The sequence below is a fragment of the Methylobacterium sp. TK26 genome (genome assembly GCF_055361565.1).
The window spans coordinates 561,733-669,207 of sequence record NZ_CM143965.1; the positions used below are offsets into that span (position 1 = coordinate 561,733).

109 protein-coding genes and 2 pseudogenes (2 of these 111 cut by a window edge) are annotated in these 107,475 nt (G+C 70.5%); 53 read left to right on the plus strand and 58 right to left on the minus strand.

Features of this window, described 5'->3' with window-relative positions:
* The 6 genes in view from ACXJ1Y_RS02810 to ACXJ1Y_RS02835 are tightly spaced (at most 60 nt apart) and all read left to right on the plus strand, a layout consistent with a single transcriptional unit that may run on beyond the window.
* Positions 1-106, plus strand: the end of a protein-coding gene (locus ACXJ1Y_RS02810) for an ArnT family glycosyltransferase (RefSeq protein ID WP_463848659.1). The gene continues 1,799 nt to the left of window position 1, outside the view; 106 of the gene's 1,905 nt are visible here — the last part of the coding sequence; its start codon lies beyond the left edge, outside the window; its stop codon occupies positions 104-106.
* Positions 103-879 carry a glycosyltransferase family 2 protein gene (locus ACXJ1Y_RS02815; RefSeq protein WP_463848660.1) on the plus strand — a complete coding sequence of 259 codons (777 nt, stop codon included), beginning with the start codon at positions 103-105 and terminating at the stop codon, positions 877-879. Before ACXJ1Y_RS02810 ends, ACXJ1Y_RS02815 begins: the two co-directional genes overlap by 4 nt.
* Entirely contained in the window at positions 873-1,208 is a 336-nt protein-coding gene (locus ACXJ1Y_RS02820) for a lipid-A-disaccharide synthase N-terminal domain-containing protein (protein ID WP_342163725.1), read from the plus strand. Before ACXJ1Y_RS02815 ends, ACXJ1Y_RS02820 begins: the two co-directional genes overlap by 7 nt.
* Positions 1,205-1,798 carry a pyridoxamine 5'-phosphate oxidase family protein gene (locus ACXJ1Y_RS02825; protein WP_463848661.1) on the plus strand — a complete coding sequence of 198 codons (594 nt, stop codon included), beginning with the start codon at positions 1,205-1,207 and terminating at the stop codon, positions 1,796-1,798. Before ACXJ1Y_RS02820 ends, ACXJ1Y_RS02825 begins: the two co-directional genes overlap by 4 nt.
* A gap of 60 nt (positions 1,799-1,858) precedes the next feature.
* Positions 1,859-2,104, plus strand: a complete 246-nt coding sequence (locus tag ACXJ1Y_RS02830; protein ID WP_463848662.1) for a type II toxin-antitoxin system Phd/YefM family antitoxin — start codon at positions 1,859-1,861, stop codon at positions 2,102-2,104.
* Positions 2,101-2,562 (plus strand): PIN domain-containing protein, encoded by a 462-nt coding sequence (locus tag ACXJ1Y_RS02835; RefSeq protein WP_463848663.1) that lies wholly within the window; start codon positions 2,101-2,103, stop codon positions 2,560-2,562. The genes ACXJ1Y_RS02830 and ACXJ1Y_RS02835 overlap by 4 nt, the downstream gene beginning before the upstream one ends.
* A 24-nt stretch (positions 2,563-2,586) precedes the next feature.
* Here ACXJ1Y_RS02835 and ACXJ1Y_RS02840 read toward each other — a convergent pair whose 3' ends face one another.
* Complete coding sequence (locus ACXJ1Y_RS02840) at positions 2,587-3,450, minus strand: class II aldolase/adducin family protein (protein WP_463848664.1); 864 nt, start codon at positions 3,448-3,450, stop codon at positions 2,587-2,589.
* 49 nt (positions 3,451-3,499) lie between these two features.
* The gene (locus tag ACXJ1Y_RS02845) at positions 3,500-4,804 is read right to left on the minus strand and encodes an MFS transporter (protein ID WP_463848665.1); all 1,305 of its coding nucleotides are present in this window, start codon (positions 4,802-4,804) and stop codon (positions 3,500-3,502) included.
* 135 nt (positions 4,805-4,939) lie between these two features.
* Between ACXJ1Y_RS02845 and ACXJ1Y_RS02850 the strand changes: the two genes are divergently transcribed.
* The 4 genes from ACXJ1Y_RS02850 to ACXJ1Y_RS02865 all read left to right on the plus strand — a co-directional run bounded on the left by ACXJ1Y_RS02850 (position 4,940) and on the right by ACXJ1Y_RS02865 (position 9,508).
* The gene (locus tag ACXJ1Y_RS02850) at positions 4,940-5,869 is read left to right on the plus strand and encodes a LysR substrate-binding domain-containing protein (protein WP_463848666.1); all 930 of its coding nucleotides are present in this window, start codon (positions 4,940-4,942) and stop codon (positions 5,867-5,869) included.
* 71 nt (positions 5,870-5,940) lie between these two features.
* The gene (rarD, locus tag ACXJ1Y_RS02855; RefSeq protein ID WP_463848667.1) at positions 5,941-6,813 is read left to right on the plus strand and encodes an EamA family transporter RarD; all 873 of its coding nucleotides are present in this window, start codon (positions 5,941-5,943) and stop codon (positions 6,811-6,813) included.
* A 65-nt stretch (positions 6,814-6,878) separates the two neighbouring features.
* Positions 6,879-9,233, plus strand: coding sequence for a response regulator (locus ACXJ1Y_RS02860; protein ID WP_463848668.1), 2,355 nt, complete (start codon positions 6,879-6,881; stop codon positions 9,231-9,233).
* Positions 9,230-9,508: a hypothetical protein gene (locus ACXJ1Y_RS02865; RefSeq protein WP_463848669.1), complete on the plus strand. Its 279-nt coding sequence runs from the start codon at positions 9,230-9,232 to the stop codon at positions 9,506-9,508. The genes ACXJ1Y_RS02860 and ACXJ1Y_RS02865 overlap by 4 nt, the downstream gene beginning before the upstream one ends.
* Before the next feature lie 41 nt (positions 9,509-9,549).
* On the opposite strand, the gene ACXJ1Y_RS02870 is transcribed toward ACXJ1Y_RS02865, so the two are convergent.
* Both ACXJ1Y_RS02870 and ACXJ1Y_RS02875 read right to left on the minus strand, forming a co-directional pair.
* Positions 9,550-9,825 carry a GCG_CRPN prefix-to-repeats domain-containing protein gene (locus ACXJ1Y_RS02870; protein WP_463848670.1) on the minus strand — a complete coding sequence of 92 codons (276 nt, stop codon included), beginning with the start codon at positions 9,823-9,825 and terminating at the stop codon, positions 9,550-9,552.
* A gap of 111 nt (positions 9,826-9,936) precedes the next feature.
* Positions 9,937-10,980: a P1 family peptidase gene (locus tag ACXJ1Y_RS02875; protein ID WP_463848671.1), complete on the minus strand. Its 1,044-nt coding sequence runs from the start codon at positions 10,978-10,980 to the stop codon at positions 9,937-9,939.
* A gap of 103 nt (positions 10,981-11,083) precedes the next feature.
* Between ACXJ1Y_RS02875 and ACXJ1Y_RS02880 the strand changes: the two genes are divergently transcribed.
* Both ACXJ1Y_RS02880 and ACXJ1Y_RS02885 read left to right on the plus strand, forming a co-directional pair.
* Positions 11,084-11,953: an NAD(P)-dependent oxidoreductase gene (locus ACXJ1Y_RS02880; RefSeq protein ID WP_463848672.1), complete on the plus strand. Its 870-nt coding sequence runs from the start codon at positions 11,084-11,086 to the stop codon at positions 11,951-11,953.
* Positions 11,954-12,074: 121 nt separating this feature from the next.
* Positions 12,075-13,796, plus strand: coding sequence for a methyl-accepting chemotaxis protein (locus tag ACXJ1Y_RS02885; protein WP_463848673.1), 1,722 nt, complete (start codon positions 12,075-12,077; stop codon positions 13,794-13,796).
* A gap of 120 nt (positions 13,797-13,916) precedes the next feature.
* On the opposite strand, the gene ACXJ1Y_RS02890 is transcribed toward ACXJ1Y_RS02885, so the two are convergent.
* Positions 13,917-14,783, minus strand: a complete 867-nt coding sequence (locus tag ACXJ1Y_RS02890) for a S49 family peptidase (RefSeq protein ID WP_463848674.1) — start codon at positions 14,781-14,783, stop codon at positions 13,917-13,919.
* Positions 14,784-15,020: 237 nt separating this feature from the next.
* On the opposite strand from ACXJ1Y_RS02890, the gene ACXJ1Y_RS02895 reads away from it, so the two are divergent.
* Together ACXJ1Y_RS02895 and gyrA are read left to right on the plus strand one after the other, a co-directional pair.
* A complete protein-coding gene (locus ACXJ1Y_RS02895) occupies positions 15,021-15,326 on the plus strand; it encodes a hypothetical protein (RefSeq protein ID WP_463848675.1) in 306 nt (101 codons plus the stop codon).
* A gap of 156 nt (positions 15,327-15,482) precedes the next feature.
* The gene (gyrA, locus tag ACXJ1Y_RS02900) at positions 15,483-18,200 is read left to right on the plus strand and encodes a DNA gyrase subunit A (protein WP_463848676.1); all 2,718 of its coding nucleotides are present in this window, start codon (positions 15,483-15,485) and stop codon (positions 18,198-18,200) included.
* Between the two features lie 23 nt (positions 18,201-18,223).
* On the opposite strand, the gene ACXJ1Y_RS02905 is transcribed toward gyrA, so the two are convergent.
* From ACXJ1Y_RS02905 to ACXJ1Y_RS02925, 5 genes are all read right to left on the minus strand, one after another.
* The gene (locus ACXJ1Y_RS02905) at positions 18,224-18,448 is read right to left on the minus strand and encodes a hypothetical protein (protein ID WP_463848677.1); all 225 of its coding nucleotides are present in this window, start codon (positions 18,446-18,448) and stop codon (positions 18,224-18,226) included.
* Positions 18,449-18,536: 88 nt separating this feature from the next.
* On the minus strand, positions 18,537-18,824 hold the full coding sequence (locus tag ACXJ1Y_RS02910; protein ID WP_463848678.1) for a type II toxin-antitoxin system RelE/ParE family toxin: 288 nt from the start codon (positions 18,822-18,824) through the stop codon (positions 18,537-18,539).
* Positions 18,821-19,063 carry a CopG family ribbon-helix-helix protein gene (locus ACXJ1Y_RS02915; protein ID WP_463848679.1) on the minus strand — a complete coding sequence of 81 codons (243 nt, stop codon included), beginning with the start codon at positions 19,061-19,063 and terminating at the stop codon, positions 18,821-18,823. Before ACXJ1Y_RS02915 ends, ACXJ1Y_RS02910 begins: the two co-directional genes overlap by 4 nt.
* 72 nt (positions 19,064-19,135) lie before the next feature.
* On the minus strand, positions 19,136-19,687 hold the full coding sequence (locus ACXJ1Y_RS02920) for an RBBP9/YdeN family alpha/beta hydrolase (protein ID WP_463848680.1): 552 nt from the start codon (positions 19,685-19,687) through the stop codon (positions 19,136-19,138).
* A 47-nt stretch (positions 19,688-19,734) separates the two neighbouring features.
* On the minus strand, positions 19,735-20,811 hold the full coding sequence (locus ACXJ1Y_RS02925) for an apurinic/apyrimidinic endonuclease family protein (RefSeq protein WP_463848681.1): 1,077 nt from the start codon (positions 20,809-20,811) through the stop codon (positions 19,735-19,737).
* A 176-nt stretch (positions 20,812-20,987) separates the two neighbouring features.
* On the opposite strand from ACXJ1Y_RS02925, the gene ACXJ1Y_RS02930 reads away from it, so the two are divergent.
* From ACXJ1Y_RS02930 to ACXJ1Y_RS02940, 3 genes are all read left to right on the plus strand, one after another.
* Complete coding sequence (locus ACXJ1Y_RS02930; protein ID WP_463850016.1) at positions 20,988-22,091, plus strand: YihY/virulence factor BrkB family protein; 1,104 nt, start codon at positions 20,988-20,990, stop codon at positions 22,089-22,091.
* A 44-nt stretch (positions 22,092-22,135) separates the two neighbouring features.
* The gene (msrB, locus tag ACXJ1Y_RS02935) at positions 22,136-22,543 is read left to right on the plus strand and encodes a peptide-methionine (R)-S-oxide reductase MsrB (RefSeq protein WP_342163693.1); all 408 of its coding nucleotides are present in this window, start codon (positions 22,136-22,138) and stop codon (positions 22,541-22,543) included.
* A 300-nt stretch (positions 22,544-22,843) separates the two neighbouring features.
* Positions 22,844-23,812 (plus strand): hypothetical protein, encoded by a 969-nt coding sequence (locus tag ACXJ1Y_RS02940; RefSeq protein WP_463848682.1) that lies wholly within the window; start codon positions 22,844-22,846, stop codon positions 23,810-23,812.
* Between the two features lie 13 nt (positions 23,813-23,825).
* Here the strand turns inward: ACXJ1Y_RS02940 and ACXJ1Y_RS02945 are convergent, their stop codons facing one another.
* Positions 23,826-24,257, minus strand: a complete 432-nt coding sequence (locus tag ACXJ1Y_RS02945; RefSeq protein WP_463848683.1) for a L,D-transpeptidase — start codon at positions 24,255-24,257, stop codon at positions 23,826-23,828.
* 245 nt (positions 24,258-24,502) lie between these two features.
* Between ACXJ1Y_RS02945 and ACXJ1Y_RS02950 the strand changes: the two genes are divergently transcribed.
* Complete coding sequence (locus tag ACXJ1Y_RS02950) at positions 24,503-25,879, plus strand: dicarboxylate/amino acid:cation symporter (RefSeq protein ID WP_463848684.1); 1,377 nt, start codon at positions 24,503-24,505, stop codon at positions 25,877-25,879.
* The gene (locus ACXJ1Y_RS02955; protein WP_463848685.1) at positions 25,876-26,796 is read left to right on the plus strand and encodes an ROK family protein; all 921 of its coding nucleotides are present in this window, start codon (positions 25,876-25,878) and stop codon (positions 26,794-26,796) included. Before ACXJ1Y_RS02950 ends, ACXJ1Y_RS02955 begins: the two co-directional genes overlap by 4 nt.
* A gap of 187 nt (positions 26,797-26,983) precedes the next feature.
* On the opposite strand, the gene ACXJ1Y_RS02960 is transcribed toward ACXJ1Y_RS02955, so the two are convergent.
* Positions 26,984-28,033 carry an HpcH/HpaI aldolase/citrate lyase family protein gene (locus tag ACXJ1Y_RS02960; protein ID WP_463848686.1) on the minus strand — a complete coding sequence of 350 codons (1,050 nt, stop codon included), beginning with the start codon at positions 28,031-28,033 and terminating at the stop codon, positions 26,984-26,986.
* A gap of 148 nt (positions 28,034-28,181) precedes the next feature.
* On the opposite strand from ACXJ1Y_RS02960, the gene ACXJ1Y_RS02965 reads away from it, so the two are divergent.
* The 4 genes and pseudogenes from ACXJ1Y_RS02965 (at position 28,182) to ACXJ1Y_RS02980 (ending at position 30,780) form a co-directional block, all read left to right on the plus strand.
* Positions 28,182-28,922, plus strand: coding sequence for a response regulator (locus tag ACXJ1Y_RS02965; protein ID WP_463848687.1), 741 nt, complete (start codon positions 28,182-28,184; stop codon positions 28,920-28,922).
* A gap of 3 nt (positions 28,923-28,925) precedes the next feature.
* Complete coding sequence (locus ACXJ1Y_RS02970) at positions 28,926-30,269, plus strand: sensor histidine kinase (protein WP_463848688.1); 1,344 nt, start codon at positions 28,926-28,928, stop codon at positions 30,267-30,269.
* 103 nt (positions 30,270-30,372) lie between these two features.
* Positions 30,373-30,447 (plus strand): annotated as a pseudogene (locus tag ACXJ1Y_RS02975) (DUF4258 domain-containing protein); the annotation flags it as partial.
* Between the two features lie 135 nt (positions 30,448-30,582).
* A complete protein-coding gene (locus tag ACXJ1Y_RS02980; RefSeq protein WP_463850017.1) occupies positions 30,583-30,780 on the plus strand; it encodes a DUF2283 domain-containing protein in 198 nt (65 codons plus the stop codon).
* Between the two features lie 10 nt (positions 30,781-30,790).
* On the opposite strand, the gene ACXJ1Y_RS02985 is transcribed toward ACXJ1Y_RS02980, so the two are convergent.
* Positions 30,791-31,690: an alpha/beta fold hydrolase gene (locus ACXJ1Y_RS02985; protein WP_463848689.1), complete on the minus strand. Its 900-nt coding sequence runs from the start codon at positions 31,688-31,690 to the stop codon at positions 30,791-30,793.
* 133 nt (positions 31,691-31,823) lie between these two features.
* On the opposite strand from ACXJ1Y_RS02985, the gene ACXJ1Y_RS02990 reads away from it, so the two are divergent.
* Both ACXJ1Y_RS02990 and ACXJ1Y_RS02995 read left to right on the plus strand, forming a co-directional pair.
* A complete protein-coding gene (locus tag ACXJ1Y_RS02990) occupies positions 31,824-32,234 on the plus strand; it encodes a YidB family protein (protein WP_463848690.1) in 411 nt (136 codons plus the stop codon).
* An 88-nt stretch (positions 32,235-32,322) separates the two neighbouring features.
* Complete coding sequence (locus ACXJ1Y_RS02995; RefSeq protein WP_463848691.1) at positions 32,323-32,664, plus strand: YidB family protein; 342 nt, start codon at positions 32,323-32,325, stop codon at positions 32,662-32,664.
* A 51-nt stretch (positions 32,665-32,715) separates the two neighbouring features.
* On the opposite strand, the gene ACXJ1Y_RS03000 is transcribed toward ACXJ1Y_RS02995, so the two are convergent.
* Positions 32,716-34,230 carry a peptidoglycan DD-metalloendopeptidase family protein gene (locus ACXJ1Y_RS03000; protein ID WP_463850018.1) on the minus strand — a complete coding sequence of 505 codons (1,515 nt, stop codon included), beginning with the start codon at positions 34,228-34,230 and terminating at the stop codon, positions 32,716-32,718.
* Between the two features lie 176 nt (positions 34,231-34,406).
* On the opposite strand from ACXJ1Y_RS03000, the gene ACXJ1Y_RS03005 reads away from it, so the two are divergent.
* Positions 34,407-34,943 carry a GNAT family N-acetyltransferase gene (locus tag ACXJ1Y_RS03005; protein WP_463848692.1) on the plus strand — a complete coding sequence of 179 codons (537 nt, stop codon included), beginning with the start codon at positions 34,407-34,409 and terminating at the stop codon, positions 34,941-34,943.
* A gap of 61 nt (positions 34,944-35,004) precedes the next feature.
* Here the strand turns inward: ACXJ1Y_RS03005 and ACXJ1Y_RS03010 are convergent, their stop codons facing one another.
* From ACXJ1Y_RS03010 to ACXJ1Y_RS03035, 6 genes are all read right to left on the minus strand, one after another.
* Positions 35,005-36,270 (minus strand): porin, encoded by a 1,266-nt coding sequence (locus ACXJ1Y_RS03010; RefSeq protein WP_463848693.1) that lies wholly within the window; start codon positions 36,268-36,270, stop codon positions 35,005-35,007.
* 200 nt (positions 36,271-36,470) lie between these two features.
* Positions 36,471-37,325, minus strand: a complete 855-nt coding sequence (locus tag ACXJ1Y_RS03015) for a 23S rRNA (adenine(2030)-N(6))-methyltransferase RlmJ (RefSeq protein ID WP_463848694.1) — start codon at positions 37,323-37,325, stop codon at positions 36,471-36,473.
* A 59-nt stretch (positions 37,326-37,384) separates the two neighbouring features.
* A complete protein-coding gene (locus ACXJ1Y_RS03020) occupies positions 37,385-38,053 on the minus strand; it encodes a ribonuclease T2 family protein (RefSeq protein WP_463848695.1) in 669 nt (222 codons plus the stop codon).
* A gap of 14 nt (positions 38,054-38,067) precedes the next feature.
* Entirely contained in the window at positions 38,068-38,532 is a 465-nt protein-coding gene (locus tag ACXJ1Y_RS03025; RefSeq protein WP_463848696.1) for a hypothetical protein, read from the minus strand.
* 266 nt (positions 38,533-38,798) lie between these two features.
* The gene (locus tag ACXJ1Y_RS03030; protein ID WP_463848697.1) at positions 38,799-39,059 is read right to left on the minus strand and encodes a type II toxin-antitoxin system ParD family antitoxin; all 261 of its coding nucleotides are present in this window, start codon (positions 39,057-39,059) and stop codon (positions 38,799-38,801) included.
* 233 nt (positions 39,060-39,292) lie between these two features.
* Complete coding sequence (locus ACXJ1Y_RS03035; RefSeq protein WP_463848698.1) at positions 39,293-40,303, minus strand: extensin-like domain-containing protein; 1,011 nt, start codon at positions 40,301-40,303, stop codon at positions 39,293-39,295.
* Between the two features lie 130 nt (positions 40,304-40,433).
* Here ACXJ1Y_RS03035 and ACXJ1Y_RS03040 point away from each other — a divergent pair, with 130 nt between their 5' ends.
* Complete coding sequence (locus ACXJ1Y_RS03040) at positions 40,434-41,663, plus strand: amidase (protein ID WP_463848699.1); 1,230 nt, start codon at positions 40,434-40,436, stop codon at positions 41,661-41,663.
* Between the two features lie 7 nt (positions 41,664-41,670).
* On the opposite strand, the gene ACXJ1Y_RS03045 is transcribed toward ACXJ1Y_RS03040, so the two are convergent.
* Positions 41,671-42,816, minus strand: coding sequence for an AI-2E family transporter (locus ACXJ1Y_RS03045; protein ID WP_463848700.1), 1,146 nt, complete (start codon positions 42,814-42,816; stop codon positions 41,671-41,673).
* 126 nt (positions 42,817-42,942) lie between these two features.
* On the opposite strand from ACXJ1Y_RS03045, the gene ACXJ1Y_RS03050 reads away from it, so the two are divergent.
* Positions 42,943-43,092 carry a hypothetical protein gene (locus tag ACXJ1Y_RS03050; protein ID WP_342163669.1) on the plus strand — a complete coding sequence of 50 codons (150 nt, stop codon included), beginning with the start codon at positions 42,943-42,945 and terminating at the stop codon, positions 43,090-43,092.
* 109 nt (positions 43,093-43,201) lie between these two features.
* On the opposite strand, the gene ACXJ1Y_RS03055 is transcribed toward ACXJ1Y_RS03050, so the two are convergent.
* Positions 43,202-43,672 (minus strand): molybdenum cofactor biosynthesis protein MoaE, encoded by a 471-nt coding sequence (locus ACXJ1Y_RS03055; protein WP_463848701.1) that lies wholly within the window; start codon positions 43,670-43,672, stop codon positions 43,202-43,204.
* Between the two features lie 109 nt (positions 43,673-43,781).
* Between ACXJ1Y_RS03055 and ACXJ1Y_RS03060 the strand changes: the two genes are divergently transcribed.
* Positions 43,782-44,804 carry a gamma carbonic anhydrase family protein gene (locus tag ACXJ1Y_RS03060; RefSeq protein ID WP_463848702.1) on the plus strand — a complete coding sequence of 341 codons (1,023 nt, stop codon included), beginning with the start codon at positions 43,782-43,784 and terminating at the stop codon, positions 44,802-44,804.
* A gap of 19 nt (positions 44,805-44,823) precedes the next feature.
* Here the strand turns inward: ACXJ1Y_RS03060 and ACXJ1Y_RS03065 are convergent, their stop codons facing one another.
* The 10 genes from ACXJ1Y_RS03065 to ACXJ1Y_RS03110 form a co-directional block, all read right to left on the minus strand.
* Complete coding sequence (locus ACXJ1Y_RS03065; protein ID WP_463850019.1) at positions 44,824-45,552, minus strand: amino acid ABC transporter ATP-binding protein; 729 nt, start codon at positions 45,550-45,552, stop codon at positions 44,824-44,826.
* A 148-nt stretch (positions 45,553-45,700) separates the two neighbouring features.
* Complete coding sequence (locus ACXJ1Y_RS03070) at positions 45,701-46,393, minus strand: amino acid ABC transporter permease (RefSeq protein ID WP_463848703.1); 693 nt, start codon at positions 46,391-46,393, stop codon at positions 45,701-45,703.
* A 58-nt stretch (positions 46,394-46,451) separates the two neighbouring features.
* The gene (locus ACXJ1Y_RS03075; RefSeq protein WP_463848704.1) at positions 46,452-47,174 is read right to left on the minus strand and encodes an amino acid ABC transporter permease; all 723 of its coding nucleotides are present in this window, start codon (positions 47,172-47,174) and stop codon (positions 46,452-46,454) included.
* Positions 47,175-47,420: 246 nt separating this feature from the next.
* The gene (locus ACXJ1Y_RS03080) at positions 47,421-48,344 is read right to left on the minus strand and encodes an amino acid ABC transporter substrate-binding protein (protein WP_463848705.1); all 924 of its coding nucleotides are present in this window, start codon (positions 48,342-48,344) and stop codon (positions 47,421-47,423) included.
* Positions 48,345-48,725: 381 nt separating this feature from the next.
* Positions 48,726-49,847: a branched-chain amino acid ABC transporter substrate-binding protein gene (locus ACXJ1Y_RS03085; protein ID WP_463848706.1), complete on the minus strand. Its 1,122-nt coding sequence runs from the start codon at positions 49,845-49,847 to the stop codon at positions 48,726-48,728.
* Between the two features lie 64 nt (positions 49,848-49,911).
* The gene (locus ACXJ1Y_RS03090; protein WP_463848707.1) at positions 49,912-50,259 is read right to left on the minus strand and encodes a DUF6867 family protein; all 348 of its coding nucleotides are present in this window, start codon (positions 50,257-50,259) and stop codon (positions 49,912-49,914) included.
* Positions 50,252-51,058 (minus strand): ABC transporter ATP-binding protein, encoded by an 807-nt coding sequence (locus tag ACXJ1Y_RS03095; RefSeq protein ID WP_463848708.1) that lies wholly within the window; start codon positions 51,056-51,058, stop codon positions 50,252-50,254. The genes ACXJ1Y_RS03090 and ACXJ1Y_RS03095 overlap by 8 nt, the downstream gene beginning before the upstream one ends.
* 10 nt (positions 51,059-51,068) lie before the next feature.
* Positions 51,069-51,929, minus strand: a complete 861-nt coding sequence (locus tag ACXJ1Y_RS03100) for an ABC transporter ATP-binding protein (RefSeq protein ID WP_463848709.1) — start codon at positions 51,927-51,929, stop codon at positions 51,069-51,071.
* On the minus strand, positions 51,929-53,338 hold the full coding sequence (livM, locus tag ACXJ1Y_RS03105) for a high-affinity branched-chain amino acid ABC transporter permease LivM (protein WP_463848710.1): 1,410 nt from the start codon (positions 53,336-53,338) through the stop codon (positions 51,929-51,931). Before livM ends, ACXJ1Y_RS03100 begins: the two co-directional genes overlap by 1 nt.
* Positions 53,338-54,255: a branched-chain amino acid ABC transporter permease gene (locus ACXJ1Y_RS03110; protein ID WP_463848711.1), complete on the minus strand. Its 918-nt coding sequence runs from the start codon at positions 54,253-54,255 to the stop codon at positions 53,338-53,340. Before ACXJ1Y_RS03110 ends, livM begins: the two co-directional genes overlap by 1 nt.
* Positions 54,256-54,488: 233 nt before the next feature.
* Here ACXJ1Y_RS03110 and ACXJ1Y_RS03115 point away from each other — a divergent pair, with 233 nt between their 5' ends.
* The 7 genes and pseudogenes from ACXJ1Y_RS03115 to ACXJ1Y_RS03145 all read left to right on the plus strand — a co-directional run bounded on the left by ACXJ1Y_RS03115 (position 54,489) and on the right by ACXJ1Y_RS03145 (position 60,794).
* Entirely contained in the window at positions 54,489-55,769 is a 1,281-nt protein-coding gene (locus tag ACXJ1Y_RS03115; protein ID WP_463848712.1) for a dicarboxylate/amino acid:cation symporter, read from the plus strand.
* Positions 55,770-55,792: 23 nt separating this feature from the next.
* The gene (locus ACXJ1Y_RS03120) at positions 55,793-56,707 is read left to right on the plus strand and encodes an amino acid ABC transporter substrate-binding protein (RefSeq protein WP_463848713.1); all 915 of its coding nucleotides are present in this window, start codon (positions 55,793-55,795) and stop codon (positions 56,705-56,707) included.
* An 81-nt stretch (positions 56,708-56,788) separates the two neighbouring features.
* A complete protein-coding gene (locus ACXJ1Y_RS03125; protein ID WP_463848714.1) occupies positions 56,789-57,445 on the plus strand; it encodes a DUF1007 family protein in 657 nt (218 codons plus the stop codon).
* Positions 57,436-58,437: a nickel/cobalt transporter gene (locus ACXJ1Y_RS03130; protein ID WP_463848715.1), complete on the plus strand. Its 1,002-nt coding sequence runs from the start codon at positions 57,436-57,438 to the stop codon at positions 58,435-58,437. The genes ACXJ1Y_RS03125 and ACXJ1Y_RS03130 overlap by 10 nt, the downstream gene beginning before the upstream one ends.
* 74 nt (positions 58,438-58,511) lie before the next feature.
* Positions 58,512-58,784: pseudogene (locus ACXJ1Y_RS03135) on the plus strand (3-keto-5-aminohexanoate cleavage protein); the annotation flags it as partial.
* Positions 58,785-58,897: 113 nt separating this feature from the next.
* Entirely contained in the window at positions 58,898-60,109 is a 1,212-nt protein-coding gene (locus tag ACXJ1Y_RS03140; protein ID WP_463848716.1) for an ABC transporter substrate-binding protein, read from the plus strand.
* Positions 60,110-60,254: 145 nt separating this feature from the next.
* Complete coding sequence (locus ACXJ1Y_RS03145; RefSeq protein WP_463848717.1) at positions 60,255-60,794, plus strand: YciE/YciF ferroxidase family protein; 540 nt, start codon at positions 60,255-60,257, stop codon at positions 60,792-60,794.
* A gap of 57 nt (positions 60,795-60,851) precedes the next feature.
* On the opposite strand, the gene ACXJ1Y_RS03150 is transcribed toward ACXJ1Y_RS03145, so the two are convergent.
* Both ACXJ1Y_RS03150 and ACXJ1Y_RS03155 read right to left on the minus strand, forming a co-directional pair.
* Entirely contained in the window at positions 60,852-64,100 is a 3,249-nt protein-coding gene (locus ACXJ1Y_RS03150; protein ID WP_463848718.1) for an autotransporter family protein, read from the minus strand.
* Between the two features lie 164 nt (positions 64,101-64,264).
* Complete coding sequence (locus tag ACXJ1Y_RS03155; protein ID WP_463848719.1) at positions 64,265-64,861, minus strand: LOG family protein; 597 nt, start codon at positions 64,859-64,861, stop codon at positions 64,265-64,267.
* A gap of 230 nt (positions 64,862-65,091) precedes the next feature.
* Between ACXJ1Y_RS03155 and ACXJ1Y_RS03160 the strand changes: the two genes are divergently transcribed.
* From ACXJ1Y_RS03160 to ACXJ1Y_RS03180, 5 genes are all read left to right on the plus strand, one after another.
* The gene (locus ACXJ1Y_RS03160) at positions 65,092-66,516 is read left to right on the plus strand and encodes a LysM peptidoglycan-binding domain-containing protein (RefSeq protein WP_463848720.1); all 1,425 of its coding nucleotides are present in this window, start codon (positions 65,092-65,094) and stop codon (positions 66,514-66,516) included.
* Positions 66,517-66,603: 87 nt separating this feature from the next.
* Positions 66,604-68,505: an ABCB family ABC transporter ATP-binding protein/permease gene (locus ACXJ1Y_RS03165; protein WP_463848721.1), complete on the plus strand. Its 1,902-nt coding sequence runs from the start codon at positions 66,604-66,606 to the stop codon at positions 68,503-68,505.
* 154 nt (positions 68,506-68,659) lie between these two features.
* Complete coding sequence (locus ACXJ1Y_RS03170; protein WP_463850020.1) at positions 68,660-69,631, plus strand: ABC transporter substrate-binding protein; 972 nt, start codon at positions 68,660-68,662, stop codon at positions 69,629-69,631.
* Between the two features lie 4 nt (positions 69,632-69,635).
* Positions 69,636-70,445, plus strand: a complete 810-nt coding sequence (locus tag ACXJ1Y_RS03175; protein ID WP_463848722.1) for an ABC transporter permease — start codon at positions 69,636-69,638, stop codon at positions 70,443-70,445.
* Positions 70,446-70,449: 4 nt separating this feature from the next.
* Positions 70,450-71,244, plus strand: coding sequence for an ABC transporter ATP-binding protein (locus ACXJ1Y_RS03180; protein ID WP_463848723.1), 795 nt, complete (start codon positions 70,450-70,452; stop codon positions 71,242-71,244).
* A 10-nt stretch (positions 71,245-71,254) separates the two neighbouring features.
* Here the strand turns inward: ACXJ1Y_RS03180 and ACXJ1Y_RS03185 are convergent, their stop codons facing one another.
* The 3 genes from ACXJ1Y_RS03185 to ACXJ1Y_RS03195 form a co-directional block, all read right to left on the minus strand.
* Entirely contained in the window at positions 71,255-71,629 is a 375-nt protein-coding gene (locus ACXJ1Y_RS03185; protein WP_463848724.1) for a helix-turn-helix domain-containing protein, read from the minus strand.
* 32 nt (positions 71,630-71,661) lie between these two features.
* Positions 71,662-71,919 (minus strand): type II toxin-antitoxin system RelE family toxin, encoded by a 258-nt coding sequence (locus tag ACXJ1Y_RS03190; RefSeq protein WP_463848725.1) that lies wholly within the window; start codon positions 71,917-71,919, stop codon positions 71,662-71,664.
* Between the two features lie 137 nt (positions 71,920-72,056).
* Positions 72,057-72,947, minus strand: coding sequence for an NAD(P)-dependent oxidoreductase (locus ACXJ1Y_RS03195; protein ID WP_463848726.1), 891 nt, complete (start codon positions 72,945-72,947; stop codon positions 72,057-72,059).
* Positions 72,948-73,008: 61 nt separating this feature from the next.
* Between ACXJ1Y_RS03195 and ACXJ1Y_RS03200 the strand changes: the two genes are divergently transcribed.
* From ACXJ1Y_RS03200 to mscL, 4 genes are all read left to right on the plus strand, one after another.
* Positions 73,009-73,239: a hypothetical protein gene (locus ACXJ1Y_RS03200; RefSeq protein WP_463848727.1), complete on the plus strand. Its 231-nt coding sequence runs from the start codon at positions 73,009-73,011 to the stop codon at positions 73,237-73,239.
* A gap of 135 nt (positions 73,240-73,374) precedes the next feature.
* Positions 73,375-74,085, plus strand: coding sequence for a phosphatidylserine decarboxylase (locus tag ACXJ1Y_RS03205; RefSeq protein WP_463848728.1), 711 nt, complete (start codon positions 73,375-73,377; stop codon positions 74,083-74,085).
* Positions 74,086-74,097: 12 nt separating this feature from the next.
* Entirely contained in the window at positions 74,098-74,934 is an 837-nt protein-coding gene (locus ACXJ1Y_RS03210; RefSeq protein ID WP_463848729.1) for a CDP-alcohol phosphatidyltransferase family protein, read from the plus strand.
* A 73-nt stretch (positions 74,935-75,007) separates the two neighbouring features.
* Positions 75,008-75,436 (plus strand): large conductance mechanosensitive channel protein MscL, encoded by a 429-nt coding sequence (mscL, locus tag ACXJ1Y_RS03215; RefSeq protein WP_463848730.1) that lies wholly within the window; start codon positions 75,008-75,010, stop codon positions 75,434-75,436.
* A 4-nt stretch (positions 75,437-75,440) separates the two neighbouring features.
* Here mscL and ACXJ1Y_RS03220 read toward each other — a convergent pair whose 3' ends face one another.
* The 14 genes from ACXJ1Y_RS03220 to ACXJ1Y_RS03285 all read right to left on the minus strand — a co-directional run bounded on the left by ACXJ1Y_RS03220 (position 75,441) and on the right by ACXJ1Y_RS03285 (position 89,368).
* Entirely contained in the window at positions 75,441-75,710 is a 270-nt protein-coding gene (locus ACXJ1Y_RS03220) for a hypothetical protein (protein ID WP_463848731.1), read from the minus strand.
* Between the two features lie 138 nt (positions 75,711-75,848).
* Positions 75,849-76,262, minus strand: a complete 414-nt coding sequence (locus ACXJ1Y_RS03225; protein WP_342163623.1) for a DUF1236 domain-containing protein — start codon at positions 76,260-76,262, stop codon at positions 75,849-75,851.
* Between the two features lie 157 nt (positions 76,263-76,419).
* Positions 76,420-77,154 (minus strand): NepR family anti-sigma factor, encoded by a 735-nt coding sequence (locus ACXJ1Y_RS03230; RefSeq protein ID WP_463848732.1) that lies wholly within the window; start codon positions 77,152-77,154, stop codon positions 76,420-76,422.
* Positions 77,155-77,304: 150 nt separating this feature from the next.
* Entirely contained in the window at positions 77,305-78,102 is a 798-nt protein-coding gene (locus ACXJ1Y_RS03235) for a class II glutamine amidotransferase (protein ID WP_463848733.1), read from the minus strand.
* Positions 78,103-78,171: 69 nt separating this feature from the next.
* Complete coding sequence (locus ACXJ1Y_RS03240) at positions 78,172-78,483, minus strand: oxidase (RefSeq protein ID WP_463848734.1); 312 nt, start codon at positions 78,481-78,483, stop codon at positions 78,172-78,174.
* A 2-nt stretch (positions 78,484-78,485) separates the two neighbouring features.
* Positions 78,486-79,151 (minus strand): cytochrome c oxidase subunit 3, encoded by a 666-nt coding sequence (locus tag ACXJ1Y_RS03245; RefSeq protein ID WP_463848735.1) that lies wholly within the window; start codon positions 79,149-79,151, stop codon positions 78,486-78,488.
* Positions 79,148-80,824, minus strand: coding sequence for a cytochrome c oxidase subunit I (locus tag ACXJ1Y_RS03250; RefSeq protein ID WP_463848736.1), 1,677 nt, complete (start codon positions 80,822-80,824; stop codon positions 79,148-79,150). The genes ACXJ1Y_RS03245 and ACXJ1Y_RS03250 overlap by 4 nt, the downstream gene beginning before the upstream one ends.
* The gene (coxB, locus tag ACXJ1Y_RS03255; RefSeq protein WP_463848737.1) at positions 80,821-81,789 is read right to left on the minus strand and encodes a cytochrome c oxidase subunit II; all 969 of its coding nucleotides are present in this window, start codon (positions 81,787-81,789) and stop codon (positions 80,821-80,823) included. Before coxB ends, ACXJ1Y_RS03250 begins: the two co-directional genes overlap by 4 nt.
* A complete protein-coding gene (locus ACXJ1Y_RS03260) occupies positions 81,786-82,271 on the minus strand; it encodes a hypothetical protein (protein ID WP_463848738.1) in 486 nt (161 codons plus the stop codon). The genes coxB and ACXJ1Y_RS03260 overlap by 4 nt, the downstream gene beginning before the upstream one ends.
* On the minus strand, positions 82,268-83,311 hold the full coding sequence (locus tag ACXJ1Y_RS03265) for a hypothetical protein (protein WP_463848739.1): 1,044 nt from the start codon (positions 83,309-83,311) through the stop codon (positions 82,268-82,270). The genes ACXJ1Y_RS03260 and ACXJ1Y_RS03265 overlap by 4 nt, the downstream gene beginning before the upstream one ends.
* Positions 83,308-83,841: a c-type cytochrome gene (locus ACXJ1Y_RS03270; RefSeq protein WP_463848740.1), complete on the minus strand. Its 534-nt coding sequence runs from the start codon at positions 83,839-83,841 to the stop codon at positions 83,308-83,310. Before ACXJ1Y_RS03270 ends, ACXJ1Y_RS03265 begins: the two co-directional genes overlap by 4 nt.
* Positions 83,838-85,817, minus strand: coding sequence for a quinol:electron acceptor oxidoreductase subunit ActD (locus ACXJ1Y_RS03275; protein WP_463848741.1), 1,980 nt, complete (start codon positions 85,815-85,817; stop codon positions 83,838-83,840). The genes ACXJ1Y_RS03270 and ACXJ1Y_RS03275 overlap by 4 nt, the downstream gene beginning before the upstream one ends.
* A 3-nt stretch (positions 85,818-85,820) precedes the next feature.
* The gene (locus ACXJ1Y_RS03280; protein ID WP_463848742.1) at positions 85,821-88,763 is read right to left on the minus strand and encodes a TAT-variant-translocated molybdopterin oxidoreductase; all 2,943 of its coding nucleotides are present in this window, start codon (positions 88,761-88,763) and stop codon (positions 85,821-85,823) included.
* The gene (locus tag ACXJ1Y_RS03285) at positions 88,760-89,368 is read right to left on the minus strand and encodes a cytochrome c3 family protein (protein ID WP_342163917.1); all 609 of its coding nucleotides are present in this window, start codon (positions 89,366-89,368) and stop codon (positions 88,760-88,762) included. Before ACXJ1Y_RS03285 ends, ACXJ1Y_RS03280 begins: the two co-directional genes overlap by 4 nt.
* Positions 89,369-89,567: 199 nt before the next feature.
* On the opposite strand from ACXJ1Y_RS03285, the gene ACXJ1Y_RS03290 reads away from it, so the two are divergent.
* From ACXJ1Y_RS03290 to ACXJ1Y_RS03300, 3 genes are all read left to right on the plus strand, one after another.
* The gene (locus tag ACXJ1Y_RS03290) at positions 89,568-92,135 is read left to right on the plus strand and encodes an ABC transporter ATP-binding protein (protein ID WP_463848743.1); all 2,568 of its coding nucleotides are present in this window, start codon (positions 89,568-89,570) and stop codon (positions 92,133-92,135) included.
* A 111-nt stretch (positions 92,136-92,246) separates the two neighbouring features.
* Positions 92,247-93,407 carry a L,D-transpeptidase family protein gene (locus ACXJ1Y_RS03295; RefSeq protein ID WP_463848744.1) on the plus strand — a complete coding sequence of 387 codons (1,161 nt, stop codon included), beginning with the start codon at positions 92,247-92,249 and terminating at the stop codon, positions 93,405-93,407.
* A 271-nt stretch (positions 93,408-93,678) separates the two neighbouring features.
* Positions 93,679-94,602 carry an MBL fold metallo-hydrolase gene (locus tag ACXJ1Y_RS03300; protein ID WP_463848745.1) on the plus strand — a complete coding sequence of 308 codons (924 nt, stop codon included), beginning with the start codon at positions 93,679-93,681 and terminating at the stop codon, positions 94,600-94,602.
* A gap of 14 nt (positions 94,603-94,616) precedes the next feature.
* Here the strand turns inward: ACXJ1Y_RS03300 and ACXJ1Y_RS03305 are convergent, their stop codons facing one another.
* Positions 94,617-94,811 (minus strand): hypothetical protein, encoded by a 195-nt coding sequence (locus ACXJ1Y_RS03305; protein ID WP_342163607.1) that lies wholly within the window; start codon positions 94,809-94,811, stop codon positions 94,617-94,619.
* A 188-nt stretch (positions 94,812-94,999) separates the two neighbouring features.
* Here ACXJ1Y_RS03305 and ACXJ1Y_RS03310 point away from each other — a divergent pair, with 188 nt between their 5' ends.
* A complete protein-coding gene (locus tag ACXJ1Y_RS03310; RefSeq protein WP_463850021.1) occupies positions 95,000-96,190 on the plus strand; it encodes a complex I NDUFA9 subunit family protein in 1,191 nt (396 codons plus the stop codon).
* On the opposite strand, the gene ACXJ1Y_RS03315 is transcribed toward ACXJ1Y_RS03310, so the two are convergent.
* From ACXJ1Y_RS03315 to ACXJ1Y_RS03325, 3 genes are read right to left on the minus strand one after another with little or no spacing between them, the layout of a single operon-like run.
* Positions 96,187-97,386 (minus strand): CaiB/BaiF CoA transferase family protein, encoded by a 1,200-nt coding sequence (locus tag ACXJ1Y_RS03315; RefSeq protein WP_463848746.1) that lies wholly within the window; start codon positions 97,384-97,386, stop codon positions 96,187-96,189. The two genes, ACXJ1Y_RS03310 and ACXJ1Y_RS03315, sit on opposite strands and share 4 nt — an antisense overlap.
* A gap of 10 nt (positions 97,387-97,396) precedes the next feature.
* Positions 97,397-98,185: an IclR family transcriptional regulator gene (locus tag ACXJ1Y_RS03320; protein WP_463848747.1), complete on the minus strand. Its 789-nt coding sequence runs from the start codon at positions 98,183-98,185 to the stop codon at positions 97,397-97,399.
* Complete coding sequence (locus ACXJ1Y_RS03325; RefSeq protein ID WP_463850022.1) at positions 98,182-99,078, minus strand: NAD(P)H-dependent flavin oxidoreductase; 897 nt, start codon at positions 99,076-99,078, stop codon at positions 98,182-98,184. Before ACXJ1Y_RS03325 ends, ACXJ1Y_RS03320 begins: the two co-directional genes overlap by 4 nt.
* A gap of 395 nt (positions 99,079-99,473) precedes the next feature.
* Here ACXJ1Y_RS03325 and ACXJ1Y_RS03330 point away from each other — a divergent pair, with 395 nt between their 5' ends.
* From ACXJ1Y_RS03330 to ACXJ1Y_RS03345, 4 genes are read left to right on the plus strand one after another with little or no spacing between them, the layout of a single operon-like run.
* Positions 99,474-101,546 carry a 3-hydroxyacyl-CoA dehydrogenase NAD-binding domain-containing protein gene (locus ACXJ1Y_RS03330; RefSeq protein ID WP_463848748.1) on the plus strand — a complete coding sequence of 691 codons (2,073 nt, stop codon included), beginning with the start codon at positions 99,474-99,476 and terminating at the stop codon, positions 101,544-101,546.
* A complete protein-coding gene (locus tag ACXJ1Y_RS03335) occupies positions 101,543-102,727 on the plus strand; it encodes an acetyl-CoA C-acyltransferase (RefSeq protein ID WP_463848749.1) in 1,185 nt (394 codons plus the stop codon). Before ACXJ1Y_RS03330 ends, ACXJ1Y_RS03335 begins: the two co-directional genes overlap by 4 nt.
* 3 nt (positions 102,728-102,730) lie before the next feature.
* Complete coding sequence (locus tag ACXJ1Y_RS03340) at positions 102,731-103,927, plus strand: acyl-CoA dehydrogenase family protein (RefSeq protein WP_463848750.1); 1,197 nt, start codon at positions 102,731-102,733, stop codon at positions 103,925-103,927.
* Between the two features lie 12 nt (positions 103,928-103,939).
* On the plus strand, positions 103,940-105,094 hold the full coding sequence (locus ACXJ1Y_RS03345) for an acyl-CoA dehydrogenase family protein (RefSeq protein ID WP_463848751.1): 1,155 nt from the start codon (positions 103,940-103,942) through the stop codon (positions 105,092-105,094).
* 32 nt (positions 105,095-105,126) lie between these two features.
* Here ACXJ1Y_RS03345 and ACXJ1Y_RS03350 read toward each other — a convergent pair whose 3' ends face one another.
* From ACXJ1Y_RS03350 to purE, 3 genes are all read right to left on the minus strand, one after another.
* Positions 105,127-105,996 carry a tetratricopeptide repeat protein gene (locus ACXJ1Y_RS03350; RefSeq protein ID WP_342163596.1) on the minus strand — a complete coding sequence of 290 codons (870 nt, stop codon included), beginning with the start codon at positions 105,994-105,996 and terminating at the stop codon, positions 105,127-105,129.
* A 290-nt stretch (positions 105,997-106,286) separates the two neighbouring features.
* Complete coding sequence (locus ACXJ1Y_RS03355; protein WP_463848752.1) at positions 106,287-107,381, minus strand: 5-(carboxyamino)imidazole ribonucleotide synthase; 1,095 nt, start codon at positions 107,379-107,381, stop codon at positions 106,287-106,289.
* Positions 107,378-107,475 carry the 3' portion of a 5-(carboxyamino)imidazole ribonucleotide mutase gene (purE, locus tag ACXJ1Y_RS03360; RefSeq protein WP_463848753.1) on the minus strand. Its footprint extends 397 nt past the window's final position, so only the last 98 of its 495 coding nucleotides appear in the window; the start codon falls outside the window, past its right edge; the stop codon is at positions 107,378-107,380. Before purE ends, ACXJ1Y_RS03355 begins: the two co-directional genes overlap by 4 nt.

The following is a 107,475-nucleotide window of genomic DNA, read 5'->3' on the forward strand; positions in this document are numbered from 1 at the left end:
CTGGCCCGTGGGCCGCCCCGCTCCGCCGCCGGTCGGCGTGGTCGAGGGCTTCAACCTCAACACCGGCCGCCGCGTGTTCGTGACGGCCTATGCGGCAACCCCATGATGTCCCCGGACGCCCCCCGCCTCACCGTCGTCGTCCCCGTCAAGAACGAGGCCGGCAACATCGCCCCGCTGGTCGCGGAGATCGAGCAGGCCTGCGCCGGCCTGCCCTTCGAGGTGATCTACGTCGATGACGGCTCGACCGACGCCACCCCCGCCGCCCTGGAGGCCGCCCGCGCCGGCCGCCCCTGGCTGCGGGTGCTGCGGCATCAGGCCAGCGCCGGCCAGTCGGCGGCGGTGCGTAGCGGCGTGCTGGCCGCGCGCGGCGCCATCGTCGCCACCCTCGACGGCGACGGCCAGAACGACCCCGCCTTCATCCCGGCGCTGCTGGAGGCCCTGGAACAGGCCGGGGAGGGCGCCGGCCTCGCGCAGGGCCAGCGGCGCGGCCGCAAGGACGGGCGCTTCAAGATGATCCAGTCGCGCATCGCCAACGGGGTGCGCGGGCGGATCCTCAAGGATTCCACCCGCGACACCGGCTGCGGGCTGAAGCTGTTCCGGCGGCACGTCTACCTGCGCCTGCCCTATTTCGATGCGCTCCACCGCTTCATGCCGGCCCTCGTCGCCCGCGAGGGCTACACGGTCGTCCACCGGGACGTGATCGACCGGCCGCGCCTTACCGGCATCTCGAATTACGGGCTGTTCGACCGCCTCTGGGTCGGGCTCCTCGATCTCGCCGGGGTGTGGTGGCTCATCCGGCGCAAGCGCGCCACGCCGCGCGCCGTCGAGACGGCGGCGCGGGAGGCGGATGCCACGAGGGACGAAGACGTCGGATGCTGATTCAACTCGCGCACGACCTGCCGGACTACTTCTACGACGTGTTCGTCACGCGCTTCGATTTCTGGCTCGTGTTCGGCATCCTGGCCCAGCTGATCTTCGGCTCCCGCTTCATCCTGCAATGGATCGCCAGCGAGCGGGCGGGGAAGAGCGTGATGCCGCTCTCCTTCTGGTTCCTCTCGATCGCCGGGGGGCTGATGACCCTGGTCTACGGCTTCGTGCGCAAGGAGCCGGTGATCATCATCGGCCAGGGGCTCTCGACGGGCATCTATGTCCGCAACCTCGCGCTGATCTTCCGGGAGCGGCAGCGCAAGCGCGGCGCGGCGGCATGAGCCCGCTGCCGGCCTTCTACGACGACCTCGACGCCACCCTGTCGGAGCTCTGGCGGCTCCTGGCGGACGGGGCCGCGCACGGGCGCAGCGGCTTCCACCTGCCGACCCTCGCGACCGTGGCGGGGGAGGGGCCTCGCCTGCGCACGGTGGTGCTGCGCGAGGCGGATGCCGCCGCCGGGACCCTGCGGTTCCACTGCGACCGCCGCTCGGACAAGGCGTTCGAGCTGGCCGAGAACCCGGCCTGCGCGCTTGCCGTCTACGATGGCGCGGCGAAGATCCAGATCCGCATCGAGGGCCGGGCGATCCTGCACACGGACGACGCACTGGCCGAGGCGGCCTGGGCCGGCTCCCGGGCGATGAGCCGGGTCTGCTACGCCGCCGAGCCGCCCCCCGGCACGGCGCTGACCGCCGGCAACGCCTATACCCTCCCCGACGAAGCCATTGCGGCCATTGCGGGCCGTCGGCATTTCTGTGCGGTGGTGGTGCAGGCGCAGCGCCTCGACTTCCTCTACCTCGACCGAAGGGGCCACCGCCGCGCGGCGTGGTGCCGGGACGGGTCCGATTGGGAGGGGGGCTGGGTGGCGCCGTGAGTCTTGCGGGGGTGCCGCACGGCGCTTAATGTAGGCAATCTCACTAGATTGGGGTTGCCCATGGAGAAGACCATATCGGCGGCGGAGGCCAACCGTGGATTCTCCGAGATCCTGCGCGGCGTGCGCGACGGTCACAGCTACGTCGTGACCAACCACGGGCGCCCCGTCGCGCGCATCGTCCCCGCCGAACGGGAGGACGCCGCGCGCGACGCCAAGAAGGAGGCTTTGCTCGAGCGCCTGAGAAATCAGCCGATCCGGAAAGTCGAGCCCTGGACCCGTGAAGAGTTGTACGAGGACGAGCAGTGAAAATCGCCCTCGACACCAACTTTCTCGTTTATGCCGAGGGCGGCGACGATGATCCGAAGCGGGATATCGCGCTCGAATTGTTGAGTGAGATACCTCGGAATGCTTCGGTAGTTCCTCTGCAAGTTCTTGGCGAACTGTATAACGTGCTTGTTCGCAAGGGAAAATGGACGCGAGATGAGGCTCGAGCCACCGTCCTCGGGTGGCTCGACACTTATACGACCCTCCCGACGACAGCCGAGACCCTCGCCGCAGCGGCCGACCTTGCCACCGAGCATCGCCTCGCGATCTGGGACGCGGTGATCCTCGCGGCCTCATCCCAGGCCGGATGCCGGCTGCTCCTCACGGAGGATCTTCAGGACGGCTTCCGGTGGGGCGGCGTCACCGTCGCCAACCCGTTCGCGTCCCCGCGCCATCCTCTGCTCGCGGCCGCTCTCGCCAAATCCGGCCCGCTGTCCTGAGGAAGCGGGCCGGCGAAGGAGCGATCAGGCGAACATATCGGGCTGCGTCGCCGCGATGTGGTTGTAGATCGTCTGGAAGTGGAGCCAGCCGATATAGTCGCTGCCGACATGCTCGCGGCTGTAGCGGGCGGTCTTCTCGGAGAGCAGCTGCGGCGTGATGCCGGTGGCCTCGACCATCAGCTGTTGTTTACAGGCGCGCTCCAGGGCGATGAACCAGAAGGCCGCGTCGTCGATGCTGTGCTGCGAGCAGGTCAGCAGGCCGTGGTTCTGGTGCAGCACGCCGCGGTTGCGGCCGATCTGCTGGGCCACCGACATCCCGCTGCCCTTCTCCACCGCCACCGCGCCGGCGGAGGCGCCGATCACCGCGTGGCTGTTGTAGAAGGCGGCGGCATCTTGGCTGATCATGTCCAGCGGACGGCCCGTGGCGCACCACGCGGTGCCGTAGGTGGTGTGCGCGTGGCACATCGCCATCACCTCGGGATACTCCTCGTGCACGGCGGCGTGCAGCACGAAGCCGGCCCGGTTGATCGCGTAGCGGCCCTCGACCACCCGGCCGTTATGGTCGGCGAGGATGAGGTTCGACAGGTTCACCTGCGAGAAGTGAACGCACATCGGGTTGGTCCAGTACAGCTCCGGACGCTCCGGATCGCGGATCGTCAGGTGTCCGGCGAAGCCGTAATCGAAGCCGTGCACCGCGAAGGCGCGGCAGGCGGCGACAAGGTGCTTCTTCCGGTACTCGCGCTCCTCGGCGTGGTTGGCGAAGTCCGGCATCTCCGGGAAGATCAGGCCGGCCTGCTCGGGCTGATAGATCGAGGTCCGCTTGCGACCGGAATCGTCGTTCGGCAGATCGATGGCGACGCTGTCGTGATGGTCGTGTTCGTCGAGCATGGCGTATCCTTTCGGTGAGGGTGAGGGGTCGAGGGGGGGTGACGCGCCGTCAGCGGTTGACGAGGCGCTTGGGCATGGTGAGCGCGAGCACGCTGCCGATCACGAGGCAGGCGGCCAGGGTGTAGACACCGAGGCTCGTCGACTTCGTCGCGTCGATGATCCAGCCGATCAGGTAGGGGCTGACGAAGCCCGCAAGGTTGCCGACCGAATTGATCACCGCGATCCCGGTGGCCGCCGCCGCGCCGGCGAGCACCGCGGTCGGCAGGCACCAGAACTGTGCGAGGGTGACGAGCACGCCGATGGTGGCGACGGTAAGCGCAGCCTCGGCGATGACGAGGTCCCGGCTGAACCAGATGCTCACCAGCCAGCCGGTGGCGCCGACGAGGCCGGGGACCACGATGTGCCAGCGCCGCTCGCGGGCCGCGTCCGACATCCGGCCGACCGCGATCATCGCCGCCGCCGCCGCACCGTAGGGGAGCATGGTGAGCAGGCCGATCTGCAAGGGGTCGGAGACGCCCGCGCCCTTGATCAGGGTCGGCAGCCAGAAGCCGACGCCGTAGAGGCCCATGATGAAGAAGAAATAGATCCCGCTCAGCAGCCACACCCAGCCGCTGGTGAAGCCGTCGCGAAAGCGATGCGCGGCCACGGTCGAGGCGTCGGCGGCGATGTTGCGCTGAAGCAGCGCCTTCTCGTCGGCGCTGAGCCACTTGGCCGTGGCGATGCCGTTGTCGAGGTAGGCGAGCACGCAGAAGCCGAGGACGAGCGAGGGCAGGGCCTCGATCAGGAACAGCCACTGCCAGCCGGCGAGCCCGTGCATCCCGTTGAACACGTTCATGATCCAGCCCGAGAGCGGGCCACCGATCAGGCCGGCGATCGGGATGCCGGTCATGAACAGGGCGATGATGCCGCCCCGGCGCTCGGACGGGTACCAGTAGGTCAGGTACAGGATCACGCCGGGGAACAGGCCGGCTTCCGCCACGCCGAGCAGGAAGCGCAGGACGTAGAAGACGGTCGGGCTCGTCACGAACATCATCGCGGCCGAGATGATCGCCCAGCTGATCATCACGCGGGCGATCCACACCCGCGCGCCGACCTTATGCAGGATCATGTTGCTCGGCACTTCGAACAGGAAGTAGCCGATGAAGAAGATACCCGCGCCGAGGCCGTAGATGGTCTCGCTGAACTGAAGATCGTTCAGCATCTGCAGCTTGGCGAAGCCGACGTTGACGCGGTCGAGATAGGCCGCGACATAACACGCGAACAGGAACGGCACGAGGCGCCACGTCACCTTTCGGTAGACCCGCGTCGCCTCGTCGATGACCGGTCCGGCAAGAGTTGCGACCCCCTGCGCCATTGCTGTTATCCTCCCAGGATCGTTTGTTGTGTGTCTGCCGTCTGCGCGGCATGGGAATTATTGTTCTACTTCTCGCCGCCCTTTGACAAACGACGATTTTTCACCGACAGGTGAATTTCATTCACGGATTGGGCGATGCGGCGGATCCCGAGCTTTCCGGCGCTTCGCGCCTTCGAGGCGGCGGCGCGGCTCGGCAGTTTCGCGCGGGCGAGCGAGGAACTGTGCCTCACGCCCTCGGCGATCAGCCATCAGGTGCGGGCGCTCGAACGGCAGTTCGGCCGGGCCCTGTTCCGGCGGGAGAACCGGCAGGCGAGCCTCACCGCCGACGGGGAACGCCTCCTCGCCGGCCTGTCGCGGGCCTTCGACGGGATCGAGGCGGCCTGCGCGGAGCTGATGCCGGCCACGGGTCAGGCGCTCGCCGTCCATTGCACCCCGAGCTTCGCCACGAAATGGCTCGGCCCCCGCCTGCCGGGCTTCGTGGCGGCGAACCCGGCCGTCGCGATCCGGCTGTCCTCCGGGGCCGAGCCCGTGGACATGCTGCGCCACGCCGAGATCGACGTGCTGATCGCCTACGGAGCGCCGCCGCGCGGGGTGGGCCTGCGGGTCGAGCCCCTGGGGCCGGAGGAGATCGCCGCCCTGTGCCGGCCGGATCTCGCCCGCGAGGCCGCCGACCTCTCGCCCGCCGCCATCGCCCGGCTGACCTGGCTCGACTCCTCGTTCAGCCCCGTGCGCTGGGCGGACTGGTTCGCGCAGAACGGCCTCGCGCCGCCGAGAGCGCGGGGCGGCCCGGCCTTCGACCGGGGCTCCCTCGTCATCTCGGCGGCGGTGCAGGGGCTGGGCGTCGCCCTGGAAACCCTGCGCTTCGCGGAGGACGAGATCGCCTCCGGCGCCCTGGTGCGGCTCGGCGAGGGCCGATGCACGGGGATCCGGCGCGACCTGCACTTCCTCTGCTGGCGCGCCCGCGACGACGACGCCCCCGGCATCCGCCGCTTCCGGGACTGGATCCTGGCGGAGGAGCGCCGCCGGGGTGACACCCGGATGGCAGCTTTGCATCCAGGCGCCTGACGGCACGGCCCCGTCTCGGTTAGAGACGCCCAGCCGGTTCCTGGAACGCGAGCCGGGTTGAGGGAAACGCCGTGGGCCTCGTCTACGCGCTCGCCGCCTATCTGAGCTGGGGCCTCGTGGTCCCGCTGCATTTCCGGCTGCTCGGCGGGTTCAGCCCCTGGTACATCCTGGCCGAGCGCATCGTGTGGTCGACCGTCTTCGCCGGGTGCCTCGCGCTCGCCTGGCGCAACCGCCTGCGGCTGCCGATCCCGCTGACGCGCAAGCACGGGCTCCTCGTGCTCTCGGCGCTGTTCATCGGCGTGAACTGGCTGCTCTACCTCATCGCCATCGACCGGGGGCACCTGCTCGATGCGAGCCTCGGCTATTACATCAACCCGCTGATGAACGTGGCGCTCGGCCGGCTCATCCTCGGGGAGCGGCTGCGGCCGGTGCAGGCGGTCGCCATCGGCATCGCGGCGGCCGGGGTGCTGGTGGCGGTGATCTGGGCGGGCGACCTGCCGCTGATGTCGCTGGCGCTCGCCACCTCCTTCGCCCTCTACGGGCTGGTGCGGAAGATCGTGGCGGTGGATTCCCTCGTCGGCTTCCTGGCCGAGACGCTGCTCCTCCTGCCCATCGCCATCGTCTGGCTGGTGCTCACGCCGGAGCCGTTCCTGCCCGCCGACCCGCACAAGCTCGGCCTGCTCCTGCTCACCGGCCTCACCACGGCGCTGCCGCTGATCTGGTTCGCGGCCGCCGCCGTGCGCCTGCGCCTGACGACGCTCGGCCTCCTGCAATACGTCGCCCCGACTTGCCTGCTCGCCCTGAGCGTGATGGTCTTCGGCGAGCATGTGGAGCCGCACCGGGCGGCGATGTTCGGGCTGATCTGGCTCGGGCTCGCCCTCTACACCGTCGATGCCCTGCGCGGCCGGCGGGCCGAGGTGAAGGCGGCTCCGTTGCGCGCGTAGGCCGCGCGGATACCTTTCGCGGGCACGCGCCCTACCTCTTGCGCAACCCAGCACCGGCGGGACCGATGAGCGAACCAGCGGGCGGCGATGCCGTCACCGACGACGATTTCCGCAACCTCGCGGACGCCCTGCCGCAGCTCGCCTGGATCGCCAGGGCCGACGGGCACATCGTCTGGTACAATGCCCGCTGGTACGATTACACGGGCACCACCCTCGAAGAGATGCAGGGGTGGGGCTGGCGCAACATCCACCACCCGGACCACATCGCCGCCGTGGAGGTGCGCTACCGCCTGTCCATCGAGGCGGGGGTGCCGTGGGAGGACACGTTCCCCCTGAAGGGCGCCGACGGCGATTACCGCTGGTTCCTGTCCCAGGCGATGCCGCACCGGGCGCCGGACGGGACGATCCTGCGCTGGTACGGCACCAACACCGACATCTCCCGCCGCCGCGTCACCGAGGAGCGGCTGCGCCATTCCGAGGAGCGGTTCCGCGCGCTGGTCGATGCCTCGGCGGCGGTGATCTGGAACACCAACGCGGAGGGCGAATTGCTGCCGCCGCAGCCGCGCTGGGGCGCCTATACCGGCCAGACCGAGGAAGGCTACCAGGGCTGGGGCTGGATCGACGCGGTCCATCCCGACGACCGGGGGGAGATCGCCGAGGCCTGGGCGCGCTCCGTCGAGGAGCGGGTGCCCTACGCGGTGACGCACCGCCTGCTCCGGCACGACGGCGTGTGGCGGGACATGGAGGCCCGCGGCGTGCCGGTCTTCGCCACGGACGGGTCGCTGCGGGAATGGGTCGGCACCCATACCGACATCACCGCCCGCAAGGAGGCCGAGGCCGAGGCCGAGCGGGCGCGGCAGGCCGCCGAGGCGGCGAACCGGGCGAAGAGCCAGTTCATCGCCAACATGAGCCACGAATTGCGCACGCCGCTCTCGGCGGTGATCGGCTATTCGGAGATGCTGGGCGAGGAACTGGAGGATATCGGCCAGGCGGCGCTGCTGCCGGACTTGCGCAAGATCGAGTCGGCCGCGCGCCACCTGCTCTCGCTGATCAACGACGTCCTCGACATCTCGAAGATCGAGGCCGGGCGCGTCACCGCCTCGGCCGAGACCTTCACGGTCGCCGACCTGCTGCAGGACGTGACCGACGCCACCGGCTCCCTCGTGGAGAAGAAGGCGAACCGCTTCGTCCTCGATGCCGGGCCGGACCTCGGCGCCATGCACCAGGACCAGACCAAGATCCGCCAGTGCCTGCTGAACCTCGTCGGCAACGCGGCGAAGTTCACCGAGAACGGCACGATCACCCTCACCGCGCGCCGCCACCGGGAGGACGGCGCCGACTGGCTCTCCTTCGCGGTGACCGATACCGGCATCGGCCTGACAAAGGAGCAGATCGGCCGCCTGTTCCAGCGCTTCGTGCAGGCCGACGATTCGACCACGCGGCAATTCGGCGGCACCGGCCTCGGGCTCGCCATCACCCGCGCCTTCTGCATCACCATGGGCGGCGAGATCGGCGTCGAGAGCCAGCCGGGCCAGGGCGCGACCTTCACCATGCGCCTGCCTTCCATCCTCGTCACGGAGGACGAGCCGGCGGAAGAGCTGCCCGCCGTGGAGGCGCACGAGCAGCACGACACCGTGCTCCTCGTGGACGATGACCCGGCCGCGCGGGAATTGCTCCAGCGCTTCCTCGAACGGGAGGGCTTCCATGTCCGCACCGCCGCGGACGGACGCGCGGGCCTCACCCTGGCGCGGGCGCTGAGGCCGCGGGCGATCCTCCTCGACGTTGAGATGCCGCGCATGGACGGCTGGGCGGTGCTCCATGCCGTGCGCAACGACGCGGACCTCGCCGGCACCCCCGTCATCATGACCTCGGTGGTGGCCGAGCAGGGGCTCGGGCAGGCGCTCGGCGCCACGGATTACTTCGTGAAACCCATCGATTGGGACCGGCTGAAGGGGCTGATGGAGCATTACCGGCCCCAGGCGCCCAACGAGGCGCGGGTGCTGGTGGTGGACGACGACGCGGACGGCCGAGAGCGCCTGCGCCGCTCCCTCTCCCGCGAGGGCTGGACCGTGGACGAGGCCGCCAACGGGCGCCTCGCCCTGGAGCATTACGACCGCTCGCGGCCGAACCTGATCCTCCTCGACCTGATGATGCCGGAGATGGACGGGTTCGGCTTCCTGCGCGCCCTGCGCTCGCGGCCGGACGGCGACGTACCGGTGGTGGTGCTGACGGCGAAGGAGATCACCCCCGCCGAGAAGGCGAGCCTCGGCGCCCAGGCCGACCGGGTGATCTCGAAGGGCTCGCTGAGCCTCGCGGAGATCGGCCGGCAATTGCGGGTGCTCTATTCCCGTTCGGCCAACGAGACCGTCCCCGGGCGGATCCAGGGCCTCATCGAACAACTGGCGGAGAAGGACAGATGAGCGACACGGTCGATCCCGACAAGGCGGTGGCGATCCGCCTGCGTGCGCGCCTCGCGGTGGTGGAGCGGGCCGCATGGTTCGGCCTCGTCCAGGCCATGCGCACCCGCCCCGAGGAGACGGAGGCCTTCATCGCCTCCGAGCGCGCCCGCTGCGCCGAAGGGTTCGGCGGCCCAGCCTGGGCGAGGGACCTGACCGACGCCGAACGCGCCCTGCTCGGCGCCGAGGTCGACAAGGGTCTCGCGGAGTTGCTGGCGGACGCCAAGGACGCGGTCTGACCGGTTCCGGGCGCCCCGGTGCAGGGCGCCCGGTGTGTCGGCTAGCGGCGGCAGAGGCCGCGCGGGGTGCGGTAGAGGCCGGGCGGGCAGCCGCGCGGGGCGCCGGTGATCGCCCGGCGGATGTCACCGCGCGGGCCGCGGTTCAGGCGGCAGCCGCCCATCGGGCCGCGATGGGCGCCGAAACCGCAGCCGCCGCGCACGAGCACCACGGAGGCCTCGCCGTCGGAAAGGGGGGTGGGGGCGAAGGGCGCCGCCTGAGCGGCACCGCCCGCGAACAGGGCCACGGAAGCGGCCAGGATCATCCCGGACAGTCGCATGGGTCTTTTCTCCCTTATGGGGCGGGAACCCATGATGCGGGTCCGCCCATGGCCGCCCCTCTGGTCCGGGCAGCGAAACGCAACGGTCAAGCTCGCCAGTCCGTTCCGGTCTCAGGGACGCCCGTGGAGATCGCGCCACGCGGGAGGCAAGCCCTCGTAACGCCCCTCGCCGGGTGGCGTCGGGGTCACGCCGGTCAGGCTCGTCGCCGCGTGGACGCCGATGGCGATGGCCCGCGCCAGCACCCGCGCCGCCGCGTGGCCGAGCCGGGCCGTGTCGGCGATGGGGTCGGCGAGGGGCCGCTCCCCCGTGGCGGCGGCGAAGACGAGGTCGCCGTCCAGCGGCGTATGGGCGGGCACCAGGGCCCGGGCGAGGCCGTCCTGCGCGGCCACCGCGAGGCGGCGGCACTGCGCCTTGGTGAGGAGGGCGTCGGTCGCCACGACCGCCAGCGTCGTCGCGGAGCCGGCGGCGACGCGGGCGGGGAAGGCATGGGCCTCCTCCGGCACCGGCACGGGCAGGCCGAGCCCGCCGAACTCGTCCCCTACCTCGAAGGGCGCCGCCCAGAAATGCGGGCCGTTCCCCGCCACGGCGCTGCCGAAGGCGTTCACCGCCACCAGCGCGCCGACACGGAACGGCGTGCCGGGCACCGCCGCCGAAGCCGAGCCGAGGCCGCCCTTCAGGGTGGCGGTGCGCGCACCCGTGCCGGCCCCCACCGAGCCGAGGGCGAAGTCCCGCGCCGCCGCCTCGGCGGCTCGCCGGCCGAGGTCGCGATAGGGTGGATCGGCGCCCCAGCCCTTGTCGCCGCCATTGAGGAGATCGAACAGGATCGCCGCCGGCACGATGGGCACGCGCATCCCGCCGACCGGAAAGCCCCGTCCATGCTCTGCGAGCCAGCCCGTCACCCCGGCGGCGGCGTCGAGGCCGAACGCGGACCCGCCCGAGAGGACCAGCGCGTCGATGGCCTCCACCGTGCGCTCGGGATCGAGCAGGTCGGTCTCGCGGGTGCCCGGCCCGCCGCCGCGCACATCGACGGAGGCCACCGCCGGCCGGTCGAACAGGATCGCGGTGACGCCGCTGCGCACCGCCAGATCCTGGGCGTGGCCGACCGTGATGCCGGGGATGTCGGTGAGAAGGCCGCTCCGGCGGGAATCGCTCATGGCCGGATTCTGCCACGGGCCGGAACGGGCGGCCAATGCGCCGCAGCACTTTCCGGGCGCCGGACGGTTTCCCTCCGGGCGACCATCTTTGAAGGAGACGCACATGGATGTCGGGTTCATCGGAATGGGGCGCATGGGCCGTGGCATGGCGGCCCGCCTCGCGGAGCAGGGGCACGCTGTGCGCGCCTGGAACCGCTCGCCGGAGGCGGCGCGGGGCCTTCCGGGCGTGACCGCCGTCGCCAGCGCGGCGGAGGCGTTCCGGGGCGATGCCGTGATCACCATGCTCGCCGACGACGCGGCGCTGGAATCGGTGCTCGTCCAGGGCGGGCTCCTCGACGGCGCCGGTCGGCCGGGCGTCCATCTCGGCATGAGCACGATCTCGGTGGCCCTGGCCGAGCGGCTCACCGCGATCCACGGGCGGGCGGGCATCCCCTACGTCTCCGCGCCGGTCTTCGGCCGGCCCGACGTGGCCGAGGCGGGCAAGCTCAACATCGTCGCCGCCGGCCCCGGCGCGGCGATCGAGGCCGCCGCGCCGATCCTCGACGCGATGGGCGCGAAGACCTGGCGCTACGGCGAGGAGGCGACGCGCGCCAACGCCGTGAAGCTCGCGGGCAACTTCATGCTGATCGCGGCCATCGAAGCCATGGGCGAGGCCTGCGCCTTCACCGAGGGCCACGGCGTCACCGGAGCCGAGTTCCTCGACCTGATGACGAACACGATCTTCGCCTCGCCGGTCTACAAGAACTACGGCGCGGCCATCGCCGCCCGCCGCTACGAGCCGCCGGGCTTCGGCCTGCGCCTCGGCGCCAAGGACGTGCGCCTCGCGCTCCAGGCGGGGGAGGCGGCCGGCGTGCCGATGCCCTTCGCCAGCGTGCTCCGCGACGGGCTGATCGAGGCGGTGAGCCACGGCGACGGCGGGAAGGATCTCTCCGCCCTCGCGGAAGTGTCGCGGCGGCGCGGCGGTCGGCGCTGACTGCGACATTTCCTGTGACATTGCGCACGGGATGACATTCGCGTGATCGAATCCAGTCGATTTTAATCGAACGTTGATTTGCGCAAGCGAAGTACGGGTTCTCGATATCCGGGGACTCGTCATGCTATCATTTGTCCGCCGCAAGTCTCGAGCGCTCACGCTCTCGGCCAAAGTCATCGTCCTCGCAATGCTCGCCGTGACTCTGACGACGGGTGCGATCTGGGCATCGGTCTCGCGCCAAACCTGGTCGCAGATGGAGGATCGTCAGCGGATGAACGGCGAGCGCAACCTGCGGACGCTGGCCCTCGTCCTCGCCGGACGCCTGCCGGGGGCGAAGACGGACCTCGACGGCACCCGCGTCTCCCGCGTGACCTCGCCCGACCTCGCGGGCTTCGCGGACACCTCCGTGGTGGACGATGCGGTTGCCTATACCGGCGGCGTCGCCACGATCTTCTCCTACGATGCGGGCAAGGACGCCTTCGTCCGCCGGCAGACCACGGTCCGCAAGGAGGACGGCTCCCGCGCGGTCGGCACGGCGCTCGCCGCCGACAGCCCGGCCCAGGCCGTCCTGCGTGCCGGCAAGACCTACGAGGGATCGACGGTGCTGTTCGGGCGCCGCTTCTTCACCGTCTACCAGCCCGTCTTCGACGGTGCCGGCACGGTGAACGGCGTCCTCTTCGTCGGCCTGCCCATCGAGACGTATTACGACGCCCACGCGGAAACGATGCGCCAATTGAGCGTCGCCGCCTTAATCATCGCCATCGTCGCCTGCGCCCTGGTGGGCATCGCCGCCTCGCGGCTGTTCCGCCCCTTCGCCGCCATGTCGAGCCGGATCGAGGCCCTGGCGGCGGGCGACACCGACAGCCCGGTCGGCCACACGCAGCGCGGCGACGAGATCGGCGCCGTGGCGCGCTCCCTGGAGACCCTGCGCGAGGCCGTGCGCCGGACCCACGAACTCGAAGGCCTGCAGAGCAGCGACGCGGAGAAGGCCGCCCGCCGCCGGATGATGCTCGACCAGACCATCGCCGCCTTCCGCGGCCGGGTCGATGCCCTCAAGGGCACGCTCACCGCCAGCACCGGCGACATGCGCGGCCGCGCCGAGGAGATGCGCCTGCGCGCCGGAGAGGCCGAGGCGGCCGTGGCCGGCACGGCGCGGGCCTCGCAGGAAACCTCATCGAGCGTGCAGACGGTGGCAAGCGCCGCCGAGGAGTTGCATGCCTCCATCGCCGAGATCGGCGGCCAGCTCGGGCAGGCCGAGACCCTGGTCTCGTCGGCGGCGGGGGAATCCTCCGCCATGGAGCAGCAGATCGGCGGCCTCGCCGAGGCGGCCTCGCGGATCGGCACCGTGGTCGGCCTCATCCGCACCATCGCGGAGCAGACCAACCTGCTCGCCCTCAACGCCACGATCGAGGCGGCCCGTGCCGGCGAGGCGGGGCGCGGCTTCTCCGTCGTCGCCGCCGAGGTGAAGCAACTGGCCGCGCAGACCGCCCGCGCTACGGAGGAGATCGCGGATCAGATCGGCGCGGTCCAGGCCGCCACCGGCACGACGGTCGCCGCCATCGGCCGGATGGGCGAGCAGATGCGCGCCGTCCAGGCCACGACCGCCGGCATCGCGGTCGCCGTCTCGGCCCAGGGCGACGCCACCGCCGAGATCTCGCGCAACGTCGCCGAGACGGCCCAGGCCACGGGCGCCATCGCCCACGGCATGAGCGTGGTGAGCGACGCGACCCAGCGCTCGGCGCGTCTGGCCGAGACGGTCACGGCCGCCGCCGGCTCGGTGGACAGCGTCGCCTCGGAACTGGAAAGCGAGATCGGCCAGTTCCTCGCCCAGGTCGCGGCCTAGTGCATCGTCACTGCACTAGTGCATCGATCCAGACGAAGGCGTCAGCCGTGTCTGGAAAAATTGATGCAAGAACAAGACGCTAGTGCAGAGACGCATGAACGGAGTGAGTGCGTCTCTGCACTAGAGGCCGAACCGCGCGAAGGCCGCCCTTTCCTCCAGGGTGGCCAGGGTCTCCCCGGGCAGGGCGGCGACGGCCGCGCCGATCCCGCCCGGCGCCCCCCGGCGCAGGATGCGGCTGAAGAAGCCGCCCCTTGCCTCCGCGACCACCACGAGATCGACCTTCTCGCCGAAGCGGGCGCGCATCGTGCCGCGCAGGTCGCCGATGGAATCCACCAGCCCGAGGGGCAGGGCCTGCCGCCCGGTCCAGACGGCCCCCGTGAACAGGTTCTCCCCCGCCGGCAGGCCCTTGCGCCGGGAGGAGACGAGTTCGGTGAACAGGCCCTGCACGTCGGCCTGGATGCGCTTCAGCCGCTCGATGTCGGCGGGATCCTCCGGCCGGAACGGATCGAGCATCGCCTTCGCCTCGCCGATCGTGTGCACCCGGCGCTCGATGCCCAGCTTGTCCAGCAGGCCGGGGAAGCCGAACCCCGCCGAGACCACACCGATGGAGCCGACGATGGAGGTCGGGTCCGCGACGATCTCGTCGGCGGCGCAGGCGATCATGTAGCCGCCCGAGGCCGCGACATCCTCTACGAAGGCGACGACGGGCAGGCCCTTCTCCTCCGCGAGCGCCCGGATGCGCCGATGGATCAGGTGCGACTGGGCGGGCGAGCCGCCGGGCGAGTTGATGACCAGCGCCACCGCCTTCACCCCCGGCAGGGTGAAGGCCCGTTCCAGGCTTCCCGCCACGGAGGCGATGGAGAGGCCCGGCCTGAAAGGCGAGACCGCGCCGATCGTCCCCGAGAGGCGGACCACCGCGACGCGCGGGCGCCGGTTGCGCAGGCGGCCCGGCAGCAGGGCGCGAAGACGTTCGGACAACGCGGTCATGAGGGCTCGACTCGACGGACTTCGGTCACGGGAGAGCATAATGGGATTTCAGTCCGCCGCCGCAAGGGCGGGTGCGGCGACGCGGCGGGCCACGAGTCACCTCCGGTTAGCCGTCTGCGCAGTCTGCGACACAAGCTATGCGGGAACGATCGAACCGTTTCGCGCCTCCCGCCGTTTCTCGCGGACGGACCTGCAATCATGCGGGCCGTCTGCGATGACCGGGAGGAAGACGAGATTATGCGCTCCTTGAGACTGCCGCGCTGGCCGATCCTGATTCTGCTGGCCGCCTTCTTCTTCGGCCCGACCGCCGCCCCGGTGAGCGCCGCTCCGCTCCCCGTGCCGATGGCTGCCGCCGAGACCGCGCCGGCCGCCGCCGTGGAAAAGACCCAGTACTACGGCTACCGCCGCCACTACGGCTACCGCCCCTACGGCTACCGTCGCCACTACGGCTTCCGGCCCCATTACGGCTATCGCCGCCACTACGGCTACCGTCGCCATTTCGGCCCGCGCTACTACCGCCGCGGCCCGGCCTTCTTCTACTGAGTGACACCGTCGCGCCCCGGCCGAAACGCCGGGGCGCGCCTTGCGCGCGCACGCGAAAGCCCTTAACCAACCGTCTGATATCTCTGCGCTTCCACAGCGACCCGCGTGGCCCCGGCAGGACGCTGCCTGAGGCCCGGACACAGACGGACAGACAACTTGGCCGAGACCGATCCGACGGGCGCCCCGCCGCCCGCCAGCGACATCCGCCCCGTTTCCATCACCGACGAGATGCGCCGCTCCTACCTCGATTACGCGATGAGCGTGATCGTGAGCCGCGCGCTGCCGGACGCCCGGGACGGGCTGAAGCCGGTGCATCGGCGCATCCTCTACTCGGCGTTCGAGTCGGGGCACCTGCCGGAGCGCAAATACGTCAAGTCGGCGCGCATCGTCGGCGACGTGATCGGCCTCTATCACCCGCACGGCGACCAATCGATCTACGACGCCCTGGTCCGCATGGCCCAGGACTTCTCGATGCGCCTCATGCTCATCGACGGGCAGGGCAATTTCGGCTCGGTGGACGGCGATCCGCCGGCCGCCATGCGCTACACCGAATCGCGCCTGGCCAAGCCGGCCATCGCGCTGCTCACCGACATCGACAAGAACACCGTCGACTTCGGGCCGAACTACGATGAGTCCCGCGAGGAGCCCCTCGTCCTCCCGGCGCGGTTCCCGAACCTCCTCGTCAACGGGGCGGGCGGCATCGCGGTCGGCATGGCGACCAACATCCCGCCGCACAACCTCGGCGAGTTGATCGACGCCTGCATCGCCCTGATCGACGAGCCGGACCTGACCATCGAGCAGCTGAACCAGATCGTCCCCGGGCCGGATTTCCCGACCGGCGGCATGATCCTCGGCCGGGCCGGCACCCGGCAGGCCTACACCACCGGCCGCGGCTCGGTGATCATGCGGGCCAAGTCGCATGTCGAGGAGCTTCGCAAGGAGCGCGAGGCGCTGATCTTCACCGAGATCCCGTATCAGGTGAACAAGGCGACGCTGGTCGAGAAGATCGCCGAACTCGTCAAGGAGAAGCGGGTCGAGGGCATCTCGGACCTGCGCGACGAATCCGACCGCAGCGGCATGCGCATCGTGGTCGAGATCAAGCGCGACGCCATGGCCGAGGTGGTGCTGAACCAGCTCTACCGCTTCACGCCGCTGCAGAGCTCCTTCGGCTGCAACATGGTCGCCCTCAACGGCGGCCGCCCCGAGTTGATGAACCTGAAGGACCTGCTCCAGGCCTTCGTGGACTTCCGCGAGGAGGTCGTCTCCCGCCGGACCAAGTTCCTCCTCGGCAAGGCCCGCGAGCGCGCCCACGTCCTGTGCGGCCTCGCCATCGCGGTCGCCAACATCGACGAGGTGATCCGCCTGATCCGCACCTCGCCGGACCCGAACTCGGCCCGCGAGGCGCTGATGGCCCGCGACTGGCCGGCGCACGACATCGCCCCGCTCATCGCCCTGGTGGACGATCCGCGTCACCGCGTCGCCGAAGATGGGACCTACCGCCTCTCCGAGTTGCAGGCCCGCGCGATCCTCGATCTGCGCCTGCAGCGCCTCACGGCCCTCGGCCGGGACGAGGTCGGGGACGAATTGAAGAAGCTCGCCGACGAGATCGCCGATTACCTCGACATCCTGCGCTCGCGGGCGCGGATCCAGGGCATCGTGAAGAGCGAGCTGGCAGAGGTCCGCGAGCAATTCGCCACGCCGCGCCTGACCGAGATCGTCGACTTCGATTCGAGCGTCGAGGACGAGGACCTGATCCAGCGGGAGGACATGGTCGTCACCGTGTCCCATGCGGGCTACGTGAAGCGCGTGCCGCTCTCGACCTACCGGTCGCAGCGGCGGGGCGGCAAGGGCCGCTCCGGCATGGCGACCCGCGACGAGGATTTCGTCACCCGCCTGTTCGTCGCCAACACCCACACGCCGGTGCTGTTCTTCTCCAGCCAGGGCCAAGCCTACAAGGAGAAGGTGTGGCGTCTGCCGATGGCCGCGCCGAACGCCCGGGGCAAGGCGCTCGTGAACATCCTGCAATTGCAGGACACGTCGGAGCGCATCACCACGATCATGCCGCTGCCGGAGGACGAGGCCTCCTGGGAGACGCTGGACGTGATGTTCGCCACCGCGAGCGGCAACGTCCGGCGCAACAAGCTGTCGGACTTCACCACGGTGAACCGCAACGGCAAGATCGCGATGAAGCTCGATGAGGGCGATCACATCGTCCATGTCGAGATCTGCCGGCCGGACCAGAACGTGCTGCTGACCACGGCGCTCGGCCAGTGCATCCGCTTCCCCGTCGAGGACGTGCGCGTGTTCAAGGGCCGCGACTCGACCGGCGTGCGCGGCATCAACCTCGCGCAGGGCGACCGGGTGATCTCGATGACGATCCTCAACGCCTTCGAGGCGACGCCCGAGGAGCGTTCGGGCTACCTGAAGATGCGCCGCGCCGTGACCGGCGAGATCGAGGAGGGCAACGAGGAGCCGGAAGAGGGCGCCGAGGCCGCCGCGATCTCCCTGGACCGCTACAACGAGATGGGCGGGGCCGAGCAATACGTGCTGACGATTTCCGAGCGCGGCTACGGCAAGCGGTCCTCGTCCTTCGAGTACCGGACGTCCGGGCGCGGCGGAAAGGGCATCACGGCGATGCGGGTGAACGCCCGCAACGGGCACCTCGTGGCGTCGTTCCCGGTGGAGGCGTCGGACCAGATCATGCTGGTCACGAATGGCGGTCAGCTGATCCGCGTGCCGGTGGACGACATCCGCATCGTCGGCCGCGCCTCGCAGGGCGTGACCGTGTTCAACACCGACAAGACCGAGAAGGTCGTCTCGGTGGAGCATATCGAGGGTGAGGAGGAAGGCGAGGGCGAGGCCGAGACGGCCTGATCGCCCTCACCGTCGTCGGGCGCTCAGCGCCCGGCGGCCGCCCGCCGGTTGGCGATGCGGGAGAACATGTTGCCGGTGTAATCGGCGACCTTGGGCTTCTCAGGCTCGCCGACCTGAGCCTCGAACGCCTCGATCCGCTTCAGCAGGGCGGTATCGTTGAACAGCGACGAGTTGAACGTCTTGTGGGCACGGGGGCCGAGGGCGGCCTGGACCGCGTCGAGGCGGGCGAGGAGCTCTTTGCGCGTCACGGGTTTCTCCGGGGGCGGGACGGCAGCACGCCACCCCAGGGCCAACACTCGACGCCCCGAGGGTAAACGCGGGGTTAACGCGGGGCGGTCAAAAGCGCGAATGGGGCCAAGCACGGGCGCCGTGCATGATGGCCAGCACTTCGACCGTTTCGTCGATGATCCGATACGGCACAATGTAGGGTGTGCCTGACACGACGAGTTCGCGGGTTCCGAGTACGCGACCGGGCCGACCACGCTCCGGGTAGAGAATCAGCCCGTCGATTGCCTCGCGCAGGCGATCGATGACCCGTTGGGCGGCCGCCGGGTCATCCACGCCGATATAGGCACGGACATCCCCAAGATGGCGCAGGGCGCGCCGGGTGAACCGTACTCTCACCGTGGCGCGAACGCCGCCTCGACCTCCTCGGTGGAAGCGAAGTCGCCGGCATCGGCCTCTCGCAGGGCAGCCTCGATCTCGGTGCGCTGCCAACGGTCGGTCTCGACCAGGGCATCCACGGCGTCGTTCAGGAGATCGATAGGCGGGCGCGCCTGCCTTTCGGCGAGCGAAACGAGGGCGGTCCGGCGGACCGGATCGAGCAGGGAGACGGCGGACGGTTCGGTCGACAGGCGAGCCATGAGTCGAAGTCTAGCGGCCGTTGAGAGCTTCGCAACAGGGATCGGCGCCATCGCCCCGGACGCATCCCAACTTCACAACCCCTTCAAGAATCCGGCCAGCCGCATCAACCCCTCCGGCCAGGGCCCGTGGCCGCTGGCGACGTTGATGTGGCCCGATTCGCCCGCATCGACGGTGAGTGCGCCCCAGGAATGGGCGAAGTCGTCGGCGCGGTCGTAGGTGCAATGGGGGTCGGTGCGGCTCGCCACCAGCAGGGACGGGAAGGGCAGGGGGTCGCGGGGGACGGGGGCGAAGGCGCGCACAGAGTCGGGGAGGTGGAGGGCCTCCTCCACGTCGGGGAACGCCACGAACAACGCGCCGCGCACCACGCCCTCGGGGAAACGCGGCACCGCCTCGACGCAGGCCACGACGCCGAGGCTGTGGGCGATGAGGATGACGGGCTTCGTCGCCTCTCCGACCGCCGCGGCCACCCGCCCGCACCATTCCTCGGGGGTGGGGACGTGCCAGTCGTCCTGCGCGACGATCCGGGCCGTCGGGAGGCGCCCGGCCCAGCGGGCCTGCCAGTGGCCTTCCTCGGAGCCCCCGAGCCCGGGCACGATCAGGATGTCGCAATCGGCGGTCTTCATGACAGGATGCCTAGAGCAGGCCCCCGGCGCCGCGCAAGTCTCGGCGCTCAGGCGGCCGCCGCCTGCTCCAAAGCGAGGATGTGGGCGGCGATCTGCATGGAGGCGAGGTTCTTGTGCTTGGCCTCGATCTCGAAATCGGCCCAGGCGAGGTGCCGGGACACGAGGTCGTTCACCGCCCGGTTCCACATCAGATCCGAATGGGCCGCGAGGTCCCGCACCGAATGGCCCGCCTCGCGCAACGCGGGGAAGTCCGGGAGGCGGCTCTCCGCGCCCTCGGTGATGACGGCCTCCCGCGAGACGCTGATATGCGCCACCGGCCGCACCCCACGCCAGGATTCGATCACCCGGCCGATCCGGGCATCGTCCGGTTCGAGATATTCGCCGCCGCTCTGCACCCAGTGATGGTGCAGGTCGAGGACGACGGGCACGAGGTCGGCCAACCGCAGCACCTCGTCGAGGCCGAACAGGTTCTCGTCGTTCTCCACCGTCACGAGGTCGCGGGCGAGGCGGCTCGCCCGCGGCAGGGTCTCGCGAAAGCCCGCGACGCCGGGGTCGCCTGCGCCGACATGGATGTTGATGTGCGCGCCGTGCGGATGCCAGCCGCCGCCATAGCCCATCAGGCCGAACAGCTCGGCGTGGTAGTCGAGTTCGGAGAGGCCGTTCTCGATCGCCGCCGGGTTCCGGCTCGCGATCAGGCAGAACGGGCCGGGGTGGAAGCTCAGCCGCACCCCGAGCTTGCGCGCGAGGGCCCCGGCCTCGGCCAGCCCCGTCTCGACGGTCTTACGCATCGCCGGCTCGGCATAGAGCGCCTGGACGGACAGGTGCGTGTAGCCGGGCAGGACGTTGCTGCCCATGCGCAGCAGCCGCTCCAGGGGAGGGCGGGCGCCGACCCAGGCGATCTGGCGCGACAGGGCCGTCAGGTTGTGCGTCACGACGCCGACAAGCTTCTCCCGCCGGGCGGCGGGGTCGAGCTTGGCGAGATGCGCCATGGTCACGGTCGTCAGGTTCATGGCGCGGGTGGCCTCCCGCGCGGCCTTGAGGGTGGCATGGGTGCCCGGCGGCTCGTCGAGGACGAAGGTGCAGCAGAATCCGAGGCGTGCGGGCGAGGGGGCGCGGTTTGGCATGGGGGCACAACGCGCGAGGCGCCGTTCCGTCACGCGGAACGGGCCGGCGAGGCCGACGTTTGCGAAACAGCGGAGCGTGGCAATACCGCCCACCTCGCCCCGGCCGAACCCCGATGACGACGCCTTCCCCCCGCCCCGGCGGCCCGCCCGATCAAGCCTCGACCCTGTGGATCCTGATGCTCGGCTCGGCGCTCGTCGCGCTGACCCTCGTCCAGCCGAGGCGGGACGCCGCCGCGATCCCCGCGCCGGAGCCGGACCCGGAGGGCCGGCGCAAGCCGGCCTCGACCCTTGGGGCGCGCTCCATCGAGGGCCATGCGGCGCGGCTCATCACGGCGACGCAGCCCGAGCGCGGGCGCCACGCCGAGCACCCGGCGGATATCCCCGCCTCCGGCTGGAAGGACATCCTGATCCGCGTCTATCTCGAATTCATCAAGGACAGGGTGCTCGCCGTCGCGGCGGGCGTGACCTTCTACACCCTGCTCGCCCTGTTCCCCGGCATCATCGCCCTGGTGACGCTCTACGGCCTGTTCGCGGATGCCAGCGTCATCAACGAGCACCTCGCGCAGCTCCACGCGGTGCTGCCCTCGGGCGCGGTGGAGATCATCGGCGATCAGGTGAAGCGCATCGCGTCCAAGCCCGGCGGCACGCTGGGGCTCACCTTCTTCACCGGCCTGCTCGTGTCGATCTGGAGCGCGAACGCCGCGATGAAGGCGATGTTCGACGCCCTGAACGTCGTCTACGAGGAGGAGGAGAAGCGCAACTTCTTCATGCTGAACCTGCGCTCCCTCACCTTCACGGTGGGCGGGCTGATCTTCGCGATCATCGCCCTGAACGCCATCGTCGTGGTGCCGGTGGTGTTCAACTTCCTCGGGCTCGGCTCGGAGGCGTGGCTGATCGCGGCGCTTCGCTGGCCCGCCCTGCTGCTGGTGATCCTCGGCGCGCTCTCGGTGCTCTACCGGTTCGGGCCGAGCCGGCAGCACGCGCGCTGGCGCTGGGTCGGCGTCGGGAGCCTCGTGGCGGGGCTGCTCTGGCTCGTCGCCTCGCTGCTCTTCTCCTGGTACGTGTCGAGCTTCGGCACCTACAACGAGACCTACGGGTCGCTCGGCGCCGTGATCGGCTTCATGACCTGGATCTGGATCTCGTCCACGATCGTGCTGCTCGGCGGGGAGATCAACGCCGAGATCGAGCACCAGACCGGGCGCGACACCACCACGGGCAAGCCCCTGCCGCTGGGCGCCCGCCGGGCGCGGATGGCCGACACGGTCGGCGCGGCGGCATGACGGGCGGGGGGAGGCTTCCTATATCCGGTGGGAAGGAGACACCCATGTCCGACAGCATCACCGCCCCCGCCGAGACCCTGAGCGACGCGGAATGGCGCGCTCGCCTCAGCCCGGATCAGTACCGCGTGCTCCGTGAGCACGGCACGGAACGGGCCGGCACGTCCTGCCTCCTCGCCGAAAAGCGGGCGGGCACCTTTGCCTGCGCCGGCTGCGGCCAGCCCCTGTTCGAGCAGGGCACGAAGTATGAATCCGGCACCGGCTGGCCGAGCTTCTTCGCGCCCCTCGAAGGCGCGGTGGAGACCACCACCGACCGCAGCTACGGCATGTCCCGCACCGAGGTCCATTGCGCCCGGTGCAAGGGCCATCTCGGCCACGTCTTCGAGGACGGCCCGGCCCCGACCGGCCTTCGCTACTGCATGAACGGCGCGGCCCTGGCTTTCGAGCCCGCCTGACGAATCCCGTGGATGGGGAGCGGGGATCGTGGGGAAACTCTCCTCACGATCCCCCCTGCCTCCCGCCTACCGCCTTGATTTCGGCGCCATTTTGCGTAGTCGCTCTATAGACTACGGGATTGGTCTTGCGCCTGTTGCGGAACGCTACAGTCAGGCTTTGCATTTCGCGATGCAGCGCAAGCTCGAAACCCACCGAACCGTTCGCTCGACTTGCACGTGACTCGGTGCGTCGAAGGTGACCGGACCAATCGGTCGTACCCGAGCGCCTTGCCGGGCCGGGCGTGAGGAGTGAAACAGTCCATGAGCACAACCCGCAGGTTCCTCGTCGCCCCGGCCCTCGTGAGGCTCCTCCGCAAGGAGCGGGGCAGCAGCCGGATCACCGAAGGCCATTTCGCCCCGCAGGGCGGCCGCAATTCCTTCGTTCGCGTGGACGGGCAGGCCTGCCAGCTCATCCTCGTCAACAACGGCGTCGAGGAGCGCACCGAGGTGCCGCGCGCCCACGGCGACGCCCTGCTCGACGTCTGCCCCGGCAAGGCCGCCTACGACCGCACGACCCTGGCCGCCGGCGGCCGGGAGATCGTGGTGGACCGCTACGTCTCCCCCGGCAGCATCGACCTCGTGAGCGTCGTGTTCGACGATGCCTCGCAGGCCTCCGCCTACCAGGCGCCGGTGTGGTTCGGCCGCGAGGTGACGAACGAGCCGACCTTCGAGCGCTCCGCCCTGGCGATCCAGGGCGTGCCGGCGGCGGCCGAGCTGTCGCTCAGCAATGCCGCCCTCGACGCGGTGCTGGACATCATCGAGCCGCGCTTCGGCTTCGGCCGCTACAATTCCCCCTCGCGCGCCTCCGAGAACCTCGACAGCCTCTCCGGCACCCTGCGCCGCCCGGCCGCGCCGCCGGCCCCCGAGCCCGCCCGCCCGGCCCCCGAGCCGGAGATCCAGGTGCCGGCCCCGCTGCCGATCCCGGCGCCCGAGCCCGCCCCGGCGCTGGCCGAACTGCCGGCCCCCGAGCCCGAGCCGCATCACGAGCCGGCCGAGGAGCCCCGTCACGAGGCGCCCCGCGCCGAGGATCACGGCCCGGCGACCGCGTCCGGCACCCCGGCCGAGGCCGTGCACGGCGATGCCCGCATCGACGACGTGATCGAGAGCCTGTCGGCGGCGCTCGGCGCGGCGATCCACCAGAACCCGGCCCAACCCGAGAAGCCGGAGGATCCGGGCGCGGTGTTCGAGCGCTGGACCGTCCGGCCCCGCCGCACCCAGAACCAGGGCTGAGGGGGGAACCCCCTCAGTTGCGGATGATCACCGCCGCCCCGCCGTAGTTCCTGGCGAGGCGGAACAGGGTGGCCGCATGGCCGGGCGAGAGGCGGATGCATCCGTGGCTCGCCCGGCGGCCGAGGGCGCCCGTGGCGTAGGTCCCGTGGATGGCATAGCCGCCCCGGAAGAACATCGCGTGCGGCATCGGCGAGCCGTGATACTTGCGCGAGCGCCACATCGTGGCCATCCGGCCGACCCGGTAGGCGCCGTTGGGCGTGACGAAGCCTTGCCGCGCCGTTGAGACCGGCCATTCGAAGGCCGGCGCCCCATCGACATAGACCCGCATCCTCTGCTGCCCCTGATCGATCCGGGCGACGACGCCCGCTGCGGCGGGGAGGGCGGGCAAGAGGCATGTCAGCGCCGCCCCGAGGAGGCCGGCACGGAGATGGAAAATCCTCGACATGGGGTGTCACCGGAGGCTGACGCGGCGGCCGGCGTCGACACGAACCCTCTTGGTTGCAGTATCGCGCACGCCTAAAGCCAAGGTGACGCATTGCCGGTCCGGTGAAGACCGCGCGGCGGCGGCAATTGACAGGTTTTTGTCACCGGAGGCTTGAGGCGGACTACGGACACGCCGTTGAGATGCCTACCGAAGCCGGATAGCGTGACACACAGGGAGACGCGCGGGGATCGCGCGGAGGATAGAGAATGGCACAGGCGATCCACGCGACGGGGGGCACGGCCACCGCTCCCAAGGAGCCCTGGTACAAGGTGCTCTACATCCAGGTGCTGATCGCGATCGCGCTCGGCATCCTGCTCGGCTGGTACGATCCGGCGACCGGCAAATCGCTCAAGTGGCTCGGTGACGCCTTCATCGCGCTCATCAAGATGATGATCGCGCCCATCATCTTCTGCACCATCGTCCACGGCATCGCCTCGATCGGCGACCTGAAGAAGGTCGGTCGGGTTGGGTTGAAAGCGCTCATCTACTTCGAGGTGGTCTCCACTCTGGCGTTGCTCATCGGCGTGATCGTCGGCGAGGTGATCCAGCCCGGCGCCGGCTTCCATGCCGACCCGTCGAAGCTCGATGCCAGCAAGGTCGCGAGCTATGCGAGCAAGGCCGCCGCGGATTCGACCGTCGCGCACATCATGGCGCTGATCCCGAAGAGCTTCTTCGACGCCTTCGCCACGGGCGACCTGCTGCAGGTGCTCCTCGTCTCGATCCTCACCGGCTGCGTCGTCACGGGGCTCGGCGAGAAGGCCGCCGTGGTCAGCAGCGCCATCGACACCGCTGGGCAGATCTTCTTCCGCATCATCGGCATCATCGTGAAGCTCGCGCCGCTCGGCGCGTTCGGCGCAATGGCCTTCACCATCGGCGAATACGGCATCCAGAAGGTCTACGACCTCGGCCAGCTCGTTGCGACCTTCTACCTGACCTCGCTGCTGTTCGTGCTCGTGGTGCTCGGCACCATCGCGCGGGTGTCGGGCTTCTCGATCCTGAAGTTCCTCGCCTACATCAAGGACGAGCTGCTGATCGTGCTCGGCACCTCGTCCTCCGAGACGGTGCTGCCGCACATGATGACCAAGATGCGCCGCCTCGGCGCGTCGGATTCGGTCGTCGGCCTCGTGGTGCCGACCGGGTATTCGTTCAACCTCGACGGCACCAATATCTACATGACGCTCACCACCCTCTTCCTCGCGCAGGCGGTGGGGGCGGACCTGTCGATCGGCCAGTACGCGACGATCATCCTCGTGGCGATGCTCACCTCGAAGGGCGCCTCGGGCGTGACCGGCGCGGGCTTCATCACCCTCGCCGCGACCCTCTCGGCCATCCCGAACAACCCCGTGCCGGTGGCCGCAATGACCCTGGTGCTCGGCATCGACAAGTTCATGTCCGAGTGCCGCGCGCTCACTAACCTCGTCGGCAACGGCGTAGCCTGCGTGGTGGTCGCCCGCTGGGAGGGCGAACTCGACCGGACCAAGCTCAACGAGGTGATGGCCAACCCGATCGGGATCGGCACGGCGGTGACGGACAACTCGCCCGCCCCGGTCTCGACCGAGGTCAAGGTCGCCGCCGCGGAGTGACGACCGCGACGGCACGGCTCGGGATCGACCTCGGCGGCACCAAGATCGCCGGGGTCGTCCTCGCCCGGGACGGGCGCCGCCTCGCCGAGGCCCGCGTCCCGGCCCCCAGGGGCGATTACGGGGCCACCGTCGCGGCGGTGGCCGACCTCGTCCTGCGGCTGGAGCGGGAGGCCGGGCGCCCCTGCAGCGTGGGCGTCGGCATGCCCGGCAGCCTGTCGCCCGCCACCGGCCTCGTCCGCAACGCCAATTCCCACTGGCTGATCGGCCATCCCTTCGGCGCCGACCTCGCCGCCCGGCTCGACCGCCCGGTGCGGGTCGCCAACGACGCCGACTGCCTCGCCGTCTCCGAGGCGACGGACGGGGCGGGGGCGGGCGCCCGCGTGGTCTGGGCGATCATCCTCGGCACGGGCGTCGGCTCCGGGCTCGCCATCGAGGGGCGGCTGCATGCGGGGCGCAACGGCATCGCCGGGGAGTGGGGCCACGGCCCGCTGCCCGGCCCAAGGGACGACGAGCGGCCGGGCCCGGCCTGCTATTGCGGCCGGCACGGCTGCGTCGAGACCTGGGTCTCGGGTCCCTCGCTCGCCGCCGACCACGCCCGGCGCCACGGCGGCACGCCGACCGCCGAGGCCGTGGTGGCGGCCGCGCGCGGCGGCGACGCGGCGGCGCGGGAGACCCTGGCGCGGCATCTCGACCGCCTCGGCCGCGCGGCGGCGCAGGTGGTGAACGTCCTCGATCCGGACGTGATCGTAGTCGGGGGCGGGCTCTCGCGCATCCCCGAGTTGATCGCCGGACTACCGGACGCCATGCGCCCGCACATCTTCTCCGACGCGTTCGACACCCCCGTCCGCGCGAGCCTGCACGGCGACGATTCCGGCGTGCGCGGGGCCGCGTGGCTGTGGGGCACCGAGACGGTGTGAGGCGCCTTCGACATGATCGAAGAGACGCAACCTCCTACCCATCACCTCATCCTGAGGTGCGGCGAAGCCGCCTCGAAGGAGGGTTCCAGGGATCGCAGAGCGTTCTGGAGCCCTCCTTCGAGGCCCGCTGACGCGGGCACCTCAGGATGAGGCAGAGGGTAGGAGGGCGGGACGAGGCCGCCCCGCCTCACCCCAGATCGTAAACCTTCGCCAGATCCGGGTCCTTGGCGGCCACGAGCTTGGCGAGGTCGACGATGACCTTGGCCTGCTTCCACGTGGCGTCGTCCTGCATCTTGCCGTCGAGCATCACGGCGCCGGTCCCGTCGGGCATGGCGGCGACGATGCGGGCGGCGAAGGCGACCTCGGCCGGGTCCGGCGCGAAGACCGTCTTGGCGAGCGCCACCTGGCTCGGATGCAGCGTCCAGGCCCCGGCGCAGCCCATGAGGAAGGCGTTGCGGAACTGCACCTCGCAGGCGGCCAGATCCGAGAAGTCGCCGAACGGGCCGTAGAAGGCCTTGATGCCGTTCGCCATGCAGGCATCGACCATCCGGGCGATGGTGTAGTGCCAGAGGTCCTGCTGCGCGCTGGCGCGGGGGGCGTCGCCCGCCGGATCGGCGATGACCCGGTAATCGGGGTGGCCGCCGCCGACGCGGGTGGTCTTCATGCCGCGCGAGGCCGCGAGGTCGGCCGGCCCAAGGCTCATGCCGTGCATGCGCGGCGAGGCGCAGGCGATGGCATCGACGTTGGCGACGCCCTCGGCGGTCTCGAGGATGGCGTGGACGAGGATCGGCTTCGTCACCCCGTGGCGCGCTTCGAGCTGCGCCAGCAACTGGTCGATGTAGTGGATGTCCCACGGGCCCTCGACCTTGGGCACCATCACCACGTCGAGCTTGTCGCCGACCTCGGAGACGATGGTGAACAGGTCGTCCAGAATCCACGGGGAGTTCAGGGCGTTGATGCGCGTCCACAGCCCCGTCTGGGTCGCGGCGAAGTCGGTCGCCTGCGCCATGGCGACGAAGCCCTTGCGCGCCGCCTCCTTCTGGTCGGCCGGCACCGCGTCCTCCAGGTTGCCGAGCACCACATCGACGGTGGGGGCGAGGTCCGGCACGCGGGCGCGCACCTTGTCGTTGTGCGGCGGTACGAAGTGGATCATCCGCTCCAGCTTCACGGGCAGGTCCCGGAAGGGAGCCGGCGCGCCGGTCGCGAGCGGCTGGAAGAAGCGGCGGGGCAGTTTCATCGCGTGCGGCCTTCGGCTCTGGCGTTCCTCGTGACGGGGTTATGGCACGGCAACGGCCGAGGTAAAGGCGTGCTTTCGTCCTGTAACGTTTTGTGACGGCGGCTTTTCCGCCGTTGCGGGCCGGGCCGGGGCGCCTATTCTTCCCCGTATGAACGAGGGCACCACGCTCGCCATCGTCGAGGACGACCCCGAAATCCGGGCGCTGCTCGGCGGCTTCCTGGAAGGCGAAGGCTTCCGCGTCGAGAGCCTCGACGGGGGCGCCGCCCTCGACCGGCGCCTCGCCCAGGGACCGGCGCCGGACCTCATCGTGCTCGACTGGATGCTGCCCGGCGAGGACGGCCTCTCGATCTGCCGCCGGCTGCGCGAGGGCGGCGGCCCGCCCGTCGTGATGCTCACAGCCAAGGACGAGGACATCGACCGGGTGCTCGGCCTGGAAATGGGCGCGGACGATTACGTCTCGAAGCCGTTCAACCCCCGCGTGCTGCTGGCCCGCATCCGGGCGGTGCTGCGGCGGACGCGCGGGGGCCACGGCACCGTCGCGGAGGCCCCATCAGCGGAACGGCTGCGGGCCGCCGACCTCGTGATCGACCCCGCCGCCCGCTCGGTCCACGCGGACGGGGAGGGCGGGGCGCCGCGCGAGGTGACGCTCACCAGCGCCGAGTTCGACCTGCTGATGTGCTTCGTCACGCGGCCGCAGCGGGTGCTGTCCCGCGACCAGCTGCTCGATTGGACCAGGGGCCGCGTCGCGGACGTGTTCGACCGGACCATCGACGTGCAGGTCAGCCGCCTGCGCAAGCGGCTGGACGAGGCGGGCAGCGGCCTGCCGGCCCTGATCAAGACAGTGCGCAACGCCGGCTACATCCTCGCCGCCCCCGTCCGGCCGGCCTGAGCCATGCTGAGCCGCATCGGCCTGCTCGGCCGGATCATGCTGATCCTGATGGCCGCCCTCGGCGCGGTGATCGTGGGCGCGATCCTCGTCGGCCGCATGGAGCCCGCGAACACCCGCAGCGCGCAGGTCGCGCCCTATCCGCGCCTGGAGCAGGCGGCGGGGGTGATCGACCTGCTCTCCCGCGCCGACCCGTCCCTGCGGCCGACCATCCTGCGCGCGGTGAGCGGCATCCGCCTGCACGCCGCCCTCGCGGACGTCGCCCCGCCAGGCGAGGGGCTGCGCCGCCTCCCGCGCTCGGAGGCGATGCTGCGGGCCTTCTCGGAGGCGCTGCAGCGGCCCGGCCCCGGCAAGGACGACGGGCTTCGCGCCTATACCGACGGCGAGGGCGGCCGCGCGACCCGCATCGTCGCCCGCCTGGAGGACGGGTCGATCCTCGTCCTCGACGAGATCGAGCCGCAACGGGCGATCTCCCTGAAGCTGTTCGGCCTCGCGCCGGGGCTATGGATCGGCATCCTCGGCATCGCCGTGGCGGGGCTGGCGCTGCTCGGGGCGCAGCGGGAGATGCGGCCCCTGCGCCGCCTGAGCGCGGCGGCGGAGGCCTTCGACGGCTCGCCCCCCGCCGGTCCCGTACCGGTATCCGGCGCGCCGGACGTGCAGCGCCTCGCCCGGTCGGTCCACGCCATGCAGGAGCGGGTGGCGGCGCTGCTGCAGGAGCGCTCGTTCCTGATCGGGGCGATCTCGCACGACCTCAAGACCTACCTGACCCGCCTGCGCCTGCGCGCCGAATCCTGGCCGGATGCGCAGGGCCGCGAGCGCATGGCCGCCGACATCGACGGCATGACCGACCTGATCGAAACCTCGCTCGCCTTCGCCCGGGGCACCACCGTCTCGCAGATCCGGGGTCGGGTCGATCTCGCCGACCTCGCGGCGGTGGAGGCGGCGGAACGCTCGGCCCTCGGCCAGCCGGTCGCCCTCGTCGGAGAGGAGGTGGCCGAGGCCACCGTGCCGGGGGATGCGGTCGCCCTGCGCCGGGTGATCGCCAACCTCCTCGACAACGCGGTGAAGTTCGGGCGCGGCAAGGTCGAGATCGCCGTCGAGGCCGGGCCGGAGCAATGCAGCCTGCGGGTCGAGGATGACGGCCCCGGCGTCGGAAGCGCCGAGGCCGCCGCGATCTTCAGCCCGTTCTACCGGATCGAGGGCTCCCGCAACCGCCGCACCGGCGGCAGCGGGCTCGGCCTCGCCATCGCCCGCCAGATCGCCGAGGCCCATGGCGGCGCCATCGCCGTCTGCCCCGGCCGGCTCGGCGGGGCATGCTTCACGCTCACGCTGCCGCGCGCGGGGGTGTGAGGATAAGTATTAACGGAATATTGATATGGCACCGTTACGGCAATGATTCGTTAACGAATAAGCGGCCGTGCAAATCACTGACGGCGCCCACGCCATCGACATGATGACGGAACGCGGCCTCGACCGAGAATGGATCGAGCGAACCCTCATCGCGCCCGATGCCACAGAGCCCGATCCGACGCACCCCGAACGGGTCCGTGCCTTCCGCGCAGTGCCCGAACGCGACGGGCGGATACTCCGTGATATACGTCCCCACGGAGGACGGCGCGCGTGTCGTGACCGCCTTCCTCGATCGGAACCGGAGGCGTTCGCCGTGAAGTCGCGCTACGATGCAGAGGCCGACGCCCTGTACGTCCGCTTCGCCGAGGCTCCCGTCGCGGAGAGCGAGGAAGTGCGCCCCGGCCTCGTGATCGATCTCGACGCCACCGGGCGCATCGTCGCCGTCGAGATCCTCGACGTCTCCCAGCATCTCTCGAAGGATGCCGACCTGACCCGCCTGACGGCGGCCTGATCGGCTCCCCTCACAACAACTCCCGCACCGCCTGCGCGAAGGCCTCCGGCGCCTCCTGGGGGACGTTGTGGCCGATGCGCGGCAAGCGGCGGTAGTGGTAGGGGCCGCTGAAACGGGCCGCGTCGCCATCATCCGATTGCGGCGGGAAGACGCCGCCGTCGCTGCCCTCCAGCACGATCGTCGGCACGCCGATCCTGGGCTGGGGCGCGAGCCGCGCCTCGATCCCCGCATAGGCGGGGTCGCCCGGCACCACGCCGTAGCGGACGCGGTAGGAGTGGATCACCACCTCCACGAAATCCGGGTTGTCGAAGGCCTTGACCGTGCGCGCCACGGTCGCCGCGTCGAAGTCCCAATGCGGCGACCATTGCCGCCACAGCATTTCCGCAATGCCGGCGCGGTTCTCGCTCAGGCCCGCCCGGCCGCGCTCGGTGTGGAAGTAATACTGGTACCAGAGCCGGCTCTCGGCCTCGGCCGATGCGGGACGGTTGGCGCGGGCCACGTCGTGGATGTTGTAGCCGCTGCCGCCGGAGACCAGCCCGCGCACCCGCTCCGGCCACAGGGCCGCGACGACGCAGGCCGCGCGCCCGCCCCAATCGTAGCCCGCCACCACCGCCCGCGCGATGCCGAGGGCATCGAGGAAGGCGAGGAGGTCGGCCCCCAGGGCGGCCTGCTCCCCGGAGCGGGGCGTCGCCGCGTCGAGGAAGCGCGTCGGCCCGTAGCCGCGCAGATACGGCACGAGGCAGCGCACGCCCTGGCCGGCGAGGATCTCCGCCGCAGGCAGGCAGGCGTGGACGTCGTAGGGGAAGCCGTGGAGCAGGATGGCCGGAGGCCCGTCCTCCGGTCCGGTCTCGTGATAGGCGATGTCGAGGACACCGGCGCGGACGTGCTTCACGGAACCGGCTGCGGCCATGTCCTGTCGCTCCCTCACGGCGGCGCGCGTGACGTGCCGCACGTGCTCCGCGTCGCACAGCCTTGCCGACCCTGTCCAGCGCCCGAACTTGCCTGCTCGGACGAACTCTTTTCCAGCGGAAGGACGGGTGGCGATGGGGCTCTTGGACGGGGTGAAGGCGGTAATCGGTGATCTCGCGGCGGCGACCGAGCGGACCATCGCGGAGGTCGGGGGCCGTAACATCCCCATGGCCTTCGCGAAGTTCCATCCCGGCGGGCTGGCGGGCTTCCTCGACCGGCTACGGCAGGACGGCCACGGCGCGCAGGTCGATTCCTGGCTCGCCGGCACGGACCCGCGCCCCGTGCCCGCCGCCGCCATCGCGCACGCGCTGCCGGATCGCGTGGCCGACAGCCTCGCCACGGACCTCTCCCTCTCGCGGGAACGCCTGCCCATCGCCCTGTCGGAGTTCCTGCCCGCCGCGGTGACGGGGCTCAGCGAGAACGGACGGCTGAAGCCGCAGCCGGTCTTTTCCAGCACGCAAGTGGTGGACAAGCCGGCCAGCTGAGCTTTCGGCCGGTCTCCGTGACGACGCGGCCGCGGACAGACACTATTGTCGCCGCCGAGGGCCATCCGGCCCCGGCGGAGATTGGCAGATGAGTGTATTCGATTCGCTCGGCGGCTCGTTGCAGCAGATGGCGATGAAGGCGCTGCCCGGCATCATCCAGCAGGTGCTGCCCGGCGGCCTGAACGCCCTGCTCGATCAACTGCGGCGCCACGGCTACGAATCGCAGGTGAATTCCTGGCTCGGGCGCGGCCCCAACGAGCCGATCACCGCCGAGGACTTGCAGAAGGTCATCGGGAACGAGCAAGTCCGCGCCATGGCGACGAAGCTCGGCATCCCCGTGGATCAGCTCTTTCCCACCCTGGCCAAGGCCCTGCCGGAGACCGTGGACCAGCACAGCCCGAACGTAGAATTGCAGCCGCCGAAGGCCTGAAACGAAAACGGCGGCCCCAAGGGACCGCCGCTGGCGTGCGAGGCGTTTGCCTCAGTTGCTGGCGAGTTGCGACATCGGATCGACCGGAGCGCCGCTCTTGCGGATCTCGAAGTGCAGCTGCGGCGAGGTCACGTTGCCGGAGGCGCCGGACTTCGCGATGGTCTGGCCGCGCTTGACCTTGTCGCCGGGCTTCACGTCCAGCTCGCCGTTATGGGCGTAGGCCGAGACGTAGCCGTTGGCGTGCCGCACGAGCACCAGCTTGCCGTAGCCCTTCACGTCCGAGCCGGCATAGGCGACGGTGCCTTCCTCGGCGGCCTTGACCGGCGTGCCCTCGGGCAGGGCGATGTTGATGCCCTCGTTGCCCGACGAGCCGTAGCCCGCGATCACCCGGCCCTTGGCGGGCCAGCGGAAGTTGTCGCTGCTCGCCTGGGCGGGCACCGAGGCGGTGGTGGCGGGCTCGGCCTTGGCCGGCTCAGCCTTGGCCGGGGCGGGCTCGGCCTTGGCGACCTCGACCTTCGGCGCCTTGGCGGCCTTCTCGGCGGCGGCCTGCTTGGCCGTCTCCTTGGCGCTTTCCTTGGCAGCCTCGCGCGCCGCCTTGGCCTCGGCGAGCTTCTGGGCCGCCTCGGCCTTGGCCGCGCTCTTCGCGGCGTCCTTGGCGGCTTCCTTGGCCGCGTCCTTCGCGTCCTTCGCCGCAACCTTGGCCTTGTCGGCGGCCTTCGCGTCGGCAGCCTTCGCGTCCGCCGTCTTGGTCTGGCCGGGGCGGACGTGCTTCTTGTCGCTCTCCTTCACGGCGGCGAGCTTGCGCGCCTTCTCCTCGGCGGCCTTGGCCTCGGCCGCCTTGTGGGCGGCGAGTTCCTTGGCCTCCCGGGCCTCCTTCTCGCGGGCCTCGCGGGCTTCCTTCTCGCGGGCCTCCTTGGCATCCTTCTCGCGGGCGGCGACGCGCTTCGCCTCCTGCGCCCGGGAATCCCGCTCGCGGGCTTCCTTGGCCTCCAGGGCCTTGGCATCCTCGCGCTTCTCCTCGACGGCGCGCGCGGGGCGGGCGGTCATGGCGGCGGCGGAGGGGTTCAGGCCCGAGACGTTGTTGTAGGACGGGATGACGATCTCCCGGCCGGGGGTGATCTGGCTGGCGCTGGTCAGGCCGTTGGCCTGCAGGATCGCCGAGCCCGGCACGCCGTAGCGGGTCGCCATCTGGTTGAGGCTGTCGTTCTTCGAGACGGTGATGCGCGTGCCGCCCTGGGCGCTCCAGCCGGTGGAGCCCACGGAGGCGACCCGCGTCGGGCTCGCGGCGGCCGGCGGCGGCAGCGTGCTCGCCACGGGGGCGGGCCGCGACGCGCCGGGGGCGCCGAGCGCCTCGGACTGGATGCGGCCGGTGCGCAGGGGCGCCACGGGCTTGATGTCGTCATCCGGGAGGCTGCCCGTCGCGGCAGGCTCCGAGAAGGGGTTGGTGAAGGGGCTGCTCAGCCGCGACGCATCGGACGAACAGGCCGCCGCGCCACCACCGATGATCCCCACGAGGGCGACGCGCGACAGCGTCTGAAACCCCCTGACCGCTCCACGCACCCGCATCGACGCACCCGCCAGCACAACGCCACCCGATGCCGTCATGAAGCCGGATTCAGGTTAAGCAACCGTTCCCGTTCACCATGAGATGGCCTTGGAAACGGCGGGATGTGCGGTGCAGCAACACGCAGGGCGTGTGGGGCGCGGCTTCCCCGGGCGGCCCGGCACCCCACATCTCAGCGATGTTCAACCGGTCCTCCCCGCGAGACAGCCTCGCCGACCTGCCGCGCCTCGAAACCGCGCGGCTGATCCTCGGCGGGCTGGTGCCGGAGGATGCCCCCGCCCTCGCCCGCCTCACGGACGATCCGGCCATCACCGGGGCCATCGACTTCCTGCCCGAGCCCTTCACCCTGGAGGATGCGAAGGGCTTGATCCACGGTGGCAACCGCGAGCGCGACCGCTTCCTCGGCGCCTGGATCCGGGGGGAGGGCGGAGCCGCCGCCCTCGTCGGCGTGGTGGGCGCGCACCTGCGCGGCCCCGGCTTCATCGAGATCGGCTACTGGATCGGCGGCGCGGCCCGGGGCCGGGGCTTCGCCTTCGAGGCGGTCTCGGCGCTCGCGGGCCATCTCGCCCGGCGCTTTCCCGCCCGCACCCTGGTGGCGGAGTGCCGCCCGGCCAACACCGCCTCCTGGGGCCTCCTGCGCAAGCTCGGCTTCGAGGATACCGGCGCGGAGGGCCATCGGCCCGGTCGCCGCCTTCTCACGCTCGTGCGGCCCTGATCTCCAAACGAAAACGCCCCGGACGAGGGTCCGGGGCGCTTCGGCATCGGTGATGCGGCGATCAGAAGGTGATGCCGGTCTCGACCATGTAGCGGTCCTGCGAGGTCCGGTTGCCGTCGCGGCCGAAGCCGGTGCCCAGGGTGCCGTTGGCGATGCTGCCGCGGGTGATGCCCCCGAGCTCGACGTGGGCGTACTCGACCCGCAGGAAGTAGCGGTCCCAGGTGAAGGTCGGCGTGATGGTGATCGAGAAGGCGTTGCTGCCCGCGCCGTAGAGGAGGCTGGTCGTGCCCGAGCCGCGCACGCCGCTCTGCTCCTCGTACTCGACGCGGCCCGCCAGGGCGAAGTTGTCGGTGAAGGAATAGGCCGCCAGCAGCGCGCCGCCGTAGGTCGAGGCGCTCTGCACGATGCCGATGCGCTGGTCCGCCTCGACGTTGGTGAACTGGAAGTACGGCGTGATGATCCACGGGCCGTTCGAGTAGGTGTAGTTGATGTTGAAGATGCCGCTGTTCTGCTGGTTCAGCGGGGTCGCGAACTGGTAGCGCAGGCTGCGGTTGAGGACGTTCTGGCTGCCGAGATTCACGCCGCCGTTCACGCCGATCGTGTTCGAATCGTCGATCTTGTAGGCGACGTTACCGGTGAACCACGTGATGTCGCCGGAGAAGAACCCGTCCGTGCCGGCCACCGACACCGACCACGGGCCCTCGGCCCAATTCAGCTGCACGCCGTGGTTGATGACGTTCTCCTGCGCGAAGAGCAGGCCGCGGTTGATGTTGAGGTTCTGGAAGGTGAACGGCGCCTCGGAGCCGATGATGGTCGGCATCCGGCCGCCCTGCACCGACCACGCGTCGTTGATCTGGATCTTGCCGAAGGCCACCGGGAGGGGCGTGAACAGCAGGTCCGTCTGGTCGATGGCGCTCAGGTTCTGCACGCCGAGGCCGGGGATCGCGTAGGCGCCGCCCTGCACGTAGAACTGGAAGGTGCCCTCGGGCTTCTGGATCCAGCCCTGGAGGTTCGAGAAATCGAACCGGGCCGCCCGGTCGGGGGCGTAGCCGGGGGGCGCGAAGGCGGTCGGGAACGGGTTGTTCTGGGTGTAGCCGTAGCCCGTCAGCGCGCCGCCGATGTAGATGTCGCCGAGGCCGCCCACGCCGAAGCAGGTCGGGTTCGGGTTGGCCTTGATCACGCCGCCATAGGCCGGGCCGATCAGCGTCGCCTTGCACGGCTCGACCGGCGCCGGGACAGGCACCGGGGCCGGCATGTCGGCGGCGAAGGCGACCGTGGAGGAGAGCAGCGCGGCGGCCAGACCGGCCAGGGTGGAACGCTTCGGCATCGTCTTGCAGCTCGGTTCGGAGAATCTACGGCCAAGCTGCCATCAGGTGCGTTTCTGCACAAAAGCAAACTATTTGCACTTGCACACTTTTTGGGCAAATCCCGCGTCACAGCCGCGTTCGTTTCAGCGTTGTGGCTTGTGTGCCACATCTAGATGATGCGCTACGAATTCTTGAAGCTGCAGGGAAGGTACGGTTTAATTCAATCGAAACCTTTGGCACCGAGCGGATCGCATCGAAAACCACCATAGCCCGACTGGGCGAGTCGTTCGGCCAGCGCCGGCAGGAACACCAGGGCCTCCTCGGCGAGGCGCCAGGGCGGGTTCACCACGACGAGGCCGCTGCCGGACAGGCGGGTCGGGTCGTCGGGCCGCTCGATGAGCAGATCGAGGCGCAGCGCCGGGCGGGCGAGGCCGGCATCGAGCTCGGCCGCCATCCGGTCGATCGCCGCCGCATCCTTCACCGGGTACCACGCGAGGAAGATCCCGGTCGGCCACTTGGCCACCGCCTTCATGAGATGCGCGCCGAGCCGCTCCACCTCACCCGGCACCTCGTAGGGCGGGTCGATCAGCACGAGGCCGCGCCGCTCCGGGGGCGGGATCTGCGCGTTGACCGCCGTCCAGCCGTCGAGATGCAGCACCTTGGTGCGGGAATCGCTGTTGTAGCGCTCCTTCAGCACGGCCGCGTCCTGCGGGTGCAGTTCCACGAACACGCCCCGGTCGCCCGGCCGCAGGAACTCGCGGATCACCGCCGGGGAGCCGGGATAGGTGGTGGCGCCGTGCCGCTCCTGCGTCGCCGCCACCGCCGCGCGGTAGGGCGCGAGCAGCGCCTCCACCGGCTCCGGGAAAGGCTCGGCCAGCCGGCCCCAGCCGCCCTGCCACTCCCCGGTGCGGCGGGCCTCGTCGGCCTGGAGGTCGTAGATGCCCAGCCCCGCGAAGGCGTCGAGCGCCCGGAACGGTTTGTCCTTGAGGCCGAGATGGGCGAGGACGCGGGCGAGCACGAGGTGCTTGAGCACGTCGGCATGGTTTCCCGCGTGGAAGGCGTGCCGGTAATTCATGGCTGTGGCTCAAGCGGATCCGGCGCCGCCCGTCCAGGGCCGGGCCCCGGAATTTCGCTCTAGCGGGGCGGATCGAGGGCGATGTCCGGCGAGCGGCAATTGCTGCGGGCGAGTTCGGGGCAGGGGGTGTAGCCGCGCAGATCCTTCGCGAAGCAGATCCGCAACTCGGTCAATTGGCCCCGCGCGCAGTTCACCGACATCATGTCCGGCCGCAGGCCCTCGTTGGCGGCCACGAACTGGCGGGCGATGTCCAACGGCGCGAGCCGCTGCCCGCCCGCCTTCAGCCCCTCGGGGATCGTCACCGCCAGCCGCGCCTGCTTGGCGGCGGTGAAGTAGGAGGACGGATCGAGGCCCGAGCAGGTGCCGTGCTTGCGCCATTCGTGCCGGGCGAGGCCCTCGCTCGGATAGACCTGCCCCGCCACCTCCATCGCCTGCCGGGTGATCGGGCGCTGCACGGCGGAGCAGTTCTGCGGGTAGCCGCGGGTGTATTGCGGCCAGAGCCCGTGAACGACGAAGCCGAGGCCCCGGCCGGGGGCGCATTGCGGCTCGTCCCGGCGTGCGCCGTCCCCCTCGCAGAAGGTCGGCGACCAGGAGAGAGCGAGGACGTAGAAGTCGAAATCGCCCGGCGCGGCGCGGCGGCCGAACCCGCCGTAATCCTGCGCGGCGGCGGGCAAGGAGGCCAGGGCCGCCAGCCCGAGCAGGCCGGCGCGGAGCGCGGGCGGGCGCACGGTCGTCCGTCCGCTCAGGGCCGTGCCATCCGGCAGGCGGTGGCGTAGGCATAGGCGAGGTTGCGGTCGAGGCCGTGGACGCAGAACTCGACGCCCCAGGTGGACCCGATGATGCCGAGGCTCTCGCGCACCGAGTAGTCGATCTTCCGGTGCAACCCGTCCGACGTTGTGGCGACGGCCGAGCAGAACCGGCGCGGGATGGCATCGAGCCCCCAGGGGCGCCACGCCGTCCGCTCGATCCTGTCGAAGGAGACGATGGTCATGGAGGAGTTCCAGAACTTCGCTTCCTTCTCGGCGAAGTTCGTCGCCACCTTCTCCAGCACGTCCGGATCCTGGCAGCCCGGAATCTGCGAATCGTAGGGGAAGACGCGCTCCTCGGCGGGCTCGACGTCCTCGCGGGCGGAGCGGGCCTCGGCGGCGCAGACGGCGGTCACGCCGAGGGCGAGCCCGAGGGTGAGACGGACGAGGAAGGGGCGCATGACAAGGGTCCGAACCGGCATGATGGGACGATGGCCGGGGCGCGCCGTCAGTCAAGCCGCCGCCGCGCCGCGCCGGTGGATTGGGCGCCCGGTGCGGCCCGGACGCCACGGTGTCAGCGGCTCAGAATCAGGCCTCGAACTCGGCTTCGTCCAGATCGACGTAGCGGCTCAACACCCGCACCAGGGCGATCCCATCCGGGGCGTCCTGGGCGATGTAGCTCCAGAGGTCGAGCAAGTCCTCGGCGGCACGGGGGTGCCGCTGGATCCTACTCACCCTTCGCGGCCATGCGGCGCCGGGCTTCGGCCTTGATCGCCGCCATGTCGAGAGGCTCGGGCGCTCCGCTGTCCAGGCCCTCGCGGATGTCGCGGCGCAGGGCGTCGAGCTTGGCGGCGCGCACCTGCTCCCGCTCCTCGACCAGGCGCAGGCCGTCGCGCATCACCTCGCTCGCCGAGGCGTAGCGCCCGCTGGCGACGAGATCGCGAACGAAGCGTTCGTAATGCGCACCCAGGGTGTAGCTCGACGGCACGGATCCCTCCTGCGACGGGTCCAGACTATCACATTGTGATAGTCCGGCAATCGCGGGAGGCCCCGCCCTATCGCGGCGCCGACGACGAGGCCGGGTCCGGTGGGGTGGCCGGGACGACGGGGGTCGCCTTCGTCCACCACAGGCCGATCAACAGGATTCCAACGAAGATCGCGGCAAGGAAGCCGCCGAGCATGAGGCGTCGCATCAGTCCGGTATAGGGCGGACACGCCGGATCAGTAGATCGGACCCTCGACGGAGGGCGGGGGCGCGCCGAGTTGCAGCGGCTCGCCGTACTCCTCGCCCGGCTCCTCCGGCACGGCCGCGACGCGCGGGGCCGGGCGGGGGGCGAGGCTCGGGCGCGGCTGCACCGAGGTATAGGCCGAGGGCACCTGCGCCGGGACGCGCGCAGGGGCGCGGGCGACCTGCGTCGGGCTCGCGGCCTTCGACATCGGCGCGACGCCGTAGGGATCGTCCTCCTCGATATCAACAGGAGCCTGCGGCGGCGCGGGCTGGCGCGGCGGCGGGATGGGCTTCGAGAGCGGACGCGGGCCGTCGCCGCCGAGCTGCGGCGTGAACTTGATGAGCGGCTGGCAGATCCGGCGCAGGCCGCGCGGGTCGTGCCGGGCGAGGTCGACGTGGATGTGGTCGTAGTGGAACACGTTCGAGCCCGGCGCCAGCACCGTGGTGAAGCGCTGGCACGCGCCCAGGAACACCTCGCGCAGGAAGCCCTGCTCGGCCTCCGTGCCGCGCCAGCCGCCCTTCACGGTGATGACGTGGCCGTCCGCCAGCTTGAAGGACATCACGTCCACGGCGTTGCCGAAGCCGTGCTCCGAGAGCTTGGCGCCGGGCTGGTTGTTGCGCCCCCGGCAGGAATAGGTGCCCGCGTTGATCTCGGCGACGGCCACGCCGAAATAGAGTTCGGCCGCCGGCTGGATCGTATCCGCGAGCCACGCCTCGGCCTCGGCGAGCGCCGGGCAGCCCAGCGTCATCCGCTGCTTCAGCAGCACGGAGCCGTTGCCGAGCCGCGTCACCCGGAAGGGCTGCTGCATGCCGCAGGGGCCGGGGCCGTCGATGGCGGCCGCCGGCGTGATGAATTCGGTCTGCGCCACCAACTTCTTGGCGAGGCACACCTGCTCCGCCTGGTCCCGCCACGGCTCGCGCCGTTCGAACCGGTTGACCGAGCAGGCCGTGAGGGCCGCCCCGAACAGGGCCAGGCCTGAGAACGCGAGAACGCTACGCCGCATGAACCGGACGGTGCGCACGATCCCGTAAACGCTTCGTCAAGCGCGATTCCGCTTTCCCGACCCCTGTGGCATCGCTCGATCCACGCCTTGCGCGGTTGACAGGCCCCCACCCTGGTCGACCACATAAGCAATGCTTTCGCTCCTCGATCTCCGCGCCCGTATCGCCGCCGGCACCCTCACGCCGGCCGGCGCCGTCGACCTCTGCCGGGAGGCCATCGCCGCGCGCGATCCGGCCATCGGCGCCTTCGTTGCCATCGATCCCGATCCGGCGATCCCGCAGGACGGGCCGCTCGCGGGCATCGCGGTCGGCATCAAGGACATCATCGACACCGCCACCCTGCCGACGCAGCTGGGCACCGCGCTCTACGAGGGCTGGCGCCCGAAGGCGGACGCGGCCGTCGTGGCGCGGCTGAAGGAGCGCGGCGCGGTGGCGCTCGCCAAGACCACCACCACCGCCTACGCCAGCTCAGACCCCACCGAGACGCGCAATCCGCACGATCCCGGCCACACGCCCGGCGGGTCGTCGGCGGGCTCGGCGGCAGCGGTGGGCGCCGGCATGCTGCCGCTGGCTTTGGGCACCCAGACGGCGGGCTCGGTGATCCGCCCGGCGAGCTATTGCGGCTGCGCGGCGATCAAGCCCTCCTTCCGGCTGATCCCGACGGTCGGGGTGAAGACGTGGTCCTGGGCCCTCGACACGGTCGGCCTGTTCGCGGCGGGCGTGGGCGACCTCGCCTATGCGCTCGCCGCCATCACCGGCCGGGACGGGATCGACGGGGAGGCCACGTCCGCCCCCCGCATCGCTCTGGTGCGGCAGGACTTCGCGGAGGCGCCCGAGCCCGCCGCCGAGGCGGCGCTCGCCACGGCCCGCGCCGCCGCCGAGCGGACGGGGGCACGGGTCTTCGACCTGACGCTGCCGCCGGAGCTCGCGCAGGCCTGGGACCGCCACGGCGCCATCCAGGATTTCGAGGCGCGGCAGGCGCTGGGCTGGGAGTTCACCGCCCATCGCGACAGCCTCCCGCCCCATGTCCGGCGGAACCTCGAAGCGGGCGACGCCACCGCCCCCGCGACCTACGACGACGCCCGCCGCCACGCCCACCGCGCCCGGCGGGTGCTGAAGGGGCTGTTCGGCGAGTTCGACGCCATCCTCACCTTCTCGGCCCCCGGCCCGGCCCCGGTGAGCCTCGCCTCCACGGGCGATCCGCGCTTCAACCGGCTCTGGACGCTGATGGGCGTGCCCTGCGTGAACGTGCCGGTGCCGGGCGACGGCCTGCCGGTGGGCGTGCAGGTCATCGGCCGGTTCGGCGGCGATGGGCAGGCGCTCGCCGTCGCCAAGCTGATCGAGGGGGCCATGCGGGGGTGAACGCCCCTCAATGCCCCGGATGCTCGCCGAGCGTGTCCTCAACGTAGAGCTGTTCGAGCAGCACCTTGATCACCGCGAGCAGCGGCAGGGCGAGCGCGATGCCCCAGAGGCCGAAGATCACGCCGAGCACGAGCTGCCCGGCGAAGATCGTGGCCGGGGGGATGTCGAGCGCCCGCTTCTGGATGAAGGGCGTGAGCCCGTAGCTCTCCAGGCACTGCACCGCGAGGTAGACGCCGAGCGCCCCGAGCAGCGCCTTCGGCCCTGACGCCAGGGCGGCGAGGAGGATGACGAGGCCCGCCACCAGCGGCCCCACCGTGGGCACGAAGGCGAGGAGCCCCGCCTGCAAGCCGAGGATCAGTGCGCCGCCGATGCCGAGGAAGGCGAGGCCCGCCCAGGTGAACAGGAAGATCGCCGTCATGGTCAGCAACTGGCCGAACAGCCAGTGGCGCAGGGTCTCGCCCGCCCCGTCGAGCACCTTCGCCCCCCGGCGGCGCTTCGTGGGGGGGATGAAGCGCAGCACGCCGTCGCGGTAGCTGCGCGGGTCGGCGGCGAAGGCGACGCCGAGGAAGACGATGACGAGGACGTTGCCCACGGCGTCCACGAGGCCGAGCACCACCGCCGTCGCCGGGCCCAGCACGCTCCCCGCGCTCGACAGGACCGAGCCGGAACTCTTGAGCAGCCCCGAGGCGAGGCCCCCGAGGCCGCCCTCCTGCTGGCCGGGCTCCCGCGCGGACCGGCCCTCGTCCTTCGCCGGGCCGAGGAGCGGCACGTCGATCCCGTGGTCGGCGAGCCAGGTGTTCACGGAATCGGCCTGCGTCTTGATCGTGCTGCCGAGGTCACGCCCCTGCTGCGCGACGGTGGTGCTGCCATAGGTGGCGAAGCCGAGCGCCAGGAGCGCGACGGTGATGCTCGCCAGCGTCAGCCTGAGGCTGCGCGGCAGCGGCAGGACATAGGCGAGCGCCCGCGTCAGCCCGTCGAGGAACACGCCGAGCAGGACGCCTGCGAAGATCAGGAGCAGCGTGCCGGACGACATCCAGGCCAGGGCCAGGGCGGCGGTGAAGCAGACCACGGCGATGCCGGAGCCGGCGAGGGGGGCGGCCCCCCGCCATGGGCCGACCGGCCCGTTCAGGGCCTCGAGCTTCGATTCGGTCATTACGATCCCTGGCGGCCACTGAGCCCCACGTCGAACGCGTCGCAGGCGCCCCGGTCAAGCCCTGGGCGACGAATGAGCGGGATGTGCGTTGATGCCCGGAGACGTCATCCCAAGGAGCACCCGCGCATGGACAACCACGGCAGCACCCGGTTCAACCACCTCGCCCCCGGCGACAACATCGACAAGCGGGACCAGTTGAGCAGCGTGGTGCTGATGGGCCTCGCCATCGCGGGCGGGGCCGTCTCGCTGATCCTCACGGCGCTCCTGGGCGGCTAGTGCATCGATCCAGACGAAGGCGTCAGCCGTATCTGGAAATATTGATGCAAAAAGAAGAAGCTAGGGCAGAGACGCATGAACGGAGTGAGTGCGTCACTGCCCTAGGCCCTCACCAGCGCCCCGCCGCCGCGTCGTCGGCGGCGGTAGCCTCGACCCAGCCGCCGACCGTCCCGTCGGCCAGATGCTCGCGCTTCCAGAACGGCGCCCGCGTCTTCAGGTAATCCATCAGGAAGCTCGCCGCCTCGAAGGCCGCGATCCGGTGGCCGGAAGCCGTTAGCACGAAGACGATGCCCTCGCCGGGCCGGACCAGCCCGTGCCGGTGGATGACCCGCACCGCCTGGAGCGGCCAGCGTCCTTCCGCCTCCTCGACCACCCGGCCGATCTCGGCCTCGGCCATGCCGGGGTAATGCTCCAGTTCGAGGGCGGCGAGGCGCCCCGCCTCGTCCCGGCACAGACCCGAGAAGGTGACGACCGCGCCGGCCTTCCCCGCGAGGTCCGCCTCGACGCGGGCGACCTCCCGCGCGAGGTCGAAGGGCTCGGCCTGGATCGAGACCTTCGCGGGGGGCAGCGGAGATTCCATGGCGGACTTTCGGGGGCCGCCCCGTGGGGCGCCTGACTGTTTGCGCTGCGCCCTATATGGCACGGAGGAGCCGGAGGCCGAACCGGGGCCGCGAGAGGCACGAGGCATCATGAACCCAGATCTGACGCTGCCATACGAGGGCGAGTCACCGTCCTTCGCCAGCCGCCCGGTCTGGTGCGGACGCGGCAGCACCGTGATCGGCGCGGCGCGGATCGGCGATCAGGCCTGGCTCGGGGACGCGGCGGTGATCCGCGCCGACGGGCAGCGCGTGACCCTCGGGGACCGGTTCTGGCTCGGCCACCGCTCGACCGTGCACATCGCCACCTTCACCCACGGCACGACCTGCGGCGACCGGGTGACGGTGGGGCGCAACAGCGTGCTCCACGCCTGCACGATCGGCGCGGACGTGGTGGTCGAGGACGACGTGGTGATCCTCGACGGATCGAGCATCGGCGACGGCGCGGTCATCGAGGCGGGGGCGACCGTGTTCCCCCGCTCGGACCTCGCGGGGGGCTTCGCCTATGCCGGCAGCCCGGCCAAGGCGGTGCGCCCGATCGCGCCGGGGGAGGCGGCCGAGCGCGCCGAACGGGTCCGCGAGCGCAGCGCCGAGGGGCTCGGCGCCGATCCCGCGCCGCCGCAGGACCTCGACCCGGACGTGTTCGTGGCCCGCACCGCGCGCCTACGCGGGCGCGTCGGACTGGGGGCGGGGGCGAGCGTGCTGTTCTGCTGCGCGCTGGAGGCCGAGGCCGGGCCCATCGTGGTCGGCGCCGACACCAACATCCAGGACAACACGGTGATCCGCTCGCGGGGCGAGGGCGTGGTGATCGGGCGCGACACAACCATCGCGCACAATGTCCGCATCGCCGATTCCCGCATCGGCGCCCGCAGCCTCATCGGCATCGGCGCCGTGATCGCGCCGGGCACGCTGATCGCCGACGACGTGATGGTCGCCGCCGGGGCCACCACCGATCCCGGCCAGATCCTCGAATCCGGCCATCTCTGGGGCGGCCGCCCCGCGCGGATCCTCGGCCCCCTCGACGCCGAGCGGCGGTCGATGATGCTGCGCATCGTCGAGAGCTATTGCCGCCACGGTCGCGAGTACCGGGCGGCGCAGGAGGAGCTGGCGGGGTAGCGACCGCGCCCGCCGTCGCTCAGTGCTGCAGGATCTTCGACAGGAAGGTCTGCGCGCGCTCGGAGCGGGGGCTGCCGAAGAAGTCGTCCTTCGTGGCGTCCTCGACGATCTCGCCCCGGTCCATGAAGATCACCCGGTCGGCGACCTTGCGGGCGAAGCCCATCTCGTGGGTCACGACCATCATGGTCATGCCCTCCTTGGCGAGCTCGACCATCACGTCGAGCACCTCTCCCACCATTTCGGGGTCGAGCGCCGAGGTCGGCTCGTCGAACAGCATCACCACCGGGTTCATGGCGAGCGCGCGGGCGATGGCCACGCGCTGCTGCTGGCCGCCGGAGAGTTGGCCCGGATACTTGTGCGCGTGGGCGCCGAGGCCGACGCGGGCCAGCAGGTCGAGGCCGCGCTTCTTGGCATCCTCGGAGCTGCGCCCCAGCACCTTGCGCTGGGCGATGGTGAGGTTGTCGGTGATCGTCAGGTGCGGGAACAGCTCGAAATGCTGGAACACCATGCCGACCCGCGAGCGGAGCTTCGGCAGGTTGGTGGTCTTGTCGATCACCTTGGTGCCCGCCACCGTGATCTGGCCCTTCTGGAAGGGCTCCAGGGCGTTCACGCACTTGATGAGCGTCGACTTGCCCGAGCCCGAGGGGCCGCAGACCACCACCACCTCGCCCTTGGCGACCTTGGTGGTGCAATCGGTCAGCACCTTGAAGTCGCCGTACCATTTGCTGATGGCGTCGATGGCGATCATCGTCTCGCCCGGCGCGCCCTTCGGCAGGCCGGAGACGAGGCCGCCCGGCTGGAGGCCGGGATCCTTCGGAGCATGGTCGGCGTCGACGGCGGGCTGCGAGGCGGTCGGGGCCGGCATCGGGGAAGAGGTCATGGTGAAAGTCCCCTGATCAGCGGATGATGGCGACACGGCGCTGCAGGCGGCGCACGAGGAACGAGGCGGCGAAGCAGATCGCAAAGTAGACGAGCGCCGCGAAGATATACATCTCCACCAGGCGTCCGTCGCGCTGGGCGACCTTCGAGGCCGCGCCCATGAAGTCGGTGAGCGACAGGACGTAGACCAGCGACGTGTCCTGGAAGAGCACGATGGTCTGGGTCAGCAGCAGCGGCAGCATGTTGCGGAAGGCTTGCGGCAGCACGACGTTGCCCATCGTCTGCCAGTAATTCATGCCGAGCGCCGAGGCGGCGGCGGTCTGCCCCTTCGGCACCGATTGGATGCCCGCGCGCATGATCTCGGCGAAATAGGCCGCCTCGAACGCCGTGAAGGTGATGAGCGCCGAGGGGAAGGCGCCGACCTGGATCGGCGTCGTCGAACCGACCACGTAGGCGCCGATATACGGCACGAGGAAGTAGAACCAGAAGATCACCAGCACGAGGGGCAGGGAGCGGCACAGCTCGACATAGCCCTTGGCGAGGTGCCAGACGCCGGGGATCCCCGAGAGCCGGGCCATGGCCAGCAGGGTGCCGAGCACCACGCCCCCCGCCGCCGCCATGGCGGTGAGCGACAGGGTGAAGACCATGCCCGTCCCGAACAGGTAGGGCAGGGCGGTCAGGACGACGGAGAAATCGAAGTTCGAGAGCATCTCGGCCTGCGCATCATCGCCGCCTCGTCGGCGGCCGGTTGCAGCGGGGTTCGGGCGGTCAGCGCTGCCCGGGGATGGTGACGGCGCGTTCGAGGAGGCTCGCGCAGACGACGACCACGAGGTTGATCGCCACGTAGAGGAGCGTCGCGGCGGTGAAGGCCTCGAACACCTGGAAGGAGAATTCCTGCATCGAGCGCGCCCGGCCGGTGAGTTCGAGCAGGCCGATGGTCAGCGCCACGGACGTGTTCTTGAGGTTGTTCAAGAACTCGGAGGTCATCGGCGGCAGGATGATGCGGTAGGCGTTCGGCAGCAGGACGTAGCGGTAGGTCTGCACCGTGGTGAAGCCCATGGCCGTGGCCGCCATCCGCTGCCCGCGCGGCAGGGCCTGGATGCCGGCGCGGACCTGCTCGGCCACCCGCGAGGCGGTGAAGAAGCCCAGGCACACCACCGCCGTGTAGAACGGTGCGTCCGGCATCTGCTTCACGGCATCCCCGAGCCCGCGCGGCAGAACCTCCGGCAGCACGAAGTACCAGAGGAACATCTGCACCAGCAGCGGCACGTTGCGGAAGATCTCGACATAGGTCGTGCCGATGGCGTTCGCCGTCTTGCTCGGCAGGGTGCGCAGCACGCCGATGACCGAGCCGAGGGTGAAGGCGATCGCCCAGGCGCACAGCGCCGTCACGATGGTCCAGTACAGGCCGGACAGGAGCATGTCCGCGTAGGTGCCGGTCCCCTCCGGGGACTGGTCGAAGAAGATGCTCCAGTTCCAATTGTAGTTCATCGCGACATGTCTACCAAGAGAGGTCGTCTTACTGATAATGTCCCACTCTCACCCTCATCCTGAGGTGCTGCGCAGCAGCCTCGAAGGAGGGTTCCAGTGGGCACCGCGATCCCTGGAGCCCTCCTTCGAGGCCCGCTCACGCGGGCACCTCAGGATGAGGAAGGGGCTTGGAACCCCGAACCAGTCTCGGCACCGTGGAGGCGCCCCGCGGACCGTGCCGCGGGGCGCTCGTTCAGGTGCGAAGGCTCAGTAGGAAGCGGGATCGGCGCTGTCGATCGGCTTCGTGAACTGCTTCTTCATCTCGTCGCTCATCGGCAGGTTCAGGTTGATGTTGCGCGGCGGGATCGGCTGTGTGAACCACTTGTCGTAGAGCGCCTTGCCCTCGGGGCTGGTGTAGAGCTTGGCGGTGGCCTCGTCGGCGACGGCCTTGAACGGCGCGTCGTCCTTGCGGACCATGATGCCGTAGGGCTCCGGCTTCGAGAGGGCTTCCTTCGAGATCTCGTAAGCGCCCGGATCCTTCGAGGAGGCGACCAGCGAGGCGAGGAGCACGTCGTCCATCACGAAGGCGACGGCGCGGCCGGTCTCGACCATCAGGAACGCCTCGGCGTGGTCCTTGGCGGGCAGGATGGTCAGGCCGAGCTTCTTCTCGGTGTTGGCCTCGTTGATCTGCCGGATGTTCGTGGTGCCGGAGGTCGAGACGACGGTCTTGCCCTTCAGGTCCTCGACCGTGTGCAGGTTCGAGGACTTCTTCGAGACGAAGCGCGTCGCGGTGAGGAAGTGGCTGTTCGTAAAGCCCACCTGCTTCTGGCGGTCGGCGTTGTTGGTGGTCGACCCGCATTCGAGGTCGATCGTGCCGTTGGCCATCAGCGGGATGCGGGTCGCCGACGTGACCGGGTTGAGCTTCACGTCGATCTTCGGCAGGCCGAGCTTGGTCTTCACCGCGTCGGCAATCTTGTAGCAGATGTCCATGGCGTAGCCGACGGGCTTCTCGTCGCCGCCGAGGTAGGAGAACGGTACGGAGGAGTCGCGGTAGCCGATGGTGATGGCGCCGGAATCCTTCACCTTCTTGAGGGTGCCGGTCAGGTCTTCGGCGCTGGCGGCCAGGGGGGCGACGGCGAGGCTCAGGCCAAGCGCCGCGGCGAGGCCACGGCGAGCGTTAACGAACTGCATCGGTACGGAACTCCTGGGTCTGGCCGAACGTCGTCGGCAGGCGGTGTCGGGTGCAGGCCCGCCCGCTCGAGCGGAGCCTTTGCAACGTTGATGCCGGAGAGACGAGTCTGAATACGAGATACCGGTCAGCGCGCGGTCCGTAGGCCGATGACCCGGCCTCCCTGACCCGCATCGATCCGTCCGCAGTCACAATCACCGCCTCTCCGATATTCGGAGCCGGGCCGAGCGCCCGCGCGGACGGCATGTTGCATGATTTTAAGGCGGACGCATCGGGGCGCTTCACGGCGCCCACAGGCTGCGCCTGACGATCCGCCCGATGTCGCAATGCGAAAGCCGCCCCGCTGGGTGGCGGGACGGCTTCCGGTCGGCGGTAAGGAAACGTTACTGGGTCAGTTCATTGCCGGCATAGCCGATCTGGCCGTCGGCGCCCTTCTTCCACTCGTAGATCACGTAGTCGGGCTTGGTGATGTCGCCCTTCTTGTCGAACGAGATCGGGCCGATCACCGTCTGGAACGGCTTGCCCTCATGCATGTAGGCGGCGACCTTCTTGCCATCGGTGGACTTCGCCCCCTCGACGGCCTGCTTGAAGATCTGCGCGGCGGCGTAGGCGTAGAGGGTGTAGCCCTCCGGATCGATGCCCTTCGCCTTGAACGCGGCGACCACGTCCTTGGCGGCGGGCTTCTTGCGCGCATCCGGCGGGAAGGTGGTGAGCGTGCCCTCGGCGGCCGGGCCGGCGATGGCCACGAGCTCGCGGTCGACCATGCCGTCGCCGCCCATCATCGGCGCCTTGAGGCCCTGGTCGCGCATCTGGCGCAGGATCAGCCCGGCCTCGGTGTAGTAGCCGCCGAAATAGACGATATCGATCCCGTTCTGCTTCAACTTGGAGACGAGGGCCGAGTAATCCTTCTCGCCGGGATTGATACCCTCGATGAGGGTTTCCTTGCCGCCCTTGGCCTTGAACGCCTTCAGGGTCTCATCGGCCAGACCCTTGCCGTAGGGGGTCTTGTCGTGGACGAAGGCGACCTTCTTCCCCTTGTACTTGTCGGCGAGGTAGTCGCCCGCGACCTGTCCCTGCTGGTCGTCGCGGCCGCAATCGCGGAACGTGTTCCACAGGCCGCGCTCCGTGTACTTCACGTTGGTGGAGCCGGGGCTGATCGCGACGACGCCGGCATCGGCATAGACATCCGAGGCCGGGATCGAGACGCCGGAATTGAAGTGGCCGATCACGAACTTCACCTTGTCGGAGGCGAACTTGTTGGCCACCGAGACGCCCTGCTTCGGGTCGGAGGCGTCGTCGCCCACGCTCAGCTCGACCTTCTGGCCGTCGATGCCGCCGGCCTTGTTGAAGTCCTCCACGGCCTGGGTGGTGCCGTTCTTGAGCTGCGCGCCGAAGGCCGCGCTGTTGCCGGTGATCGGCGCGCCCACTCCCATCTTGACCTGCGCCAGGGCAGGGCCGGAACTCAGGACGCCGAGCGCGAGGCCCGCCAGAAGTATCGATCGCATCGCCACACTCCCCTGTCTTCACCCGGAAAGGCCGGGTGGATCGAGATGCCGAAAGCTCAAGGACTCAACGCGGACGCCATGTCAGCGGCGAGGTCTTCTCGTAGAGCCAGCGATACTGGCTCGTCATCTGGCGGGTCCGCGTGTGGCGGAAGCCCGCCGAGCCGATCAGCAGCACCATCAGCGCGTCCACGGCGTAGTAATGGGCCGAGAGCAGCGTCCCGCCGAACAGGGCGAAGTGGATGAAGCGCACCGCCGCCGCCACGAGGAGCAGGGCCGGCACGCAATGCCAGTAGGGCCGCCAGCCCTTGGCGATGCCCCGCGCCGCCATCCAGCCGGCCCAGCCGCCCATCACCACCGTGACGAGGAGGAACAGCCAGACCGAGCCTTCCTCGAAGAGCAGGCCGTCAAGCATGGTCGCCCCCCGCAGGCGCGGCGTGGCCGCCTTCGAGATAGGCCGCCTTCACGGAGGGGTCGTCCAGCAATTGCCGACCGGTGCCGCTCATGGTGATGCGCCCGTTCACCAGCACGTAGCCGCGATGGGCGAGCTTGAGGGCGTGGTAGGCGTTCTGCTCCACGAGGAAGATGGTCATCCCGTCCTCCCGGTTGAGGCGGCGGATCGCATCGAAGATGCCCTTCACCACCAGGGGCGCGAGGCCGAGCGACGGCTCGTCCAGCAGGAGCAGCTTCGGCCGGCTCATCAGGGCGCGGGCGATGGCCAGCATCTGCTGCTCGCCGCCGGACATGGTGCCGGCGCGCTGGTGCAGCCGCTCGCCGACGCGGGGGAACAGGGTGACGACCTTCTCCAGGTCCTCCGCGAAGAAGCGCCCGCCATGGAGGGCGGCGCCCATCTGCAGGTTCTCGTGCACGCTCATGCGCGGGAAGACCCGGCGGCCCTCCGGCGACTGGGCGATCCCCAGGCGGGCGATCTCGTGGGTCGGCACGCGGGTGATGTCGCGGCCCTCGTAGGTGATGGTGCCCGCGCGCGCCTGGGGCGCGCCGAACACGGTCATCATCAGGGTCGACTTGCCGGCGCCGTTGGCGCCGATCAGCGTGACGATCTCGCCCTCGCCGACATCGAGATCGACGCCCTTCAGCGCGGCGACGCTGCCGTAATAGGTCGAGACCCCGCGCACGGTGAGGAGCGGCGGCTTGCCCCCCGCCTGGATCGCCCGCGTCTCCTCCACGAGCACGTTGATGCCGGCGACGCTCAACGGTCGGCCCTCATGCGGGATGCCCTTCATGCGGCAGGGACAGGCCCACCTCGGCCTCCACCGCCTCGACCTCCTCGTCCTCGACGCCGAGATAGGCGGCGATGACGCTCGGGTTGGTGCGGATCTCCTCCGGCGTGCCGTCCGCGATCTTCTTGCCGTAGTCGAGCACGACGATGTGGTCGGAGATCTCCATCACCACGGACATGTCGTGCTCGATGAGCAGGACCGAGGTGCCCTCGTGGTCGCGGATGTGCCGGAGCAGGGCGTTCAGTTCCAGGGACTCGCGCGGGTTGAGGCCGGCGGCGGGCTCGTCGAGGCAGAGCAGCACCGGATCGGTGCACATGGCCCGCGCGATCTCCAGCCGCCGCTGCGCCCCGTAGGGCAGGCTTCCCGCCGGCTCGTCGGCCCGCGCCAGCAGGTCGATCCGCGCGAGCCAGCCCTTGGCCTTCTCGACCGCCGCGGCCTGCGCATCGCGAAACCCCTTGAAGCCGAGGAGCCCCAGCACCGTGTAGCCGGAGGCGCGCATCAGCGTCTTGTGCTGGGCCACCAGCAGGTTCTCCAGCACCGTCATGCCGGGGAACAGGCGGATGTTCTGGAAGGTCCGCGCCACCCGCGCCGTCCGGTTCACCTGATGGTTCGGCAGGCGTTCCAGCAGGTGCTCGCTGCCGTCCTCGTGGGTGAGGGTCAGCATCCCCTCGGTCGGCTTGTAGAAGCCGGTGATGCAGTTGAAGACCGTCGTCTTGCCGGCCCCGTTCGGGCCGATCAGGGCGGTGATGTCGCCCCGGCGCGCCTCGAAGGACAGGTCGGCGATGGCGGTCAGGCCGCCGAAGCGCATGGTCAGGTGATCGACCGTGAGGACGGAAGCCGCCATCAGCCGTGCCCCTCGCTCACATGGGCGCCGGAGATCGCCTTTCGCTCACCCAGCGTCACCGAGGGCATCCGCACCGAGATCAGCCCGCGCGGGCGCCAGACCATCATCGCCACCATGGCGAGGCCGAACAGCAGCAGCCGGTACTCGTTGGGATCGAACCCCTCGCCGAACACCGCCTTCAGCCCCCCGAGGTTGCGCAGCATCTCCGGGCCGGCGACCATCGCCACGGCCGCGATGGCGACGCCGAACTGGCTGCCCATGCCGCCGAGCACCACGATCGCCAGGATGATCGCGCTTTCCAGGAAGGTGAAGCTCTCCGGCGAGATGAAGCCCTGCCGCACGGCGAAGAACGAACCGGCGAAGCCGCCGAAGGCCGCGCCCAGGGCGAAGGCCGTGAGCTTCGTCGCCGTGGTGTCGATGCCGAGGGAGCGGCAGGCGATCTCGTCCTCGCGGAGCGCCTCCCAGGCGCGGCCGATGGGCAGGCGGCGCAGGCGCAGGGTCACGAGGTTGGTGATCAGCGCCAACACGAGGATCAGGTAGTACAGGAACACGACCCGGTGCATCGAATCGAATTCGAGGCCGAAACGCGCGGCGAACCCGTCATCGTCCGCCGTGAAGGGGATGCCGAAGAAGGTCGCGCGGGGAATCGAGGACACGCCCGCCGCGCCGCCGGTCACGTCCGTCCAGTTGATGAGGACGAGGCGGATGATCTCGCCGAAGGCCAGCGTCACGATGGCGAGGTAATCCCCCCGCAGCCGCAGGACGGGGAAGCCGAGCAGCATCCCCCACAGCCCGGCGAACAGGCCGGCCAGCGGCAGGCACACCCAGAAGGACAGGCCGAAGGTGGTCGAGAGCAGCGCGTAGGAATAGGCGCCGACCGCGTAGAACGCGACGTAGCCGAGGTCGAGGAGCCCGGCGAGGCCGACGACGATGTTCAGCCCCCAGCCGAGCATCACGTAGGTGAGGATGAGGATGCCGAGGTCGATCCAGTAGCGGGCCGAGCCGAGATCGCCGGTCGCCAGCGTCGCCAGGACCGGCAGGGAGAGCGCCACCGCCACGAACAGCTTCAGGCCGATCTTCGAGACCTTCTGCCCGGCATCGGGCTCGCCCCCCACGGCCACGGTGGCCTGGGCGGAGGAGGGGGCAAGGGCTGACGTCTTGGCCCGCCGCGCGTCCCGGCGCATCAGGAGCAGGCGCTGGCCGAGGCGGACGGCGAAGGTGATCGCGCAGAGGATCGCCACCAGCCCCCAGCGGGGGACGAGGACGAGGTCGCTGCCCGGCCCCGGATCCATCCGGAAGGCGATCAGCGGCACGCAGAGGCCGAGGGCGACGAGGGCGCAGAGGGCGGCGTCGCGCAGGATGGCGCCCATGGCGCTGTCCGGCAGGGCGTCGGTGGCGGGGCGGGCCATCAGACCTTCTCGACCTCAGGCCGCCCGAGGATCCCCGAGGGCATGAAGATGAGCACGATCGCCAGGATCGAGAAGGCGGCCACGTCCTTGTATTCGATGGAGAAATAGGCCGACCAGAAGGTCTCGATCAGGCCGATGATGAGCCCGCCGAGCACCGCGCCGGGCAGGGAGCCGATGCCCCCCAGCACCGCCGCCGTGAAGGCCTTCACGCCCGGCACGAACCCGTCCGAGAACGAGACCACGCCGTAATACATCACGTAGAGCACCCCCGCGACCGCCGCGAGGGCGGCGCCGAGGACGAAGGTCAGGGAGATCGTCCGGTCCACGTCGATGCCGAGCAGGGCGGCCATCTTCCGGTCCTGCTCGCAGGCCCGCTGGGCGCGGCCGAAGGGCGTCCGCTGGACGAGGTACCAGAAGCCCGTCAGCAGCACCGCCGTCACCACCATGATGAGACCCTGCTTGTAGGACAGGACCACCGTGTACCCCTCCCGCTCCAGGACAGTGATGCCCCCCGAGAGGACCGGCGGCATCGACTTGTTGCGGGCGCCCTGCACCACCTGCACGAAGTTCGACAGGAAGATCGAGACGCCGATCGCCGAGATCAGCGGCGCCAGCCGGAAGGAGCCCCGGAGCGGCCGGTAGGCCACCCGCTCGATGGCCCAGCCCCAGAGGGCGGTGAGCGCCATCGCCAGCACCAGCACCACGAGGAAGGCGAACACGATGGAGGAGACGCCGAGCCACGTCGTCAGCAGCAGGAACAGGATCAGGGCGATGAAGCAGGAGACCATGAAGACATCGCCATGGGCGAAGTTCACCATCCCGATGATGCCGAAGACCATCGTATAGCCGATGGCGATCAACCCGTAGATCGAGCCCAGTGTCAGGCCGTTGATCAACTGCTGCAGAAAGACGTCCATACACCCGTCCGCTCGATGCCCCAGCGCGTTGCGATCCTTCGGGGCCGGTCCGCAAGACCCGTACCGCAAGCGTAGCCTCGACGCCACGGGGGTCCCGGGGGCGCCACCGACACAAATCAATGCATTTGCCGCACAAATTTCAGCAAGCGGGCTTGCGGATGGCATGGTGTCTGCTGGACCGTTACGAGAAGTTGTAACCAGTCGACCTGGGCGGGTGCGGGGAGGGATCAGCAATGACCGGATCGAGACTGACCACGCTCATCTTTATCGGCATGGTACTCGGCATCGCGGTGGGTTACGCCTGCAGCATCACTTGGCCGGATCCACAGACCGCCAAGGACATCGCCGGATACATCGCGCTGGTGTCCGATATCTTCCTGCGGCTCATCAAGATGATCATTGCGCCGCTGGTGTTCTCGACGCTGGTCGTGGGCATCGCGCACATGGGCGATACTGCGTCCGTCGGCCGGGTCGGCGGCAAGGCGCTGCTGTGGTTCGTCGGCGCGTCGTTCTGCTCGCTGCTGCTCGGCCTCGTTCTGGTGAATTTCCTCCAGCCCGGCCACAACCTTAACTTGCCGTTGCCTGATGCCGGAGCGGGCACCGGCCTGAAGGCCGCCTCGCTCTCCCTGAAGGAGTTCGTCACCCACCTCGTGCCCAAGAGCGCGGTGGAGGCGATGGCCAACAACGAGATCCTGCAGATCGTGGTGTTTTCGATCTTCTTCGGCGTCGCCCTGGCCTCCCTCGGGGAGAAGGGCCAGTTCCTCGCCAAGGGGATCGAGGGCGTCGCCGACGTGATGCTCAAGGTCACGGGCTACGTGATGCTGTTCGCCCCCGTCGCCGTCTTCGCGGCCATCGCGGCGACCATCACCACCCAGGGCATCGGCGTCCTCGTCACCTACGGCAAGTTCATGCTGATGTTCTATTTCGGCCTGTTCTGCCTGTGGATGCTGCTGATGGGGGTCGGCACCCTCCTCGTCGGCACGGGCGGGATCAGCCGGCTCGTGAACCTGATCAAGGAGCCGTTCGTACTGGCCTTCTCCACCGCGTCGAGCGAGGCGGCCTATCCGAAGCTGCTCTCGAACCTCGAACGCTTCGGCGTGCCGAACAAGATCACCTCGTTCGTGCTGCCGATGGGCTACTCGTTCAACCTCGACGGCTCGATGATGTACTGCACCTTCGCGGTGATGTTCATCGCGCAGGCCTACAACATCCCGCTGACCTGGACGCAGCAACTGACGATGCTGCTCCTGCTGATGGTGACGTCGAAGGGCATGGCGGGCGTGCCGCGCGCCTCGCTGGTGGTGATCTCGGCGACCCTGTCGCAGTTCAACATCCCCGAGGCGGGGCTGCTGCTCATCATCGGCATCGACCAGTTCCTCGACATGGGCCGCTCGGCGACCAACGTCCTCGGCAACAGCATCGCGACCGTCGCCGTGGCGAAGTGGGAGGGCCAGCTCACCCTGGAGGACCAGCGCCTCGACCACATGCCTGGCGCCGCCGCGCCGGCCGAGTAGGCGACGGGGAGGGGATGGCCGACATGGCTACGCGCAACCGGGCCCTCGCCCTCGCCGTCGCGCTGACCCTCGCCGTCTGCCCCGCAGGGGCGGTGGAGGTTCTGACCGGCACGCTCAAGACCGCCGCCGAGCGGGGTGAGATCGTGATCGGCTACAGGGAAAGCTCGATCCCGTTCTCCTTCGTGGAGGGCAAGCGGGCCGACGGCACGCCTCGGGTGGCGGGCTACGCCATCGACCTGTGCGGCGAGATCGTGGACGACGTGCAGACGGCGATCGGCCGCCCCCTCAGGGTGCGCTACGAGCCGGTGACGTCCGAGACCCGCATCGGGGCCGTCGTCTCCGGCAAGGTCGATCTCGAATGCGGCTCGACCACCGCCAATGCCGAGCGGCGCAAGCAGGTCGCCTTCTCGCCCGTCGACTTCATCAGCGCCACGAAGCTCCTCGTGCGGAAGGGCTCGACGCTCGCCTCCTACCGGGACCTCGGCGGCAAGACGGTGGTGGTCACCGCCGGCACCACCAACGAGCGCATCCTGCGCGACCTCCTCGCCCGGCTGAAGATCGACGCGCAGGTGGTGACGGCGCCCGACCACGCCGCCTCCTTCGCCATGGTGAAGGCGGGCAAGGCCGATGCCTTCGCCCTGGACGACATCCTCCTCTACGGGCTGATCGCCACCGACCCGGCGGACGGCCCCACCTACACGGTGCTGCCGGACAAGCTGTCCTTCGAGCCCTACGGGATCATGTTCCGCAAGGACGACCCGGCATTCGCGTCCCTGGTCGGCGACACCTTCCGGCGGCTCGCCGAATCCCGCGAGTTGCGCTGGACCTACGAGCGCTGGTTCCTCAAGCGCCTGCCGAACGGCGAGCGCCTCGACGTGCCGATGTCGGACGACCTGCGGGTGAGCTTCCAGCTGATGGGACTGGACGCGGGGCAATAGCGCGCCTCGCTTTCGCCCCAAGGCCGGGCGAACAAGCGCGCGTTCACCCTTCGTTGACCCATCGCCGCGAGCGTGCCGCCCATGTCGACCGCCGCCCTTCGCAGCCTCCTCGCCGCCGCCGCCTGCTGTGCCGTGACGGCCGCGCAGGCCCATCCCCACGTCTGGGTCTCCGCCAGGGCGCAGGTCGCCTACGCGGACGGCAAGGTCACGGGCGTGCGCCATACTTGGTCGTTCGATCCGGAATACTCGGCCTACGTCACCCAAGGGCTCGACGCCAACAAGGACGGCAAGCTCAGCCCCGACGAGTTGGCCTCCCTCGCGACCACGAACACCGAGAACCTCGCCGAGTTCGGCTACTTCACGAAGCTGAAGGTCGCCGGCAAGGAACAGGCCTTCGCCGAGCCCCGCGAGGCCGCGATGCGGATGGAGGGCAACGCCCTCACGCTCAGCTTCCTCCTGCCCCTCAAGAGCCCGGCGGCGCCGGGACGGGGGGTGGCGGCTCTCGAAGTCTACGACCCCACCTATTTCGTCTCCTTCGGCTTCGCGGAGGGGCAGGAGGCCGTGACGCTGACGGGAGCGCCGCAGGGCTGCACCGCCTCGGTCACGCGGCCGAAGAACGACCAGACGAAGGTCGCCGACGCCAAGACGGGCATGAGCGAAGCCTTCTTCGAGGCCCTGACCGCCGCCTCGAATTACGGCGAGCAATTCGCCAACCGGGTGATCGTCGCGTGTCCGTAGGGCTCGGCCTCGCCCCAGCCGCGCCGGCCTCGCGGCTGCCCCAGCGCCTCGCGCTGATGGCCGTGGCGGTCGCGCTGGCGGCCCTCCTCGTCGCCCTGCTGGCGTGGCTCATCGCCCCCGGCCTCGCCGCGCCGCCGCCGCGCTCCCCCTTCGGCATCGGGTTCCGCGAGGCCGCCCCCGCCGCCACCGGCCTCGGCGGGCTCATCCTCTCCCTGCAATCGAGCTTCGCGCGGGCCATGAACGCCGCCGTCACCGCCCTGAAGGGCGGGGGCGACTGGACGCCGCTGATCGGACTCGCCTTCGCCTACGGCGTCTTCCACGCCGCCGGGCCGGGGCACGGGAAGGCGGTCATCGCCGGCTACATCCTGGCGGGGGAGCGCGCCTTCCGCCTCGGCTGCGCCCTCAGCGCCTGCGCCGCCCTGCTGCAGGCCGCCGTGGCGATGGCCCTGGTGGGGGTCGGCAGTCTCGTCCTCAACGCCACCGCCGCGACCATGACGCGGGCCGGCACCTTCATCGAGACGGCGAGCTTCGCCCTGGTGGCCGCCGCCGGCCTCGCCCTGACCTGGCGCAAGGCCGGGCAGCTCGCGACGGGCCAGGTGGCCGGTGGCGCCTGCGGGCCGGATTGCGCCCACATGCCGGCGGCCGAGCGCGTCGCCTCCGCGCGATCCTGGCGGGCGCGGGCGGGGATCGTCCTCGCGGCGGGCTCGCGGCCCTGCGCCGGGGCGGTGCTCGTGCTGGTCTTCGCGATGGCGCAGGGCGTGCCGCTCGCCGGCATCCTCGCCGTCCTCGCCATGGCGGCGGGCACCGCACTCACCACCACGGCCCTCGCCGCGCTCGCGGTCTTCGCCAAGCGCGCCGCCCTGGCGCTGGCCGGCGGTCGCGGACAGGCCGGGGCGATGGCGGTCGGCGGGCTCGAATTGCTGGCCGCCGCCTTCGTGCTGGTGCTGGGCGTGGCCATGCTCGCCGGTCTCGCCACGGGCGTCGGCGGGTAGGGCGCGACGCCTCGCCAGCCTCCCGCCGCCGTGCCACCCTGAGGCCAAAGGCGGGAGAAGCGGACATGACCGACAGGGACCCCGCGACCGGGGCGCCGAGCATGGACCTCGCCCTCTACCGGGAGGTCGTGGAGCGGATCCGCGAGCGCAACGGCGAGGTCATCCTCAACCTCACCACGGGCGCGGGCGGACGCTACGTGCCGGGGGAGACGGACCCCACCGTCGCGGGGCCGGGCACCACCTTCGTTACGCCGGAGGCGCGCACCCGGCACGTGGGCGTGCTCAGGCCCGAGATCTGCACCCTCGACATCGCCACGGCGATCCTGGGCCTGACTCCGGGGGCGCTTCCTCAACCCGAAGCGTAGGCAACGCCGGAGCACGGCGTCTAAGCTGCGTCCCTCAGGCAAACCCGCCGCACCGAACGCGGGGGGATCGTCATGCGCCTCAGGGAGAGAGACCGATGCCGACCCGTACCCTCGCGGCGGGGGCGCTCGCAGCGTTCTGCACCCTCGCCGCCGCCCAGGCTGCCGACCTCGTGCCGGTGAAGATCGGCGTCCTGAACGACCGCTCCGGCGTCTATTTCGACTCGACGGGCGAGGGCGCGGTGGTCGCGGCGCGGATGGCGGTGGAGGATTACAAGCCGGAGCAGCACGGGCTCAAGGTCGAGGTCATCGCCGCCGATCACCAGAACAAGCCCGATGTCGGCGCCTCCATCGCCCGGCAATGGTACGACCGCGACGGGGTCGATGCGATCTTCGACGTGCCGACCTCCTCGGTGGCGCTCGCCATCGCGCAGATCACCAAGGAGAAGAACAAGGCGTTCGTGAATTCGGGCGGCGGCACCGCCGACCTCACCGGCCCGGCCTGCACGCCGAACACCGTCCACTGGACCTACGACACGGCGGCGCTCGCCAACGGCACCGGCAAGGCGCTGCTGAAGCGCGGCGGCAAGTCCTGGTACTTCATCACCGCCGACTACGCCTTCGGGCTGGCCCTGGAACGCGACACCAAGGCGGTGGTGGAGAAGAACGGCGGCAAGGTCGTCGGCGGCGTGCGCACGCCCTTCCCGAACCCGGACTTCTCGTCCTTCCTGCTCCAGGCCCAGGCCTCCGGCGCGCAGGTGATCGGCCTCGCCGACGCCGGCCTCGACGCAGCCAACGCGATCAAGCAGGCGCACGAATTCGGCATCCGCCAGGGCGGGCAGCAACTCGCCGCGCTGCTCATCGCCATCACCGACATCCACTCGCTCGGTCTCGACGTGGCCCAGGGGCTTCAGTTCACCGCCTCGTTCTACTGGGACATGAACGACGCCACCCGATCCTTCGCCGACCGCTTCGCGCAGAAGATGCCGGGCAAGAAGCCGACCTCCTATCAGGCGGGCGTCTACGCCAGCACGCTCCACTACCTGAAGGCCGTGGAGGCCCTGCACTCGGCCAAGGACGGCGCGGCAATCGTCGCCAAGATGAAGGAGATTCCCACCGACGACCCGCTGTTCGGCAAGGGGACGATCCGCCCGGACGGGCGCAAGATCCACCCGATGTACCTGTTCGAGGCCAAGGCACCGTCCGAGTCGAAGGGCGAATGGGACCTCTACAAGGTGCTGGAGACGATCCCCGCCGATCAGGCCTTCCGCCCGATGAGCGAGGGCGGCTGCCCGATGATCGCCAAGTGAGGGCGAGAGACCGCAAGCGCACGGACAAAGGTTCCTGCGGACGGTGAGAATAAAGGCGGGACCCGTCGCGCGAGGCCGGGGTTGGCGGGATGTGGCCGCTTTCACCCGCTCGGCCATTCCACCGCCCGCAGGAGTTCCGATCGCCATGGCCACCAAGCAGAAGACGCTTCACGACGCGTTCTACGAGACCCTCAAGGACGTCTACTACGCCGAGAAGCAATCGGTGAAAGCCCTCAAGAAATCGGCCAAGGCGGCGGAGCACGACGAGCTTCGGCAGGCCTTCGAGACCCATGCCGAGGAGAGCGCCCATCAGGTCGAGCGCCTGACCCAGGTCTTCGAGATCATCGGCAAGCCGGCCCGCGCCAAGACCTGCGAAGCGATGCAGGGCATCACCTCGGAGATGGAGGAGGATCTGGAGGATTTCGGCGACAGCCCGGCGGCCGATGCCGTCCTCGCCGCCTGCGCCCAGGCGGTCGAGCATTACGAGATCGCCCGCTACGGCACGCTCAAGACCTGGGCGAGCCAGCTCGGTTACGCGGAGGCGGCGAGCCTCCTCGACGAGACCCTGCAGGAGGAGAAGAAGACCGACGCGCTCCTGTCGAAGATCGCCGAGACCATCAACGTGGCCGGCATCGAGGACGGCGCGGAGCCGGCTCCGAAGGCCAAGGCGAAGGCGGCCCGCTGACGGAAAGGGCGGCGCCCCTCTCGGAGCGCCGCCCTGTCTCATCCCGATTGGCGAGGATCAGAACCGATAGGTGAAGTTGCCCTTCACCGCCTGATCCTGGGCACGCGAACCGGTCTGGCCCGTGTAGGCCACGCCGAGCGTCGCGCCCGGCGCGACCCGCAGGTCGAGACCGACTTCCGCCACCACCGCGTCCCGGTCGATCGGCACGCCCGCCGACAGGAAGGACGGGCCGGTTCCGAAGGCCAGGAGCGCCTTCGGCACCACGTCGCCGAAGGCCCGGCGGTAGCCGACGAGGGCGTGGGCCGAGAGGGGCAATCCGGTGCCGAAGTCGAAGGCGGACTGTCCGCGCACGCCCACCGTCAGGGCGCCGAGGTCGTAGTCGCGGGCAAGGCCGCGCAGAGCCGCCACGCCGCCGGTCTCGGCGAAGCCGTCCCGGTGGATGCCGACATATGCGCCGCCGACGAAGGGCTCGATATAGGTCGGGGACGGCTGCAGCGGCTGGACCGTCGCGCCCTTCGACACCAGCGCCACCGGAGCGGGCTGGCCGGGGAAGAACTTGTAGCCGATCTCGCCGAAGCCCTGCACCGTGTAGCCGCCGTAGCGGCCGGTGGGGGTATCCGCCACGCCGGGGACGATCACGGCGCGGCGGGTGCGCAGCGACTCGTCCGCGTAGACCGCTCCGAGGCGCAGCGACACCGGCCCGATCTCGTACCCGCCGTAGACGCCGCCGAACCCGCTCGTGACGCCGGCCGACTGGAAGCGGCCATTCGTGTCGAGGGTGTTCTCGGTGTAGCCGCCAACCACGCCGAGCTTGATCCCGCTCGGCAGGCGCATGTCGAGGCCCGCCGCGAAGCCAGCGAGCGTCCGGTCGAGGCCGAAGGCGTTGCCGCCGCTCGCGCTGCCGAAGACGCCGAAGCCCTGGCCCCAGATGCCGACCACGGTCGGGTCGAGGGTCTGCATCGGCACGCTCACGACCGGCGGCCGGCGGCCGGGCAGGTCGGCGGTGTAGCTGGCCGGCAGGCTGCCGAAGCTCAGCCCATCCGCCGCGCCGGGGGTGGTGCCCCAGCGCAGCCGGTCGAGGATGGCCTCACGCACGAAGAACGCCGTCTCGTAGGACGACGAGACCGTCGAGCCGTGGATGTCGCCCGCCAGCGCGCGGAAGGCGCCCTGCGCCTCCGGCGTGGTCAGGCCCACGGTCGAGGCGTAGATGGCGCTGCCCGGCCCGCCCGCCTGGATCGCGTTGGCGACGGAGGCGCCGTTGCGGGTCGTGGCGATGCTCGCGAAGGCGATGTCGTTGCGCGTCAGCGTCAGGTCGACCTCGGTCGGCTGGTAGCGCAGGGTCGGGGTCAGGAAGGCGAAGTTCGACGTGACGCCCGCGAACTGGCCCGTGACGCCCCCGGCCGCGTTGAGGATCGCGTATTGCGTGCGCGGGTTGTAGGCGCCGTTCTGCGCCAGGACCTGCACCGTGCCGCCGGCCAGCGTGGCCGTGCCGGAAACCGCGAGCCGGTCGGACTGGCCCGCCGCGTTGGCCTCGACCTGATAGACCGAGCCCGGCGCGAAGGCGGCGTTCCCGGCCACCGTGAGGGTGCCGATGGAATTGCCCGGGGCAACCGTGCCGCCGGAGAGGGCCGCGAGCCCACCCACCGTGCCGGTGCCGCCGAGGAGGCCGCCGCCGTTGACGACGACCGCGCCGCCGATCGTGCCGTTGGCATAGAGGGCGCCGCCGCTGCCGATGCTCGCGCCGGTGTTGAGCCGGTCGCTCGGGTCCATCGACAGGGTGCCGGTGACGTTCCCGAAGTAGCCGGCGGCCGAGTAGAGGTCGAGGCGCGACCAGTAGCTCAGCGCCGTGCCGTAGAAGGCGGCGAGCGCATTGCCCTCGGTGTTGACGATGATCTGGTTGATCGTCCCCGTGGAGAGCTGGCCGTAGAGGCCGCCGTTCGGGGCGAGGGTCTTCGCCGCGCCCGTGCTGCCGCCGTAGAGCGGGGCCAGCAGGATCGCGGCGTCGGGACCGCCCGAGGGCGCCTGTTCGCGGGGCGCCTGGGCGAAGGTCAGGGTCGGCAGACCGTAGGTCAGGCGCGACTGGTAGAGCGCCTGGTTGGCCGCGCTGGGCAGGTAGGGGTTGCTGGTGGTGTTCGCCGCGCTGTTGGCGCAGGCGGCGACGGTGTTGCCGCACTGGGCCGAGAGGTAGATCTGCAACTCGGACTGCGCCGCCGTGAACAGGCTCGGCATGTTGATCGCCGTGCCCGTGGTCGCGGTGTTGTTGATATAGGCCGGGTTCGTGAAGGCCTGGGCAAGGTCGTAGGCCGAGAAGGCCCGCGAGGCGATGATGTCGAGGGGGTAGTGCACGCCCAGCACGATGCGGCTGTTGGCGTAGTCGGACGCCCGCAGCAGCATGTTCTGGTATTGCTGCGGCACCAGCATCGCGAGCAAGTAGCCGTCTGTATAGGCGTATTGCGTGTGCCCGCTCGGGAAGGACGGGTTGGTGGCGATGCCGTTCAGCGCAGTCGGATCGAACACGTTGTACTGGCTCTGCGCCACCTGGATCGGCCGCGACGACCCGTAGACATCCTGCCCTCCTTGCGTGTTGCGCACGCCGTAGGCGAGGTCGAGGACGCTGTCGTAGCGGTTCGGCAGGGTGCCGGTGGAGCCCGCGGCGCCGGCCGGCGAACCGGCGGGGATCGTGTAGGGGCCGGTCGGCAGGGCGTAGCCGGCGGGCGCCACGGCCGGGACCGGCACGTAGCCGGCGGGCGTCGTGCTCGGGTTCGTGGCCGCGCCGTTGGCGAAGTAGTTCTTCGCCACGCCGAGATCGGCGCTGAACACGCTGTAGGCTTGGTTCAGCAGGTTGAACGTCGCCGTCAGGGGGCCGCTATTGGCGGTGCTGGCGCGGATGCCGGTCTGGTAGATCCCGCCGAGTTGCGGCCCGAGGCCGCCCACCGGCTGCAGGGGGGTGAGGCCGCCCGCGCTCTGCGGCGCCTGCGCCGGGAGCCCGCCCGCGAGGTTGTCCGCCGGGCCGAGATTCACCCGCGTGCCATTGGCGAGCGTGATCGAGGTGGTGAAGGCCGCGCTGCCCGGCAGGGCCTTGTCGCTGATCGCCTTCCGCTGGTCCGCGAGCGAGGCGCCCTGATTCTGGGCGATGGCCTGCGACAGGTTCAGCTGCAGCGTCTGCTGGCCGACCTGCGTCGCGTTCAGCCCGAGGAACGGGCCGAGCAGGTTCAGAACGTTGACGTTGGACGGTGTGGTGTTGACCGTCTGGGCCTGCGCGGCCGATGGGCCGAACGCCGCCAAGGCGAGCGCGGCGAATGACACACTCTGCTTGAAGTCCATTGTTGCCCCCAACCCGCTGGTCCCGGGTGGGGGCTGTTTAACCAAAGACTAGCCTGGGTATTTTGTCATAATCCCGTCATATATTTTAAAAGATCAATGAGTTGCTGGATAGCAACATCTCAATACTTGCGCCGGCTAATGAGCGACTACATCTTCGTGACGATGAGTTCCTCGGCGCGGCCGTCCGGCTCGTGGCCGGCGGCCTGGAGGAGCGGCACCACGGCGGCGGCGTCCTTCGCCACGAGGTAGCTCAGGTCGAGCCCGTCACGGATGAAGCCGTGGTCGCGCATGTGATCGAACAGGCCGAGCAGGGGCGCCCAGAAGTCATCCACGGAGACGAGCACGACCGGCTTCCTGTGCCGCCCGAGCTGCGCCCAGGTGAGCTGCTCCACCAGTTCCTCCAGCGTGCCGATTCCGCCGGGGAGGGTGACGAAGGCATCCGAGCGCTCGAACATCAGGCGCTTGCGGGTGTGCATGTCGGGCACGACGATGGTCTCATCGACGGCGTCCAGCATGTTCTCGCGGGCCTGGAGGAAGTCCGGGATGATGCCGGTGACGTGGCCGCCCGATTCCAGCACGGCGCGGGCGACGGTGCCCATCAGCCCGACATCGCCGCCGCCGTAGACGAGGGACATGCCGGCCTGCGCGAGCGCGGTGCCGAGCAGTTGCGCCGCCTCCTTGAAGGCCGGATTCTTGCCGAACCCGGAGCCGCAATAGACACAGACCGTCCTCACCAGGGCCATCCGGCGCCCTCCTTCGCGCATTCCGGGGGCCGCCCCGAAGGTCCTACATCCGGGAGAAATTGCAGCAAAGTGCTGAATTCCCACAGGAATCGCCAACCACAAGGGCAGGGCGGCTTGGTGCCCGGCCCGTGTACGTTATTATAGGCCGTGCAGTCGACGGGTTTCCACGAGGAGGTCCGCTAAGTTTTGAGTTTTCGCCGCTCGACGGCGGGGCGGCGGGGGAGGGGAACGTGGTGACGACGGGTCGGCTACGGCACGGAATCGTCCTGGCGCTCGCCGGCCTCGTAGCGGGTCTCGGGATCGTGCTGGGCCTCTATGGGACCGGCGGATTGTCCCGGATCGAGCAGGCGGCCCAGGGCAAGCTGTCCGCCCTCTCCCCCAATGCGGCGGGGCCGGGCAAGGACGCGTACAAGCCCGCGCAGGAGACGCCGCCGCAGGACAAGCCTGCCCAAGATAAATCTGCCCAAGATAAATCTGCCCAAGATAAATCTGCCCAAGATAAATCTGCCCAAGATAAATCTGCTCAAGACAAGCCTGCTCAAGACAAGGTCCCAGGGGCGGAGCCGGGCAAGGCGGCCGAGGCCGCCATCGCGCCGAGCTTCGACATCGTCCGCGTCGAGCCGAACGGCGATACGGTGGTGGCGGGCCGGGGCCGGCCGAACACGGTCATCGAGATGCTGGTCGACGGCAAGTCCGTCGCCAAGGCGCTGACCGATCCGAACGGGCAATTCGCCATCGTCCCGCCGGCCCTGCCGAAGGGATCGAGCGAGATCATGCTGCGGTCGAGGACGGCGGATGGCCAGGAAGTGCGCTCGTCGCAGAGCGTCGCCGTCTCGGTGGCGCCGGAGGGCAAGAGCCGCCCCCTCGTCGCCCTCTCGACCCCCGATGCGCCGACTGTGGTCCTCTCCCAGCCCGGCACCCCCGAGACGCCCCAGGCCGGCCGGGTGGACAAGTCCGCAGGCGGGGGCGGGACGAATCCGACCGGACGCCCCGCCCAGGACGCGGCGACGCGGATCGTCAGCGTCGATGCCGAGCCCGGCGGGCGCCTGTTCGTGACGGGCACCGGCAAGCCCGGCACGGATGTCAGGCTCTATCTCAACGACACGCTCATCGCCCCCGCCCGGATCGGCCCGGACGGCCGCGTGACCTTCACGATCGGACGGGGCGTCGCGCAGGGCCAGTATCAGGTGCGGATCGATGAGATCGATCCGAAATCCGGCCGCGTCCTGCACCGCGCGGAGGTGCCCTTCGCCATGCCGCAGCAGGTCGCCGAGGCGGCCCGAGCGGACCATGCCAAGCCGGACCACACCAAGCCGGAGCAGAAGCATGGCGCGTCGGCGCCGCGCGGCGAGCCCATGGCGGCCACGCCCCCGTCGTCTCCGTCGTCGCGGTCCTTCCCGGCGGCGGCGGCGCCGGCCGCGAACGGCTTGGCCGGAGCCCCGGAGGATCCGGCAGCGTCGGGTGCGGTGTTCGTGCCCTCCATCGCCACGGCGCGGATCACCCGGGGCGACAACCTCTGGCAGATCAGCAAGCGGATCTACGGGCGCGGCGAGCGCTACACGGTGATCTACGACGCCAACCAGGGGCAGATCCGCGATCCGGACCTGATCTATCCCGGCCAGATCTTCGTGCTGCCGGAGGACCGGCGGGGCTGAACGGCAGGCCGTCGTCCCGCCGGACGGGGTGCGGGCGCGCCCGCACGTGCCTATATGCGCCGTAATCCCGCGCCAGAACCCCTTTCCATGTCCGATGCCACCCCGTCCCCGTCCGGGACGACCCCGCCCGCTCGCCCCGGCCTGATCGAGACCTACCGCCGCCTGTGGCCGCATCTCTGGCCGCACGGGCGCCCGGACCTCCAGCGGCGGGTCTTCATCGCCTTCGGATTACTCATCGTCGCCAAGTTCGCGACGATGGTCACGCCGTTCACCTTCAAATGGGCCACCGATGCCCTCGTCGCGGCGGTGGGGGGCCAGGAGAAGGGCGTGCCGGCCGGGCTGATCGCCGCGCCGATGCTGCTCATCGGCCTCTACGGCCTGTCGCGGGTGGCGATGGCGCTGCTCACCCAGGTCCGCGACGGGCTGTTCGCCAAGGTCGCGATGCACGCGGTGCGCCGCCTCGCGCTGATGACCTTCGCCCACATGCACGCCCTGTCCCTGCGCTTCCATCTGGAGCGCAAGACCGGCGGCCTCACCCGCGTGCTGGAACGGGGGCGCTCCGGCATCGAAGACCTGTCGCGCCTGATGGTGCTGACGCTGGTGCCGACCATCGTCGAGTTCGCGCTGGTGCTCGGCATCCTCGCCTACGAGTTCGACTGGCTCTACGCGCTGACCGCCTTCCTCACCGTGGCGGCCTATCTCGGCTACACCTACAAGGCGACGGAGTGGCGGATCGCTATCCGCCGCCGGATGAACTCCTCCGACACCGACGCCAACACCAAGGCGGTCGATTCGCTGCTGAACTACGAGACCGTGAAGTATTTCGGCGCGGAAGGCCGCGAGACCGCCCGCTACGATGTCTCGATGGCGAAATACGAAAAGGCCTCGACGCAGACCTATGTGTCGCTCGCGGTGCTCAACGCCGGGCAGGCGGCGATCTTCACCGCCGGCATGACGGTGGTGATGTGGCTGGCGGCGCGGGACATCCTGGCCGGGCGGACCACGATCGGCGGCTTCGTACTGGCCAACACCATGCTGGTGCAGCTCTCGATGCCCCTGAACTTCATGGGCATGATCTACCGGGAGATCAAACAGGCGCTCATCGACATCGACGACATGTTCCGCATCCTCGGGCAGAACCCCGAGATCGCCGACAAGCCGGGGGCGAAGCCCCTCGCGGTGGCCGGCGCCACGGTGCGGTTCGAGGACGTGTGCTTCGCCTACACGCCGGATCGGCCGATCCTGCGCGGCGTCTCCTTCGAAGTGAAGCCCGGCCAGACGGTCGCCATCGTCGGCCCCTCGGGGGCGGGCAAGTCGACCCTCTCCCGGCTGCTGTTCCGGTTCTACGAGCCGTCATCCGGCCGGATCAGCATCGACGGGCAGGACATCGCCACCGTCACGCAGGAATCGCTGCGCGCCGCCATCGGCATGGTCCCGCAGGACACGGTGCTGTTCAACGACACGATCGGCTACAACATCCGCTACGGCCGCCCCGATGCGAGCGACGCGGAGGTCCAGGAGGCGGCCCAGCTCGCCCAGATCGACCGCTTCATCTCCGGTCTGCCGGAAGGCTACGAGACGCCGGTCGGCGAACGCGGCCTGAAGCTGTCGGGCGGCGAGAAGCAGCGGGTCGCCATCGCCCGCACCATCCTGAAGGGGCCGCCGATCCTCGTCCTCGACGAGGCGACCTCGGCGCTCGATTCCTTCACCGAGGCCGAGATCCAGGACGCCCTCGACCGGGTGGCGCGGGGGCGCACGACCCTCGTCATCGCCCACCGCCTCTCCACCGTCGTCAACGCCGACGCGATCCTCGTCCTCGACAAGGGTGTGGTGGCCGAGCGCGGCACCCATGGCGAACTCCTCGACAAGGGCGGGATCTACGCCGCCCTCTGGGCGCGCCAGCGGGAGGCCGACGCCGCCCGCGAGGTGCTGGCGCGGGAGGCGGATGCGCCGTCGCTCCCCCGCTCCGAGCCGGTGGCGGCGGAATGACCGTCCGGGGCAAGGGCGGCAAGATGTATCCAGAATCCGGTTCACCCGGCTTCCACCGGGATTAACTTGGCCGCCGAAGCGATATACCCCTGAAGCAACACGGCCCAACAAGAAGGCCGGTCGGACGTCGTTCAGTCCCGGGGAGTGTATCGTGATCAGACATCTGCTGGCCGCCTGCGCCGCCGCCGTTGCGCTCGCCGCGCCGGCCCGCGCCGAGGACGTCGTGCGTCTCGGCAACCTCAAGTTCGCCCATTACGGCGCCATCTCCTACATGAAGGAGATCGCCCCGAAATACGGCCTCAAGATCGACGAGCGCCAATTCGCCAAGGGCGCCGACATCTACCCCGCCATGGCGGTGGACCAGATCGACATCGCGGCCTCCGGCGGCGATGGCGCGGTGGCGGCGCGCGGCAACGGCGTGAAGCTCATCGTGGTGGCCGGCTTCGCCGATGGCGGGGTGCGCATCCTCAAGCGGCCGGATCTGCCGGCCAAGAGTGCCGCCGACCTGAAGGGCCTCAAGGTCGCCACCGTCCGCGGCGGCACGCAGGACCTGATGCTCCTCGCCGAACTCGACAAGCACGGGATGACGTGGTCCGAGCGGCCCGGCAAGGACGTGCAGCTGACCTACTTCAACAACTACGCCGACCTGAACCAGGCCCTGGCGCAGAAATACGTCGACGTGATCTGCCAGTCCGAGCCGCAATCGACGCAAGCCATCAGCGCCGGCTGGGGCGTCGAGCTGGTGAAGCCCTACGACACGCCCATCGGCAAGCCGGTGCGTCCGCTGGTCATGACCGAGAAGATGTACACCGAGCGCCCCGAAGTGGCGCAGAAGGTGCTTAACCTCTTCGTGGCCGCGACCAAGGCCTTCATCGACGATCCGGCTCTGGCCGAGAAATACGTGCGCGAGCAGGTGTTCAAGGGCCAGTTGTCGAGCCAGGACTTTCGCGATGGCATGGCCAATGCCAGCTACACCTACGCGATGCCGGCCGGGCACATGCAGACCACGGCCGATTACATGATGAAGTACGGGCTGGGGAAGATGCAGAACCCGCCGAAATCGGATGCCGAGTGGGTCAAGCTCGACCTGCTCGAGAAGGCCAAGGCGAACCTGAAGGTCAACTGAGGCGATGGCGCTCTCGTCCTTCCGCGGCGCCCTCGTCCCGGTGGCGCTGCTCCTCCTCTGGGAGGTCATGAGCCGGACCGGCGTGGTCTCCCCCGTGGTGCTGCCCCCGCCCTCGGCGGTGGCGGTGAAGTGGTGGGCCGGGCTCCAGCCGGCGCTGCCCTACGATCCGGGGCAGGAGAGCTACCTCTCCTGGCTGTTCTCCGGCGAGATGCCGCACGATGCTGTCTCCAGCCTCGGCCGGGTGCTGGCGGGCTTCGCGCTGGGCGCCGGGCTCGCCGTGCCGATCGGCTTGCTCCTCGGGACCAGCGACAGGCTCTACGGCCTGTTCAACCCGCTGTTGCAGGTGCTGCGGCCGATCCCGCCCATCGCCTATATCCCGCTGGCCATCGTCTGGTTCGGGCTCGGCAACCCGCCGGCCCTGTTTCTGATCGCGCTGGGGACCTTCTTCCCGGTGCTGGTGAACACCATCGCCGGGGTGCGGCAGGTCGATTCGATCTACATCCGCGCCGCCCGCAACCTCGGGGCGGGCCGCTGGACGATGTTCCGCCGGGTGATCCTGCCCGCCGCGAGCCCCTTCGTGCTGGCCGGAATGCGAATCGGCATCGGCACCGCCTTCATCGTGGTGATCGTCGCCGAGATGATCGCGGTCTCCGACGGGCTCGGCTACCGCATCCTCGAAGCCCGCGAATACATGTGGTCGGACAAGATCATCGGCGGCATGCTGACGATCGGCATCCTCGGCCTGATCATCGACGGCGCCATGAGCCGGCTGAACGACCACCTGCTGCGCTGGCACCGCGGCCTGGAGCGCTGAACCCATGTCGGCAGAGATCGTCGTCTCGAACGCCGTCAAGGTGTTCGGCAGCGGCAGCGCGGGCGTGCCCGCGTTGCAGGACATCACCGCCACGGTGCCGGAGGGGCAGTTCCTGTGCCTGCTCGGCCCCTCGGGCTGCGGCAAGTCGACCCTGCTCAACGCCATGGCGGGCTTCACCCCGCTCACCTCCGGCGCGATCACCATCGGGGGCAAGACCGTCCGGGAGCCGGGCCCCGACCGGGGCATGGTGTTCCAGGAATACGCCCTGTTCCCGTGGATGAGCGTCGAGGACAACGTCCGCTTCGGCCTCGACGTGAAGGGGGTGCCCCGCGCCCAGGCCGACGCGACGGTGGCGCGGATCACGGAAAAGCTCGGCCTGTCCGACTTCCTCAAGCGCTATCCGAAGGACCTCTCCGGCGGCATGCGCCAGCGGGTGGCCATCGCCCGTATCCTCGCCCTCGACCCGCCGGTCATGCTGATGGACGAGCCCTTCGGCGCCCTCGACGCGCTGACCCGGCGGACCCTGCAGGACGAGTTGCTGCGGATCTGGTCGGAGTACCGGAAGACCATCGTCTTCGTGACGCACTCCATCGAGGAGGCGATCTACCTCGCCGACCGCATCCTCGTGATGACCTACCGCCCCGGCCGCATCAAACGCGACGTGAGCGTGCCCATGCCCCGCCCGCGTGATCCGGCGAGCGCCGAGTTCAACGCGATCAAGCGGGAGCTCGGCCAGTTGGTCATGGAGGAGCAGGCCCGCTTCACCGACGCGGAGTTGCACGCGCCGGCGGTGGATTGAGGGATCGACCCTACCCCGCCAGATCGTCCAGGGTGACGTCGAGGGCTTCGGCGAGCTTGCGATAGGTCTCCACGGTCCCGTCGCGCTTGCCGGTCTCGATCTGCGAGAGGAAGGCTTGCGCGATGCCGGCCTTCGCGGCCAGTTCCGATGCCTTGAGCCCACGGTGCTCGCGCCAGACGCGGACGCGGCTCTCCCCGGAGAGGAGGCGGTCCACAACCGCCGAGGGTACGAGTTCCTCTTCGCCCGCCGCCAGCCGCTGGCGGAACGCGGCGACGGCGGCCCGGTCGCCATTGTCCTCCGCCGCTTCGACGAGCGCCGCATAATCGGCCTCGGCCAGAAGGACGAGGCGCTCCCCCGCCGGGGTGGTGATGGTCTGGACGTTCACGGGCACCTCCATGGCCGGCTGTCGAAGCGATCTCATCGGTCGTACACGCTGCCGCGCGGTGCGATGCGGATGACGGCGATTACCACGCTGTCTTCCGTGAACAGGACGCGCCAATCACCCACCCGCAACCGCAACACTCCAGGCTCACCTTTGAGCATCTTCACATTGTTGCCGAGGGCGCCAGGATCGACGGCGTAGTGTTCCATCTTGCTGCGGATCAACCGGGACACGTTGGCCGGCATGCGGCTCAACGCGCGGAGAGCATCCCGACTGTAGACGACCTGCGGCATCGCTCATCATAACAAGATGCGAATCGCACATATAGCGTTATGCTATAGCCGTCACCAGAGCAATCCAGGCCAGCGGGACTGCTCCGAACGACGCGTATCCCTCATCGCGTCGCTGTGCTCGCAAGGAAGGGCGGTACTCACCCCCGCACCTTCACCCCCAGCAGGGTCTCGAACGGGAGAACCATGGCGCCCTTGTCGCGGTCGCCGTGGCCCTGGCGCAGGGCGGTCTGGTAGGTGGCGGTGGCCGCCGCCGTGACGGGGAGGGGGAAGCCGTTCTCGGCGGCCACCGCGGCGGCACTTACGAGGTCCTTGTAGGCCTTGGCGAGGGGGTAGCCCTCGTCGAACTCACCCTTGAGGATGCGCGGCACGAAGTATTGCGAGGCGTAGCTCCGGCTCGTGCCCGTCGTGACGACTTGGCCCAACTGGGCCGGATCGAGCCCCATCGCCACCGCCATCGGCAGCACCTCGGCCAGCGCCGCGATGTTGATGTCGTAGAGGACGTTGTTGACCGTCTTGGTGAGCTGCCCCGCCCCCGCCGGGCCCATGTGCAGCACCGTGGCGCCGAACCGGTCGAGGAGCGGGCGCACCGCCTCAAACGCCTCCGGGGCGCCGCCGCACATCACGGTGAGCGTCCCTGCCTCCGCCCCGGCGGGCGCGCCTGAGACCGGCGCGTCGAGGAAGCGCCGGCCGCACGCTTCCAGCGCCCGGCCGATGCGCAGGGCGTCGGCATGGGTGGTGGTGCTGAGATCGACCACGATGGCGCCCGGCGCGAGGCGCTCCGCGATGCCGTCCGCCCCGAACAGGGCCGCCTCCACCACCGCCCCATCGGGCAGGCACAGGAACAGCACGTCGGCCCCCGCGATCCGGCTCCGGTCGGTGGTGGCGACGAGCCGCGGCCTATCGAGGCCGGCGAGGCGGGCGGGCTCGGCATCGCAGGCCGTCACGGTCTCGGGGCCCTTGGCTGCCAGATGCCGGGCGATGGGCGCGCCCATGGCGCCGAGGCCGAGGAAGGCGATGTGCTGGCTCATGGGCGCCTGAACTCCGAAGCGAATCGCTTCTTTTCCTAGCGGCGCTGTGTATCATGCCGCCATGACCGAGCTACTGGAACGAGCCATCGCGCGCGTCCGCGCGCTCCCCGACGCCATGCAGGACGATGCCGCGCGGATGCTGCTGGTGTTCGCCAACGGCGAGGACGAACCGGTGTATCACCTGTCTCCCGAGGAAGAGGCATCGCTGGCCAAGTCGCGTGCCCAAGCCACGCGTGGGGAGTTCGCCTCGGACGAGCAGGTTCGGGCGCTTTGGGCGAAGTATGGCGCGTGAAGCTCCGCTTCACACCGGATGCTCTTGCCGAGATCGATGCCGGGCGAGCGCCCCCATCCCGACCCCGAAAGTTGACGCGGGCTTAACGGGCTGCCATCCGCCCGGCAGAGATCCGACGCCCCGAGCCCTTTCAGAATGACCGACCTCATCGAGACGATCCGGCGGACGCTGGTGCCGATCCACAAGGAGGGCTACCCCTTCATCCTGATCGGCATCGTGCTGACCGTGCTGGCGGGCTACTTCTCCCAGTTCTTCGGATGGATCTTCCTGATCCTCACGCTCTGGGTCTGCTACTTCTTCCGCGATCCCGAGCGCGTCGTGCCCACGGGCGACGGGCTCGTCGTGTCGCCGGCCGACGGGCGGGTGAACCTCATCGCCACCGTCCTGCCGCCGCCGGAACTCGACCTGCCGCAGGTGCCGACGCTGCGCGTCTCGGTGTTCATGAACGTGTTCGATTGCCACGTGAACCGCATGCCGGTCGCCGGCCGCATCGGGCAGATCCACTACACGCCCGGCTTGTTCCTCAACGCTGAGTTGGACAAGGCGAGCGACGACAACGAGCGCAACGGGCTCGTCATCGAGTCGAGCCATCGCGGCACGCCGACGCGGATCGGCGTGGTGCAGATCGCCGGGTTGGTGGCGCGGCGGATCGTCGGCTTCGTCTCGGCGGGGGACACCCTGGCGGCGGGCGACCGGTTCGGGCTGATCCGGTTCGGCTCCCGCGTCGATGTCTACCTGCCGGCCGGCACCCGCGTCCTCGTCGGCCTCGGCCAGAAGGCGGTGGCGGGGGAGACCGTGCTCGCCGACCTCGGCGGCGGCCCCGAGCGCAGCTTCCGCCGGATCTGAGGGATGCCTGTCGTGGACGACCTCTTCCCGCCCTTCGAGCCGGATCCGAACGAGCCGCGCCCGCGCCGGTTCAAGCCGGTGCCGTTCCGCATGATCGCCCCGAACATGATCACCCTGATGGCGCTCTGCCTCGGGCTGACGGCGATCCGGCTGGCCTTCGAGGGCAAGTTCGAGCCGGCCGTCATCTCCGTGGTGGCGGCGGGCGTACTCGACGGGATCGACGGGCGGGTGGCGCGCCTGCTCAAGGGCACCTCCCGCTTCGGCGCGGAGCTCGATTCGCTGGCCGACTTCGTGAATTTCGGCTGCGCCCCGGCGCTGATCCTCTACGGCTTCGTGCTGTTCCACCTGAAGTCGCTCGGCTGGATCATCGCCCTGATCTTCGCCATCGCCATGGGCCTGCGCCTCGCGCGGTTCAACGCGATGCTGGACGACCCCTCGCGGCCGGAATGGAAGAAGGATTTCTTCGTCGGCATGCCGGCCCCCGCCGGGGCGTTGACGGCGATGCTGCCGCTCTACCTGCACTTCCTCGGCCTCACCTTCGATGCCTGGGCGGCGCCGGCGGTGCTGGCCTACGTGCTGTGCATCGCGCTGCTCGTGGTCTCCACGGTGCCGACCTTCTCCGGCAAGACCATGGGCAAGCGGGTGCCGCGCGGCCTCGTCCTGCCGATCTTCCTCCTCGGCGTCGCGGCCTTCGGCATCCTCATCAGCTACCCGTTCGAGGCGCTGGTCGCGGTGAGCGGGGTGTATCTCGTCACCATCCCAGTGGGCGCGGCGCAGTATCGGCGCCGCGCGAAGGCCGAGCAGGCCGCCCTCAGCGACGAGAGGGCCACCGCAACCGACGGTGGATAGCGCGTGAGACCCGGTTCCCACCCACCCGCAGCGTGAGGCACGGTCTCACGCGGTCGCCGGAGCGGAGGTGGGGATGCTCGAAGAATTCAAGAAATTCGCCCTGCGGGGCAATGTCGTCGATCTCGCGGTGGGTGTCATCATCGGCGCGGCCTTCGGCGCCATCGTCACCTCGGCGGTGCAGGACCTGTTCATGCCGGCCATCGGCGCCGTCACCGGCGGGCTCGATTTCTCGAACTACTACCTGCCCCTGTCCTCCAAGGTGCAGACGGGGCTCGCCTATACCGAGGCCAAGAAGCAAGGCGCGGTGCTGGGTTACGGACAGTTCCTCACCGTCTCGCTGAACTTCGTCATCGTCGCCTTCGTGCTGTTCATGGTCATCCGCGCCATGAACAAGCTGCAGCATGCCGAGGACAAGAAGCCCGACGCCGTCGCCGAGGTCCCGGCCGACGTGAAGCTGCTCGGCGAGATCCGCGACATCCTCGCCACGAAGCCCAAGGTCTGAGGCGTCAGGCGTCCTTCGACGGCTCCGGCTTCACGCCGAACGCATCGAGGATACGCTCCAGGGCCTCGCCCACGGCCTCGGTGCCTTCCTCATGGGTCTTGAGGCGGGTCTCCAGGCGGCGCAGCTGCGGCTCGAACTCGCCGGGGATCTCCGGCTCGTCGCCGAGGAAGCGCGGCTTGTCGGCCACGGGGATCGTGCCGCGCAATTGCTGGCCGAGATGGTCCCGTACCGGCTCGGGCAGGACCGGCCTGCCTTCGGCTCCGTCGTCGTTCATGGGGGAAGCCTCCTCCGTTGGAATGGCGCACGCGAAAAGGGCCCCGAAGCTGACGCGCTTCGGGGCCCAGGGCCGCACTCATCCCGCCGGAGCGGTGGTCGTTCCGGCGGGACGTGCCCTCGGGCGAACCCGGAACGCTTAGTCGATCACCTCGACGATGCGGTGGCTGCGGTCCACCAGCACCGGACGGTCGTTGACGACGGTGTAGCGGTAGCCCGGCTGCACGCGGTACTCGTTCGGGACCTCGTAGTAGGTCACGCCCGAGGACGGCAGGGTGGAGCCCACGGCGACGCGGCCGTCGTAATCGTACGAGCGGACGTTGCGCTCACGGACATAGCTGCGGAAGCGCGGGGCCATGTCGACGCCGAGAATGCCGCCCACGGTGCCCGTGGCCGCGCCCACCGCGCCGCCGACGATCCCGCCGATCGGGCCGGCCGCGTCCGCGCCGGCGGCAGCGCCGCGCTCGGCACCGGGGACGAGGCCCTGCGCCTGGGCGGCGAGGGGCAGCGAGAGGGCGAGGGCCGAGGCGGCCAGGAGGGTCTTGAAGGTCATACGGATGCTCCGTTTCCGTGTCGTTCCGCCGCATGGATGCAGCGAAGCTCGGGCCAACAACGCCCCATCCCCGGATTCGGATGCATCGATTTTTGAGGCCTCTCCCGGGCCGGCGCCGTCATGGTGTCCGAACGGCTAACCGCTCGGACGACGTCGTTCACGCGTCGGGCATGGCCGACTGGATGAACCGGTCGGAGCCCAGATCCTCCTCGTCGTAGCCGAGAAGTTCGGCCAGACGGCCCCGGGCGCGGCTCACGCGGCTCTTCACCGTGCCGACCTTGCACCCCATGATCGTCGCCGCCTCCTCGTAGGAGACGCCCTCCGCGCCGACCAGGACCAGCGCCTCGCGCTGGTCCGGCGGGAGCTTGGCCAGCGCCGATTGCAGATCCTCCACGTCGAGCCGGTCGCCCTGGTGCGGGGCGGTGGCGAGGCGGGCGGCGTAGGAGCCGTCCTGGTCCTCGACCTCGCGGACCCGCTTGCGGTGATCCGAGTAGAAGATGTTGCGCAGGATCGTGAACAGCCACGCATTGAGGTTCGTGCCCGGCTGGAAGCGGGCGCGGTGCTGCCAGCCCTTGAGAAGGGTGTCCTGCACGAGGTCGTCCGAGCGGGCGGGGTTCGAGGTCAGCGACAGGGCGAAGGCGCGCAGGCTGGGCACCGCCGCGAGAAGCCCGTCGCGGAATTCCGGCTCGATCGCCTCGCCGCGCGCGCGCAGGGCGGCTTCGAGCCGGTCGATGAGTTCGGCGAAGCGAACCGGCATCGTGTCTTCGTTGAGCCGGTCATAGGCGGTGCGTAGATGCTCGCCGAGATGGGTCCGGATCGAGGACGACAGGTTCGGACGCTCGTCCGAGGAACCGTCCTGCGCGTGCAGGACGGCGTTGTCTTCGCGGGTCATGCTCGTCGCACTCGTCAGCTTGTCGTGACCCGGCCGCCGGTCCAAAGCGGCCGAGGAGCGCGCTTGAGGGCCGGTGACTGGGTGAACGCCCGACCTATGCGCGCCTGTTACCTGGGTTGTAGCGCATCGGAGCCGCGCATGCACCCTCGCTCAAGTCGCATGTGCGCAACCGTTGCGCCCCCTCAACACCCGCACCTCGCCCTCGCGCAGGGTGAGCATGTCCCCGCGCTCCACCACGGTCCAGCTTTCGTCGCGGGTCAGGGCCTGCGTGGCGACCACGGTCACGACGTCGTTGGCGGTGGTCTCGCGGGCGAAATCGATGGTCCAGTCCTCGTCGATCAGGGTCGCCTTGCCGAAGGGCGAGCGCCGCGTGAGGTAGCAGAGCCGCTTGCCGCAATGGGCGTAGAGGGTGCGGCTGTCGGACATCAGCATGTTGAACACGCCGAGGGCGTGCAATTCGGCGCAGAGGTCGGCGACGATCCGGTCCAGGGTGGCGGGCCGGGGCAGGGTCTTGAACCGGGCGTGCAGGCGCCCGAGCATCCAGCAGAAGGCGTGCTCGCTGTCGGTGGTGCCGATGGGGGTGAAGGCGCCGAGTTCGAGGCGCTTCACGCCCTTCAACTGTCCGTTATGGGCGAAGGTCCAGCGGCGGCCCCACAACTCGCGGGAGAAGGGGTGGGTGTTCTCCAGGCTGACCCGGCCGCGATTCGCCCGACGGACATGGCCGAGGACGATGCAGCTCTTGATCGGCATGTCGCGCAGGAGCCGCGCGAGCTGCGAGCGCGAGCTCGGCTCCGGCTCCAGGAAGCTGCGGGTGGTGCGCCCCTCGTAGAAGCTGATGCCCCAGCCGTCCGCATGCGGTCCGGTCTCGCCGCCGCGCCGGGCGAGGCCCGCGAAGGAGAAGCGGATGTCGGTCGGCACGTTGGCGCTCATGCCGAGCAGTTCGCACATCGGACCGGACGGAGGTGAGGGGAGGAAGGCAGCCGTTTAAGCGCCTTGGCCTATCCGAACAACCGGAAATCAGCGTCCGAGGTAATCGGTGAGGGTCATGCCGACCATGATGCAGACCCAGAAGAAGCCGAGCCCCGAGAACAACCGGATCAGCGGCGGCTCCTCGATGACCTCCATGGAGACGAGGAGGATGGTGGCCGCCATCAGCGCGACCACGCCGAGTTCGATGGCCCAGACATGGGCGAAGGGCAGGGTGGCGCCGAGGGTGACGTTGACGGCGAGCAGCGCCAGCAGCGCCAGGAAGGTCAGCACCGGCTTGCGCATCCGCCGCTTCAACTGCGCCCGGTCGGCCGGGGTGAGGGCGGAGAGGGGGGTGCGCATGGTCAGGTCCCCCGGTTGACGACATAGAGGATCGGAAAGGCCAGGATCCACACGAGATCGATGAAGTGCCAGTAGAGGCCGTAGATCTCGATCCAGTTCTGGTGCCGCGCCAGGAACCCGGCCTTGGCCGCCATCCACGTCATGCCGAGGAGCAGCGCGATGCCGGTGAACAGGTGGACCGCGTGCAGCATGGTCGCGACGTAGTAGAGGTTCACGAACAGCCGCGCGGCCGGCGTCTCCTCCAGCGCGAAGGGGCGCGAGGACAGGAACGGCATCATGTGCTCGTCCCAGTCGGCGTAGTACTCGTAGCCCTTCAGCACGAGGAACAGGGTCCCGAGGGCGGCGGTGGCCAGCATGGCGCGCACCATCGCCCGCTGCCACCCCATCCGCGAGAACTCGATCGCCATCGACATGGTGAGGCTCGAACAGATCAGCACCACGGTGTTGGCGGCGCCGATCCAGAACTTCAGGTGCCGCGCCGCCGCGACCGTCGCCTCGGGGTGCTGGATACGCAGGATCAGCGCCACGAGGAACAGCGCGGAGAAGAGCAGAAGCTCGGTGATGAGCCACGCCCAGATGCCCAGCGTCGTGGCCTCGCGCTGCTGGGCCACACTCTCGAAATGATGGGCGCGGGCGACCCCGACCCCCTTGGCGAGCCCCTCGCTCATCGGTGCTGGTCTTTGGATTCAGTGGCCTGGATCGGATAGTCGTAGGGAATGCGGGGCACCTCCGGCGGGCTGACGAAGTTCAGCGTCGGCGGCGGGGAGGAGGTCTCCCATTCGAGCCCCTTCGCGTCCCATGGGTTGGCCGGCGCCTTGCGGCCGAACCACAGGGAATAGACGAGGTAGAGCATCGGGAAGATGTAGCCCGCCGCCAGGATCGTCGCCCCGGCCGAGGAGAGCACGTTGAGGAGCTGGAATTCCGGCGGATAGGTCGCGTAGCGCCGGGGCATCCCGAGATACCCCAGGATGAATTGCGGGAAGAAGGTGACGTTGAAGCCGAGGAAGATCAGGATCGCGGAGACCCGGCCCCACGGCTCGCTGTACATGCGGCCCGTGAATTTCGGCCACCAGAAGTGCAGGCCGCCGAGGAAGGCCAGCACCGTGCCACCGACCATGATGTAGTGGAAATGCGCGACCACGAAGTAGGTCGCGTGGATGTGCTGGTTGATCGCGAGCGTCGCGAGGTAGAGCCCGGTCAACCCGCCCAGCACGAACAGGCCGATATAGCCCATCGCGTAGAGCATCGGCGTGTCGAGCCGCAGCGCGCCCTTATGGATCGTCGCGGTCCAGTTGTAGACCTTCACCGCCGAGGGCACCGCCACCGCGAAGGAGAGGGCGGAGAAGACGAGGCTCGCCAGATCGCTCTGGCCGTTGACGAACATGTGGTGGCCCCACACGAAGAACGTCACGGAGGCGAGCCCGATCGAGGCGTAGGCCACGAACCGGTAGCCGAACAGCTTCTTGCGGGCGAAGGCGGGGACGATCTCCGAGATCACGCCCATGCCCGGCAGCACCATGATGTACACGGCCGGGTGCGAATAGAACCAGAACAGGTGCTGGAACAGCACCGGATCGCCGCCGAAGGCCGGATCGAACACCCCGACATGGAAGGCCCGCTCGGCGATGAGCAGGATCAGCGCCGTGGTGATGACGGGCGTCGCGAGGAGGAAGATCAGGCTCGTCGCGTAATGCGTCCAGACGAAGATCGGCAGTTTGAACCACGTCATGCCGGGCGCGCGCATGGTGTGGATCGTCACGACGAAGTTGAGCCCCGTCAGGATCGAGGAGAAGCCGACGATGGTCACGCCGATCAGCGCCGGCAGCACCCAGGTGTTCGAGAAGGCGGTGGAGAGGGGTGCGTAGAAGGTCCAGCCGGTGTCGACGCCGCCGAGCACCACCGAGACGAGCGTGAACAGCGCGCCCGCCATGAACACGTACCAGCTCGTCAGGTTGAGCTTGGGGAAGGCGAGGTCCTTGGCCCCGATCATCAGCGGGATCAGGAAGTTGCCGAAGGTCGCGGGGATGGAGGGGATCAGGAAGAACCACACCATCACCACCCCGTGGATGGTGAAGGCCTTGTTGTAGGTGTCGTTGGTCATGATCGCGCCGTTCGGCACGACCAGCGCCAGCCGCACCACCCCCGCCGCCAGGGCGCCGATGACGAAGAAGCCGGTGATCGAGGCGAGGTAGAGCAGCGCGATGCGCTTGTGGTCCGTGGTGAGGAACCACGAGCGCAGGGTCGATTCCGCGTGGAGGTAGTCGGGCTTGCGCCCGATCGTGGCCTCCGGCGCGTGCGGCTCGCGGTGGGCCGCGCCTTCGATGGTGCCCGATGCGCTCATCGCGTCGCCTCCGCGGATTGGCCGGGCCTCGGATAGGCCTTGATGAAGTCGACGATCTTGTTGAGCTCGTCCTCCGGGATCCGCCCGGCGAAGCTCGGCATCACCTGCTTGCCCCCGCCGGCGAGCTTGTCGCCGTTGGGGTTCAGGATCTTCTGGCGCAGCCATTCGTCGTCCGCGACGACACTGCGCCCGTCGGCGAGGGCGACCTTGCTGCCGGAGAGGCCGGCGAGGCTCGGCGCCTTCACCGGGGAGCCCGGCTCGTGGCAAGAGGCGCAGCCATAGGCCTCGTAGAGGGCGCGGCCGGCGGCGGCGACGCCCTGCTGCGCCCCGGCATGGACCAGCCAATCCTGGTAGTCGCCGGGGTTCATGAGGGTCAGCTTGCCGCCCATCACCGAATGGTCCGTGCCGCAATATTCGGAGCAGTAGAGGTGGAAGGTGCCGACCTTGTCGGCCTTGAACCACATCTCGGTGTAGCGGTCGGGCAGGGCGGCGACCTGCATCCGCACGGCCGGCAGGTAGAGGGCGTGGATCACGTCCTGGCTGATGATGCGCAGCTTGATCGGCTGGCCGATCGGCAGGTGCAGGTCGTTGATCTCGGACTGGCCGGTGGGATGCTGGAACTTCCACATCCATTGGCGCCCGATCACCTCGACCACCATCGCGTCCGGCGGCGGGTTCTTCGAGTCCACGAAGAGCCGCGCGCCCCACACGAAGAACACCAGGGTGAGCAGGAACGGGATCAGCATCCAGCTGATCTCGATGAGGTTCGAGCGGATTCCCGAGGGCGACCGGTCGGCGTCCGAGCCCTCCCGGTAGCGCAGGGCGAACCACGTGATGGCGATGAACACCGGCACGGTGAGCACGAGCGTCAGCACCGTGAAGGCGAGGATCAGCTCGTCGGCCTCGACGGCGCTGGCCGAGGCGGCGACGGGCCAGAGTTGCAGCGCGGCGTGATCGGGGGTCATCGCGACGGCCCCCCACCGTCGAGGGAGCGCCCGACCGCGAGGGTCATCGCCCGGTCGATGGGGATGCGGGCGCGGGTCCGGGCGGGGTCGAGGTAGCCGTAGCCGTCGATGGCGGCGCGGGCGGCATCCCGCTGCCGATCGAGGTCGGCATAGGGGTCGGGCTGGAGGTTCGGCGGCGGCGGCACGAGGCGGGTCGTCTGCTGCGGGGTGAGCGTCGGCAGGGCCGCGCGCTGGCGCGATTCCGTGACGCGGATGAACAGCACCATGCCCCCGATGACGGCCGCGGCCGACAGGGCGAGGCCGCCCATCACGAGCACGGTGTTGCGGACGTTGACGTCGCTGGTCTCGTGGCCCGGCCCGTCCGGCCGGCGGGCGGGCTTGCCCGCCTCGGCCCGGTGGCGCACGAGGCCGGTGGCCTTCAGCGCCAGGGCCGCGAGCATGGCCGGCACGAGCCCGGCCGGGCGTTGTCCCTCGCCGCTCATCGGGCCTTCCTCCGGCGGGGCGGCGCCCAGCGCCGCGCGAGGAGCGGATGCAGCAGCCCGGCGAGGCAGGCGACCGCGACGCAGGCGAGCACGTCCGCCGGGCGGATCGCGAACCGGTCGCGCACGGAGGGCGTGACCAGCCAGAACATCTCCAGGGCGTGGACCCCGATGGCGGCGGCGGCCAGCGCGCGGGTGATGACCCGGCCCGGCCGCAGGGTCGCGAGCCCGGCGAGGCTCGCCACCACGCCGGAGGCGATGGCGAGGCTGCGGCCGGTCCAGCCGCCGCGCGCCGAGTACCACGCCACCTCGGCGGGGAGGTTCGCGGACCAGACGATCAGCGCCTGCAGGAAGTGCATGTAGGCCCAGAGGCCGAGGAGCACGACGAGGGGGATGAGCCGCCCCCGCCCCGGCACGGCGCGGCCCCGGCCGATGGGCTCCGGCTCCTCCCAGGCGAGGAGGATCGCGGCGGCGAAGGCGAGCCCGCTCCAGGCGGTCATCAGCAGCAGGCCGAGGAGGGCGGAATCGAGCCTCGGATCGAGGGCGGCGACCACGTCGATGGCGAAGAGCGTGCCGATGAGCGCGTGCAGGGCGACCGCCGGCACGGTGCGGCCCTCGCCGGGGGCCTCGAAGGGCCGGGCGAAGCGCAGGCACAGCCACGTCCAGATGCCGAGATAGACGGCGGCCCGCGCGAGGAAGAACGGCGCGGTGAACCACAGGGCGGCCAGCGGCGTGCGCGGCGGCTCGTGCATCCACGGATAGAGGAGGAGGCTCGCGACGAGCACCGGAACGCCGAGGAGCGCGGCAGCCGGCATCAGCGCCATGAGCCGCCGCAGGCCGGCGAGCATCTCGACGCCGCCGCGCTCGCGCAACTTCCGGCCGAAGCGCTCGGCCACCACCGTGATCGGCAGGGCGCCGACGGGCAGGGCAAGGAGCACGAGCCACGCGGCGAGGCAGGACGCCGCCGCGCCCCGGCTTCCGCCGGCATAGAGCGCGAAGGCGAGCGCCCCGGCGCCGAGGAGGGCGAAGAGGGGCAGCCTCATCGCACCGTCTCCAGGGCCGCGCGGTCGGTCTCGGGCAAGGCCGCGACGGGCACGTCCCGGCTGATCTGCAGGGCGCGGACATAGGCGACGATGGCCCAGCGATCCGCCGAGGGGATCATCTGCGCCATGCCGAACATGCTGCGGTATCCGTTCGAGATGGCCCCGTAGATCTCGGGCGCCCCGGCGGCGCGCAGCCGCTCCGAGCCGAGGTCGCCCGCCGGGGCGAGGCCGCGATCCACGATCATGCCCGCGCCCTTGCCGTCCTGCCCGTGGCAGGGGGTGCAGAACACGGCATAGCGCTGGCGCCCGCGCTCCACGAGGGCGGCGGTGATGGTCCCGGGCTGGGGCACCTCGCGGGCCGGATCGAGGCGGGGCACCGTCCCGGCCACCGGATGGCGCATCGTCATCTCTTTGGGGAAGAACGGGTTCTTGTCCCAGCTGCGGGCCTTGGCCTGGTCGTCCATGTTGGCCTCGCCGCAGGCGGCGAGCGGCAGCACGGCCAGAAGGGGCAGGAGGAGGCGCCGGCTCATCGCGGAATCCTCGCGATGGCGAGGGGACGCCCGCCGCCCTGGGGCAGGGCGGCGAGGCGGCGCTCGATGCGCGCGGCCTCCGGGCCGTCGTCCCGCAACTCGGCGGCGAGGAAGAACCGGTCCTGCGAGGTGTTCAGGAAGCCGGGGATGTTGAAGGCCGGGTGGTTCAGGCGCGGCAGGCGGTTCAGCCAGAGCAGCGCGGCGTGGACGGCCAGACACCCGGTGAGCATCGCGAAGGACACGCTCGGCACCACGAAGGAGGGCCAGGAGAAGCGCGGCCGCCCGCCGATCAGGAACACGTAATCGTAGGCCGTGGCGTAGATGCACATGCCGTAGAAGGCCGCGCCGCCCGCGAGCGCCCCGCCCAGGGCATAGGGCAGGATCGAGCGGCCCTCGAGGCCGAGCGCCCGCAGGGTGCGGGGCATCGGCACGGGGCCGTAGCCGTCGAGACGGATGCGGTCCCGCAGGGAGGAGAGCGCCTGCAGGGCGGCGGCGAGTTCGGCCTCGCTCGGGAAGGAGGCGGCCACACCCCAGAGGGGCGCGTCCCGCTCCGCGTCCGGCCGCCGTGCCGGCGCGGCGGCCTCGGCCTGCGCGCCGGTCGGCACGAGGCGGCGGATCTCGGTGATCGAGACCGACGGCAGGTAGCGCACGAACAGCAGGATCAGGGCGAGGAACAGCCCGATCGAGCCGGCGAAGGTGGCCACGCCCCAGTGATCGACCGCGTAGGGCAGGCGGGAGGAGGGCAGGAAATCCTGCGTCAGGGTGACGACGAGGATCATCACGTGGTCGGCATAGGCGCCCGCCGCCACGAGGAGCCCGACCACGGCGAGGATCAGCGGCGAGCGCCGGGCGCGGGCGGACCAGAACGCCTGCGGCGGCAGGGTGAGGCCGATCACCGCCGCCCAGAAGGCAAGGGCGTGGCCGCCCTCCATCCGGCGCACCAGCACGGCGCGGCCGGCGGCATCGCCCGCCAGGAACGTGTCGAAGATCTCGGCGCCGTAGCAATAGGCGCTGGCGCAGCCGAGGCAGAGCATCAGCCGCGCGAGCACGTCGAGGTGGCGGTCTGTGACGAGGCTCGACAGCCCGTAGACCCCGCGCACCAGCATCATGAGCGCCGCCGTGACGCCGACGCCCGAGAGCACCGCGTGGACCAGGAAGCTCACCGGCATCAGCGTGCCGTGCCAGCCCGGCATCACGGAGCCCGCCAGCATCACCGAGGCGCCGGTCTGCACCGAGACGACGAGGAGCACCCCGAGCAGGGCGACGATCCGGTAGGCCTGCCCCCGGATCTGCCAGTGGGCGGCCGAGCCGCGCCAGCCCGAGGCGAGGATGCCGTAGGTCCGCGCCCGCATGAGGGCGGATTTCCGGGTCGGGGCCACGGCCTCGATCTGCCGCGCGGCCTCCGCGTAGGCGCGGTCGCGCAGGCAGGCGATGTCGGGCAGGAGGCCGATGTACCAGAGGCTGAGCGCCACCACGAGGAACGACACGATGTCGATGGCGTCCCACAGGAGCGGCGAGCGGAATTGCGGCCAGAGCCCGAAGGTGTTCGGGTAGGGCAGGTTCCAGTAGAAGTACCAGGGCCGCCCGAGATGGATGATCGGGTAGAGCCCGGCGGCGGCGGTGGCGAGCAGCCCCACCGTCTCCGCGACGCGGCTCACCGGCCCCCGCCACTCGACGCCGAGCAGCAGCAGGATGCCTGAGACGAGCAGGCTGCCGCAGGCGACGCCGATCCACCAATCGTAGCTCGCGATGTCGAGCGCCCAGACGACGGCGTTGTTGTTGTCCCAGATCCCGACGCCCTCGTAGACGAGGTAGCAGAGGGTGAAGGCGAACAACCCGAGCAGGGCGGTGGCGCCCGCGAAGGCGATCCACCACGTCCGGCCGGCGGGATGGGCGAGGGTAATCGCCGTCACCGCCTCGCCGACGGAGCGCATGTTTTCGCCGGGGCGGATCGCGGGGGCGGGCTCGCGGATCATGCCTCAGCCCTCCCGGCCGGCGGGGACGAGACCGGCGAGGTAGGTGGTGCGCGGCTTGGTGTTGAGGTGCCCCAGCAGCGAGTAGTTGCGCGGGTCGCGCTTGGCCGCGGAGACCTGGCTCTCCGGGTCGGCCACGTTGCCGAAGGTGATCGCCCGCGTCGGGCAGGCGCCCTGGCAGGCGGTCTCGACCGTCCCGTCGGGGATCGGGGCGTGGGCGTCCTTAGCGGAGTCGATCCGGGCCGCCGCGATGCGCTGGATGCAGTAGGTGCACTTCTCCATCACGCCGCGCGCCCGCACCGTCACCTCCGGGTTGCGCTGCTGCTGCGTCACCGGGGGCATCCCGCCGGAATAGTCGAGGTAGTTGAAACGCCTGACCTTGTACGGGCAGTAGCTCTGGCAGGTCCGCGTCCCGACGCAGCGGTTGTAGACCTGCAGGTTCAGCCCCTCGCTGTCGTGGAGCGTCGCCTCCACCGGGCAGCCGAGTTCGCAGGGCGCGGACTCGCAATGCATGCAGTTCACGGGCTGGAAATGCGTCGCCGGGGCCTCCGGGTCGCCCTCGTAGTAGCGGTCGATGCGGATCCAGCCGAGCCAGCGCCCGCGCGCCACCTCCTCGCGGCCGACCACGGGAATGTTGTTCTCGGCCTGACAGGCGGTGACGCAGGCGTTGCAGCCGGTGCAGGCGTCGAGGTCGATCGCCATGCCCCATTGCGCGGCCGTCCAGCGGTCCTGCGACTCGGGCGGCGGGTAGAAGGAGGGCGGGTTCGCGCCCTTCGGATCGCCCGCCGGGGCGCCGCCGGGCACCTGGGTGCGGATGATCTGCCGGCCCTCCTCGTCGTCGGGCAGGGCGCCGAGATGCTGGGTCGTGGCGGGCATCCGCCGCTCGCCCGTGCGCACGAGGCGCGCCCCCGACAGCCGCCAGGGCGTCTCGGGGGCGCGCAGGGCGCCGGCATCGTAGCCGAGGCCCTGCGAGAGATGGTCGGGCACGTTCCGGCCGTAGCCGAGGCAGAGCGTCACGGTGTCGGCGGCCTGACCGGGCAGGATCCAGGCCGGGCCGGTGACGGAGCGCCCGCCCGCCTCGATCCGCACGAGGTCGCCGTCGGCGAGCTTTTCGCGGGCGGCCAGCGCCGGGCTCACGGCGACGACGTTCTCCCACACCACCTTGGTCAGGGGCTTGGGCAATTCCTGAAGCCACGCGAGGTCGGCATGGGTGCCGTCGTAGAGGGTGCCGTCCGGCCGGAACACCACTTCGAGGCCGCCCGCCGGGGCGGCGGGCGTCGCGGCGGCGCCGGTGAGCGTGACCGCCTCGGCGGGCGCGGCGCTGTCGGGCAGGAAGCCGGTGCGCAGGGCCTCGGCGAAGCGCGCCTCGAAGGCGGCCTCGTCCTCGCCTTGCCCGCGCCAGCGCGCCTTGAGCAGGGCCAGGGGATCGGCCGCCCCGTCCGCGCGGGCGAGGAAGGCGACGATCTCCTGCGGCGTGTGGCCGTTGTAGAAGGGCGAGACCGTCGGCTGGATCAGCCCCACCGTCCCGTCGAGGGAGCGCACGTCGCCCCAGGATTCGAGCGGATGGGCCAGCGGCAGGTGCCAGTCGGCATGGGCGCCGGTCTCGTCGAAATACAGCCCGACATGGATCTTGAGCGGCACCCGCTCCAGCCGCGCAGCAAAATCGAGGGCGCCCGGCGCGTCGTAGACCGGGTTCGTGCCGAGCACGATCAGGGCCTGCACCTCGCCCCCGTCCATCGCCTTGGCGAGGTCGGCGAGGGAGCCCGCGCCGTCCTGCACGGCCGGCGAGACATGGCGGAGCGTCGCGCCCTCGTTGCCGAGCGCCCCGTTGAGGCGGTGCACGAGGTCGTGCAGGTCGGGGCTCGCCGTCAGCCCCGCCGTCACGATGCCCTCGCCCCGCGCGGCGCTCAGGGAATCCCAGGCGCGGCGCGCCCAGCGCGCGGCCGGGTCGGCGCCCTCCGGCGCGGCCCCACCGGAGGCGGCGGCGAGCATCGCCCGCGCGATCTCCTCCAGGCGCCCGGCGGCAACGGGCAGGGCGTCGTCGGCCTTGGAACTGGTGAGGCCGGGCGTCGGCGCGGCGGAGAAGAGCGGCAGCAGGCGACCCTGCGCGAGGGCGGCCCGGCGGGCGTCGGCCCAGCGCCGCGACAGGCCGACCTGCCCCGGCCCGAGATCGAGGAAGTCGCCATCGAGGGCGACGATGGTCTTCGCCTTGGCGAAGTCGGGCAGGGTCTCCACCGGGCGGCCGAAGGCCCGGCGGGCGCCCTCGAGGATCCCGTCGCGGGTCGAGCCCGCGTACCAGCGCATCTCCGGGTAGGCCGCGCGGAGCTTGTCGAGTTCGGCCGCGAGCGTCGGGGAGGTGACGGGCCCGGTGAGCAGGGCGACGCCCTTGCCGCGCGCCGCGCGCCAGCGTTCCGTCTCCCCCAGCATCGCCGCCTCGAAGGACGCCCAGGAGGCGGGGCGTCCCAGGTGCTGCACCGCCTGGCTGCGGAACGGGTCGTAGAGGCCGAGGATCGAGGCCTGGGCGAGCACGTCGGTGCCGCCGCGGCTCCAGGGATGGTCCGGGTTGCCCTCGATCTTCAGGGGCCGACCGTTGCGGGTGGTGACGAGGATGCCGTTGCCGAACCCGTCGAACTGCGCGCTCGACGCGTAGGACAGGGCGGCGCCGGGCAGGATCCGCTCCGGCTCCTTCACGTAGGGCACTTCGTATTCGCGCCCGTCCGGCCCCCCGCAGGCGGCGAGGCCGCCGAGCGCGAAGGACGCGGCCATGAGCTTGAGGAAGCCGCGCCGCCCCGGCTGCGCGGCCAGCCGCGTGGCCGCCGGGAACTCGGCCGCGAGGTAGGTCCGGAACTCCTCCGAATCCGCCACCGCGTCGAGGCTGCGCCAGAAGCGCGGGCCGTCGCCGCCGTCCAGCCGGGCGCGCAGGGCCGTGAGGTCGGGCACGCCTGTCATCGGTGGCAGATTCCGCATTCGGTGAGCCGCTCGCCGCCGCGCACGTGGTACTGCGCGGCGAGCTTCGGCCCGAGGCTCGCCTGGTCGGCGGCGGGCTTCCAGTTCATGTTCCAGACTTCGTCCGGCGTGCGGAGGTACTTCTCGGGCGCCCGGTGGCAATCGAGGCAGAACTGCATCTCGAAGGCGTTGGCGCGGTAGGTCATCTGCATCGACGTCACGTCGCCGTGGCAGGTCGAGCAGCCGACACCCTTGGTCACGTGGACCGAGTGGTTGAAGTAGACGTAGCCCGGCAGCTTGTTCAGCCGCTGCCAGACGAGGGGCTTGTCCTGCGTGTAGCTGTCACGCACGGGCTTCAGCATGTCCGAGCCGGTCCAGATCTGTGAGTGGCAGGTCATGCAGGTATGGGTCGGCGGGAGCCCGGCGCTGGCCGTCTTCTCGACGCCCGTATGGCAATAGCGGCAATCGACGCCGAGTTCGCCCGCATGGTGCTTGTGGCTGAACGGCACAGGCTGGCTCGGGGCGATGCCCACGCCCGTGACGTAGCTCGACCGCACGATGCCCGCGCCCAGGACCGGCACCGCGACGAGGCAGGCGACCAGCGTCATCAGCACGAGGCGATAGAGTGCGTCCGCGCCGGGGGAGAAGAGTTGCGCCGTCGCGGGGGCCCCTGGCCGGTCGTCGGCGTTCCCGTTCAAAAACCAGCCCTCCGGTGCGCTGCCGCGAAGGTAGCGCCGTTGGGATAGCGCGCCAGCCCTGCGGCTGCGGCCAATCGTGCTCCGCCGCGTCGGCTGTATAAGGGAGCGCATGGATACCGATCCTCTGCGCATCACCTGGCGGAACGCGCGGCGCCTCCATGCCGCGGCGACGGCGCTGGCGGTGGGCCTCGGGGCGCCGCTCTGCACCCTGGCGCTCCTGTGCATGCGCGACCTGATCGGCGTGATGCCCCGCGACGAGGCGCCGAGCGTGCCGTTCCTGCGGGTCACGGTGGCGATGCCGCAGGGGGAATGGGTGCTGGCGAAGGGCTGGCCGATGCGGCCGGCGGACCTGGAACTCGCGGGCTTCCTCGGCATCGCCGGCTGCGCCCTGGCGCTCGCCGCCGTCGGCTGGCTGGTCGCGGTGCTGTGCTTCCGCGCCCAGAACCGCGCGGCGGACGCCGTCCGCGACCGGGCGATCCGCGCGGTCATCGCCTCGCCGGCCACGGCGCGGGACGACCTCCGGGGCATCGCCCGGCTGCTGGGTGAGGTCCTGAGCCGCACCGAGCGGCTTCTGGCGGCGGGCATCGTCGTGCCGGCCATGACCCTCGTGGCGGTCACCCTCGCCCTGGCCTTCGCCGCCATCGCCGCGCCGCGCCTCGTGCCGGCGGCGGCGGTGGGCCTCGCGGCGGCGGCCCTCGCGGACGCGCTGATGCTGCGCCGGGGCCGCGAGCGGCAGGATCTGCGCATCCGCACCGCCGCGCGGGTCGAGGCCGGTCTCGGCGACCTCGTGCGGCGCCTGCCCGCCGTCCGCAACCACGGGGCGGGCGCCCTGGAGATGGCGCGGATCACCTCCCGCGTCGCGGTCAACCGCGCCAAGATCGCCCGCGCCGAGGCGCGCCTCGCCTATGCGCGCGGCCCCGCCGTGGCCCTGGCGGCGATCCTGCCCGCGCTCGCCATCGGCACGGCCCTGTGGCGCTCCGGCCTGAAGGGCGAAGCTGCCGCGTCGCCGCCGGTGGAGCCCGCCGACCTCGCGGCGGCGGCGGGCGCCTTCGGCGTGGCCGCGTGGCTCGTGGGCGCCTGCGTGCGGCTCTGGCTCACGCGACAGGCGGTGCGGCCCCGCCTGCGGGACCTCGCCCGCACGGTCGTGGCCCTCGACGGCCGCACGGGCTCCCGCCCGGCGCCCCCGGTGACGCGGCGCCTGCCGGAGGCGGGAACGCTCGCGGCGAAGGATGTCGGCGCCTTCGATCCGGCCACGGGCGAGCGGCTGGCCCGCTCCGACGTGGCGGTGACGATGCCGGGCCATGTGGCGATCACCGGGGGGCGCGGCAGCGGCGCGCGGGTGCTCGCGGCGGTGCTCGCCGGGCAGATCGAGCCCACCGCCGGCGCCGTGACCTATGCCGGGCTCGACCTGTCGTCCCTCGACCCCATCCAGCGGGCGCGGCGCATCGCCTTCGCGGGGGGCGAGGCGATCCTCGTGGAGGGGAGCCTGCGCCAGAACCTGCTCTACGGCACCAAGCCCGGCCTCGCCCCGGACGACATCGCGCTGATCGGCCTCTGCCGCCTCACCGGGCTCGACGGCTTCGTCTACAGCCGGGGCCTCGAAGGGCGGCTCGACGCGAAGACCGATCCCGACTTGGCCGCCGCCATCGTCGCGGCGCGGCGGGGGATGCAGGCGGCGCTGGCCGCCGAGGGGGCGGGCCGGCTGATCGAGCCGTTCGACCCGGAGCGCTACAACCACCAAGCCAGCGTCGGCGAGAACATCCTGTTCGGCACGCCGGTCGGGGGCGCCTTCGCCCCGGCCCGGCTCGCCCGCAACCCCTACATGCGCGCAGTGCTGGAGGCGGAAGACCTCGTGCGCCCGCTCACCGAGATCGGCCTCACGGTGGCGCGCATGACCGTCGAGATCTTCTCGGAACTGCCGAACGATCACCCGCTCTTCGACGCTTACTCCCTGTTTCCATCCGCCGAGCGGGGCTATTTCGAGGATCTGGTGGTGCGCCTGCCCTCCGCCACGGGCCTGCGGCGGGGGCCGGCGGGCCAGCGCGACCGGAAGCGGCTGATCGGCCTCGCCCTGCGCTACAGCGAGACGCGCCACCGCTTCGGCCTCATCGACCCCGCCTTCGAGGAGAGGCTGCTCCAGGCCCGGCGCTCCTTCGCGCGGATGCTGCCCGCCCACCTCTCCGGGGCGGTCGAGTTCCACGATCCCGCGCGGATCAACCCGGCGGCGAGCCTGGAGGAGAACCTGCTCTTCGGCCGGGTGAGCCTCGGCGAGGCCAATGCCGAGCCGCGCGTGCGGGCGCTGCTCCGGCGCTTCCTCGCCGACGAAGGGCTGGAAGCCGCCGTCTACCGGCGGGGCCTCGACAGCGAGGTCGATCCCACGGGCGGCGGCGCCCTGTCGGACGGGGCGATCGGCGCCCGCGACCGCATCGCCATCGAACTCGTCCGCTGCCTCGCCCGCGAGCCGGACATCCTCGTCATGGCCGTGCTCGAAGCCCGCCAGCCGGACGATTTCGCCGCGCGCCTCGCCGGGCTGCGGCGCCTGCGCGCCGGGCGCGGCCTCATCGTCTGCCTGCACGGCCCCACGGTGCCGGACGGGCTCGATCCGTTCGACGCGGTGATCGCCGTGGAGAACAGCGCGGTGGTGCCGCAGGCGGACGCGGTGCCCGAACCCGTTTAGGCGGCCTCACCGGCGCCGCAAAGGCGGGCGAAGATCGTTGGCTTAACAGTCGGTTAAGCATGATGCGGCACCCCTCGGGACGCATCGCGCCCCTGGATCCCGCCCCGGTTCATGCCCTTCCGGACAAGCCTCGCCGCCGGCCTCGTCCTCCTCGCCCTCGGCTCTGCCGCGACGGCGCAGGACAAGGCGACGGCTCCGATCCCGGCGGGCACGCTCGCGATCATGGCGTCGAAGGGCACCAGTGCCTCGGCGCCGGTCGTGTTCCGCGCCTACAAGCGCGAATCGGAACTCGAAGTCTGGAAGAAGGCGGCCAAGGGCTACGTCTTCATCAAGTCCTTCCCGATCTGCCGCTGGTCGGGCCAGCTCGGCCCCAAGACCCGCAACGGCGACCGGCAGGTGCCGGAGGGGTTCTATTCGGTCGCGAAGCGGCAGATGAACCCGAACTCGCACTATCACCTGTCCTTCGACGTCGGATACCCGAACGCCTACGACCGCGCCCACGGCGGCAGCGGCTCGGCGATCATGGTGCACGGCATCTGCTCGTCCATGGGCTGCTTCGCCATGACGAACGGGACGGTGGAGGAGATCTACGCCATCGCCCGCGAGGCCCTGGCCGGGGGGCAGGCGGCCTTCCAGTTCCAGGCCTTCCCGTTCCACATGACGGCGGAGAACCTCGCCCGCCACCGGAGCGATCCGAACTTCGCCTTCTGGCAGAACCTGAAGGAGGGCGCCGACCGGTTCGAGGCGACGGGGGAGGAGCCGCAGGTCTCGGTGGTCGGCGGGCGCTACGCCTTCGCCCCCTCCAAGGACCCGAAGCGCGAGGCCGCCTACGTCACCCGCCACGCCATGGAGGAGGCGCGGATCGCCACCCTCGCCACCGAGGCGCCGGCCGTCCGCACCACCTATTCCGATGGCGGGCAGAACGCCTTCTGGGCGGCCTACGTGTCGCGCGGCGGCGCGGTCGGCGACATCAGCCGGCCGGAGGCCCTGGCCTTCGCCGCGCAGGAGGTCATCGTGACGCCGGCCCGCCGCCGGGCGGCCCCGGTGCCGGAATCGGTCTGGACCAGCTGGATCGCCGCCGCGCCCCGGCCGGGCGAGGCGCCCTTCGTGCCCGCCTATGCGAGCCCGCGCGATTCCCTCGCCCGCCTCGCCGACCCGTTCCAGACCCGTTACGCCGACAGCCTGCCGCGTCTTTTGCGCGACACTCTCGGCCAGGATGGCGAGCCGCGACTCAGCCGGCCCGGCCTCGTCGCCTCGGCGGCCCCGCTCTGACGCACGGCCGGACGGAAGAAGTCCTTCCCCGGCAAAGCTTTAGCGCCCGACCGAAATGTCATGGCTGACCTGCGGGGAGGCCGTGATCGGCGCCGGCCCCATGTGTGGGCCCGCACATCGCGGCACGGTTACATTCCCCAATTCATTGTCCATCAGGGACGAAACGGTAGTCCTGTAACGGACTTCTGCCGGACTTCGCCCATTTTCTCTGGAACGACGACGGAGATCCGATCCTTGTTGCGGTCGGGAAGGTCCGTCCGAAGTGATCACCATGTCCCAGGATCCCGTGCCCCTTCCGGGCACAGCGAACGACGACCTCGTCCTCAGGTTCTGGGGCGTCCGTGGGTCGACCCCGGTCAGCGGGCCGCAATACGCCGAGTTCGGCGGAAGCACCCCGTGCCTGGAGGTCCGCTGCGGCGAGCGCCTGTTCGTGATCGACGCCGGCTCGGGCCTGTACAACCTCGGCCAGAACCACCGGACCGACCTGCCCCAGCGGGTGGACCTGCTGTTCAGCCACCTTCACCTCGACCACACGGCGGGCCTGCCCTTCTTCAAGCCGGCGGTGCTGGACTGCGACCGCACCATCCGCACATGGTGCGGCAACCTCGACGGCCAGTCGGCGGGCGAGGCCCTCGACAGGCTGTTCGCGCCGCCGCTGTTCCCGATTACACTCGACGCCCTGTGCTGCACGTTCAGCCATCACGGGTTCAAGGCCGGCGAGCCGCTGGTCTTCGAGGACGGGACGCGCGTGGACACGATCCTGCTCAACCATCCGCAGGGGTCGGTGGGCTACCGGTTCGACCATAACGGCCGGCGCCTCTGCATCATCAGCGACATCGAGCACCGCGACCCGTGGCCGGATCCGGCCCTGGCGGAGTTCGTCGCGGGCGCCGACCTGATGGTCTACGACGGCATGTTCACGGATTGCGAATATCCGACATGCCGGGGCTGGGGCCATTCCACATGGCAGAAGGGCGTCGAGCTCGCCCACGCCGCCGGGGTGAAATCGGTGGCGATCATCCACCTGCACCCGGCCCATTCCGACACGACCCTGCAGGCCATGGAAGCGGACCTGCAGGCCGAAATGCCGAGCGCCTTCATCGCCCGCGAGCATCAATCGGTGGTGGTGGGCGGGCGGAGTGCGGACCTGCACGCCGTGGCCGGCGAGGCCCGCCCCCGCGTCCGCGCGGCCTGACCTCCGCATCCGAATCAGGCCGGGCGGTTTCCGCGTGCGGCGCTGAAGCGGCGGAAGGCGAACAGCACGAACAGGGCGGCCCCGACCGTCAGGATGCTCCATCCGAAGGGCGACACCGCCTGATCGTCGATCGGGTGGCCGATGCGCCCCAGCGCCACGAGCAATCCGAACACGGCGACCACGGCCGAGGCGAGCATCCCGAACATCATCGCATTCCCTGCAAGCGATCTGGGTGAGAGCGGGGGAATGTCCGCGCCGCGCCGTCGTTCCCCGGCGAGACGGATCGGCTCATCACATCACCGCGCGCGGTCCTCGCCTCTCCCCTGCGGCGCCAGGTTGGGCTAAGGAGGCCCCGGCAGTGTTTCTTCCGCACTGCAAGGAGCCCGAGACGACGGTGATGACCGGCCAGGAAACGCATCTCGACCCGCAGCACGAGACGCCCGCCGGGCCGGCGCGGCGCCCCGACACGCAGCTCGTGACGATCTTCGGCGGTTCCGGCTTCCTCGGCCGCCACGTCGTCCGGGCGCTCGCCAAGCGCGGCTACCGGATCCGCGTCGCGGTGCGGCGGCCGGACCTCGCCCTGTTCCTCCAGCCGCTCGGCAAGGTCGGCCAGATCGTCGCCGTGCAGGCGAACCTGCGCTACCCGGACTCGATCACCCGCGCCGTCGAGCGGTCGGACGTGGTCATCAACCTCGTCGGCATCCTGCAGGAGAGCGGGCCGCAGCGCTTCGCGCGGCTCCAGGCGGACGGGGCCGGCGCCATCGCCCGCGCCGCCGCCGCCAACGGCGCGCGGATGATCCAGGTTTCGGCCATCGGCGCCGACGCGAACTCGCCCTCGGCCTATGCCCGCACCAAGGCGGAGGGCGAGGCCAAGGTGCTCGCCGCCTGCCCGGACGCGATCATCCTGCGCCCGTCGCTGATCTTCGGGCCGGGCGACAGCTTCTTCAACCGCTTTGCGGGCCTCGCCCGCGCCCTGCCGGTGCTGCCGCTGGCCGGCGCGCAGACCCGCTTCCAGCCGGTCTTCGTCGGCGACGTGGCCGAGGCCGTCGCCAAGGCGGTCGATGGGCAGGTCGCGGGGGGCAAGGTCTACGAACTCGGCGGGCCGGAGGTCGCGACCCTCGACCATCTCGTCCGCTACATGCTGAAGACCATCCAGCGCAGCCGCCTCGTCCTCGACCTGCCGCTGCCGCTGGCCAAGATCCAGGCGCGGGCGCTGGAGATCGTGAACACCCTGACGCTCGGGATGCTGCCGGACGAGCTGAAGCTCACCCGCGATCAGGTGATCCTGCTCCAGACCGACAACGTCGTCTCCGACGCGGCGAAGGCGGAAGGCCGCAGTATCGAGGCGTTCGGCATCGTGCCGACCGCCGCCGAGGCCGTCGTGCCGGGCTACCTCTGGACCTTCCGCAAGGCGGGCCAGTTCGCGGAAGGCCGCGGCACCGAGGCCCAGGCCGGGGTGCCGGACATGATCGCCCCGGAGCCGATGGCCGCTCCCTCGACCCACCGCCCCGAGCGCGCCGCCGGCCCGGCCATCGGCGCCGATGCCGGCAGCAGCCCCATGGGCTCCCGCTGGGGCACGCGGCGCTAGCGCACCACGCCCTTCGCCTTCAGCGCCTCGCATGCGGCGGGGCCGAGGCCCAGGCGCTCCTCCAGGATCTCGGCGGTGGACCCGCCGAGATCGGGCGGCATCCGGCGGACGGGCAGGCGCCGCCCGTCGAGGCGGTAGGTCGGGGCGATGACGGTGCCGCCGGCCTCGCCGGGGACGATCAGCCCGGCTTCCTTCGCCCGGTCGCCGAGCAGCGCCTCGCGCAGGCCCGTCACCTCGCCGCAGGGGATGCCGCATTCCCGCAGCCGCGCGATGAGGTCGCGGCGGGTCCATTTGGCGAGTTCGGCGTCCAGCACCGGCACGAAGGCGGCGCGGTTCTTCGAACGGTCGAGATTGGTCGCGAAGCGCGGGTCGGCGCAGAGGTCGGGCCGCTCCAGCACCTGCTCGCAGAAGCGCCGGTACTGGCCGTTGTTGCCCACTGTGATGACCAAAGGCCCGTCGCCGGCCTCGAACACGCCGTAGGGCACGATGGAGGGATGGGCGTTGCCGTAGCGGGGCGAATCGAAGCCCTGCGCCAGGGATTCGAGCCCGTAATACGAGGTGAGCGAGACGCCGCTGTCGAACAGCGCGAGGTCGATCCTGCGGCCCTTTCCGGTGCGCTCCCGCTGGTAGAGTGCCGCGATCACCGCCTGCGCCGCGTATTGGCCGGTGAACAGGTCCACCGCCGCCACGCCGAACTTGAGGGGCGGCCCGCCCTGCTCGCCGTTCAGGGCCATGACGCCCGATTCGCCCTGCACGACGAGGTCGTAGCCCGGCCGCGTCGCCTCCGACCCGTCCGAGGCGTAGCCCGCCACCGAGCAGTAGATCAGGCCCGGGTTGTCGGCCGACAGGGCGTCGTAGCCGAGGCCGAGCCGGTCGGCGCCGCCGGTCTTGAAGTTCTGCACCAGCACGTCGCTGTCGCGGGCCATCGCCTTCACCAGGGCGAGGCCCTCCGGGTCGGCGAGATCGACGCCGATGGAGCGCTTGTTGCGGTTCACGCTGTCGAAATACGAGGTGTTGCCCGGCGTCGTGCGCACGCCCCAGTCGCGGGTGTCGTCCCCCCGCTCCGGATGCTCGACCTTGATCACGTCGGCCCCGAAATCGCCGAGCACCTGCGCGCACCACGGCCCGGCCAGCACCCGCGACAGGTCGAGGACGCGGATGCCGGTCAGCGGCAGGTCGTCGGGGTCGAACAGCATCGCGTCATCCTCAAGCGCCCATCACGCCGTCGAGGCCGCGCACGGCCTCGATCAGCAGCGGACGGGCCACCTCCATCAGGAAGCGCCCGTCGGTGATCACCGAGGGGGCGCCGCAATTCACCGACATCGCCGGCAGGCCCCCGCCGGGGTCGAACCCCACGGCGATGGCGGAAACCGTCTCCTGCCACTCGCCGAAGGAGGTGCAGCAGCCGATCTCCCGGTGCTCCTGCACCGCCCGGTCGAGCCCGGCGCGCAGCTTCGGCCACGCCACCGGGTCGAGGGCCTTCAGGTCCTCGTAGATCCGCTCGCGCTCCCGCTCGGGGCAGATCGCGACATAGGCGCGGCCCATGGCGCTGCGGGCGAGCGAGATCCGCGAGCCGGTGTCGAGGTTGAGCGCGATGGCCGCCGGGCCTCGATGGCAATCGACGTAGCGCATGCTCAACCCGTCGCGAACGCCGAACCCCACGGAGGCGTTCGCCGCCTCGGCCACCGCCCGCAGGGCCGGCCGGGCGATGGCGCGCACGTCGAGCCCGCCCAGCGCCGCCGAGGACAGGGCGATGGTCGCCGTGCCGAGGCGATAGCGGCCGGATTCCGGCAGGTGCTGCAGGTAGCCGAGGCGGGTCAGGGTGTGGGTCAGCCGCGAGACCGTGGAGCGCGGCAGGCCGCAGGCCTCCGCGATGTCGTGGTTGGCGAGGCTCGTCCGCCCCGGCCCGAAACAGGCGAGCACCGACAGGCCCCGGGCGAGCGCCGTGACGAAGTGCCGGTCCTCCCCGGCCGCCTCCGCGGCGAGGTCGCTCATCCCGCGAGCCGGTTTTTCGCCTCGGCGTATTCCCGGGCGAGGCGGGCGACGAGGTCGGCGGTGGGGGGGGCGTCGTCGATGCTGCCGACGCCCTGGCCGGCGCCCCACACGTCCCGCCACGCCTTCACCTGGGCGCTGCCGAAATCCATCGCGCTCTTGTCGCGCTCCGGCAGGGCGTTCGGGTCGAGCCCGGACTTGAGGATGCTCGGCGTCAGGTAATTGCCCGGCACGCCGGTGAAATAGGGCGTGTAGAGGATGTCGTTGGCCGAGGAACCGGCGATCATCTCCCGGTAGCCCGGCGCGGCGTTCGCCTCCTGCGTGGCGATGAAACGCGTGCCCATATAGGCGAGGTCGGCCCCCATCGCCTGCGCGGCGAGGATCGCCGAGCCCGTGGCGATGGCCCCCGACAGGATGATCGGCCCGTCGTAGAAGCGGCGCACCTCCGAGACCAGGGCGAAGGGCGAGAGCGTGCCCGCATGCCCGCCGGCCCCGGCGCAGACGAGGATCAGCCCGTCGACCCCCGCCTCCAGCGCCTTCTCCGCATGGCGGACGGAGATGACGTCGTGGAACACCACCCCGCCATAGGCGTGGACCGGCTTGATCACCGCATCCGGCGCCCGCAGGCTCGTGATGATGATCGGCACCGCGTGGCGCACGCAGGCCTCGACATCCTGCGCCAGCCGGTCGTTCGAGGCGTGGACGATCTGGTTCACCGCGAAGGGCGCGATCCGTCGCGAGGGGTCGGCGGCCTGGGCCTCTTGCAGGGTGGTGGTGATCCGCGTCAGCCACTCGTCGAGGACGGGTTGCGGCCGCGCGTTCAGCGCCGGGAACGAGCCGACCACCCCCGCGAGGCATTGCGCGATCACGAGGTCCGGCCCCGAGACGATGAACATCGGCGAGGCGATGACCGGCAGGGCGAGCCGCCCCCGCAGGGCCGGCGGCAGCCGCGCCTCGGCGGCGGAGGGGACGGTCACGCCGCTCACGGCCGGTCTCCCGGCGTCGGACGGCGCGAAACGGGCATCCGGCTCTTCACGCGGGTCTCCTCCCTGGCGGCCTCCGAAGGGGCCGCGCAACCGCAAAGGACCGCGACGGGTTGAACCCCGTCTCGCGGCGGCGGAAGGGTTCGCATGGCCCCGCCGAGCCTGTCAAACAGGGTCTTTCGCCCCGTTCCGCCAGCCGAGACGGCGTTGCGTTCCGATCGTTCCGCGCCTTGACAGGCCCGTCCCCGACCGGCCACCCTGGCGCAAATGCAGAACGACATTCCGCACAGCGGAACAGGGAGGGCCTGGTGATCAAGCGTGACGACCACGGCGGCATCGCCGTGCTCACCCTCTCCAACCCGCCCGTCAACGCGCTCGGCGCCGAACTCCGCGCCCGGCTCGACGCCGCCCTGGCCGAGACCTTCGCGGACGAGACCGTGCGGGCCGTCGTGCTGGCGGCCGAGGGCAAGCTGTTCGTCGGCGGGGCCGACATCAGCGAGTTCGGCAAGCCGCCGCAATCGCCGATCCTGCCCGACATCCTGGCCCGGCTGGACGCCGCCCCGAAGCCGGTGGTCGCCGCCATCAACGGCGCGGCGCTCGGCGGCGGGCTCGAACTGGCGCTCGCCTGCCACGCGCGGCTCGCCGCGCCGGGGGCGAAGCTTGGTCTGCCGGAGATCAAGCTCGGGCTCATCCCCGGCGCGGGCGGCACGCAGCGCCTGCCGCGCCTGATCGGCCCGGCCCCCGCCTTCGCCATGATGCTGACCGGCGAGCCGGTGAGCGCCGGCAAAGCCGCCGAACTCGGCTTCGTGGACAAGGTGGAACTCGGCGACCTCGTGGAGGCGGCGCGGGTCCATGCCCGCGAGCTGGCCGATGCCGGGCGGCTCCCCCGCGCCCGCGACCGGGACGAGCACCTGACGCCATCCGCCCGCGAGACCTTCGAGGCCAAGGCGGAGGAGGCGCTGAAGCGCGATTCCCAAGCAACCAACGTCGCCGCCCTGGTGCGCGCGGTGCGCGGCGCGTTCGACAAGCCCTTCGACGCGGCGGTCGCCGCCGAGCGCGAGGAATTCCGCGCCCTGGTGGACGATCCCCGCTCGAAGGCCCTGCGCCACGCTTTCTTCGCGGAGCGCGAGGCGGCGAAGGTGCCGGGCCTGCCCAAGGACACGCCCCGCCGGGAGATCGCCCGCGCCGCCGTGATCGGCGCCGGCACGATGGGCGGCGGCATCGCCATGTGCTTCGCCAATGCCGGCATCCCCGTCACGGTGATCGAGACCGAGCAGGGCGCGCTGGCCCAGGGACTCGACCGGGTGCGCGGCCTCTATGCCGGCTCGGCCAAGCGCGGCTCGATCTCGGAGGAGGAGCGCAACGCCCGCATCAGCCGCATCACCGGGGCGGTCGGCCTCGCCCATGCGGCGGAGGCCGACATCGTGATCGAGGCGGCCTTCGAGGAGATGGGCGTCAAGCGCGCGATCTTCACCGAACTCGACCGGATCGCGAAGCCCGGCGCGATCCTGGCCACCAACACCTCCTACCTCGACGTGAACGCCATCGCCGCCGTGACGAGCCGGCCGCAGGACGTGCTCGGCATGCACTTCTTCAGCCCGGCCAACGTCATGCGCCTCGTGGAGGTGGTCCGCGCGGAGAAGACCGCGCCGGACGCGCTGGCCACCGCCCTCGACCTCGGACGGCGCCTCAACAAGCTGCCGGTGGCGGTCGGCGTGTGCTTCGGCTTCGTCGGCAACCGCATCCTGGAGAAGCGCAGCAAGGCCGGCGAGCGGCTGTTGCTCGAAGGCGCCCTGCCGCACGAGATCGACGCCGCCGTGACCGAGTTCGGCTTCCGCATGGGGCCCTACGCCATGAGCGACCTCGCCGGGCTCGATATCGGCTGGCGCTCGCGCAAGGATTTCGGCGGGCGGGCCCCGGTCGCGGATTCGCTGGCCGAGATGGGCCGCTACGGCCAGAAGACCGGGCGCGGCTTCTACCTCTATCCCGATGGCGCCCGCACCGGCACCCGCGACCCGGAGGTGGAGACGCTGATCGAGCGCACGTCCGCCGAGCACGGCCTCACCCGCCGCCACTTCACCGCCGACGAGATCGTCGCGCGGCTGATGTACCCGATGGTCAACGAGGGCGCCCGCATCCTCGAGGAGGGGATCGCGGCCCGGCCCGGCGACATCGATACGATCTGGATCAACGGCTACAATTGGCCCGCGTGGCGCGGCGGCCCGATGCACTGGGCCGATGCGGTCGGCCTCGACAGGATCGCCGCCGACCTCACCCGCTTCGCCGCCGAGACCGGCGACGAGAGCCAGGAGCCCGCCCCCCTCCTGAAGCGCCTCGCCGCCGAGGGCGGCCGCTTCGCCGATGGGACGGCGCGCGCATGAGCCACGCCGTCATCGTCTCCACCGCGCGCACGCCGATCGGCAAGGCCCAGCGGGGCGCGTTCAACCAGACCCACGGCGCCGACCTCGCCGCCCACGCGATCCGCGCCGCCCTCAACCGCGCCCGGCTCGAACCGGAGGCGGTGGAGGAGGTGGTGATCGGCTGCGGCTATCCGGAAGCCTCGACCGGCGGCAACGTCGCCCGCCGCGCCGCGCTCATTGCCGGAATGCCCGTCGCCTCGGCGGGGGTCACGGTCTCGCGCTTCTGCGCCTCCGGGCTGGAGGCCATCGCCTCGGCCGCGCGGCGCATCGTCCTCGACGGCGTGCCCGTCTCCGTGGCGGGCGGGGTCGAATCGATCAGCCTCGTCCAGCCGCATGTGCAGCGCGAACTCACCCGCAACGCGTGGCTCGACGCACACCTGCCCTCCATCGCCATGCCGATGATCGAGACCGCCGACATCGTGGCCGAGCGCTACGGCGTCTCGCGGCAGGCGCAGGACGCGTTCGCCCTGGAAAGCCAGCGCCGCACGGCGGCCGCGCAGGAGGCCGGGCTGTTCGATGACGAGATCGTGCCGATGAGCGCGGTCATGGCCGTCACCGACAAGGCCACCGGGGAAACGCGGCAGGTCGAGACGCGGCTCACCAAGGACGAGGGCAACCGCCCCGACACCACGCTCGACGGCCTCGCCAAGCTCAAGCCCGTGCGCGGGGAGGGCGCCTTCATCACCGCCGGCAATGCCAGCCAGCTCTCGGACGGCGCCTCGGCCAGCGTGCTGATGTCCGCCGAGGAGGCGGCGCGGCGCGGGCTGACGCCGCTCGGGACCTTCCGGGGCTTCGCCTCGGCGGGCTGCGCGCCGGAGGAGATGGGCATCGGCCCGGTCTTCGCCGTGCCGCGCCTGCTCGAACGGCACGGGCTCACCGTCGCCGACATCGACCTGTGGGAGTTGAACGAGGCCTTCGCCTCGCAATCCGTCTATTGCCGCGACCGGCTCGGGATCGACCCGGCACGGGTCAACGTGAACGGCGGCGCCATCGCCATCGGCCATCCCTTCGGCATGTCGGGCGCCCGCCTCGTCGGCCACGCCCTGCTGGAAGGACGCCGCCGGGGCGCGCGCTATGCCGTCGTCACGATGTGCGTCGCGGGCGGCCAGGGCTGCGCCGGCCTGTTCGAGATCGGAGGCTGATCCATGGATCTCCGCTTCACCCCCGAGGAAGTCGCCTTCCGCGACGAGGTCCGCAGCTTCTGCCGGGAGCAGATCCCCGCCGAGATCCGCAGGAAGGTCTCCGAAGGGCGCGGCCTCTCGAAGGAGGACATCGTCACCAGCCAGCGCATCCTGAACGCCAAGGGCTGGGCGGTGCCGCATTGGCCCAGGGAATGGGGCGGCCGGGATTGGACCACCGTCCAGCGCTACATCTACACGGAGGAGCTGTTTCAGGCGGCGGTGCCCCTGCCGCAGCAGTTCAATTGCTACATGTTCGGCCCCGTGCTGGCGACCTTCGGCCGGCAGGACCAGAAGGCGCGCTTCCTCCCCCGCGCCGCCAACCTCGACGATTGGTGGTGCCAGGGCTTCTCGGAGCCCGGCGCGGGGTCCGACCTCGCCTCCCTCAAGACCAGGGCGGTGCGCGACGGCGACCATTACATCGTGGACGGCCAGAAGACCTGGACGACGCTCGGCCAGCACGCGGACTGGATCTTCTGCCTGGTGCGCACCGACTTCGAGGCGAAGAAGCAGAGGGGCATCTCCTTCCTGCTCATCGACATGAAGACGCCCGGCATCACCGTGCGCCCGATCATCACCCTGGAAGGCCGCCACGAGGTCAACGAGGTGTTTTTCGACGCGGTGCGGGTGCCCGTGGAAAACCTCGTCGGCGAGGAGAACAGGGGCTGGGACTACGCCAAGTTCCTGCTCGCCAACGAGCGCACCGGCATCGCCCGGATCGGCCTCACCAAGGAGCGGATCACCCGCATCAAGCGCCTCGCCCGCGAGATGCCGGCGGGGGCGGGCACGATGTGGGACGACCGCGATTTCCGCGCCCGCGTCGTGGGCGTCGAGGTCGAGCTGAAGGCCCTGGAGATCACGCAGATGCGGGTCGCGGCCAAGCAGGGCAGGGCGGATTCCGTCGAGCCGGACCCGGCCTCCTCGCTCCTGAAGATCCGGGGCTCGCAATTGCAGCAGGCGGCGACCGAACTGCTCCTCGAACTCGCCGGCCCCTTCGCGCTCGCCGCCCCCGCGCGGGGGCAGGGCGCCAACGATCTGCCGGGCGGGTTCGACTGGGTCGATGCCGCCGCGCCGAGCTACTTCAACAACCGCAAGGTCTCGATCTACGGCGGGTCGAACGAGATCCAGCACAACGTGATCGCCAAGGGCATCCTGGGGCTCTGACAGGACATCGGCATGGATTTCGACCTGAACGAGGATCAGTCGCTCCTGCGCGACAGCGTCGAGCGGCTCTGCGCCGACCTCTATCCCGCGTTGGAGGCCCGGCAGAAGCATGCGGGCGCCCCCTTGGGCTTCCCCGAGGCGAACTGGCGGGCGTTCGTGGAACTGGGCATCCCCGGCCTGCCCTTCTCGGAAGAGGAGGGCGGGTTCGGCGGCGGGCCGGTGGAGACCATGCTCGTCATGGAGGCGGTGGGCCGCAACCTCGTCGTGGAGCCTCTGCTCGCCTCGGTCGTCCTCGGCAGCACCGCCCTGCGCCTCGGCGGCAGCGCGGCGCAGAAGGCGCGGTACATCCCCGGCCTCGTCGAGGGCTCCCTGCGGCTCACCCTGGCCCATACCGAGCGGCAATCACGCTACGACCTGTTCGACGTGGCCACCACCGCCCGGCGCAGCGGGGACGGCTTCGTGCTCAATGGGGCGAAGTCCATCGTCCCGAACGCCGACTCGGCCGGGCTGATCGTGGTCTCGGCGCGCGTGTCCGGCGAGCGGCGCGACCGGCGCGGGATCGGCCTGTTCCTCGTGCCCGCCGACGCGGCCAGCGTGGGCGTGACGGCCTATCCGGCCCAGGATGGCGGCCGGGCGGCGGAGGTCTCGTTCTCGGACGTGACCGTGCCGGCCGACGCCGTTCTCGGCGACCCGGAGGCTGGCCTGCCCCTGCTGGAACGGGTGGTCGAGCACGGCATCGCGGCGCTGGCGGCCGAGTCGGTGGGCTCGATGGAGACCCTGCACCGGCTGACCGTCGAGTACCTGAAGACGCGCACGCAGTTCGGCACCTCCATCGGCGCCTTCCAGGCGCTGCAGCACCGGGCCGTCGACATGCTGATCGAGCTGGAGCAGGCCCGCTCCATGGCGCTCTACGCCGCGATGATGGTGGAGTCGGACGATCCGGCGGCCCGCGCGGCGGCGCTGGCGGCGGTGAAGATCCGCATCAACACCGCCTGCCGCGCCCTTGGCCAGGAGGCGGTGCAACTACACGGCGGCATCGGCATGACGATGGAATATCTCGGCGCCCACCACTTCAAGCGCCTCGCGATGATCGCGACGCAGCTCGGCGACACCCCGCACCACATGCGGACCCTCACCGACGCGGAGGACGGGCTGCTGGCGGCGTGAGGGGGCGGCCCCCTCACGGCCCTTCCGGGGCGTCAGTTGAACACCGAACCCAGGCCGCCCTGCACGCGGGCGAGGCCCGACTTCGCGACGCCGTTGCCCGGGTCGATGGTCGCGGCGCGCTGGTAATTGTCGAGCGCTTCCTTGCGCTGGCCGGACTTCTCGTAGGCGAGGCCGCGATAGGCCCAGGACGTGGCGTCCTTGTTGTTCACGTTGAGCGCCGCGTTGTAGTCCTCGATCGCCTTCGGATACTGGTTCGTGGCGATCAGGCTCTGGCCGCGCGCGGCGTAGGGCGCCGAGACGAAGGGGTTCCGGTCGATGGCCGCGTCGAAATCGGCGATGGCCTGGGTGTCGAGACCCTGCTTCTGCTTCACCAGACCGCGCGCATGGTACGCCTCGGCCGATTCGGGGCTCAGGCGGATCGCGACGTTGAGGTCGTTGAGGGCGCCGTCGAGGTTGCCCTGCGCCCGCTCCACGTTGGCGCGGCCGATATAGGCCGGGCCGTAATTCGGATCGGCGCTGATCGCCTTCGAGAAATCCTGCAGCGCGGCGTCGTTACGGCCGGTCTGGCGCAGGGCCAGCGCCCGGTTGTTGTAGGCCGAGGCCGAGTTCGGATCGAGCTGGATCGCCTTCGTGAAGTCGTTGATCGCCTCGCTGAACTGGCCCGCGCGGGCATAGGCCGCGCCGCGGGTCGTGTAGGCGGCGGCGTCGTTCGGGTTCCGCTGCACCACTTCGCTGAGCGAGGCGATGTTGCTCGTCGTCGCCCCCGTCGTATCCGTTTCCAGCACCGCGTACTGGCGCGCGCCCGCGGCCGAACCCACGGTCTCGCAGCCCGCCAGCCCCGCAGCCGCGACCACCGCCGCGCCGACCAGCGCGGCCTTCACGAGCCCGTTGCGTTGCGTCATCGCCCCATTCTCCCGGGAGCCGCCGCGCCCCGCACGGTGCCCCGCCCCTAGTCCTGTCCGCGCCGGCGCATCGCGCCCGGTTCCGGCAACCCGCGCGCAACCTCGCGCAACGCGGTGAATGCCCCCTTAAGCCGGGCCGCCCGATCGCGGCCGGGCGAACCCTGGAACGGTTGGAAGCGGCGGGATGTGGCGAAGGTATGGCCCCCGCCGCCGGGCCGCGCAATCGCGCCGCCCGCCGTCTCTTCCGGCGGACGGGTGTGGCGCGCGGGCCGCAACCGGGGCGGGTGCGATCAGCCCTTGAGGCGGGTGACGTGGCCCATCTTGCGGCCGGGGCGGGCCTCGCCCTTGCCGTAGAGGTGCAGGTGCGCGCCGGGCTCCGCGAGGAGCGACCGCCACGCCTCCACCTGATCGCCGATCAGGTTCTCCATCTCGCAGGGCAGGCCGCCCGTGCGGGCCGCGCTGCCGAGCGGCCAGCCGCAGACCGCGCGGACATGCTGCTCGAACTGCGAGGACAGCGCGCCCTCGATGGTCCAGTGCCCGGAATTGTGGACGCGCGGCGCGATCTCGTTGACCACGAGCCGCTCGCCGCCCTCGCGCACGAGGAACATCTCCACCGCCAGCACCCCGACATAATCGAGGGCGTCGGCGATGGCGCGGGCGATGCGGAAGGCCTCCTGCGCCGTCTCGGGGGAGACGCCCTCGGCCGGCACCCGCGTGAAGGCCAGGATGTGGTTGCGGTGTTCGTTCTCGCAGAGGTCGAAGGCGGCGAAGCTGCCGTCGGCGCCGCGCGCGGCCACCACCGAGACCTCGCGCTCGAAGGGCACGAAGCCTTCGAGGATCAGCGGCGCGCCGCCGAACTCCGCGAAGATCGCGTTGCGGTCGCCCTCGCCGGGCTCGCGGATGATGCGCTGGCCCTTGCCGTCGTAGCCGAAGCGGCGGGTCTTCAGCACCGCCGGCAATCCGATCGTCTCCAGGGCGCGGGCGAGGTCGTCCGGCGTGTCCACGGGCCGGAACGGCGCGGTGGGGATGCCGAGCCGATTGATGAATTCCTTTTCCGAGAGCCGGTCCTGGGTCGTCGCCAGGGCCTCGGCGTTCGGGTGGAGCGGCGCGTGGCGGGCCAGCACCTCGGCGGTGGCGCGGGGGATGTTCTCGAACTCGTAGGTCACGACATCCACCGACGCCGCGAAGGCGGCGAGCGCCGCCTCGTCGTCATAGGCGGCGCAGGTGGTCCGCGCGGCCACGTCGAAGGCCGGGCTGTCGGCATCGGGGGCGTAGACATGGACCTTCAGCCCATGGTTCGCCGCCGCGAGGGCGATCATGCGGCCGAGCTGGCCGCCGCCGACGATCCCGAGCACCGCGCCGGGGGCAATCGCGTTCTGCGTCACTGTCCTTGAGTCTCCGGCCGTTCGGCCACGGATGCGCTCTGCGCCGCGCGCCACGCGTCGAGGCGGCCCGCCAGCGCCTCGTCCGAGAGGGCCA

What these genes read in the sequence shown, in the direction of transcription:
- ACXJ1Y_RS02815 (WP_463848660.1), top strand. Translation starts at nt 103, where the DNA reads ATGATGTCCCCGGACGCCCCCCGCCTCACCGTCGTCGTCCCCGTCAAG.
- ACXJ1Y_RS02820 (WP_342163725.1), top strand. Translation starts at nt 873, where the DNA reads ATGCTGATTCAACTCGCGCACGACCTGCCGGACTACTTCTACGACGTG.
- ACXJ1Y_RS02825 (WP_463848661.1), top strand. Translation starts at nt 1,205, where the DNA reads ATGAGCCCGCTGCCGGCCTTCTACGACGACCTCGACGCCACCCTGTCG.
- ACXJ1Y_RS02830 (WP_463848662.1), top strand. Translation starts at nt 1,859, where the DNA reads ATGGAGAAGACCATATCGGCGGCGGAGGCCAACCGTGGATTCTCCGAG.
- ACXJ1Y_RS02840 (WP_463848664.1), bottom strand. Translation starts at nt 3,450, where the DNA reads ATGCTCGACGAACACGACCATCACGACAGCGTCGCCATCGATCTGCCG.
- ACXJ1Y_RS02845 (WP_463848665.1), bottom strand. Translation starts at nt 4,804, where the DNA reads ATGGCGCAGGGGGTCGCAACTCTTGCCGGACCGGTCATCGACGAGGCG.
- ACXJ1Y_RS02850 (WP_463848666.1), top strand. Translation starts at nt 4,940, where the DNA reads ATGCGGCGGATCCCGAGCTTTCCGGCGCTTCGCGCCTTCGAGGCGGCG.
- ACXJ1Y_RS02860 (WP_463848668.1), top strand. Translation starts at nt 6,879, where the DNA reads ATGAGCGAACCAGCGGGCGGCGATGCCGTCACCGACGACGATTTCCGC.
- ACXJ1Y_RS02865 (WP_463848669.1), top strand. Translation starts at nt 9,230, where the DNA reads ATGAGCGACACGGTCGATCCCGACAAGGCGGTGGCGATCCGCCTGCGT.
- ACXJ1Y_RS02870 (WP_463848670.1), bottom strand. Translation starts at nt 9,825, where the DNA reads ATGCGACTGTCCGGGATGATCCTGGCCGCTTCCGTGGCCCTGTTCGCG.
- ACXJ1Y_RS02875 (WP_463848671.1), bottom strand. Translation starts at nt 10,980, where the DNA reads ATGAGCGATTCCCGCCGGAGCGGCCTTCTCACCGACATCCCCGGCATC.
- ACXJ1Y_RS02880 (WP_463848672.1), top strand. Translation starts at nt 11,084, where the DNA reads ATGGATGTCGGGTTCATCGGAATGGGGCGCATGGGCCGTGGCATGGCG.
- ACXJ1Y_RS02885 (WP_463848673.1), top strand. Translation starts at nt 12,075, where the DNA reads ATGCTATCATTTGTCCGCCGCAAGTCTCGAGCGCTCACGCTCTCGGCC.
- ACXJ1Y_RS02890 (WP_463848674.1), bottom strand. Translation starts at nt 14,783, where the DNA reads ATGACCGCGTTGTCCGAACGTCTTCGCGCCCTGCTGCCGGGCCGCCTG.
- ACXJ1Y_RS02895 (WP_463848675.1), top strand. Translation starts at nt 15,021, where the DNA reads ATGCGCTCCTTGAGACTGCCGCGCTGGCCGATCCTGATTCTGCTGGCC.
- ACXJ1Y_RS02915 (WP_463848679.1), bottom strand. Translation starts at nt 19,063, where the DNA reads ATGGCTCGCCTGTCGACCGAACCGTCCGCCGTCTCCCTGCTCGATCCG.
- ACXJ1Y_RS02920 (WP_463848680.1), bottom strand. Translation starts at nt 19,687, where the DNA reads ATGAAGACCGCCGATTGCGACATCCTGATCGTGCCCGGGCTCGGGGGC.
- ACXJ1Y_RS02925 (WP_463848681.1), bottom strand. Translation starts at nt 20,811, where the DNA reads ATGCCAAACCGCGCCCCCTCGCCCGCACGCCTCGGATTCTGCTGCACC.
- ACXJ1Y_RS02930 (WP_463850016.1), top strand. Translation starts at nt 20,988, where the DNA reads ATGCTCGGCTCGGCGCTCGTCGCGCTGACCCTCGTCCAGCCGAGGCGG.
- msrB (WP_342163693.1), top strand. Translation starts at nt 22,136, where the DNA reads ATGTCCGACAGCATCACCGCCCCCGCCGAGACCCTGAGCGACGCGGAA.
- ACXJ1Y_RS02940 (WP_463848682.1), top strand. Translation starts at nt 22,844, where the DNA reads ATGAGCACAACCCGCAGGTTCCTCGTCGCCCCGGCCCTCGTGAGGCTC.
- ACXJ1Y_RS02945 (WP_463848683.1), bottom strand. Translation starts at nt 24,257, where the DNA reads ATGTCGAGGATTTTCCATCTCCGTGCCGGCCTCCTCGGGGCGGCGCTG.
- ACXJ1Y_RS02950 (WP_463848684.1), top strand. Translation starts at nt 24,503, where the DNA reads ATGGCACAGGCGATCCACGCGACGGGGGGCACGGCCACCGCTCCCAAG.
- ACXJ1Y_RS02960 (WP_463848686.1), bottom strand. Translation starts at nt 28,033, where the DNA reads ATGAAACTGCCCCGCCGCTTCTTCCAGCCGCTCGCGACCGGCGCGCCG.
- ACXJ1Y_RS02965 (WP_463848687.1), top strand. Translation starts at nt 28,182, where the DNA reads ATGAACGAGGGCACCACGCTCGCCATCGTCGAGGACGACCCCGAAATC.
- ACXJ1Y_RS02970 (WP_463848688.1), top strand. Translation starts at nt 28,926, where the DNA reads ATGCTGAGCCGCATCGGCCTGCTCGGCCGGATCATGCTGATCCTGATG.
- ACXJ1Y_RS02985 (WP_463848689.1), bottom strand. Translation starts at nt 31,690, where the DNA reads ATGGCCGCAGCCGGTTCCGTGAAGCACGTCCGCGCCGGTGTCCTCGAC.
- ACXJ1Y_RS02990 (WP_463848690.1), top strand. Translation starts at nt 31,824, where the DNA reads ATGGGGCTCTTGGACGGGGTGAAGGCGGTAATCGGTGATCTCGCGGCG.
- ACXJ1Y_RS02995 (WP_463848691.1), top strand. Translation starts at nt 32,323, where the DNA reads ATGAGTGTATTCGATTCGCTCGGCGGCTCGTTGCAGCAGATGGCGATG.
- ACXJ1Y_RS03000 (WP_463850018.1), bottom strand. Translation starts at nt 34,230, where the DNA reads ATGCGGGTGCGTGGAGCGGTCAGGGGGTTTCAGACGCTGTCGCGCGTC.
- ACXJ1Y_RS03005 (WP_463848692.1), top strand. Translation starts at nt 34,407, where the DNA reads ATGTTCAACCGGTCCTCCCCGCGAGACAGCCTCGCCGACCTGCCGCGC.
- ACXJ1Y_RS03010 (WP_463848693.1), bottom strand. Translation starts at nt 36,270, where the DNA reads ATGCCGAAGCGTTCCACCCTGGCCGGTCTGGCCGCCGCGCTGCTCTCC.
- ACXJ1Y_RS03015 (WP_463848694.1), bottom strand. Translation starts at nt 37,325, where the DNA reads ATGAATTACCGGCACGCCTTCCACGCGGGAAACCATGCCGACGTGCTC.
- ACXJ1Y_RS03025 (WP_463848696.1), bottom strand. Translation starts at nt 38,532, where the DNA reads ATGCGCCCCTTCCTCGTCCGTCTCACCCTCGGGCTCGCCCTCGGCGTG.
- ACXJ1Y_RS03035 (WP_463848698.1), bottom strand. Translation starts at nt 40,303, where the DNA reads ATGCGGCGTAGCGTTCTCGCGTTCTCAGGCCTGGCCCTGTTCGGGGCG.
- ACXJ1Y_RS03040 (WP_463848699.1), top strand. Translation starts at nt 40,434, where the DNA reads ATGCTTTCGCTCCTCGATCTCCGCGCCCGTATCGCCGCCGGCACCCTC.
- ACXJ1Y_RS03045 (WP_463848700.1), bottom strand. Translation starts at nt 42,816, where the DNA reads ATGACCGAATCGAAGCTCGAGGCCCTGAACGGGCCGGTCGGCCCATGG.
- ACXJ1Y_RS03050 (WP_342163669.1), top strand. Translation starts at nt 42,943, where the DNA reads ATGGACAACCACGGCAGCACCCGGTTCAACCACCTCGCCCCCGGCGAC.
- ACXJ1Y_RS03055 (WP_463848701.1), bottom strand. Translation starts at nt 43,672, where the DNA reads ATGGAATCTCCGCTGCCCCCCGCGAAGGTCTCGATCCAGGCCGAGCCC.
- ACXJ1Y_RS03060 (WP_463848702.1), top strand. Translation starts at nt 43,782, where the DNA reads ATGAACCCAGATCTGACGCTGCCATACGAGGGCGAGTCACCGTCCTTC.
- ACXJ1Y_RS03065 (WP_463850019.1), bottom strand. Translation starts at nt 45,552, where the DNA reads ATGATCGCCATCGACGCCATCAGCAAATGGTACGGCGACTTCAAGGTG.
- ACXJ1Y_RS03070 (WP_463848703.1), bottom strand. Translation starts at nt 46,393, where the DNA reads ATGCTCTCGAACTTCGATTTCTCCGTCGTCCTGACCGCCCTGCCCTAC.
- ACXJ1Y_RS03075 (WP_463848704.1), bottom strand. Translation starts at nt 47,174, where the DNA reads ATGAACTACAATTGGAACTGGAGCATCTTCTTCGACCAGTCCCCGGAG.
- ACXJ1Y_RS03080 (WP_463848705.1), bottom strand. Translation starts at nt 48,344, where the DNA reads ATGCAGTTCGTTAACGCTCGCCGTGGCCTCGCCGCGGCGCTTGGCCTG.
- ACXJ1Y_RS03085 (WP_463848706.1), bottom strand. Translation starts at nt 49,847, where the DNA reads ATGCGATCGATACTTCTGGCGGGCCTCGCGCTCGGCGTCCTGAGTTCC.
- ACXJ1Y_RS03090 (WP_463848707.1), bottom strand. Translation starts at nt 50,259, where the DNA reads ATGCTTGACGGCCTGCTCTTCGAGGAAGGCTCGGTCTGGCTGTTCCTC.
- ACXJ1Y_RS03100 (WP_463848709.1), bottom strand. Translation starts at nt 51,929, where the DNA reads ATGGCGGCTTCCGTCCTCACGGTCGATCACCTGACCATGCGCTTCGGC.
- livM (WP_463848710.1), bottom strand. Translation starts at nt 53,338, where the DNA reads ATGGCCCGCCCCGCCACCGACGCCCTGCCGGACAGCGCCATGGGCGCC.
- ACXJ1Y_RS03110 (WP_463848711.1), bottom strand. Translation starts at nt 54,255, where the DNA reads ATGGACGTCTTTCTGCAGCAGTTGATCAACGGCCTGACACTGGGCTCG.
- ACXJ1Y_RS03115 (WP_463848712.1), top strand. Translation starts at nt 54,489, where the DNA reads ATGACCGGATCGAGACTGACCACGCTCATCTTTATCGGCATGGTACTC.
- ACXJ1Y_RS03120 (WP_463848713.1), top strand. Translation starts at nt 55,793, where the DNA reads ATGGCTACGCGCAACCGGGCCCTCGCCCTCGCCGTCGCGCTGACCCTC.
- ACXJ1Y_RS03125 (WP_463848714.1), top strand. Translation starts at nt 56,789, where the DNA reads ATGTCGACCGCCGCCCTTCGCAGCCTCCTCGCCGCCGCCGCCTGCTGT.
- ACXJ1Y_RS03140 (WP_463848716.1), top strand. Translation starts at nt 58,898, where the DNA reads ATGCCGACCCGTACCCTCGCGGCGGGGGCGCTCGCAGCGTTCTGCACC.
- ACXJ1Y_RS03145 (WP_463848717.1), top strand. Translation starts at nt 60,255, where the DNA reads ATGGCCACCAAGCAGAAGACGCTTCACGACGCGTTCTACGAGACCCTC.
- ACXJ1Y_RS03155 (WP_463848719.1), bottom strand. Translation starts at nt 64,861, where the DNA reads ATGGCCCTGGTGAGGACGGTCTGTGTCTATTGCGGCTCCGGGTTCGGC.
- ACXJ1Y_RS03165 (WP_463848721.1), top strand. Translation starts at nt 66,604, where the DNA reads ATGTCCGATGCCACCCCGTCCCCGTCCGGGACGACCCCGCCCGCTCGC.
- ACXJ1Y_RS03175 (WP_463848722.1), top strand. Translation starts at nt 69,636, where the DNA reads ATGGCGCTCTCGTCCTTCCGCGGCGCCCTCGTCCCGGTGGCGCTGCTC.
- ACXJ1Y_RS03180 (WP_463848723.1), top strand. Translation starts at nt 70,450, where the DNA reads ATGTCGGCAGAGATCGTCGTCTCGAACGCCGTCAAGGTGTTCGGCAGC.
- ACXJ1Y_RS03190 (WP_463848725.1), bottom strand. Translation starts at nt 71,919, where the DNA reads ATGCCGCAGGTCGTCTACAGTCGGGATGCTCTCCGCGCGTTGAGCCGC.
- ACXJ1Y_RS03195 (WP_463848726.1), bottom strand. Translation starts at nt 72,947, where the DNA reads ATGAGCCAGCACATCGCCTTCCTCGGCCTCGGCGCCATGGGCGCGCCC.
- ACXJ1Y_RS03200 (WP_463848727.1), top strand. Translation starts at nt 73,009, where the DNA reads ATGACCGAGCTACTGGAACGAGCCATCGCGCGCGTCCGCGCGCTCCCC.
- ACXJ1Y_RS03205 (WP_463848728.1), top strand. Translation starts at nt 73,375, where the DNA reads ATGACCGACCTCATCGAGACGATCCGGCGGACGCTGGTGCCGATCCAC.
- mscL (WP_463848730.1), top strand. Translation starts at nt 75,008, where the DNA reads ATGCTCGAAGAATTCAAGAAATTCGCCCTGCGGGGCAATGTCGTCGAT.
- ACXJ1Y_RS03220 (WP_463848731.1), bottom strand. Translation starts at nt 75,710, where the DNA reads ATGAACGACGACGGAGCCGAAGGCAGGCCGGTCCTGCCCGAGCCGGTA.
- ACXJ1Y_RS03225 (WP_342163623.1), bottom strand. Translation starts at nt 76,262, where the DNA reads ATGACCTTCAAGACCCTCCTGGCCGCCTCGGCCCTCGCCCTCTCGCTG.
- ACXJ1Y_RS03230 (WP_463848732.1), bottom strand. Translation starts at nt 77,154, where the DNA reads ATGACCCGCGAAGACAACGCCGTCCTGCACGCGCAGGACGGTTCCTCG.
- ACXJ1Y_RS03235 (WP_463848733.1), bottom strand. Translation starts at nt 78,102, where the DNA reads ATGTGCGAACTGCTCGGCATGAGCGCCAACGTGCCGACCGACATCCGC.
- ACXJ1Y_RS03240 (WP_463848734.1), bottom strand. Translation starts at nt 78,483, where the DNA reads ATGCGCACCCCCCTCTCCGCCCTCACCCCGGCCGACCGGGCGCAGTTG.
- ACXJ1Y_RS03245 (WP_463848735.1), bottom strand. Translation starts at nt 79,151, where the DNA reads ATGAGCGAGGGGCTCGCCAAGGGGGTCGGGGTCGCCCGCGCCCATCAT.
- ACXJ1Y_RS03250 (WP_463848736.1), bottom strand. Translation starts at nt 80,824, where the DNA reads ATGAGCGCATCGGGCACCATCGAAGGCGCGGCCCACCGCGAGCCGCAC.
- coxB (WP_463848737.1), bottom strand. Translation starts at nt 81,789, where the DNA reads ATGACCCCCGATCACGCCGCGCTGCAACTCTGGCCCGTCGCCGCCTCG.
- ACXJ1Y_RS03260 (WP_463848738.1), bottom strand. Translation starts at nt 82,271, where the DNA reads ATGAGCGGCGAGGGACAACGCCCGGCCGGGCTCGTGCCGGCCATGCTC.
- ACXJ1Y_RS03265 (WP_463848739.1), bottom strand. Translation starts at nt 83,311, where the DNA reads ATGAGGCTGCCCCTCTTCGCCCTCCTCGGCGCCGGGGCGCTCGCCTTC.
- ACXJ1Y_RS03270 (WP_463848740.1), bottom strand. Translation starts at nt 83,841, where the DNA reads ATGAGCCGGCGCCTCCTCCTGCCCCTTCTGGCCGTGCTGCCGCTCGCC.
- ACXJ1Y_RS03275 (WP_463848741.1), bottom strand. Translation starts at nt 85,817, where the DNA reads ATGATCCGCGAGCCCGCCCCCGCGATCCGCCCCGGCGAAAACATGCGC.
- ACXJ1Y_RS03280 (WP_463848742.1), bottom strand. Translation starts at nt 88,763, where the DNA reads ATGACAGGCGTGCCCGACCTCACGGCCCTGCGCGCCCGGCTGGACGGC.
- ACXJ1Y_RS03285 (WP_342163917.1), bottom strand. Translation starts at nt 89,368, where the DNA reads ATGACGCTGGTCGCCTGCCTCGTCGCGGTGCCGGTCCTGGGCGCGGGC.
- ACXJ1Y_RS03290 (WP_463848743.1), top strand. Translation starts at nt 89,568, where the DNA reads ATGGATACCGATCCTCTGCGCATCACCTGGCGGAACGCGCGGCGCCTC.
- ACXJ1Y_RS03295 (WP_463848744.1), top strand. Translation starts at nt 92,247, where the DNA reads ATGCCCTTCCGGACAAGCCTCGCCGCCGGCCTCGTCCTCCTCGCCCTC.
- ACXJ1Y_RS03300 (WP_463848745.1), top strand. Translation starts at nt 93,679, where the DNA reads ATGTCCCAGGATCCCGTGCCCCTTCCGGGCACAGCGAACGACGACCTC.
- ACXJ1Y_RS03305 (WP_342163607.1), bottom strand. Translation starts at nt 94,811, where the DNA reads ATGATGTTCGGGATGCTCGCCTCGGCCGTGGTCGCCGTGTTCGGATTG.
- ACXJ1Y_RS03310 (WP_463850021.1), top strand. Translation starts at nt 95,000, where the DNA reads ATGACCGGCCAGGAAACGCATCTCGACCCGCAGCACGAGACGCCCGCC.
- ACXJ1Y_RS03315 (WP_463848746.1), bottom strand. Translation starts at nt 97,386, where the DNA reads ATGCTGTTCGACCCCGACGACCTGCCGCTGACCGGCATCCGCGTCCTC.
- ACXJ1Y_RS03320 (WP_463848747.1), bottom strand. Translation starts at nt 98,185, where the DNA reads ATGAGCGACCTCGCCGCGGAGGCGGCCGGGGAGGACCGGCACTTCGTC.
- ACXJ1Y_RS03325 (WP_463850022.1), bottom strand. Translation starts at nt 99,078, where the DNA reads ATGTTCATCGTCTCGGGGCCGGACCTCGTGATCGCGCAATGCCTCGCG.
- ACXJ1Y_RS03335 (WP_463848749.1), top strand. Translation starts at nt 101,543, where the DNA reads ATGAGCCACGCCGTCATCGTCTCCACCGCGCGCACGCCGATCGGCAAG.
- ACXJ1Y_RS03340 (WP_463848750.1), top strand. Translation starts at nt 102,731, where the DNA reads ATGGATCTCCGCTTCACCCCCGAGGAAGTCGCCTTCCGCGACGAGGTC.
- ACXJ1Y_RS03345 (WP_463848751.1), top strand. Translation starts at nt 103,940, where the DNA reads ATGGATTTCGACCTGAACGAGGATCAGTCGCTCCTGCGCGACAGCGTC.
- ACXJ1Y_RS03350 (WP_342163596.1), bottom strand. Translation starts at nt 105,996, where the DNA reads ATGACGCAACGCAACGGGCTCGTGAAGGCCGCGCTGGTCGGCGCGGCG.